Annotated in this window: 107 protein-coding genes, 4 tRNA genes, 1 other RNA gene and 2 pseudogenes (2 of these 114 running past the window's edge); 40 read left to right on the forward strand and 74 right to left on the reverse strand. The window is 70.4% G+C overall.

The window, feature by feature from the left end:
• Nucleotides 1-441, reverse strand: partial view of a CarD family transcriptional regulator gene (locus tag NFX31_RS12585; RefSeq protein ID WP_045250651.1) — the 5' portion only. It extends 42 nt beyond the left edge of the window; 441 of the gene's 483 nt are visible here — the first part of the coding sequence; its start codon is at nt 439-441; the stop codon falls past the left edge of the window.
• Nucleotides 442-608: 167 nt separating this feature from the next.
• Here NFX31_RS12585 and NFX31_RS12590 point away from each other — a divergent pair, with 167 nt between their 5' ends.
• On the forward strand, nt 609-1157 hold the full coding sequence (locus NFX31_RS12590; RefSeq protein ID WP_045250652.1) for a hypothetical protein: 549 nt from the start codon (nt 609-611) through the stop codon (nt 1155-1157).
• 57 nt (nt 1158-1214) lie between these two features.
• On the opposite strand, the gene NFX31_RS12595 is transcribed toward NFX31_RS12590, so the two are convergent.
• Together NFX31_RS12595 and NFX31_RS12600 are read right to left on the reverse strand one after the other, a co-directional pair.
• Nucleotides 1215-1898, reverse strand: a complete 684-nt coding sequence (locus NFX31_RS12595) for a response regulator transcription factor (protein WP_045250653.1) — start codon at nt 1896-1898, stop codon at nt 1215-1217.
• On the reverse strand, nt 1895-3163 hold the full coding sequence (locus NFX31_RS12600) for a sensor histidine kinase (protein ID WP_091479259.1): 1269 nt from the start codon (nt 3161-3163) through the stop codon (nt 1895-1897). Before NFX31_RS12600 ends, NFX31_RS12595 begins: the two co-directional genes overlap by 4 nt.
• Nucleotides 3164-3393: 230 nt before the next feature.
• Between NFX31_RS12600 and phoU the strand changes: the two genes are divergently transcribed.
• On the forward strand, nt 3394-4104 hold the full coding sequence (gene phoU, locus NFX31_RS12605) for a phosphate signaling complex protein PhoU (RefSeq protein ID WP_045250654.1): 711 nt from the start codon (nt 3394-3396) through the stop codon (nt 4102-4104).
• Between the two features lie 131 nt (nt 4105-4235).
• On the opposite strand, the gene NFX31_RS12610 is transcribed toward phoU, so the two are convergent.
• Complete coding sequence (locus NFX31_RS12610; protein WP_045250655.1) at nt 4236-4979, reverse strand: phosphoglyceromutase; 744 nt, start codon at nt 4977-4979, stop codon at nt 4236-4238.
• Nucleotides 4980-5208: 229 nt separating this feature from the next.
• On the opposite strand from NFX31_RS12610, the gene NFX31_RS12615 reads away from it, so the two are divergent.
• A complete protein-coding gene (locus NFX31_RS12615) occupies nt 5209-6087 on the forward strand; it encodes an intradiol ring-cleavage dioxygenase (protein ID WP_262955872.1) in 879 nt (292 codons plus the stop codon).
• Nucleotides 6088-6149: 62 nt separating this feature from the next.
• Nucleotides 6150-6971: a class I SAM-dependent methyltransferase gene (locus NFX31_RS12620; RefSeq protein WP_262955873.1), complete on the forward strand. Its 822-nt coding sequence runs from the start codon at nt 6150-6152 to the stop codon at nt 6969-6971.
• A 5-nt stretch (nt 6972-6976) separates the two neighbouring features.
• Here NFX31_RS12620 and pabB read toward each other — a convergent pair whose 3' ends face one another.
• From pabB to NFX31_RS12640, 4 genes are all read right to left on the reverse strand, one after another.
• Complete coding sequence (gene pabB / locus NFX31_RS12625; RefSeq protein ID WP_262955874.1) at nt 6977-9100, reverse strand: aminodeoxychorismate synthase component I; 2124 nt, start codon at nt 9098-9100, stop codon at nt 6977-6979.
• A gap of 4 nt (nt 9101-9104) precedes the next feature.
• On the reverse strand, nt 9105-10238 hold the full coding sequence (ygfZ, locus tag NFX31_RS12630; RefSeq protein ID WP_045250658.1) for a CAF17-like 4Fe-4S cluster assembly/insertion protein YgfZ: 1134 nt from the start codon (nt 10236-10238) through the stop codon (nt 9105-9107).
• A 2-nt stretch (nt 10239-10240) separates the two neighbouring features.
• The gene (locus tag NFX31_RS12635; protein ID WP_045250659.1) at nt 10241-10861 is read right to left on the reverse strand and encodes a nitrobindin family protein; all 621 of its coding nucleotides are present in this window, start codon (nt 10859-10861) and stop codon (nt 10241-10243) included.
• A gap of 207 nt (nt 10862-11068) precedes the next feature.
• A complete protein-coding gene (locus tag NFX31_RS12640; RefSeq protein ID WP_262955875.1) occupies nt 11069-11359 on the reverse strand; it encodes a hypothetical protein in 291 nt (96 codons plus the stop codon).
• A gap of 68 nt (nt 11360-11427) precedes the next feature.
• On the opposite strand from NFX31_RS12640, the gene NFX31_RS12645 reads away from it, so the two are divergent.
• The 8 genes from NFX31_RS12645 to pstS all read left to right on the forward strand — a co-directional run bounded on the left by NFX31_RS12645 (nt 11428) and on the right by pstS (nt 20874).
• Complete coding sequence (locus NFX31_RS12645) at nt 11428-12120, forward strand: winged helix-turn-helix transcriptional regulator (RefSeq protein WP_091479268.1); 693 nt, start codon at nt 11428-11430, stop codon at nt 12118-12120.
• A gap of 54 nt (nt 12121-12174) precedes the next feature.
• Nucleotides 12175-14340 (forward strand): RNA degradosome polyphosphate kinase, encoded by a 2166-nt coding sequence (locus NFX31_RS12650; RefSeq protein ID WP_091479271.1) that lies wholly within the window; start codon nt 12175-12177, stop codon nt 14338-14340.
• On the forward strand, nt 14337-15344 hold the full coding sequence (locus NFX31_RS12655) for an NUDIX hydrolase (protein ID WP_082072310.1): 1008 nt from the start codon (nt 14337-14339) through the stop codon (nt 15342-15344). Before NFX31_RS12650 ends, NFX31_RS12655 begins: the two co-directional genes overlap by 4 nt.
• Before the next feature lie 128 nt (nt 15345-15472).
• Nucleotides 15473-16600, forward strand: a complete 1128-nt coding sequence (locus tag NFX31_RS12660; RefSeq protein WP_045250664.1) for a phosphate ABC transporter substrate-binding protein PstS — start codon at nt 15473-15475, stop codon at nt 16598-16600.
• Nucleotides 16601-16767: 167 nt separating this feature from the next.
• A complete protein-coding gene (gene pstC / locus NFX31_RS12665) occupies nt 16768-17778 on the forward strand; it encodes a phosphate ABC transporter permease subunit PstC (RefSeq protein ID WP_045250665.1) in 1011 nt (336 codons plus the stop codon).
• Nucleotides 17775-18872 (forward strand): phosphate ABC transporter permease PstA, encoded by a 1098-nt coding sequence (gene pstA / locus NFX31_RS12670; protein ID WP_045250666.1) that lies wholly within the window; start codon nt 17775-17777, stop codon nt 18870-18872. The genes pstC and pstA overlap by 4 nt, the downstream gene beginning before the upstream one ends.
• Nucleotides 18873-18890: 18 nt before the next feature.
• Nucleotides 18891-19670 (forward strand): phosphate ABC transporter ATP-binding protein PstB, encoded by a 780-nt coding sequence (gene pstB, locus NFX31_RS12675; RefSeq protein ID WP_045250667.1) that lies wholly within the window; start codon nt 18891-18893, stop codon nt 19668-19670.
• Nucleotides 19671-19764: 94 nt separating this feature from the next.
• Nucleotides 19765-20874 carry a phosphate ABC transporter substrate-binding protein PstS gene (pstS, locus tag NFX31_RS12680; RefSeq protein ID WP_262955876.1) on the forward strand — a complete coding sequence of 370 codons (1110 nt, stop codon included), beginning with the start codon at nt 19765-19767 and terminating at the stop codon, nt 20872-20874.
• 24 nt (nt 20875-20898) lie between these two features.
• Here the strand turns inward: pstS and NFX31_RS12685 are convergent, their stop codons facing one another.
• The 3 genes from NFX31_RS12685 to NFX31_RS12695 form a co-directional block, all read right to left on the reverse strand.
• A complete protein-coding gene (locus tag NFX31_RS12685; protein ID WP_262955877.1) occupies nt 20899-21630 on the reverse strand; it encodes a flavodoxin family protein in 732 nt (243 codons plus the stop codon).
• Between the two features lie 51 nt (nt 21631-21681).
• Complete coding sequence (locus NFX31_RS12690) at nt 21682-22572, reverse strand: aminodeoxychorismate lyase (protein WP_262955878.1); 891 nt, start codon at nt 22570-22572, stop codon at nt 21682-21684.
• A 275-nt stretch (nt 22573-22847) separates the two neighbouring features.
• Complete coding sequence (locus tag NFX31_RS12695) at nt 22848-23477, reverse strand: DNA-directed RNA polymerase subunit beta (protein ID WP_091479286.1); 630 nt, start codon at nt 23475-23477, stop codon at nt 22848-22850.
• A 63-nt stretch (nt 23478-23540) separates the two neighbouring features.
• Here NFX31_RS12695 and NFX31_RS12700 point away from each other — a divergent pair.
• Nucleotides 23541-23613: transfer RNA gene (locus tag NFX31_RS12700), tRNA-Lys, on the forward strand.
• A 101-nt stretch (nt 23614-23714) separates the two neighbouring features.
• Here the strand turns inward: NFX31_RS12700 and NFX31_RS12705 are convergent.
• Complete coding sequence (locus NFX31_RS12705; RefSeq protein ID WP_262955879.1) at nt 23715-24389, reverse strand: TetR/AcrR family transcriptional regulator; 675 nt, start codon at nt 24387-24389, stop codon at nt 23715-23717.
• Between the two features lie 67 nt (nt 24390-24456).
• Here NFX31_RS12705 and NFX31_RS12710 point away from each other — a divergent pair, with 67 nt between their 5' ends.
• The 3 genes from NFX31_RS12710 to NFX31_RS12720 are packed head-to-tail and all read left to right on the forward strand — an operon-like array spanning nt 24457 to nt 28372.
• Nucleotides 24457-25692, forward strand: a complete 1236-nt coding sequence (locus NFX31_RS12710; RefSeq protein ID WP_262955880.1) for an alpha/beta hydrolase — start codon at nt 24457-24459, stop codon at nt 25690-25692.
• Nucleotides 25689-27128, forward strand: a complete 1440-nt coding sequence (locus NFX31_RS12715) for an amidase (protein WP_262955881.1) — start codon at nt 25689-25691, stop codon at nt 27126-27128. Before NFX31_RS12710 ends, NFX31_RS12715 begins: the two co-directional genes overlap by 4 nt.
• The gene (locus NFX31_RS12720; protein ID WP_262955882.1) at nt 27125-28372 is read left to right on the forward strand and encodes an MFS transporter; all 1248 of its coding nucleotides are present in this window, start codon (nt 27125-27127) and stop codon (nt 28370-28372) included. Before NFX31_RS12715 ends, NFX31_RS12720 begins: the two co-directional genes overlap by 4 nt.
• Before the next feature lie 35 nt (nt 28373-28407).
• Here the strand turns inward: NFX31_RS12720 and NFX31_RS12725 are convergent, their stop codons facing one another.
• Nucleotides 28408-28809, reverse strand: a complete 402-nt coding sequence (locus NFX31_RS12725) for an arsenate reductase ArsC (protein ID WP_045250671.1) — start codon at nt 28807-28809, stop codon at nt 28408-28410.
• Nucleotides 28806-29426 carry a TetR/AcrR family transcriptional regulator gene (locus NFX31_RS12730; protein WP_045250672.1) on the reverse strand — a complete coding sequence of 207 codons (621 nt, stop codon included), beginning with the start codon at nt 29424-29426 and terminating at the stop codon, nt 28806-28808. Before NFX31_RS12730 ends, NFX31_RS12725 begins: the two co-directional genes overlap by 4 nt.
• 142 nt (nt 29427-29568) lie before the next feature.
• Between NFX31_RS12730 and NFX31_RS12735 the strand changes: the two genes are divergently transcribed.
• Nucleotides 29569-31290 (forward strand): amidohydrolase, encoded by a 1722-nt coding sequence (locus NFX31_RS12735; RefSeq protein ID WP_262955883.1) that lies wholly within the window; start codon nt 29569-29571, stop codon nt 31288-31290.
• 15 nt (nt 31291-31305) lie between these two features.
• Nucleotides 31306-32718: an APC family permease gene (locus NFX31_RS12740; protein ID WP_262955884.1), complete on the forward strand. Its 1413-nt coding sequence runs from the start codon at nt 31306-31308 to the stop codon at nt 32716-32718.
• Nucleotides 32719-32737: 19 nt separating this feature from the next.
• Here NFX31_RS12740 and NFX31_RS12745 read toward each other — a convergent pair whose 3' ends face one another.
• On the reverse strand, nt 32738-33256 hold the full coding sequence (locus tag NFX31_RS12745; protein WP_262955885.1) for a CGNR zinc finger domain-containing protein: 519 nt from the start codon (nt 33254-33256) through the stop codon (nt 32738-32740).
• Nucleotides 33257-33281: 25 nt separating this feature from the next.
• On the opposite strand from NFX31_RS12745, the gene NFX31_RS12750 reads away from it, so the two are divergent.
• Nucleotides 33282-33503, forward strand: coding sequence for a hypothetical protein (locus NFX31_RS12750; protein ID WP_091479311.1), 222 nt, complete (start codon nt 33282-33284; stop codon nt 33501-33503).
• 31 nt (nt 33504-33534) lie between these two features.
• Here NFX31_RS12750 and NFX31_RS12755 read toward each other — a convergent pair whose 3' ends face one another.
• Nucleotides 33535-34080, reverse strand: a complete 546-nt coding sequence (locus NFX31_RS12755) for a DUF1697 domain-containing protein (protein ID WP_091479314.1) — start codon at nt 34078-34080, stop codon at nt 33535-33537.
• A complete protein-coding gene (locus NFX31_RS12760; RefSeq protein WP_262955886.1) occupies nt 34077-34700 on the reverse strand; it encodes an isochorismatase family protein in 624 nt (207 codons plus the stop codon). The genes NFX31_RS12755 and NFX31_RS12760 overlap by 4 nt, the downstream gene beginning before the upstream one ends.
• 93 nt (nt 34701-34793) lie before the next feature.
• Here NFX31_RS12760 and NFX31_RS12765 point away from each other — a divergent pair, with 93 nt between their 5' ends.
• From NFX31_RS12765 to NFX31_RS12780, 4 genes are all read left to right on the forward strand, one after another.
• The gene (locus NFX31_RS12765; protein WP_262955887.1) at nt 34794-35312 is read left to right on the forward strand and encodes a hypothetical protein; all 519 of its coding nucleotides are present in this window, start codon (nt 34794-34796) and stop codon (nt 35310-35312) included.
• A 32-nt stretch (nt 35313-35344) separates the two neighbouring features.
• Entirely contained in the window at nt 35345-36430 is a 1086-nt protein-coding gene (locus NFX31_RS12770; protein WP_262955888.1) for a fatty acid desaturase family protein, read from the forward strand.
• Between the two features lie 416 nt (nt 36431-36846).
• Entirely contained in the window at nt 36847-37146 is a 300-nt protein-coding gene (locus NFX31_RS12775; RefSeq protein ID WP_052674311.1) for a DUF7882 family protein, read from the forward strand.
• A gap of 69 nt (nt 37147-37215) precedes the next feature.
• On the forward strand, nt 37216-37545 hold the full coding sequence (locus NFX31_RS12780; protein ID WP_262955889.1) for a DUF7882 family protein: 330 nt from the start codon (nt 37216-37218) through the stop codon (nt 37543-37545).
• 228 nt (nt 37546-37773) lie between these two features.
• Here the strand turns inward: NFX31_RS12780 and NFX31_RS12785 are convergent, their stop codons facing one another.
• The 22 genes and pseudogenes from NFX31_RS12785 to NFX31_RS12885 form a co-directional block, all read right to left on the reverse strand.
• Complete coding sequence (locus tag NFX31_RS12785) at nt 37774-38466, reverse strand: potassium channel family protein (RefSeq protein WP_262955890.1); 693 nt, start codon at nt 38464-38466, stop codon at nt 37774-37776.
• Nucleotides 38463-39221, reverse strand: a complete 759-nt coding sequence (locus NFX31_RS12790; RefSeq protein ID WP_045250682.1) for a TerC family protein — start codon at nt 39219-39221, stop codon at nt 38463-38465. Before NFX31_RS12790 ends, NFX31_RS12785 begins: the two co-directional genes overlap by 4 nt.
• Nucleotides 39222-39501: 280 nt before the next feature.
• A tRNA-Thr gene (locus NFX31_RS12795) sits at nt 39502-39577 on the reverse strand.
• 124 nt (nt 39578-39701) lie between these two features.
• Nucleotides 39702-41285, reverse strand: coding sequence for an alpha/beta hydrolase (locus NFX31_RS12800; RefSeq protein WP_082072311.1), 1584 nt, complete (start codon nt 41283-41285; stop codon nt 39702-39704).
• Nucleotides 41282-42439, reverse strand: a complete 1158-nt coding sequence (locus tag NFX31_RS12805; protein ID WP_045250683.1) for a DNA polymerase III subunit delta' — start codon at nt 42437-42439, stop codon at nt 41282-41284. Before NFX31_RS12805 ends, NFX31_RS12800 begins: the two co-directional genes overlap by 4 nt.
• Before the next feature lie 109 nt (nt 42440-42548).
• Nucleotides 42549-43172 carry a dTMP kinase gene (gene tmk, locus NFX31_RS12810; protein ID WP_091479332.1) on the reverse strand — a complete coding sequence of 208 codons (624 nt, stop codon included), beginning with the start codon at nt 43170-43172 and terminating at the stop codon, nt 42549-42551.
• Nucleotides 43169-46027, reverse strand: a complete 2859-nt coding sequence (gene topA, locus NFX31_RS12815; RefSeq protein WP_045250685.1) for a type I DNA topoisomerase — start codon at nt 46025-46027, stop codon at nt 43169-43171. Before topA ends, tmk begins: the two co-directional genes overlap by 4 nt.
• Nucleotides 46028-46254: 227 nt before the next feature.
• Nucleotides 46255-46593: an Rv3654c family TadE-like protein gene (locus tag NFX31_RS12820; RefSeq protein WP_262955891.1), complete on the reverse strand. Its 339-nt coding sequence runs from the start codon at nt 46591-46593 to the stop codon at nt 46255-46257.
• A complete protein-coding gene (locus NFX31_RS12825; RefSeq protein ID WP_262955892.1) occupies nt 46593-46991 on the reverse strand; it encodes a TadE family protein in 399 nt (132 codons plus the stop codon). The genes NFX31_RS12820 and NFX31_RS12825 overlap by 1 nt, the downstream gene beginning before the upstream one ends.
• Nucleotides 46988-47092, reverse strand: a pseudogene (locus tag NFX31_RS17465) (DUF4244 domain-containing protein); the annotation flags it as partial. The gene NFX31_RS12825 and the pseudogene NFX31_RS17465, both read right to left, overlap by 4 nt.
• A 623-nt stretch (nt 47093-47715) precedes the next feature.
• A pseudogene (locus NFX31_RS17470) lies at nt 47716-48762 on the reverse strand (recombinase family protein); the annotation flags it as partial.
• Entirely contained in the window at nt 48759-49031 is a 273-nt protein-coding gene (locus NFX31_RS12835; RefSeq protein ID WP_262955894.1) for a hypothetical protein, read from the reverse strand. The gene NFX31_RS12835 and the pseudogene NFX31_RS17470, both read right to left, overlap by 4 nt.
• A 156-nt stretch (nt 49032-49187) precedes the next feature.
• Nucleotides 49188-49448 carry a DUF4314 domain-containing protein gene (locus tag NFX31_RS12840; RefSeq protein WP_262955895.1) on the reverse strand — a complete coding sequence of 87 codons (261 nt, stop codon included), beginning with the start codon at nt 49446-49448 and terminating at the stop codon, nt 49188-49190.
• On the reverse strand, nt 49445-49618 hold the full coding sequence (locus NFX31_RS12845; RefSeq protein ID WP_262955896.1) for a hypothetical protein: 174 nt from the start codon (nt 49616-49618) through the stop codon (nt 49445-49447). Before NFX31_RS12845 ends, NFX31_RS12840 begins: the two co-directional genes overlap by 4 nt.
• 223 nt (nt 49619-49841) lie before the next feature.
• Nucleotides 49842-50660, reverse strand: coding sequence for a WhiB family transcriptional regulator (locus tag NFX31_RS12850; RefSeq protein ID WP_262955897.1), 819 nt, complete (start codon nt 50658-50660; stop codon nt 49842-49844).
• Nucleotides 50660-52522, reverse strand: coding sequence for a tape measure protein (locus tag NFX31_RS12855; protein WP_262955898.1), 1863 nt, complete (start codon nt 52520-52522; stop codon nt 50660-50662). Before NFX31_RS12855 ends, NFX31_RS12850 begins: the two co-directional genes overlap by 1 nt.
• Nucleotides 52523-52654: 132 nt before the next feature.
• On the reverse strand, nt 52655-52999 hold the full coding sequence (locus NFX31_RS12860; RefSeq protein ID WP_262955899.1) for a hypothetical protein: 345 nt from the start codon (nt 52997-52999) through the stop codon (nt 52655-52657).
• On the reverse strand, nt 52996-53358 hold the full coding sequence (locus NFX31_RS12865) for a hypothetical protein (RefSeq protein ID WP_262955900.1): 363 nt from the start codon (nt 53356-53358) through the stop codon (nt 52996-52998). Before NFX31_RS12865 ends, NFX31_RS12860 begins: the two co-directional genes overlap by 4 nt.
• A gap of 53 nt (nt 53359-53411) precedes the next feature.
• The gene (locus tag NFX31_RS12870; protein WP_262955901.1) at nt 53412-54740 is read right to left on the reverse strand and encodes an ATP-dependent DNA helicase; all 1329 of its coding nucleotides are present in this window, start codon (nt 54738-54740) and stop codon (nt 53412-53414) included.
• Nucleotides 54737-55027 (reverse strand): hypothetical protein, encoded by a 291-nt coding sequence (locus tag NFX31_RS12875; protein WP_262955902.1) that lies wholly within the window; start codon nt 55025-55027, stop codon nt 54737-54739. The genes NFX31_RS12870 and NFX31_RS12875 overlap by 4 nt, the downstream gene beginning before the upstream one ends.
• Nucleotides 55028-55403: 376 nt before the next feature.
• Nucleotides 55404-57260, reverse strand: a complete 1857-nt coding sequence (locus tag NFX31_RS12880; protein ID WP_262955903.1) for an Arm DNA-binding domain-containing protein — start codon at nt 57258-57260, stop codon at nt 55404-55406.
• Nucleotides 57260-58249, reverse strand: coding sequence for a bifunctional DNA primase/polymerase (locus NFX31_RS12885; protein WP_262955904.1), 990 nt, complete (start codon nt 58247-58249; stop codon nt 57260-57262). Before NFX31_RS12885 ends, NFX31_RS12880 begins: the two co-directional genes overlap by 1 nt.
• Before the next feature lie 755 nt (nt 58250-59004).
• Between NFX31_RS12885 and NFX31_RS12890 the strand changes: the two genes are divergently transcribed.
• Nucleotides 59005-59412, forward strand: coding sequence for a hypothetical protein (locus NFX31_RS12890; RefSeq protein WP_262955905.1), 408 nt, complete (start codon nt 59005-59007; stop codon nt 59410-59412).
• A 200-nt stretch (nt 59413-59612) separates the two neighbouring features.
• On the opposite strand, the gene NFX31_RS12895 is transcribed toward NFX31_RS12890, so the two are convergent.
• The 4 genes from NFX31_RS12895 to NFX31_RS12910 all read right to left on the reverse strand — a co-directional run bounded on the left by NFX31_RS12895 (nt 59613) and on the right by NFX31_RS12910 (nt 63172).
• Complete coding sequence (locus NFX31_RS12895) at nt 59613-60152, reverse strand: helix-turn-helix domain-containing protein (RefSeq protein WP_262955906.1); 540 nt, start codon at nt 60150-60152, stop codon at nt 59613-59615.
• A gap of 1 nt (nt 60153) precedes the next feature.
• Nucleotides 60154-60861, reverse strand: coding sequence for a hypothetical protein (locus NFX31_RS12900; protein WP_262955907.1), 708 nt, complete (start codon nt 60859-60861; stop codon nt 60154-60156).
• A gap of 359 nt (nt 60862-61220) precedes the next feature.
• Nucleotides 61221-62186: a type II secretion system F family protein gene (locus tag NFX31_RS12905; protein WP_262955908.1), complete on the reverse strand. Its 966-nt coding sequence runs from the start codon at nt 62184-62186 to the stop codon at nt 61221-61223.
• Nucleotides 62183-63172, reverse strand: a complete 990-nt coding sequence (locus NFX31_RS12910) for a TadA family conjugal transfer-associated ATPase (RefSeq protein WP_262955909.1) — start codon at nt 63170-63172, stop codon at nt 62183-62185. The genes NFX31_RS12905 and NFX31_RS12910 overlap by 4 nt, the downstream gene beginning before the upstream one ends.
• A gap of 397 nt (nt 63173-63569) precedes the next feature.
• Between NFX31_RS12910 and acs the strand changes: the two genes are divergently transcribed.
• On the forward strand, nt 63570-65534 hold the full coding sequence (gene acs / locus NFX31_RS12915) for an acetate--CoA ligase (RefSeq protein ID WP_045249525.1): 1965 nt from the start codon (nt 63570-63572) through the stop codon (nt 65532-65534).
• Nucleotides 65535-65600: 66 nt separating this feature from the next.
• Here acs and NFX31_RS12920 read toward each other — a convergent pair whose 3' ends face one another.
• Together NFX31_RS12920 and NFX31_RS12925 are read right to left on the reverse strand one after the other, a co-directional pair.
• Nucleotides 65601-66059 carry a RidA family protein gene (locus tag NFX31_RS12920; RefSeq protein WP_045249526.1) on the reverse strand — a complete coding sequence of 153 codons (459 nt, stop codon included), beginning with the start codon at nt 66057-66059 and terminating at the stop codon, nt 65601-65603.
• Complete coding sequence (locus tag NFX31_RS12925) at nt 66056-66280, reverse strand: Sp36 family protein (RefSeq protein ID WP_045249527.1); 225 nt, start codon at nt 66278-66280, stop codon at nt 66056-66058. Before NFX31_RS12925 ends, NFX31_RS12920 begins: the two co-directional genes overlap by 4 nt.
• A 74-nt stretch (nt 66281-66354) precedes the next feature.
• On the opposite strand from NFX31_RS12925, the gene NFX31_RS12930 reads away from it, so the two are divergent.
• The 3 genes from NFX31_RS12930 to NFX31_RS12940 are packed head-to-tail and all read left to right on the forward strand — an operon-like array spanning nt 66355 to nt 70600.
• Nucleotides 66355-69006 (forward strand): penicillin-binding protein, encoded by a 2652-nt coding sequence (locus NFX31_RS12930; RefSeq protein ID WP_091479344.1) that lies wholly within the window; start codon nt 66355-66357, stop codon nt 69004-69006.
• Entirely contained in the window at nt 69003-69938 is a 936-nt protein-coding gene (locus NFX31_RS12935; protein WP_262955910.1) for a metallophosphoesterase, read from the forward strand. The genes NFX31_RS12930 and NFX31_RS12935 overlap by 4 nt, the downstream gene beginning before the upstream one ends.
• Nucleotides 69939-69943: 5 nt before the next feature.
• On the forward strand, nt 69944-70600 hold the full coding sequence (locus tag NFX31_RS12940) for a Pr6Pr family membrane protein (RefSeq protein WP_262955911.1): 657 nt from the start codon (nt 69944-69946) through the stop codon (nt 70598-70600).
• Between the two features lie 82 nt (nt 70601-70682).
• Here NFX31_RS12940 and NFX31_RS12945 read toward each other — a convergent pair.
• Nucleotides 70683-70759: transfer RNA gene (locus tag NFX31_RS12945), tRNA-Pro, on the reverse strand.
• A 143-nt stretch (nt 70760-70902) separates the two neighbouring features.
• Here NFX31_RS12945 and NFX31_RS12950 point away from each other — a divergent pair.
• Complete coding sequence (locus tag NFX31_RS12950; RefSeq protein WP_262955912.1) at nt 70903-71685, forward strand: HAD-IIB family hydrolase; 783 nt, start codon at nt 70903-70905, stop codon at nt 71683-71685.
• Nucleotides 71686-71701: 16 nt separating this feature from the next.
• On the opposite strand, the gene NFX31_RS12955 is transcribed toward NFX31_RS12950, so the two are convergent.
• The 9 genes from NFX31_RS12955 to NFX31_RS12995 all read right to left on the reverse strand — a co-directional run bounded on the left by NFX31_RS12955 (nt 71702) and on the right by NFX31_RS12995 (nt 81357).
• Entirely contained in the window at nt 71702-72550 is an 849-nt protein-coding gene (locus tag NFX31_RS12955; RefSeq protein WP_262955913.1) for an alpha/beta hydrolase, read from the reverse strand.
• Nucleotides 72547-73830, reverse strand: coding sequence for an alpha-hydroxy acid oxidase (locus NFX31_RS12960; RefSeq protein WP_045249533.1), 1284 nt, complete (start codon nt 73828-73830; stop codon nt 72547-72549). The genes NFX31_RS12955 and NFX31_RS12960 overlap by 4 nt, the downstream gene beginning before the upstream one ends.
• A 16-nt stretch (nt 73831-73846) precedes the next feature.
• On the reverse strand, nt 73847-74572 hold the full coding sequence (locus tag NFX31_RS12965; RefSeq protein WP_262955914.1) for a FadR/GntR family transcriptional regulator: 726 nt from the start codon (nt 74570-74572) through the stop codon (nt 73847-73849).
• A 62-nt stretch (nt 74573-74634) separates the two neighbouring features.
• The gene (locus tag NFX31_RS12970) at nt 74635-75255 is read right to left on the reverse strand and encodes a thymidine kinase (protein ID WP_045249535.1); all 621 of its coding nucleotides are present in this window, start codon (nt 75253-75255) and stop codon (nt 74635-74637) included.
• 9 nt (nt 75256-75264) lie between these two features.
• On the reverse strand, nt 75265-76725 hold the full coding sequence (gene mqo, locus NFX31_RS12975; protein ID WP_045249536.1) for a malate dehydrogenase (quinone): 1461 nt from the start codon (nt 76723-76725) through the stop codon (nt 75265-75267).
• Between the two features lie 128 nt (nt 76726-76853).
• Entirely contained in the window at nt 76854-77918 is a 1065-nt protein-coding gene (locus NFX31_RS12980) for an aspartate-semialdehyde dehydrogenase (RefSeq protein WP_045249537.1), read from the reverse strand.
• 164 nt (nt 77919-78082) lie between these two features.
• Entirely contained in the window at nt 78083-79369 is a 1287-nt protein-coding gene (locus tag NFX31_RS12985) for an aspartate kinase (protein WP_045249538.1), read from the reverse strand.
• A 126-nt stretch (nt 79370-79495) separates the two neighbouring features.
• On the reverse strand, nt 79496-80113 hold the full coding sequence (locus tag NFX31_RS12990) for a response regulator (RefSeq protein WP_045249539.1): 618 nt from the start codon (nt 80111-80113) through the stop codon (nt 79496-79498).
• Nucleotides 80110-81357, reverse strand: a complete 1248-nt coding sequence (locus tag NFX31_RS12995) for a sensor histidine kinase (RefSeq protein ID WP_262955915.1) — start codon at nt 81355-81357, stop codon at nt 80110-80112. Before NFX31_RS12995 ends, NFX31_RS12990 begins: the two co-directional genes overlap by 4 nt.
• Nucleotides 81358-81453: 96 nt before the next feature.
• Between NFX31_RS12995 and NFX31_RS13000 the strand changes: the two genes are divergently transcribed.
• Nucleotides 81454-81927 carry a DUF2871 domain-containing protein gene (locus NFX31_RS13000; protein WP_045249547.1) on the forward strand — a complete coding sequence of 158 codons (474 nt, stop codon included), beginning with the start codon at nt 81454-81456 and terminating at the stop codon, nt 81925-81927.
• Here NFX31_RS13000 and NFX31_RS13005 read toward each other — a convergent pair.
• Genes NFX31_RS13005 through NFX31_RS13015 form a run of 3 tightly spaced genes read right to left on the reverse strand, consistent with a single transcriptional unit; the run spans nt 81893 to nt 85927 of the window.
• Nucleotides 81893-82903, reverse strand: coding sequence for a DMT family transporter (locus NFX31_RS13005; RefSeq protein ID WP_262955916.1), 1011 nt, complete (start codon nt 82901-82903; stop codon nt 81893-81895). The genes NFX31_RS13000 and NFX31_RS13005 overlap by 35 nt on opposite strands.
• Nucleotides 82900-83493, reverse strand: a complete 594-nt coding sequence (gene recR, locus NFX31_RS13010; protein WP_262955917.1) for a recombination mediator RecR — start codon at nt 83491-83493, stop codon at nt 82900-82902. Before recR ends, NFX31_RS13005 begins: the two co-directional genes overlap by 4 nt.
• Nucleotides 83494-83515: 22 nt before the next feature.
• On the reverse strand, nt 83516-85927 hold the full coding sequence (locus NFX31_RS13015) for a DNA polymerase III subunit gamma and tau (RefSeq protein WP_476738699.1): 2412 nt from the start codon (nt 85925-85927) through the stop codon (nt 83516-83518).
• Nucleotides 85928-86097: 170 nt separating this feature from the next.
• Here NFX31_RS13015 and NFX31_RS13020 point away from each other — a divergent pair, with 170 nt between their 5' ends.
• Nucleotides 86098-86274: a DUF1918 domain-containing protein gene (locus tag NFX31_RS13020; RefSeq protein ID WP_082071862.1), complete on the forward strand. Its 177-nt coding sequence runs from the start codon at nt 86098-86100 to the stop codon at nt 86272-86274.
• Between the two features lie 117 nt (nt 86275-86391).
• Here the strand turns inward: NFX31_RS13020 and NFX31_RS13025 are convergent, their stop codons facing one another.
• The 4 genes from NFX31_RS13025 to ffs all read right to left on the reverse strand — a co-directional run bounded on the left by NFX31_RS13025 (nt 86392) and on the right by ffs (nt 90653).
• Nucleotides 86392-88896, reverse strand: coding sequence for a glycoside hydrolase family 65 protein (locus tag NFX31_RS13025; protein ID WP_262955919.1), 2505 nt, complete (start codon nt 88894-88896; stop codon nt 86392-86394).
• A gap of 25 nt (nt 88897-88921) precedes the next feature.
• The gene (locus NFX31_RS13030) at nt 88922-89656 is read right to left on the reverse strand and encodes a beta-phosphoglucomutase family hydrolase (protein ID WP_045248792.1); all 735 of its coding nucleotides are present in this window, start codon (nt 89654-89656) and stop codon (nt 88922-88924) included.
• A gap of 139 nt (nt 89657-89795) precedes the next feature.
• Nucleotides 89796-90500, reverse strand: coding sequence for a hypothetical protein (locus NFX31_RS13035; protein ID WP_262955920.1), 705 nt, complete (start codon nt 90498-90500; stop codon nt 89796-89798).
• Nucleotides 90501-90556: 56 nt separating this feature from the next.
• Nucleotides 90557-90653, reverse strand: an RNA gene (gene ffs / locus NFX31_RS13040) — signal recognition particle sRNA small type.
• Between the two features lie 625 nt (nt 90654-91278).
• Between ffs and NFX31_RS13045 the strand changes: the two genes are divergently transcribed.
• From NFX31_RS13045 to NFX31_RS13060, 4 genes are all read left to right on the forward strand, one after another.
• The gene (locus NFX31_RS13045; protein ID WP_262955921.1) at nt 91279-91512 is read left to right on the forward strand and encodes a hypothetical protein; all 234 of its coding nucleotides are present in this window, start codon (nt 91279-91281) and stop codon (nt 91510-91512) included.
• A gap of 101 nt (nt 91513-91613) precedes the next feature.
• The gene (locus tag NFX31_RS13050) at nt 91614-92648 is read left to right on the forward strand and encodes an AAA family ATPase (RefSeq protein ID WP_262955922.1); all 1035 of its coding nucleotides are present in this window, start codon (nt 91614-91616) and stop codon (nt 92646-92648) included.
• Between the two features lie 62 nt (nt 92649-92710).
• Nucleotides 92711-93991 carry a DUF58 domain-containing protein gene (locus NFX31_RS13055; RefSeq protein WP_262955923.1) on the forward strand — a complete coding sequence of 427 codons (1281 nt, stop codon included), beginning with the start codon at nt 92711-92713 and terminating at the stop codon, nt 93989-93991.
• The gene (locus NFX31_RS13060; RefSeq protein ID WP_262955924.1) at nt 93981-96293 is read left to right on the forward strand and encodes a transglutaminase TgpA family protein; all 2313 of its coding nucleotides are present in this window, start codon (nt 93981-93983) and stop codon (nt 96291-96293) included. The genes NFX31_RS13055 and NFX31_RS13060 overlap by 11 nt, the downstream gene beginning before the upstream one ends.
• A 33-nt stretch (nt 96294-96326) precedes the next feature.
• On the opposite strand, the gene NFX31_RS13065 is transcribed toward NFX31_RS13060, so the two are convergent.
• The 3 genes from NFX31_RS13065 to NFX31_RS13075 all read right to left on the reverse strand — a co-directional run bounded on the left by NFX31_RS13065 (nt 96327) and on the right by NFX31_RS13075 (nt 100393).
• On the reverse strand, nt 96327-96992 hold the full coding sequence (locus NFX31_RS13065) for a DedA family protein (RefSeq protein WP_262955925.1): 666 nt from the start codon (nt 96990-96992) through the stop codon (nt 96327-96329).
• 99 nt (nt 96993-97091) lie between these two features.
• Nucleotides 97092-97988, reverse strand: a complete 897-nt coding sequence (gene trhO, locus NFX31_RS13070; RefSeq protein ID WP_262955926.1) for an oxygen-dependent tRNA uridine(34) hydroxylase TrhO — start codon at nt 97986-97988, stop codon at nt 97092-97094.
• A gap of 71 nt (nt 97989-98059) precedes the next feature.
• Nucleotides 98060-100393 (reverse strand): transketolase-like TK C-terminal-containing protein, encoded by a 2334-nt coding sequence (locus NFX31_RS13075; protein ID WP_262955927.1) that lies wholly within the window; start codon nt 100391-100393, stop codon nt 98060-98062.
• Between the two features lie 224 nt (nt 100394-100617).
• Between NFX31_RS13075 and NFX31_RS13080 the strand changes: the two genes are divergently transcribed.
• On the forward strand, nt 100618-101076 hold the full coding sequence (locus NFX31_RS13080; protein WP_262955928.1) for an Lrp/AsnC family transcriptional regulator: 459 nt from the start codon (nt 100618-100620) through the stop codon (nt 101074-101076).
• A 30-nt stretch (nt 101077-101106) separates the two neighbouring features.
• On the opposite strand, the gene NFX31_RS13085 is transcribed toward NFX31_RS13080, so the two are convergent.
• Nucleotides 101107-102519: an LssY C-terminal domain-containing protein gene (locus NFX31_RS13085; RefSeq protein WP_258955425.1), complete on the reverse strand. Its 1413-nt coding sequence runs from the start codon at nt 102517-102519 to the stop codon at nt 101107-101109.
• A 122-nt stretch (nt 102520-102641) separates the two neighbouring features.
• Here NFX31_RS13085 and NFX31_RS13090 point away from each other — a divergent pair.
• Nucleotides 102642-102729, forward strand: a tRNA-Ser gene (locus tag NFX31_RS13090).
• A 98-nt stretch (nt 102730-102827) separates the two neighbouring features.
• On the opposite strand, the gene NFX31_RS13095 is transcribed toward NFX31_RS13090, so the two are convergent.
• A complete protein-coding gene (locus tag NFX31_RS13095; protein WP_091479417.1) occupies nt 102828-103466 on the reverse strand; it encodes a FadR/GntR family transcriptional regulator in 639 nt (212 codons plus the stop codon).
• Nucleotides 103467-103647: 181 nt separating this feature from the next.
• On the opposite strand from NFX31_RS13095, the gene NFX31_RS13100 reads away from it, so the two are divergent.
• Both NFX31_RS13100 and NFX31_RS13105 read left to right on the forward strand, forming a co-directional pair.
• Nucleotides 103648-105147, forward strand: a complete 1500-nt coding sequence (locus NFX31_RS13100; RefSeq protein WP_262955929.1) for an amino acid permease — start codon at nt 103648-103650, stop codon at nt 105145-105147.
• Nucleotides 105140-106192, forward strand: a complete 1053-nt coding sequence (locus tag NFX31_RS13105; protein ID WP_262955930.1) for an asparaginase domain-containing protein — start codon at nt 105140-105142, stop codon at nt 106190-106192. The genes NFX31_RS13100 and NFX31_RS13105 overlap by 8 nt, the downstream gene beginning before the upstream one ends.
• Nucleotides 106193-106336: 144 nt before the next feature.
• On the opposite strand, the gene NFX31_RS13110 is transcribed toward NFX31_RS13105, so the two are convergent.
• The 5 genes from NFX31_RS13110 to NFX31_RS13130 form a co-directional block, all read right to left on the reverse strand.
• Nucleotides 106337-106954, reverse strand: a complete 618-nt coding sequence (locus NFX31_RS13110; RefSeq protein WP_262955931.1) for a GNAT family N-acetyltransferase — start codon at nt 106952-106954, stop codon at nt 106337-106339.
• Nucleotides 106955-107017: 63 nt separating this feature from the next.
• Nucleotides 107018-107665, reverse strand: coding sequence for a phosphatase PAP2 family protein (locus NFX31_RS13115; RefSeq protein WP_045250545.1), 648 nt, complete (start codon nt 107663-107665; stop codon nt 107018-107020).
• 134 nt (nt 107666-107799) lie between these two features.
• Nucleotides 107800-108768, reverse strand: a complete 969-nt coding sequence (locus NFX31_RS13120; protein ID WP_045250546.1) for a carbohydrate ABC transporter permease — start codon at nt 108766-108768, stop codon at nt 107800-107802.
• The gene (locus NFX31_RS13125) at nt 108768-110111 is read right to left on the reverse strand and encodes a carbohydrate ABC transporter permease (RefSeq protein WP_082072300.1); all 1344 of its coding nucleotides are present in this window, start codon (nt 110109-110111) and stop codon (nt 108768-108770) included. Before NFX31_RS13125 ends, NFX31_RS13120 begins: the two co-directional genes overlap by 1 nt.
• A 111-nt stretch (nt 110112-110222) precedes the next feature.
• Nucleotides 110223-111554, reverse strand: coding sequence for an ABC transporter substrate-binding protein (locus tag NFX31_RS13130; RefSeq protein ID WP_045250547.1), 1332 nt, complete (start codon nt 111552-111554; stop codon nt 110223-110225).
• 237 nt (nt 111555-111791) lie between these two features.
• Here NFX31_RS13130 and NFX31_RS13135 point away from each other — a divergent pair, with 237 nt between their 5' ends.
• Nucleotides 111792-112811: a LacI family DNA-binding transcriptional regulator gene (locus tag NFX31_RS13135; RefSeq protein WP_045250548.1), complete on the forward strand. Its 1020-nt coding sequence runs from the start codon at nt 111792-111794 to the stop codon at nt 112809-112811.
• Nucleotides 112812-112896: 85 nt separating this feature from the next.
• Here the strand turns inward: NFX31_RS13135 and rplL are convergent, their stop codons facing one another.
• Together rplL and rplJ are read right to left on the reverse strand one after the other, a co-directional pair.
• Entirely contained in the window at nt 112897-113280 is a 384-nt protein-coding gene (gene rplL, locus NFX31_RS13140; RefSeq protein ID WP_091479430.1) for a 50S ribosomal protein L7/L12, read from the reverse strand.
• A gap of 49 nt (nt 113281-113329) precedes the next feature.
• On the reverse strand, nt 113330-113626 hold the 3' portion of the coding sequence (rplJ, locus tag NFX31_RS13145) for a 50S ribosomal protein L10 (RefSeq protein WP_045250550.1). The gene runs 192 nt beyond the window's last position; only the last 297 of its 489 coding nucleotides appear in the window; its start codon lies off the right edge, out of view — the gene reads right to left on this strand; its stop codon occupies nt 113330-113332.

Here is a 113626-nt window from a genome sequence, read left to right on the forward strand (position 1 = left end):
CTCGTCGATCTTCTCCGCGAGCGCGAGCTCGGAGGTGAGGATCTGACGGGCCTTGGCCAGCATGCGCTTCTCGCCCGCGGAGAGGCCGCGGTCCTGATCGCGGCGCCACAGGTCGCGGACGACCTCGCTGACCTTGATCACATCGCCCGAGGCGAGCTTCTCGAGGTTCGCCTTGTAGCGGCGCGACCAGTTGGTCGGCTCCTCTGTGAACGGGGCGCGCAGCACCTCGAAGACCCGGTCCAGGCCTTCCTGGCCGATCACGTCGCGCACGCCGACCAGGTCGACGTTCTCGGCAGGCACCTCGATGATGAGGTCTCCCTGCGTGACGTTCAGCTTCAGGTACTTCTTGGTCTCACCCTTGATCACCCGGTCCTTGACCTCGATGATCGTCGCGGCGCCGTGGTGCGGATAGACCACGGTCTCACCAACCTCAAAAAGCATAAAGTCGTGTCCTTTCGGCAACCTCCAGGATACCACAGCCGGAATGCGCTAAGGTTCGCGCCCCCTGCCCGCTCCCTCCCCTCTCACGCGCATGAGCCGAGCCGTGTGCGGACGGCGCGTGCCCCTAGAATGGTGCTGGATCATCACGTGAATTTTCTGGAGGACCCGTGAAATCGCGCCTTGCTGCGTCCATCGCCCTCAGCGCCCTCGTCATCGTCGGCGCCACCGGGTGCGCCGGGATCACTCCGCAGGCGACCACGATCGACTACTCGGCCTCCGACGGCGCCAACGTGCCCCGGAAGGGCCCGATCGAGGTGCGCAACGCCTTCTTCGTCGTCGACGAGGCGGGCACCACCGGCAACCTCGTCGCGGGTCTGGTGAACACCACGGCGGACTCGGCGACGATCCACATCACCGTCGGCGACGGCCCCGGTCAGAGCGTGCGCGTCGCGGGCCAGAAGTCGGTGAGCCTGGGCGGCGACGACGCCGAGCCGCTGACGTTCGAGGGCCTGGACACCAAGGCCGGGAAGACCGTCGACGTCTACTTCCAGTCCGGCAGCGCGGAGGGCGTCAAGTACGCGATCCCCGTGCTCGACGGCACCCTCCCCTACTACTCGAAGCTGGTGCCGAGCGCGAAGCCGAGCCCCGCTCCCACCACCACCGTCGCGCCGGCGGTCGAGCCCACCCCGACGCCCAGCGAGACGCCGGTCGGCTGACCTGCCACGCAGAAGGCCCCTCGATCCTCGGATCGGGGGGCCTTCTGCGTGGGCTCCTCAGCCTTCGAAGCGGTAGCCGAGGCCGCGCACGGTGACGAGCATGACCGGCTCGGAGGGGTTCTCCTCGATGCGCGAGCGGATCCGCTTGATGTGCACGTCGAGGGTCTTCGTGTCCCCGAAGTAGTCGCTGCCCCACACCCGGTCGATCAGCTGGCCGCGCGTGAGCACGCGTCCCGAGTTGCGCATGAGCACCTCGAGCAGCTCGAATTCCTTCAATGGCATGTTGATCACCTCGCCGTCGACGGCGACCGTGTGCCGGTCGATGTCGACCGTCACCCTGCCGCCCTCGAGGATGCGCTCGTCCACGTCGTCCTCTGCCTGCACGACGCGGCGCAGCACCGCACGCATCCGCGCCAGCAGCTCGCGCGACGAGTACGGCTTGGTGATGTAGTCGTCGGCGCCGAGCTCGAGCCCCACGACGATGTCGACCTCGGAGTCCTTCGCGGTGAGCATGATGATCGGAACGGCCGACGTGGTGCGGATCTGCCGGCACACCTCGGTGCCCGGCATCCCCGGCAGCATCAGGTCGAGCAGGACGATGTCCGCCCCGCTCTCGCGGAACAGGGCGAGCGCGGTGGGTCCGTCCTCGGCGATCTCGACCTCGTAGCCCTCCCGGCGCAGCAGATAGGCGAGCGGGTCGGCGAGGTCGGGCTCGTCTTCGACGAGGAGGATGCGGGTCATACGAGTTCTCCGGTATCGGTGCGGGGGTGGTCCGTGCTGATCACGGGCGTGGAGGACGTGCGGGGCGGCTTACGGGCCTTCCGCTTCTTCTTGCTCTTGTCCTTCTTCGGCTTCTTGTGCCGGCCCGGATCCTCGTCGACCTCGGGCGCGGCGATCTGCGGAAGGCGCATGGTGAAGGTGGAACCGCGGCCCGGGCGCGACCACAGTCGCACCTCCCCGCCGTGGCGCTGCGTGGCGTGCTTCACGATCGACAGTCCGAGCCCCGTGCCGCCGGTGCGACGCGACCGCGCCTCGTCGGCCCGGTAGAACCGCTCGAAGATGCGGTCGCGATCGGCCTCGTCGATCCCGATGCCCTGGTCGGAGACGGAGATCTCGACGACCCCGTCGTCGACGCGCACGCCGACGCCCACGCGGGACCCGCGGGGCGAGTAGACGATCGCGTTGGCGACGAGGTTGCCGACCGCCTCGATGAGGATCTGCGCGTCGCCCTGCACCCAGGCCCCACGGTCGCCGCCGCGGGTGAGCTCGACGCCCGCAGAGGCCGCCTGCACGGCGTGCGCCTCGACGCTCGTGGCGATGACCTCATCGATCGCGACCGGGCCGAACGCGCCGAGTCCATCGGAGGACTGCAACCGGGACAGGCTCATGATGCGGCCGGTGAGCTGCCCCAGACGCGCCGCCTCCGCCTGGATGCGCGTCGCGAACGCGCGCACCTGCGCGGGATCGTCGGCGGCCGACTCGATCGCCTCGGCCAGCAGGCTCACGGCTCCCACCGGCGTCTTCAGCTCGTGGCTGGTGTTGGCGACGAAGTCGGTGCGCATCTGCTCGAGGCGCTCCTGTTCTGTCACGTCGCGGATGATGAGCAGGCTCAGGCGGGGCCCGATGCGGCTCGCCCTGGCCGCGACGAGCCGCGGATCCAGGCTCCGGCCGCCGCGCGCGAGGCGCAGGGTCGCCCTCTCACTGCCGCCCTCGCGCACCGCGCGCACGAGTTGGCGCAGCTCGGGGTTGTCCAGCGTCGCGCCGACCCCGATGCCGAAGCGGGCGGCCGCGGTGCTCGCCGCGGTCACCAGACCGGAGGGGTCGACCGCGCATGCAGCGTCGTCCATGGCGGCCAGGACGTCGGTCAGGCCGTCCGGCAGCTCGCTCGACGCCTGCTGCTCCGCCACCGTGCGCGCCCGCATCGCGGCCACGATCATCGCGACGACGCCTGCGCCGATCACGACCCCCAGCCCGAGGGCCAGCAGGGCGAGCAGAGTGCTGTCCATGTCCCCCAGCGTAGAGGTCGTTCACCCTCTGGATCGGCGGGTTCCGGGCCGTCGCACCCCCTGGCGCGGTACTGTTCACGAGCACGGCACCAACCGTTAACCTTCGCCGAACACAATCGGCACGTGCGCGCCACGACCTGTGGCGGGCACCGCCCCGTGCCCGCCTCGCGGGCCGCCGTGCGACCCTTCCCGGCCGACGTCAGGGGTCACCGAACGAAAGGTGCGCAGCCATGCGCGAAGTCTTCCACCAGTCTCTGGAGCACCTGCAGGCGCAGCTCGTCGAGATCGCCGACCTCGTGGCCGTGTCGATCGAGAAGGCCACCCGCTCGTTCGCGACCAGCGACGTGGCGCTGGCCGAGGAGGTCATCGCCGACGACGCCCTCATCGACGGGCTCGCGGTCGCGCTCGACGAGCAGGCCATCGAGATCCTCGCCCGCCAGCAGCCGGTCGCCCGCGATCTGCGCATCGTCGTGACGGCGCTGCGCGTGAGCGCGTCGCTCGAGCGCATGGGCGACATGTCCGAGCACATCGCGCAGCTCGCGCGCCTGCGCTTCCCCGAGCGCGCGATCCCGAAGGGCCTCAAGGGCACGTTCACCCGCATGGGCGAGCTGGACGTCGAGATCGCCCGCACCCTGGCCCAGCTGCTGCGCACGCAGGATCTGCGTCTGGCCGACACGATCCGCAACGCCGACGACGACGTGGACGAGCTGCACGCCAGCGTCTTCGAGAAGGTGCTCAGCGACAACTGGAAGGGCGAGGCGACCGCGACCGTCGACGCCACCCTGGCCAGCCGCTACCACGAGCGCTTCGCCGACCACGCCGTGGCCGTCGCGAAGAAGGTCGTGTACCTCGCGACCGGAGACTGGGCCATCGACGAGGAGGACATCGCCCTCGCCGTCGAGGCGCAGGTCGAGGCCGAGTCGGGATCCGGCCTGGCCTGAGCCCCGTCCCGCGCGGAGGCCTCCCGCCTCCCTCGCCGAGACCCCCGCACAGCGCCGAAACCCCCCTCCGCCAGCGCGGCGAGAGGGGGGTTTCGTTGCTCCGAGGGGGTCTCGGCGCCGTCGGCCGGGCGTTACTTCTTGCCCTGGTTGGCCACGGCGGCGGCGCCCGCGGCGGCGGCCTCGGGGTCGAGGTAGCGGCCGGGGCCGGTGGGCACGTTGTCCTCGTCGAGCTCGTAGACCAGTGGGATCCCGGTCGGGATGTTCAGTTCGGCGATGTCGTCGTCGCTGATGCCCTCGAGGTGCTTCACGAGGCCGCGCAGGGAGTTGCCGTGTGCGGTGACGAGCACCGTCTTGCCGGCCTCGAGGTCGGGCACGATCGCCGACTCCCAGTACGGCAGCAGGCGGTCGATCACGAGCTTGAGCGACTCGGTGCGCGGCACCTCGCCGTCGATGCCGGCGTAGCGGGGGTCGTTCACCTGGCTGAACTCGCTCGCGTCGTCGAGCGGGGGCGGCGGCACGTCGAAGGAGCGGCGCCACAGCTGGAACTGCTCGGGGCCGAACTCCTCGAGGGTCTGGGCCTTGTCCTTGCCCTGCAGAGCGCCGTAGTGGCGCTCGTTGAGACGCCACGAACGGGTCACCGGGATCCACAGCCGGTCGGCCGCGTCGAGCGCGATGTTCGCGGTCTGGATCGCGCGGCTGAGCAGCGACGTGTGCAGCACGTCGGGCAGGATCCCCGACTCGGCGAGCAGCTCGCCTCCGCGGCGGGCCTCGCTCTTGCCCTGCTCGGTCAGCCGGACGTCCACCCAGCCGGTGAACAGGTTGAGTTCGTTCCATTCGCTCTGGCCGTGGCGGAGCAGGATGAGGGTGCGCGTCATGAGACCCAGCCTACGGCGTGCGCCGCGCCGCCCCGAAGTCCGGGTCACCGCGTGACGGCGGTGACTTAGGGGACGCATAGCAGGCGCACAGGGTCAGTCCCGCCGGAGCCGAGAGGATCCTTCTGTCACCGCACGAGAGGACCAGGACATGAGCACCTTCCCCGACCCGACCCGCACCCCGCAGGGCCCCGCCTACGAAGGCCGCCTCCTCGACCGGCCCGACGAGTAGGTGGTCGATCAGGGCGCTCCGTTCGACCTCCGCACCCTGTTCTCGCGGCGCACGGTGCTGAGCCTGGTGGGGCTCGGCGCGGGCGGTGCCGTGCTGGCCGCGTGCACGCCGAGCACCTCCAGCGCCGCGTCGACGGCGACCTCGACCCCGGCGCCCACCGTGACCAGCACAGCGCCCGCCACCACGGCCGCGGCCGTCGCGCTCCCGGCCGCGGAGATCCCGGACGAGACGGCCGGCCCCTATCCGGGCGACGGCTCGAACGGCCCGGACGCGCTGGCCGATTCGGGGATCGTGCGACAGGACATCCGCTCGTCGATCGGCGCAGGCACCACCGCCGCCGGCGTGCCGCTGACGTTCTCGCTGAACATCCTGGACATGGCATCCGGCGACGCGCCCTTCGCCGGGGTCGCCGTCTATGCATGGCACTGCAATGCCGCCGGCGGATACTCGATGTACTCGTCGGGCATCGAGAAAGAGACCTACCTGCGCGGTGTGCAGGTGGCAGACGCCGATGGCAGGGTTTCGTTCACCTCGATCTTCCCGGGGTGCTACTCCGGCCGATGGCCGCACATCCACTTCGAGGTGTACCCGAGCGCGGCCGACGTCACCGACTCCGCGAACGCGATCGCCACCTCGCAGATCGCGCTGCCGCAGTCCGCCTGCGACGCCGTGTACGCGACGGCCGGCTACGACGGCTCGGCGCAGAACCTCGCCCAGACGCCCCTGACCTCGGACAACGTCTTCGGCGACGACGGCGGAGCACTGCAGCTGGCGGCCGTGACGGGCGACACCGCGAGGGGCTACTCCGCGACCCTCACCGTGCGCGTGGACACGAGGACCGCGCCGACCGGCGGGTCGATGGGCGGCGGGCCGCGCTGACGGGCGGTCTCGATCGGGAAGGCCCGTCCCGACAGGGCTCTGGGACCGGGCAGGATGGATCCATGGCGTCCTCTCCGCTCGGCCGGCCCACCCGTGGCACAACCGGCACGAACCGGCTGCGGCGCAACGACCGCTGGATCGCCGCATCCGAGGCGCTCCGCCGTGCCGCGGATCCGCTCGTGGTCGACCTGGGCTTCGGCGCGAGCGGCGTGACCGCGTTCGAGCTCGCGGCCCGGCTCGTGCACGTGCGCCCCGACGCAGAGGTGCTCGGACTCGAACTCGACCCGGCGCGTGTGTCGTCCGCGCGGGAGCAGCTCGCCGAGCTCCGCCGGGGAGGCGGGCACTTCCCCGCGGATCTGCCGGTGTCGTTCGCGCGCGGCGGGTTCGAGGTCCCGCTGCCCGACGGCCGCCGTCCCGCCGTGATCCGCGCGATGAACGTGCTGCGCCAGTACGACGAGGCGGATGTGCCGGACGCCTGGACGCGGATGGCCTCGCGCCTCGCGCCGGGCGGCCTGCTCGTCGAGGGCACCTGCGACGAGATCGGCCGCATCGCGAGCTTCGTCGACGTCGATCCGACCGGGGCGCCGCAGCGCCTCACGATCTCGCTGCGCCTGGCGGGCCTGGAGCGCCCGTCGATCGTCGCCGAACGGCTGCCGAAGGCGCTGATCCACCACAACGTGCCCGGCGAGCGCATCCACTCGCTGCTCACCGACCTCGATCGTGAGTGGGAGCGCGCCGCCGGGCTGTCCGCGTTCGGGGCGACCCAGCGCTTCCTCGCCGCGATCGCCGCACTGCGCGCGTCGGGGCATCCCGTGCTCGGCGGCCGCGCCCGCTGGCGACTGGGCGAGCTCACCGTGCCGTGGAGCGACGTCGCACCGGACTGAGCCGGTCAGCCCTCGGGGAACTCCGCTCCGGTGAGTCGCAGCAGCGGGCGGGCCTTGACGGCGGTCTCGGCGTACTCGTCGTCCGGGTCGGAGAGCGAGACGATCGCGCCCCCCACGCCGTAGTCGACGTCCTCGCCCTGCTGGATCATGGTGCGGATCACGACGCTGAGGTCGACCGATCCGTCGAACGAGAAGTACCCGAGCGCGCCGCTGTAGAACCCGCGCGCCCCGCCCTCGAGGCGGTCCAGGATGGCCATCGTCCGCAGCTTCGGCGCACCGGTCATCGATCCGGGCGGGAACGCGGCGCGCACGCACGCGACCGGCGTGGCGGCGAGCGTCGATCGCACCGTGCTGACCAGCTGATGCACGGTCGCATAGCTCTCCACCCGGAACAGGCCGTCGACGTGCACGGATCCGAGCTCGGCGGTGTGGCCGAGATCGTGCCGCACCAGGTCGACGATCATGAGGTTCTCGGCGCGGTCTTTCTCCGCGGCGGCGAGCTCCGCACGGATCCGCTCGTCCTCCTCCTCGTCGGCACCGCGCGGGCGCGTGCCCTTGATCGGGCTGGACTCGACCGCGCCGTCCGCCGTGATGCGCACGAACCGCTCGGGCGAGGTGCTCAGCACGCTCACGCCGGCGATGCGCAGGAACGCGGCGAACGGGGCCGGGTTCTGCCGGCGCAGCGCGAGGTAGGCGGCGAGTGGATCGCCGACGCCATCGCCGCCGACGCCGTGCAGCAGGTTCGTGAGGCAGGCCTCGTACGTCTCGCCCGCCGCGATCTCCTCCTGCGCGGCGGCGATGAGCGCGAGATAGCGCTCGCGCGAGTGCCGCGCGGTGAGCACCGGCACCGCGGCGCGATCGTGCGCACGGTGCTCCGGGGCGGGGCGGTCGTCCAGCGCCTCGATCCGGGCGGCGACGCGATCGATCCATCCGGCGTCGTCCCGCGCGAGGAGATGGATCCGGTCCTCCTGATGGTCCACCACCAGCGCCCGGTCGAGCCGCACGAGCAGGGCGTCGGGAGTCGCGGCGCGGCGGTCGTGCGGGGAGCCGCACTCGGCCCGCAGCTCATAGCCGAGCGCGCCGACCCAGCCCAGCGCGAAGGGCACGTCGCCCGCCTCGACCACGGATGCCGAGAGCTCCGCGTCCAGCCAGTCGAAGAAGCCCGACCGCACCTCGCGCACGCTCCCGCCCTCGGTGAGCGTCACCGTGCCCTCCCGCACGTCCGCGACGGCCGTGGGCAGATCGTCGCCGCCGCCCAGGATCGAGTAGCGCGCACGGTCGTCGCCGCGGCGGTTGCCGTCGAGCCACACCGCCTGCGCCGCGTCGCCGAACAGCTCCGTGAACAGCGTCTCCGTGTCGACCGCGGAGGTCAGCGTGCGTCGCAGGATCGCGCGCGGGGACGGTCCGCAGGGGCGCGTCTCCGGAGTCTGCACGTCGACCGTCCCGGCTGCACGCCCGCGCTCGACGAGTCCGTCGCGCACGAGCGCGACGAAGTTCGCCATCATGCGCGTGCCGTCGTGGGTGCCGATCGACTCGGGGTGGAACTGCACTCCCCACAGCGGAAGCTCGCGATGACGGATCCCCATGATGACGCCGTCGTCCGCGCGCGCCGTGACGACCAGCTCGTCCGGCACGTCGTCGATGAGCAGGGAGTGATAGCGGATGACCTCCACCGGCGAGGGCAGCCCCTCGAACGGTCCCGTGCCGTCGTGGAAGACCGGCGACGGCCGGCCGTGCCGGGGCTCCGGGGCGCGGCGCACCGCAGCGCCGTACGCATGGCCCAGCCCCTGGTGACCGAGGCACACGCCCAGCAGGGGGATGCGCCGCTCCGCCGCGATCCGGATGGCGTCGGCGCAGATCCCGAAGTCCGCGGGCACACGCGGGTCGCCGGGTCCCGGCGACAGCACGACGGCGTCGAAGCCGTCCAGCACGGACGGGCTCCAGCCCGCCCAGTCGTTGTGCACGACCACGGGCGCCCGTCCCGCCGTGGCGGCGATCTGGTGCACCAGGTTGTACGTGAACGAGTCGTAGTTGTCGATCAGCAGGATGCGCGGCGAGGGTGCGAGCGCGTCCGGGATCCGCGCGCCGACGGCCCCCGCCTCCCGGCTGTCCGAGCCCACCGCAGGCATCGGCTCAGAGCGCGTCGCGCGGGTCCGGCGCGGACGGCCGGCGCGACAGTCGCGTCAGTCGCGGCACGTCGGCGGTCGCTCCGGCGTCGGCGGGGACGATGATCTCCTGCGCAGCCGCGACGTCGCCGTCCGGGGTGCGCACGACGAGGTCCCCCACGGGGGCGCGCCGGGACAGGATGGCGAGCGCGATGGGCCCGAGCTCATGATGACGCGCCGCGGACGTGATGTGCCCGACCTCGTCCTCGGCGGTCCCGTCCGCGCTGCGCGCGACGACCGCCGCGCCCGATGCGGGCAGCACGCTCTCGCTGCCGTCCAAGTGCAGCGCCACGATGCGGCGGGGCGGGTGCCCGAGGTTGTGCACCTTCGCGACGGTCTCCTGGCCGCGGTAGCAGCCCTTGTTCAGGTGCACCGCGGTGCGGATCCAGTCGGTCTCGTGCGGCAGCGAGCGCTCGTCGACCTCGGCGGCCCAGCGCGGGCGCCAGGCGGCGATGCGCAGCGCTTCCGCGGCGAGCGCACCGGCCCAGACGACCGAGGCGTCCGCGGCGAGCGCGGCGGCCGCGTCGGCATCGAGCACGACGGTGCGCCAGTGATAATCCGTGCCGGGGTGCTCGCCCTCGTGGTACTGATGTCCGCCCGGCTGGACGGCCGGCCAGGGGTCGGTCCAGACGACCGGCACGCCCTGCGGGGCGTGCGCCGCGCGCTCCGCCCGCTGCTCCGCGGCACCGCCGGCGAAGAAGCCGGCGACGGCGAGCTCCGGGCGCACCGCGACGGTCACGTCGGCGCGGAAGACCATGCGCTTCAGCCAGGCCGCCAGAGGTTCGGCGTCTGCAGCGTCGGCGATGAGCCAGGTCGAGGCGCCGTCGTCGAAGACCGCGGCGACGTGCTCGACGCGCCCCTGCGGATCCAGGACGAGCAGCTCGGTGCTGTCACCGGCGCGGAGCCGCGCGACGGACTGCGAGGTGATCGAGTCGAGCCACGTGAGGCGATCGGATCCAGTCAGCTCGATCACGGTGCGGTCGGCGAGGGGGGCGAGAGCGTCGCCGCCTTCGAGACCGCGCTGCTCCCGCACCGGGTCACCGAAGTGCGCGACCACGTCGCCGTCGAGGATCGCCCCGGGGAGAGGCGGGAAGCCGGTCACGATCAGACCTTGGCCAGTCGCGCGGAGGCGTGCGAGCCCAGGTCCGCGCCGAGGGCCGCGATGTCCCAGGCCCACAGCAGGTGGCCGTCGACGAGGCCGTACATGCGGCTCGCGGCTCCGTACTCCTTGGCTCCGGCCGCACGGACGATCGCGTCGGTCGCGATGTCGATGCGCGGACCGTCGATGCGTCCGAGGTAGAGCTCGAGCGTGCCGTCGGAATGGGCGATCGACACCTCGATCGGGAAGCCGCCCTCGGGCAGCCGCAAGGTCTCGACGTCGTCCACGGTGCGGGCGGCGTCGCGCCCCTCACGCGGCGGCAGCAGCGCCGGCCCGGCGTCCTGCGCATCGGCAGGACGCGAGAGCCGCCAGAAGCCGGACTCGGCGACGAGTGCGACGGGCTCGCCGCCCTCCGGAGTGAACGTCCCGGTGGCGGCGTAGTTCAGGAACGGCCCGCCGTCATGGCTGAAGCTCACGCGATGCGCGAACTCGCCCTGGAACCGGTGGCCCTCGCCGCCGTCGGGGCCGGGCACCGCGTAGTCGATGACGCCGGTGCCCTCCCAGACGCCGAGCAGCCACGAGAGCGGCACGATGTCGGCGGGCAGGTCAGAGGGAAGATCGAGCATGCGCAGCCTTCCGGATCAGCGGATGTGGGCTCGGCCGGAGACCGGTCAGCGCTGGCCGCGGAACAGGTTGACCAGCACGGCCCCCGCGCAGAAGGCGATCGCGAGCCCCGCCAGAGCCAGCAGGCCGACGAAGAAGAGTTCGAGCGCGACGATGTCCATGTCACCTACTCTACTGCGGTCCGCGCGGTGTCCGGCGCGGGGCGGGGCTCAGGCGCCGAACAGCGCCGCGATGCCGAATCCGGCCGAGACGATCCCCATGACCAGGAGCGCGCCGAGGGATCCCGCCGACACGCGGAGGATGAACCCGCGGGTCTCGCCGCGGGAGAGCTGCACGGTGAACGACAGCAGCACGCAGAGACCGAACCCGATCGCGTACCAGGTCATCATCAGCGCGGCCGGCGTGAAGATCCCGATCAGGATGGCGACGACGGCGGCGGCGGCCCAGGTGACGACGAGCCCCACGAACGGGCTGCGCGGGGCGAGGACGGGATCGGCCATGCGCCCATTGTCACTCATCGGCGCTGTGCATGCGCTGCTGGGTAGAGTGTCAAGCGGAAAGGATCCGCGTGGCGCAACTGCTCGTGCTGACGTCGCCGGGAGGCGAGGGGCCGGTTCTGCCCGCCCTGGAGCTGCTCGGCCATCGCGTCCGGGTGATCCCGGCGCAGCCCGCCGAACTGGTCACCGCGCCCGACGCGGACGCCGTGATCGTGGATGCGCGCACCGATCTGGTGGCGGCGAAGTCGCTGTGCACCCTGATCCGCACCACCGGGCTGCGCGGCCCCCTGCTGCTGGTCGTCACCGAGGGCGGCATGACCGCCGTGAACGGCGAATGGCGCATCGACGATGTGCTGCTGACCGGCGCCGGTCCCGCCGAGATCGACGCGCGGATCCGGCTCGCCCTGTCGCGCGAGGCGCCGGCGGCCGAGCCGGTGCGGGTGCAGACCTCCGGGCTGACGATCGACGAGCAGTCCTACTCCGCCAAGCTGCGCGGCACTCCCCTGGATCTGACCTACAAGGAGTTCCAGCTGCTGCACTTCCTGGCGACGCATCCGTCCCGGGTCTTCACGCGCGAGCAGCTGCTCAGCGAGGTGTGGGGCTACGACTACTTCGGCGGCACCCGCACGGTCGACGTGCACGTGCGACGGCTGCGCGCGAAGCTCGGCGATCAGGAGCACATCATCGGCACCGTGCGCAACGTCGGCTACCGCTTCGCGGTCGACGAGGACGACACCCGGCCCGTCTCCCCCGGCCCGCGCTGAAGCGGATCCGGACCCGTTCACCTGCAGGCAACATCCTCCTGCAATGATGGGCCCATGATCGATCCCGCACTGGCAGATTCCGGTCTCGGCGACGCCGAGGACGACGACTTCGACGAGCTCGTCGCGCCGGACGACTCCCTGCTCCCGGAGAACCGCTACCTGGACCGCGAGCTGAGCTGGCTGGCGTTCAACCAGCGCGTGCTCGAGCTCGCCGAGGACGAGACCCTGCCCGTCCTCGAGCGCGCGAACTTCCTCGCGATCTTCGCCAGCAACCTCGACGAGTTCTTCATGGTGCGCGTCGCCGGTCTCAAGCGCCGCATCGTCACCGGGCTGGCCGTGCCGACCAACGTGGGCCGCGCGCCGGTCGAGGTGCTCGCCGACATCTCCGCCGAGGCGCACAAGCTGCAGCTGCGCCACGCCGCCGCCTGGACGGGGCTGGTCCGCCCCGCGCTGGCCGCCGAGGGCATCACGATCGTGGACTGGGACGACCTGGACGGCGAGGCCAAGGCCGAGCTGACCGACTACTTCCAGGCCAACGTCTTCCCGGTGCTGATGCCGCTCGCGGTCGACCCGGCCCACCCGTTCCCCTACATCTCGGGCCTGTCGCTGAACCTCGCGATCCGGATCCGCAACGCGCGCACCGGCCGCCAGGAGTTCGCCCGCCTCAAGGTGCCGCCGATGCTCCCGCGCTTCGTCGAGGTGCCCTCCGAGGACGGGCAGCTGCGCTTCATCCGGCTCGAGGAGCTCATCGCCAACCATCTCGACGACCTCTTCCCGGGAATGGAGGTGCTCGACCACCACGCCTTCCGGCTCACCCGGAACGAGGACGTCGAGATCGAGGAGGACGAGTCGGAGAACCTCATCCAGGCGCTCGAGGCCGAGCTGCTGCGTCGGCGCTTCGGTCCGCCGATCCGCCTCGAGATCACCGACGACATGGACGACGTGACGCTCGACCTGCTGATCAGCGAGCTCGACATCACGGATCAAGAGGTCTACCGGCTCCCCGGGCCGCTGGATCTGCGGGGCCTGTTCGGGCTGGGCCGGATCGACCGCCCCGACCTGCGCTACACCCCGCACGTGCCCACGACGGCGCTCGCGTTCAAGCCGGGCGCGAACGAGCGCATCGACATCTTCAAGGCGATCCGCAAGGCCGACGTGCTCGTGCACCACCCGTACGAGTCGTTCACGACGAGCGTCGTCGCGTTCCTCGAGCAGGCCGCGCGGGATCCGCACGTGCTGGCGATCAAGCAGACGCTGTACCGCACCTCGGGCGACAGCCCGATCGTGCAGGCTCTGATCGACGCCGCCGAGGCCGGCAAGCAGGTGCTCGCCCTCGTGGAGGTCAAGGCCCGCTTCGACGAGGCGAACAACATCGTCTGGGCACGCAAGCTCGAGAAGGCCGGCGTGCACGTCGTGTACGGCCTCGTCGGCCTCAAGACGCACTGCAAGCTGGTCAACGTCATCCGCGAGGAGGACGGGGTGCTGCGCAGCTACAGCCACATCGGCACGGGCAACTACAACCCGAAGACCAGCCGGATCTACGAGGACTTCGGCCTGTTCACGGCCGACCCGCAGGTCGGCAAGGACCTCACCCGTCTCTTCAACGAGCTCAGCGGCTACGCGATCGAGAAGAAGTTCAAGCGCCTCCTCGTCGCCCCGCTGCACCTGCGCAAGGGGCTGCTCCGGCTCATCGAGAAGGAGCGCCAGAACGCGCTCGACGGCAAGCCGGCCCACATCCGCATCAAGGTCAACTCGATGGTCGACGAGCAGATCATCGACGCCCTGTACCGGGCGAGCGCCGCCGGCGTGCCGGTCGACGTCTGGGTGCGCGGCATCTGCAGCCTGCGCACCGACCTGCCCGGCGTCACCGACAACATCACCGTGCGCTCGATCCTCGGGCGCTACCTCGAGCACTCGCGGATCTTCGCGTTCCACAACGAGGGCGACCCGCAGGTGTACATCGGCAGCGCCGACATGATGCACCGCAACCTCGACCGCCGCGTCGAGGCGCTCGTCCGCGTCACCGACCCCGCCCACGTCGAGGAGCTCGTCGGCTTCTTCGACCTCGCGCTCTCCCCCGAGACCGCGTCGTGGCACCTCGGCAACGACGGCGAATGGACCAGGCACGCGTTCTCCGAGGTTGGCGCTCCGCTCGTGGACCTGCAGGATAGGACCATGTCGCAGATCCAGAAGCGTCGCAGGGCACGGGCGGTGCGATGACCCCCAGCCCCTCCGGACCTTCCACCGCCACCGCGGACACCACGGGGATCACGGTCGTCGCCGACCGCCCCGACCGTGCCGTGTACGCCGCCGGCGGGCTGGTCTGGCGCGTCGTCGAGGACAAGCTGCGGATCCTGCTGATCCACCGCACCAAGTACCGCGATGTGACGCTGCCCAAGGGCAAGGTGGATCCGGGCGAGATGCTCGCGGAGACGGCCGTGCGCGAGATCTTCGAGGAGACCGGCATCCGCGTCTCGCTGGGCGCTCCGGTCGGCGTCTCCCGCTACACGATGGCGAACCGCAAGCAGAAGGTCGTGCACTACTGGGCCGCGGAGGCCACCGACGAGGCCGTGCGCGCATCCGTGTTCGTGCCGAACCGCGAGATCGCGGCCCTCGAGTGGGTGAGCCTGAAGAAGGCCCGGGCCCGCCTCAGCTACCCGGTCGACGTCGAGATCCTGGACGCGTTCGCCAAACTGGTCGATGACGGGGCCCTGCGCACCTTCCCGATCGTCGTGCTGCGGCACGCGAAGGCGGCGAGCCGCGGCGTATGGCTCGGCACCGACGCGTCGCGGCCGCTCACCCCGCGCGGGCACGCCCAGTCGAAGGCGATCGTGGGGCCGCTGCGAGCCTTCGGCGTGCAGCGCATCGTCTCCAGCGACGCCCGGCGCTGCATCGAGACGGTGATGCCGCTGTCGAAGGCGCTCAGCCAGAAGATCCGCAGGACGGAGCTCCTCAGCCAGGACGCCTGGGAGGAAGGGCGCTCGGATCCGCGCACGGTGATCGGCAAGCGGGTGCGCTCCGGCAGGCCCGCCGTGCTGTGCAGTCACGGGCCCGTGCTGCCCGACATCCTGCGCGAGATCGCCCTCGCCACGGGCACCATGCACGGCTCCTACCTCGGCAGCGCCTCCGCGCTCGAGGTCGGCGCGTTCAGCGTCGTGCACCTCAGCGCGACGAATCCGGGGTCGGGGATCATCTCCATCGAGACGCACCTGCCCAAGATCTGAGCGGACCGGGGCGCAGATCGCCGTTCACCCTCCGTTTACCTTCGATCTTTGATCGCGTAACAGACGCCGCATATCGTCTGGCGTGGCCCTGCACCGGGGCGTACTCGACACAGCGAAGGACTTACACAGTGAAGCTCAACCGCATCACCACGATCGGCGCAGCCGGCGTGCTCGCCGCCATCGCGCTCGCGGGCTGCTCCTCCACGCCCAGCAGCACGAGCACCGAATCCTCCTCGGCCGCTCCGACCTCGACCGGCGTCACCTCCAAGGTCGACGCCTCGCTGACCGGCACGATCACCTCGGGCGGCTCCAGCGCGCAGGCGAACGCCCAGGCCGCGTGGACCGCCGCATACAACGCCCAGGCCAAGGGCGTCACCATCAACTACGACAAGTCGCAGGGCTCGGGCGGTGGCGTCACCAACTTCCTCAGCGGCGCGTACGACTTCGCCGGATCCGACTCGCCGCTGAACGCGGACCAGACCACGGCGTCGAAGGCGCTGTGCACCGAGGGCGGCATCAACATCCCCGTCTACCTCGACGGCGTCGCGATCGCGTTCAACATCCCCGGCGTGACCGACCTCAAGCTCAGCGGTGAGACGATCGCGAAGATCTTCGCGCTGCAGATCACCGACTGGTCCGACCCGGCCATCACCAAGGACAACGGCAAGGCGCTCCCCGCCGGCAAGATCACCACGGTCGCGCGCTCGGACGGCTCCGGCACCACGGCGAACTTCACCAACTACCTCGCCGCCACCCAGAAGAGCGTCTGGACCTTCCCCGCGGGCAAGGACTGGCCGGTCGAGGGCGACGTGTCCAAGCAGAAGGGCGGCTCGGGCGTCGTCCAGGCCATCGAGGCCGGCTCCGGCACGATCGGCTACGCGGACCACTCCGCGATCGGCAAGCTCCCCAGCGTCGCGATCCTGCAGGACGGCAAGGCCGTTCCGTTCAGCGCCGACGCCGTCTCGAAGACGTTCGAGGTCGCCGCGGTCGACGCCTCCAACGGCATCAAGGGCGACCTGTCGAAGAAGTTCGACTACTCGAAGCTGACCGCCGAGACCTACCCGATCCCGCTGGTCTCCTACGCGATCGCCTGCACCACCTTCAAGACCCCCGAGCAGGCCAAGCTCGTGAAGTCGTACATCGGCTTCATCGACAGCACGCTCGGCCAGCAGGTCGCCGTGAAGAACGCCGGTGCGGCGCCGCTCCCGGAGTCCGTCCTGAAGGCGGCCCAGGAGTCGCTCGCGACCATCAAGTAACATCCTTCGGCCAGTCCGGATCGGCTCCCCGAGCCGATCCGGACTGGGCAGGGCAGCCGACTCCGTCGGAGGCTCTGCCGAGTTCCCCGTGCTGGCCCGATACCTCTCCTGCCCACAGGCAGGGGCACAAAGAAAGACGTTGCACATGCGAGATCAAGAGTGGGACCGTGGCTGACGTCGCGCAGAAGGGCGACGTGACCACCGCCTCCGAGAACCTCGTCGGAAAGCGCCGCGCCGGAGACTCCTTCTTCCTGGGACTGTCCACGACGGCCGCCGCGTCGATCATGGTGATCCTCGCCGGCGTCGCGATCTTCCTGATCCTCAAGGGCCTGCCCGCGATCACCGCGAACTGGGACACGAACCACGACCTCGCGGGCTACCAGAACAAGAACTGGGGCAGCTTCTGGAACTACGTCGGCCCGCTGCTCTGGGGCAGCCTGTGGTCGTCGCTCATCGCGCTCGTGCTCGGCGCCCCCGTCGCCATCGGCATCGCCCTGTTCATCTCGCACTACGCGCCGCGCCGGCTCGCAGGGCCCCTCGCCTACGTCGTCGATCTGCTCGCCGCCGTGCCCTCGATCGTGTTCGGCCTCTGGGGCGTCATCGTGATGCGTCCGTTCCTCACCCCGCTGGCAGAGTTCCTCAACCAGTACCTGGGATGGATCCCGCTGTTCCGCGGCCCTGTGTCGAGCACGGGATCGACCATGCTCGCCGGCGGCGTGGTGCTCGCGGTGATGATCCTCCCGATCGTCACCGCGCTGACGCGCGAGATCTTCCTGCAGACGCCGCGGCTGAACGAGGAGGCCGCCCTCGCCCTGGGCGCCACGCGCTGGGAGATGATCCGGCTGGCCGTGTTCCCGTACGCCCGCAGCGGCATGATCTCCGCGATCCTCCTCGGCCTCGGCCGGGCGCTCGGTGAGACGATGGCGATCGCGCTGATCATCTCGCCCTCGATCCTGTTCTCCTTCGCCGTGCTGACCGACGGCTACAACTCGCAGACGATCGCGGGCAACATCGCCAACAACTTCCCGATCGCCACCGACCTGCAGCGCTCCGCCCTGATCGGCACCGGCCTCATGCTGTTCGTGGTCTCTCTGGCGGTCAACATGCTCGCCCGCGGTATCATCGGCCGGTCCGCGACCCGCTCACGCAAGGCACCGAAGATCGGAAAGCGCGCATGACCGCCGTCACCTCGCCTCCGGCGACCTCCTCGTCCTCGCTGACCCTGACCAGCGGTCAGCTGCCCCGGTGGATCGAGCCGGTGCTCGCCGTCGGCACCGCCGTCGTCGTCGCGGCCGTGCTGCTGGTGCTCCAGCTGTTCAATCCCGCCGTCTGGCTCGTGCTCACCGCGGTGTTCTACCTCATCGCCGTCAGCATCGGCTCCGGGATCGTGGAAGGCCGGCGCAAGGCCGTGGACCGTGTGGTGCGCGGCCTCGTCGTGTGCGCGTTCATCCTCGCGGTCGCCCCCCTGATCTCCACGCTCTGGACCGTGGTGGCCCAGGGTCTGAAGGTGCTGACCTGGGACTTCGTGACCAAGGTCGGCGGCAGCGTGTTCGACCCGAACACCCTCGCGGTCACCAACACGCCCGGCGCGCTGCAGGCGGTGGTCGGAACGCTGATCATCACCGGGATCGCCGCCGTGATCTCGGTGCCGATCGGGATCCTGGCCGCCGTCTACCTCACGGAGTACGCGCAGCCGAGCAACCCGATGCGCCGGGTGGTCACGTTCCTGGTGGACGTGATGACCGGCATCCCTTCGATCGTCGCCGGTCTGTTCGCCTTCTCGCTGTTCGCGCTCATCGTCGGCCCGAAGGCGTTCAGCGGCTTCTCCGCCTCGATCGCGCTGTGCGTGCTGATGATCCCCATCGTCATCCGTTCCACGGAGGAGATGATCCGGCTGGTCCCGAACGAGCTCCGCGAGGCGTCCCTCGCCCTCGGAGTGCCGCGCGCGACCACGATCATCAAGGTGGTGCTCCGCACGGCGGCCAGCGGCATCGTGACGGGCGTCGTGCTCGCCGTCGCCCGTGTGGTCGGCGAGACCGCCCCCATCTTCATCGCCGCGAGCTTCACCGACAACTTCAACGCCGATCCGTTCAGCGGCCCCATGCAGACTCTGCCGGTCATGGCCTACACGGCGTGGGCGTTCCCCGGCAAGGACATCGAGGCCTCGCAGGCGCAGGCATGGGGCGCCGCCCTGCTGCTGGTCATCGTCGTCGTCATCTTCAACCTCATCGCTCGGGTCGTCGCGAAGGCATTCGCGCCGAAGAGCCGCTAACTCAGGAAGGCACGCAGCGTGTCCAAGAGCATCGAAGTCAACGATCTGAACGTCTACTACGGCGACTTCCTCGCCGTCGAAGACGTGTCAATGAACATCGAGCCCCGCACCGTGACCGCCTTCATCGGCCCCTCGGGATGCGGCAAGTCGACGTTCCTGCGCACCCTCAACCGCATGCACGAGGTGATCCCCGGCGCGACGGTCAAGGGAAGCGTCTACATCGACGGCGAGAACCTGTACGCGCCCGGAGTCGACCCCGTGCTCGTGCGGCGCCAGGTCGGCATGGTGTTCCAGCGGCCGAACCCGTTCCCGACGATGTCGATCAAGGAGAACGTGCTCGCGGGCGTGCGCCTCAACAACCGGCGCATCTCGGCCTCCGACGCGAACGACCTCGTGGAGAAGTCGCTGCGCGGCGCCAACCTGTGGAACGAGGTGAAGGACCGCCTCGACAAGCCGGGCGCGGGCCTCTCCGGCGGCCAGCAGCAGCGCCTGTGCATCGCGCGCACCATCGCCGTGTCCCCGCAGGTCGTGCTGATGGACGAGCCCTGCTCGGCCCTCGACCCCATCTCGACGTTCGCGATCGAGGAGCTCATCACCGAGCTCAAGAACGAGTTCACGATCGTGATCGTCACGCACAACATGCAGCAGGCGTCGCGCGTGAGCGACAAGACCGCGTTCTTCAACATCGCGGGCACCGGCAAGCCGGGCAAGCTCATCGAGTTCTCCGACACGGCGACCATCTTCACCTCGCCCAAGGAGCAGGCCACCGAGGACTACGTCTCCGGCCGCTTCGGGTGAGCTCGTTCTCCCCGCGCACGGCGCGGGGAGAACGGCGCGTGCTCTCGCCGGTCGGACGCTGCGTTATCCTGGCCGACGACCGAGGAGACCCATCGTGACGAAGAGCCGCATCGCGACGATTGCCGCGATCATCGGTGTCGCCGCGTCCGCGCTCACCGGCTGCACGGCGCCCGGCGACGGAGCACCGCGAGCGACCGCCTCGCCCACTCCGACGCCGACGCCCGTCTCGGGTGAGCTGCTCGGCGCCGGATCCACGGCGCAGCGCGCGGCCGTCGACGCATGGACGAAGCGCCTGGCCGCTGCGGCCCCGCAGGCGCGGGTGACCTTCGACGCCCGGGGATCCGACCTCGGCCGTCAGCAGTTCCGCGCCGGCGCCGCGTCCTTCGCCGGCTCGGACGTGCCGTTCACGACCGCGGAGATCGCCGCGGGAGGCTTCGCCGCGTGCGCCGAGGGGGCGGAGCTGGTCGAGGTCCCCGCCTACGTCTCCCCCATCGCCATCGTCTTCTCGCTCAAGGGCGTCGCATCGCTGAGGCTCACTCCGAAGACCCTCGCCGGGATCTTCTCTGGCACGATCACCCGGTGGGACGACCCCGCGATCGCCGCGACCAATCCGAAGGCCGCGCTGCCGTCCCGCGCGATCGTGCCGGTGCACCGCTCCGACGCTTCGGGCACGACCGCGAACTTCACGGACTATCTGACGCAGACGGCGCCCGACCTCTGGGCCCCGGGCTCCGTGTCGACGTGGCCTGCGGGCTCGAGCGGCACCGCGGCGGAGGGCTCCGCCGGTGTCGCCGCCGCCGTGCAGGGCACCGAGGGCGGCATCGGGTACCTCGACGCCTCGGCGGCACAGGGGCTCTCGACGGCCGACATCAGCGTCGGCAAGGACTGGGTGGGCCCCTCGGCGTCCGGCGCGCGAGCGGCGCTGGACGCGGCCAGGATCGAGCAGGGCCGCGGTCCGGGCGATCTTGCGACCACCGTCGACCGGGGCACCGTCGCCCGCGGCGCCTATCCGGTGCTGCTGATCGGCTACCTCATCGGGTGCACCCGGTACGCGAAGCCGGAGACCGCTGCCCTCGTGAAGGCGCTCTTCAGCCTCGCCGTCTCTGCGGAGGGTCAGAAGGCCGCCGCTGCCGTCGCCGGCAACGCACCGATCTCCGACGAGCTGCGCACCAAGGCCCAGAACGCGATCGATCTGATCGGCTGACGCCATCGGCAGGCGCTCGACGCGTCAGCGGTATTCGGGGTTGGCGTCGTAGCCCCAGCGCTCGCCGTCGTTCCACGCCTGGCGAAGGTTGCCGTAGGCGGGGATCCCGCCGGCGTCCTTGAGGCGACGGGCGGTGTGCAGGAGGTTCCACGTCATGAACGTGGTGTTGCGATTGGTGAAGTCGTTCTCGGGGCCGCCGGATCCGGGATCCAGGTAGCTCGGCCCCGGACCGATCGCCCCGATCCAGCCCGCGTCGGCGGCCGGAGGGATCGTGAACCCGATGTGCTGGAGGCTGTAGAGGATCGACATCGCGGCGTGCTTGACACCGTCCTCGTTGCCGGTGATGATCGCCCCGCCGGTCTTCCCGTAGTACACGTACTGGCCCCTGCCGTTGAACAGGCCGCTCATCGCGTAGAGCCGTTCGATGAGCTTGCGCGTGATCGAGGCGTTGTCGCCGAGCCACAGCGGTCCGCCCACCACGAGGATGTCGGCCGCGTCGATGAGCGGCCAGATCTCCTCGGGCCACGCGTCGGTCGCCCAGCCGTGCTCACGCATGTCGGGGTAGACGCCCGTCGCGACGTCGTGGTCGATGAAGCGGACGTCGTCGACGGTCACCCCCTGCGACCGCATCAAGGCGATGCTGCGGTCCATCAGCCCCTGGGTGTGGCTGAGCTCCGGGCTCCGTTTCAGGGTGCAGTTCACGAACACCGCGCGGAGGTCGTCATAGACCGCCGGAGCGGTCGGTTGCTCTGCCATGGGGGGCAGACTACGACCATCCTTCCCCGCCGGCCAGGGGGTGGCGGATCTTCAGTCCCGCGCGGACAGCAGGTAGGCGTTCAGGCCGTCGGTGAACGCGTGGTCGATCGCCAGCGGAGCGTCGTCGATCGCGGCGATGGGGGCCGCGAGGCGCACGCTGGACACCAGCCAGGCCTGATCCGCGGCCGCGAGGTCGGCGGTCGGGACCGTGGCGTACTCCGTCGTGAAGCCCTGCTCCCCGAGGTGCGCGAAGAGGCTGATCTGCGTGGTGCCCTGCAGGATGCCGCCGTGCGGCGCCGGGGTGACGAACCGGTCGCCGAAGCGCAGGATGAGTGAGGCCGTGGGCGCCTCCAGCACGACGCCGTCGGTCGTGACGAAGATGGCATCGTCGGCTCCGCGGCGGTGCGCCTCACGCAGCGCCGCCATGTTGACCGCGTAGGAGAGCGTCTTCGCCCCCAGGAGCAGCCACGGCGAGCGCTCCGCAGCGCCGCTGTCGTAGCCGCGGTCGAGGGTGACGACCCGGATGCCGTCGGCGCGCGCGGCGGCGAAGTCGCCTGCGGGGGCGGCGGTGACCCATGCCGTCGGAGCCGGTCCGTGGTCGACGCCCCGGCTCAGGATCAGCTTGATGACCCACTCCCCCGGACCGCACTCCGCGGCCGCGATCGCGACCGCCTGGCGCCACTGCTCGCGGTGCGGCTCGGGCAGTTCGCAGAGGGCGGCGGAGTGCGCGAGGCGCTGCACGTGCGCCTCGACCTCCTGGGCGTGCCCGTCGACGACGCCGATCGACTCGAAGATGCCGTCGCCGCGCTGCGTGCTCAGCTCGCCCACGCTGAGCGCGGGAGCGCCCGGGTCGATGCGGCGGAAGCTGTCGCTGAAGTCGGCGCGCTCCTCGTCGGTGGACTCGGCGGGCGTGATCAGCAGAGCGAAGCGGGCGGCGGCCATAGGACGAGCTTAGGACGTGCGTCGTCCCCTTCGTTCTCGCCCCGGGACGGTGCGCCCGCCGACACGCCCGAGCTCAGCCGGGTCGCCCTCGCGGATCCGGGCTCCGGGAATACCCCCGCGGCCGACGCGTTACACTGTATCGGCCGGGCCGCATAACCCCGGGCTCCATTTTTCGCCGCTGCGAGCGGCCTTCCGCCGAGAGGCGTTCTTGCGGCCCGGCTTCTTCGTATCCGGATCCGGTGTCGGTCCGTTCCGGAAGCGTCCGCCGAATGCGCTCAGGTCAAGGAGCCGTCGCGCCAGGCCGCCGCCGAGGCGGTCAGGTCGTGGGCGAAGGCGCTCAGGCGCGACGCCCGGGTGGTGAGATCGCTCGCCCGATCGGGCTCGGTCGGGTCGTAGTCGTCGGCGATGTGAGTCGATCCCGACGCCTGCACGCGGCAGAACGCCGCGGCGCGCTCGAGCGCGATCGCGAAGTCGCCGGAGAAGGCGCCGCGGAGGATCGTGTCGATGAGGGCGACGAGCTCCTCCGGCCCGGCCGGCACCGGCGCGCCGGCGACGAGGGCGTCGACGGACGGCAGCTCGACGCGTCCGCGCTCGTGCAGCAGCGCCGCGAGCGAGGGATCCGCGTGGATCGACACCTGCAGCAGATAGAGCCGCCACAGCGCGCCCGGGAGCGACACCGCAGGACTCTTCGCCCACAGCTCCGCGACCTCGTCGATGCCGTGCTCGGTGGCGTAGGCCACCAGCCGCTCCGCGCTCACGCCGCTGTCGTCCGCGCGCACGCGGGCCAGGAGCGCCGAGGCCGTGGCGTGCGCCATCCGCGTCTGCTCGGCCGGATCGTGGGATCCGAGCAGATTGTCGAACGTCTCCGGCGAGAGGCGGACGGGGCGATGGAAGGGAGCGGGCACCGACCCAGGGTACGCGCGGTGCCCGCGCAACACCCACAGACGGGGACCCTAGACTGGATCCACGGGCCTCTAGCTCAGTTGGCAGAGCATCGGACTTTTAATCCGCGGGTCGTGGGTTCGAGCCCCACGGGGCCCACCGCGAACGGGGCTCGGCCATCCGATGGCCGAGCCCTTTCACACCCGCGTCGGACCGGCACGGCTTCCGCACAGGCCTGCGACAGCCCCGGAACGTGCCGCTCACGCGGGATCGGCGCGGTGCCCCTCTTGGAGCGCGGGAAGCATCCAGTGCACGAGCTCCGCGATGGTGGTCCGGAATCGCACGTCCTCGGGTTCGCTCGCCCAGGCTCGCAGACGCCGCACCGTGTCGGTGTCGGCCGGGTCGAGGTCGGTCAGGAGCAGTTCCACTTCGGCGATCGACGCCTGCTGCGCGCGCCGGGCAGTCGCAGCACTGGCCATCGTGACGCCGATCAGGGCCTCGTAGCAGGCGGCCGCGCGTCCGACGGGCAGTCCTTGTTCCATGAACTGCCGGAGCAGTGCATTCACCATGCCGACCATCTGCGCCCAGGGGCGCGAGTCGAGGCGTGCAGGAACGGCCTCGGGATGGGCGATGAGGAGGCCTCGCAGCTCGACGAAGAACCCGACCAGAGCCTCGACCGGGTCAGAGGATTGGGCGAGGTCCGGGACGCGGATGCCGTCAAGCATCCGCGAGACGGCCGCATCGGCGATCTCCTCGACCGACGCGAAGTACGAGTAGAGCGTGGAGGAGCGCACGCCGAGGCGCTGAGCGAGCGAGCGCGTCGAGAGCGAGGCGAAGCCGTCCTCCATGATGAGCGCGACTGCGGCGTCGACGACCGCGACGGCCGTGAGCTTGCGCGGTCGCCCCCGGGACGCCGCAGACTGTTCGGATGTCACCTCCCCCACTTTACAGATCGCATGATCGGAATATAATTCCGATCACCTGATCGAAAAGGAGTGCGTCATGACGGACTGGGCGAAGAAGCCTCTTCTCGCGGCACTGATGACCCGAGGCGCGGCCATCGCGCTCGCCCGCCGGGTGCTGATCCGACTGAGTCTGCGCGCGGCGGTGCCGCCGACGTGGCGCCGCCCGGCCGGTCCGCATCCGGTGGGCGTGCGGGACGCCGTGATCTCGGATCTCGGACCGACCGCCGCGGACGGAGCCGTCCGGATCTGGTATCCAGCCGTTGCGGGAACCGGCGGAGAGGCGCGCGCATACTTCGGCGACCGTGAAGAGCAGCGGACGATGGTGCGCGGGCTGAGTCCTCTGCTCACCGCTCCGGGGACGCGCGCGCTCGGCGCCCGGCGCACTGCCTCTCGTCGCGATGCGGTGCCGGCGACGACGAGTGCGCCCGTCGTCCTGTTCTCGCACGGGTTCACAGGATTCGTCGGTCAGAACACGCACCTGTGCGAGCATCTGGCGTCCGCAGGATACCTCGTCGTCTCGGTCGCGTATCCGGGCGCCGCCGCCGCGATCGCCGCACCCGACGGGTCAGAGCGGGTGATGACGGCGAAGGAGCGGCGGCGCCTCACCACTCCGGAGTTCCTGCGTACGTTCCTCGATCTGGTGACGGCACGGACGACAACCGCAGAGGACGCCGCCCTGGCACGAGCCGCCACGATCGACGCTCTCGCCGCCGAGAACGCTCGGTGGGCACGCCATCTGTCCGCCGTCCTCGACGCGCTCCTCTCGGCCGCGCAGCGCGTACGGCGCGTCGATGCCGCAACGTGCGCAGCGCTCGACCCCGCCGACTGGTCGCGCGTCGCGCTGGTCGGCATGTCGTTCGGAGGGTCGACGAGCGCGAACGTGGCCCAGGTCGACCCGCGGATCTCGGCCGCAGTGAATCTCGACGGGCTGCAACAGGGAGAGCTGCTGCGCCTGCGCGACGCTCGCGTTCCGATGCTGGTGATGTCATCCTCCGGATCCCGCCTCCGCTCCGGCCGGGTCATCACGGATCTCCACTACGAGGCACGGGAATCCCGGGCCGCGGTGCAACGCGTCTTCGTCCCCGATGCACGGCATCACGCCTTCACCGATCTCGTCGAGTTCGGAGAGGGCCCCGTCCGGCGTCTGCTCGATCTGGGAACGATCGACGCGGAACGGATGCTGGACCTGGTCGCGGACACGACGCTCGACTTCCTGGACGCGACATTGCGTCCCGCCGTCTCGTCGAGCGCGGAAGGGCGGGCCCGTCGATGAGACTCGACGAATACGTGCGCCACGACGCGACAGGCCTCGCGATGCTCGTGAGGAAGGGCGACGTCAGTCCCGCCGAGCTCGCGGCGTGTGCCGCAGCCGCGGCCGACGCCGTCAACCCCCTGCTCAACGCCCTCGTGGGCGCGATCGACGAGCGTGCCCCCTGGACGGCTGGCGGCCCCTTCTCCGGCGTTCCCCTGCTCAGCAAGTCAGGTCACGGACGCGCGGGCGGCCCGCTCGGAGCGGGTTCGCGGCTGCTCGCCGGACGGACAGTTCCCGCCGACGATGTGTTCAACGCCCGCATCAGGGCGACCGGCGTGGCGTTCGTCGGCGCGACGACGGCGCCCGAGTTCGGGCTGTATGCGGTGACCGAGTCGCGCCTGCACGGCGCGACTCGCAACCCCTGGGATTCCTCTCGATCCTCGGGAGGTTCCAGCGGCGGCGCGTCCGCGGCCGTCGCCGCTGGCATCGTGCCGGTCGCCACAAGTGGAGACGGAGGCGGATCGATCCGCACACCGGCGCACTGCACCGGCGTCTTCGGATTGAAGCCGAGCCGCGGCCGGACGCCATTCGAGGCGAACCACTTCTTCAACCTCTCGGTCAACCACGTCACGACGCGCACCGTACGCGACTCCGCCGCCTTCCTCGACGCCACGCAAGGGGCCCATCGGGGAGCCAGGTATCTGATCTCGTCGCCGTCACGTCCGTACGCAGCAGAAGTCGATCTCGAACCGAATCCCCTGCGCATCGGCTTCACCACCGCTCTTGCGGGTTTCGCGACAGCGAGCCCGGAATGCGCTGATGCCGTCCGACGCACCGCGGCTCTGCTCGCCGGGCTCGGCCACGAGGTCACCGAGGCGTCGCCCGGTATTGCCTGGTCCGGCTTCTTCGACGCGTTCCTGCGCGCGTGGACGCACGCAGTGCCATGGTCGATCGGCCGGATGGAACGAATGCGCGGGCGGCCCGCCGAACCGGAGGAGCTGGAGCTCATGACCATGCGCTATCGACGACACGGCGAGACGGTGACCGTGGGAGACCTGCTCGACGCCGATCAGGTCTTCCGCGCCGCGTCCCGCGCCGTGGACGACTACTTCGCGTCCTTCGATGTCTGGCTCACACCCGTCGCCGTCACCGCCGCACCGCGGATCGGCGACTTCGACCCCTCCGCCACCGACGAAACCGCCGCCGAGTACTCGCTCCGCGTGCTGCGCGACTACTCTGCCTTCACCCCGCTCCTGAACGTGACCGGGCATCCGGCGGCCGCAGTACCCGCCACCCAGGGCGACCGCGATCTCCCGATCGGCGTGCAGCTGGTGGGACGCGCGGCCGGCGAGGGCGAGCTGCTGCGCTTGTGCGCCCAGCTGGAGGCCGTGAACCCGTGGAAGCAGCGGACGCCGCCGATCTGGTCCGGTGCACCGTCGAGAGGAGGCGCGGCGTGACGACGCAGCCGTCCCCTGTCGCCCGGATCGGCAGCGAAGGGAAGCTCCTCGCCGGGGCTTCGCTGATCCTCGCCTTCAGCGCGGTCGGCTTCCTCGTGCAGACCTTCGGCGTGTTCTCCGCAGCGATCGAGCAGGAGTTCGGCTGGTCACGCACGGAGACCTACAGCGTGCTCACGATCGCGACGCTGCTCGCGCCGGTGCTCATCCCCTTGACCGGGTGGGCCGCCGACCGCCTGAACCTGCGCACGCTGGTGATCTCGGCACTCGTCGTCGAGGTGGTCTCCCTGCTCGCCCTCGGTCTCGTTCCGGTCGGCCGGATCGGGTTCTCGATCCTGTTTCTCGTGACCTATGCAGCGAGCTTCGGAGCGAGCGCGGTCCCGCTGGCCAAAGCAGTCGGCGCCGCGTTCTCGAAGCGACGCGGCGCGGCACTAGGGATGCTGTTCGCCGGCGCTTGCCTCGGCGCCATCGCCAACCCGCTGGTCGCCGGTGCGCTCATCGGCGCCGTCGGCTGGAGGGGCGCTTTCGCCGTGCTCGGGGCGCAGACCGCGGTCCTCGCGGCACTGCCGGCCCTCCTGCTCATCCGGTCTGCGCGCGGAGCCCCTCGAACGGCCGACGCCGACCGCCCCGCAGGCTGGAGCACACTGTTCCGCACCCGCGCCCTGTCGGCGATCCTCGGATGGGGATTCTTCGCCGCCCTGGGGTACAGCGGCATGCAGGGTCACCTCGTGCCTCTCCTCCAGGAGCGGGCGCACACCGCCGCGGAGGCAGTGATCGGGCAGAGTCTCCTCGGCGTCGGTCTCCTCGTCGGCAATCTGGCGGCCGGCCTGCTGCTCGACCGACTCCCCACCCGCCCGCTCGCGAGTCTCATGCTGGTAGTACCCGTCGTCGCTCTGCTCGCTCTGGCGCTGCTGCCCCCTGGACCGTGGGACGTCGTCGTCACCACTGGCCTCGGCGTCGCGACAGGGACGGAGACGGCGATGCTCGCATATGTCGTGTCACGCTACCTGCCGACCGCCGTGGCGGGGCGGGCGCTGAGCATAGGCATGGTCGCCGTCGCTCTCGGAGGAGGCGTCAGCACACTCATCGGGGCGGCAACGCATGACGCGACAGGAAACTACCGGCTGTTCCTCCTGCTGTGCGCGGCATCCCTCACGGTCGCATCGGTATGGCCATGGGCCCTTCGTGAGCCGAGCTCGGACGTGTCGTCGACGGCATCGTCGCACGCGCGAGATGCGACGAGCTGACGGCAGCCTCGGCGGTCACCGATGAGTGCGTCTGCTCAGACACCCAGGCTGCGCAGCAGCTCCCGCACGCGGGACTCGATGTCGTCGCGCACGCCGCGGACGAACTCCGGATCCCGGCCGGCCGGATCCGCCAGCTCCCAGTCCTCGTAGCGCTTGCCGGGGAAGATCGGGCAGGCGTCGCCGCAGCCCATCGTGATCACGGCGTCGGCCTCGCGCACGTCCTCGGTGCGCAGCAGCTGCGGCACGGCCTCGGAGATGTCGATCCCCTTCTCCGTCATCACCGCGACCGCCGCCGGATTGATGCTCTCGCCGGGCTCCGAGCCGCCGGAGCGCACCTCGACCCTGTCGCCACCGAGCGCGCGGGCGAATCCTGCGGCCATCTGCGAGCGGCCCGCGTTGTGCACGCACACGAAGAGGATGAGCGGTCGATCGTTCATGCGGGGACTCCTGTGGTCGGGGTGGGAAGCGGTGCGCCCGCCTGCCGGGCGAAGAGGGCGATCGCGCGCTCGGCGTCGGCGACCGAGATGCTGCCGCCGGCGACGATGTGCAGCCCGTAGGCGTCCTCCAGTGCGACGAAGTTCATGGCGATGTCGTCGACGGGTCCGGCCAGGGAGAAGTCGCCGGTCGCCGCCCCGGCCTCCAGGATCCGCCGGTAGAGCGCGAGCTGCTCGCCGTAGAGCCGCTGCACGAGCTCATCGTGCAGCGGCGACTTGCCCGCGAGCACGTCGAACTCGTAGAGCAGTCGCATGAGCGCGTCGTCCGGTCCGGAGGGAAGCCCCGCCCGGATCGCGATCGCCAGCTGCTCTGCGGGCCGCTCCGCCTGCGCCACCAGGGCTTCGCGCTCTTCGCCGACCCGGCGCATACCCGCGGCGTGCGCCTCGACGAGGATCGCGTCGAGATCCTCGTAGTAGTACAGCAGCGCTCCGCGCGTCACTCCCGCTTGATTCGCGACGTCCGTGAGCGAGAGATTGCGCAGCCCGTGCTCGGCTGCAGCCTCGAGCGCCGCGTCGACCACCTCGCGGCGTCGCTGCTCCTGCGTGCTGGGGCGTGCCATGAAGCCAGTATCTCAGGCCCGTCCGAGGAGCGGATCCGCTCAGACGAGTTTCTTGACATTTGAGTCAATTAATTTACTCTTGAGTCAAAGAACTGTGAGCGCAGCCCCGAGACGCGCTCACCCGAGACGCTGGAGCACCGACATGGCAGTCGACACCCTCTACACCGGCGGACGCGTCCGCACCTTCGATCCCGAGCAGCCCTGGGCCGAGGCCGTCGGCGTCACCGGTGACCGCATCACCTACGTCGGCCCGGCCGCGGAGGCGCCGGCCGCCCGTCAGACCGTGCAGCTCGAAGGCCGCCTGGTCACGCCCGGGGTCGCCGACACGCACAACCATCTGCTGCTCGGGTACGACGACCTCGCCGTCAGCCTCGACCAGGTGCAGAGCCTCGACGTGGTCCGCTCCCGCATCGCTGCCTTCGCCGAGGCCCACCCCGAGCTCGAGTGGATCTGCGCCGAGAACGCGCTCTACTCGGTGGTCGAGAACCGCCGCCCGAACGCCGACGATCTGGCCGGCGTGACCGACCGCCCCGTGTTCATCACGACCTACGATCAGCACTCGGTCTGGCTGAACCGGCCTGCGCTCGCGCGGCTCGGGATCCTGAACGGCGGCGACATCGCCTGGGGGAACCCCGAGATCGACCGCACCACCGGTGAGCCGACCGGCTGGGTCTTCGACTTCTACACCAGCGCCATGACCGTCGACGGGCTCGCCGAGCTCCAGCGCGACATCCCGATGTACTCCCCCGACCGCCGCTATCGCAAGATCGTGAACAGCCTCGAGATGGCGCGCCGCTTCGGCATCACGACGGTCGTGGAGCCGCAGGTGCCCCTGGCGGAGCTGCCTCTGTTCGCGCGCGCCGAGCGTGAGGGCCGGCTGACCGCGCGCACGATCGCGGCGATCTATCATCCGGTCGGCGCCGACGGCGACTTCCGCGCCCGCATCACCGAGGCCATCCGTGAGACGCCGCAGCATGAGCGCTTCCGACTGGGCCCCGTCAAGCTTTACGCCGACGACGTGATCGAGCCGCACACCGCCGCGATGCTCGAGGACTACGCGAACCGCCCCGGCCACCGGGGGCACACGAGCCTCGCGCCGACCGAGTTCACGAAGCTGTTCGTCGAGCTGGACCGCCTGGGCTACCAGGTGCATACGCACGCGACCGGCGACGGGGGCATCCGGCTGACGCTCGACGCGATCGAGGCCGCCCGGCGCACGAACGGCGCGCGCGACGCCCGCCACGGCATCGTGCACGTCGAATGCCTCGCGCCGCAGGACCTCCCGCGCTTCCGCGAGCTCGGCGTGGTCGCCGCGATGCAGCCTCGGCACGCCTCGCCCGACCTCGTCGCAGGCACCTGGATGGAGAACGTCGGCGAAGCCCGCTGGGACCGCGCCTGGCGCTTCCGCTCGATGATCGAATCGGGCGCCAAAGTCACCTTCTCCAGCGACTGGCAGGTCGGCGAGATGGATCCGCTCGTCGGGATCTACAGCGCCATGACGCGCGCCCGCCTCGACGGCGGCGACGCGTGGACGCCGGATGAGCGCCTCGACCTCGATCGCGCGCTCGAGGCCTACACCAAGGGCGGCGCGGGCGCGTTCCACAACGAGAACACCCTGGGCATGCTGCGTCCCGGCTACCTCGCCGACCTCGTCGTCTGGTCGGGAGACCTGTACACCATGGAGCCCGCGGAGATCCTCGCGCAGCATGCCGACCTCACCGTCGTGGGCGGAACCGCCGTGCACGACCATCGGGGCGAGCTCGGCGGCACGGCGGCTGCGACGCGCTTCCAGGATCCCGGCGGGTCAGGCCAGCAGTGCAGCGAGCCGTCCGCCGACCACCACTGCCACTCCCACGGCGACTGAGGACGGAACCCCACGATGTCGACGCTGCCATCCCACTCTGCGGTCGCCACCGGCGACGACCGGCTCGCCCATGCCGTGGCTCACGAGTCCGGACCCCTCAAGCGCGCGCTGAAGCTGCGCCACCTCGTGTTCATCGGACTCGCGTACATGGCGCCGCTCGCCGTGTTCGACATGTTCGGGATCGTCGCCGATCAGACCGACGGGCACGTGCCGCTCGCCTACCTGGTCGTGCTCGTCGCCGTGCTGTTCACCGCGTTCAGCTACTCGCGCATGGTGCGGTTCTTCCCGATCGCCGGATCCGCGTACACCTACGCCAAGGAGAGCATCCATCCCTCCGTCGGGTTCCTCGTCGGCTGGGCGGCGACGCTCGACTACCTGCTGCTGCCGATGATCAACGCGATCCTCTCCGGCATCTACATGGGCGCGATCTTCCCCGGTGTTCCGTTCTGGGTGTGGGTGCTGCTCACGGTCGGGATCTGCACCGCGCTCAACCTGGTCGGGGTGCGGCTGGCGGCGAGCATGAACATCATCCTCGTCGGGATCCAGCTCGTCGTCGCCGTGCTCTTCGTCGTGCTCGCGGTGGCGAACATCGCCCACGGCGCGAACGATGCGGCGTTCAGCGTCCGCCCGTTCTCCGCGGGCGACCTGCCGGTGACCGCCCTCGCCGGCGGCGCCGCGATCCTCGCACTGTCGTTCCTCGGGTTCGACGCGGTCTCCACCCTGGCGGAGGAGGCCGAGCGACCGACGCGCGACATCCCGCGAGCGATCTTCGTCATCGTCGCCGCGGCCGGGGCGTTCTTCCTCACCGTGACCTATGTGATGCAGACGCTGTTCCCCGATGTCGCGAAGCTGGAGAACATCGTGGGCGCCTCGCCCGAGATCGCCAGGTACATCGGCGGCGCCGCCTTCCAGGCGATCTTCGTCGGCGGCTACATGATGGCCGTCCTCGGCTGCGGCATCACCCAGCAGATGAGCGCCGCACGGCTGCTCTACGCGATGGGCCGGGACGGGGCTCTGCCGAAGCGGCTGTTCGGACGAGTGAACCCGCGCACCGGCGTGCCCGTCGCGAACGTGCTCATCGTCGCCGCGATCGCCCTGACAGCCCTGTTCGTGGACCTCGCGCAGGCGTCGTCGATGATCAACTTCGGCGCGTTCATCGCGTTCACATTCGTGAACCTGTCCGTGATCTTCGTGTTCTTCCGCTTCATCACCACGCGCACGATCGGATCCTGGATCGGGTTCGTCGTCGTGCCCGCGATCGGCGTCGCGATCAACGTGGGCCTCTGGCTCAGCCTCGACGGGATCTCGATGATCATCGGCGGCGCGTGGACCGCGATCGGGGTCGTCTACCTGATCGTCAAGACCCGCGGGTTCCGTGCCGCTCCGCCCGACCTGACCGGACCGATCAACGTCGGGATGCACGACTAGGAGCGCACCCCGGGCGCGGCTACGACCGCCGCGCCCGGTGTCGGCGCACCGCGTCGCGGTTCGCGCACCGCACGGAGCAGTAGCGCTGGCGTCCGTTGCGCGTCACGTCGGCGACCACGTTCGTGCACGGCGCGGCCGCGCAGCGTCCCAGCCGGCCCATCCCCCGGGTGACGAGGTGCAACGAGGTCCCGACCGCGATCACCGCGCGCAGCACGTGCGGGAGCGTGTCGTCCTCGTCCCGGTAGTGCAGATGCCATCCCTCGCCGTCGTGGTCGGTCAGACGGGGATAGGCGGCCGCAGATGCCATCTGCACGTTCAGCAGCGCCGCGCGCTCCGTCGCCGTCCGCGCGTCCACGATGCGCAGCCAGTCGTCCAGGACCTCCCTGGTGCGTGCGTGATCGCGCGGATCCACGGGGAGCGTCATCGTCATGCCGAAGTCGCGGGTCCGCTGCTCGATGCCCGCGCGGTCCGCCGGCCAATCGTTGGCGAGCGACGCCGCCATCAGCACCGCGTACTCTCCGTAAGGGTTGAGATGCACAAGAACATTACATCATCGTGGAGCCATGACCACCACAGCCCCCGTACCCCTCACCGCCCGCGCCGATCAGCCGCGCCCCGCCGGAGTCCGGCACGAGCACGCGTGGATCACCGTCTCCCGCCACGCCACCTCCGAGGGGGTGCTTCGGTACGTGCGGTGCGTGTCCTGCGACGCCCATCGCGTCGATGTGCGCGCTCCGGGCCATGCGGCGCCGGAGGCCGTGAGCCGCACTGTGGAGCGCCACTGAGGCCCAGTCGCGGGCCTTCGCGCCTGGATCCTCAGCCCGCCGTGAGGTCGGCGAGCTTCCGCACGGTGAGCAGGTTGCGCGCCGTGCCGGCGACGCCGAGCGCACGGTCCAGCACCGGCCGGGTCAGCTTCGTCGATTGCACCCCACCTGCGCCGTAATCGATCCAGAGATCCACCCCGCGCAGCGCGATCCGCTCCCCCGGCTGCAGGCGCGGAGTGAGCGCCTCGATCGCTGTCGGCAACGGCTCCCCCTCGAGGAACATCGCGTGCAGCATCTTTTCCTGCGCCGCGTCGGGGAAGGGGTTGTCGGCGAGCACCCGCGCGAGGTCCGCATGCGTGCGCAGGATCACCGGAGTGTCCACCCCGAACGTGTCGTGGATCAGGGCGCGCACCTGCGCGCAGGCGGCCTTCGGATCCGCCGGGGCGTCGCAGATCACGTTGCCGCTGGCGATGTAGGTGGAGACCTCGCCGAATCCCTCGCGCCCGGTCAGGGCCGTCCGCAGCTCCGCCATCGGCACCCGGTTGTTGCCGCCGACGTTGACGGCGCGCAGCAGCAGCACGCAGCGCTCTGCGCTCATGCGGCACCGTCCCCGTCCGGCGCGGTACCGCCTGCACCGGGCGCCGCGCCCTCGCCGACGAGCTCGGCACCCGCGTGCGCGAGCTCGGCGAGCGCCGCCGCGCTGGAGTCGGCCCCCACGCCGGCGACGAGATCGGTGAGGATCCGCACGTGCACGCCGTGCGCGATCGCATCCAGCGCCGACGCGCGGACGCAGTGATCCGTGGCGATGCCGACCACGTCGGCGGCGACGACGCCGTGGGCGGAGAGGATCGCGGCAGCGGTCTGCCCGTCCTCGGTCACGCCCTCGAACATCGAGTAGGCGGGACGCCCCTGTCCCTTGAACACGTGGTGCGTGACGGCGGCGGTCTCGAGCAGCGGATCGTAGGCGGCACCCTCGGTGCCGCCTACGCAGTGCACCGGCCAGGTGTCCACGAAGTCGGGCTCGGCCGCGAAATGCCCGCCGTTGTCCCCCGTGCCGTCGTGCCAGTCACGCGACGCCACGATGACGTCGTAGTCGGCGGCATGATCGCGCAGGAAGGCGCTGACGCCGCGAGCGACAGCATCCCCTCCCGAGACGGCGAGAGCGCCACCCTCGGTGAAGTCGTTCTGCACGTCGACGATGAGAAGAGCTCTGGACATGCTCCGAGCGTACGCCGACGTGCAGAGTTCGACCGCCCGACGAGGAAGCACCAACCTGTGAGCGCACACAGGCGCGGGGCGTAACGTCCGGTTATGAACGCACAAGTGAAGAACGCGGGGCTGAGCTCCGAACTGCTGGGTCTGAGATCGGTTCTGATCGGGTCGCTCCCCGCGACGCTGATGACGAACGACGCTCCGGACCGCTACACCGTGGAAGCGGTGTTCACCCGCAAGACGGATCGCGACGAGGTCGCCGCGATCCAGGGCAATGAGACACGTGCCCGCCTGTCCGCGAAGGGATACTCGACCGTCGAGCTGCACGTCGCGGACCGTCGCCTGGAGATCGCGAACACCAACCTCGAAGAGCTCCGTGATGGACTCGGGAGCGTCATCGCCGAGCTCCTGGCGGAGATCAGTGCCTCCCTGCAGGCCGAGCGCGAACTCGTCGCCGGTCGTTTCCAGGACGCCTCCGATCGTGAGCAGGCGCGTGCGGCCGAGGTCGCGGCGCTGGCCGAGTCGGTGACCTTCACCCGTCGTCCGGCTGCCGAGGTCTTGGACGACGAGTCGCGCATCGAGGACTGGTTTGAAGAAGGCGGTGCCGTCCGCGCGTAGGGACGACACCGACGAAGAGGTCATCATGGTTGATGTCCGCACCCGCCCCCCGGGGCAATGCAGAACGCGCGACGAGCGCGTTCACCGGACTGGCGCAGGAGATCAGGACGCGCGGTCTGCTGCGTCGCCGTTACGGGTACTACTGGACGAAACTGGCCGTCGCACCCGTCTCGGTCGCCGGCTGCCTCGTCGCCTTCGTCTGGATCGGTGACAGTTGGTGGCAGCTTTTCACCGCGGCGGTGCTGGCGATCGTGTTCACGCAGATCGCCTTCCTCGGGCACGACGCGGCGCACCGGCAGATCTTCGTCTCGGGGCGGTGGAACGACTGGATCAGCATCGTTCTCGGCGATCTGCTCGTCGGCATGAGCTACGGATGGTGGCAGCACAAGCACACACGCCATCACGCGAACCCGAACAAGCTGGGATCCGACCCCGACATCGAGCTTCCCGTCATCGCCGTCTCCGCGGAAACGGCAGAAAAGCCCCACAGGCCACCGATCAACTGGCTCCGCGCACACCAGGGCGTGTTGTTCTTTCCGCTGCTGCTCCTCGAGGGGCTCTCTCTGCATGCGTCGAGCGTGCGCCGGGTCTTCGCGCGCGGGCGACTCGAGCGGCGCTGGGTCGAGATCGCCTTCCTCGCCATCAGGATGATCGGCTACGTGACGCTGGTGTTCATCGTGCTCTCACCGGGCATCGCCTTCGTCTTCCTCGGTGTCCAACTCGGCCTGTTCGGTTTCTACATGGGCATCGCGTTCGCACCGAACCACAAGGGGATGCCGATCGTGCCCCGGGACATGACCCTGGACTTTCTGCGCCGTCAGGTGTTGATGAGCCGGAACATCCGGGGCAGCCGATTCCTCGACATAGCGATGGGCGGGCTCAATTACCAGATCGAGCATCACCTGTTCCCCTCGATGCCGCGCCCGCACCTGCGTCGAGCCGCCCCGATCGTCGCCGAGTACTGCCGAGAACACGGCGTGACCTACACCCAGGTCCACCTGCTCACCTCGTACGCGATCGTGATCCGCTACATCAACCGCGTCGGCCTCGGCGAACGAGACGTCTTCACCTGCCCTCTCATCGAACAACGCAACCACCTCGGAGCGGCGGACGTGTGACCAATCTGCCGATACGCCTGCGCTTGCGTCTGTGCGCGTGTACTGTGCGACTAAGGGCCGCACTGGGAAACCGGGGGTTATGTTCGGTTGAGCGGCTCTGGTTGACGGGAACTCTCGCCCCGCTGCTGCGAAAGCCGGCCTGGGCGGGGTTCCTGTCCCCACCCCGAGGGGCCGCCCCGAAGGACGAGAGGCCATCGTTCGGTTCCCTGTCCGGAACGATGACCTCCCTGCTGTACCTCCAGCACGCAGCTCTCCCCAGTCCTGCGCCGATAGACCCTACCGGACCAGCGCGAGGTGTCCGCGCCGGTCGGGCCGTGAATACCCGGGTCCTGCCGGTTGCGGTCGGAAGGCGGCCACTGCCGCCTTCCGACCGCAACCCCCTATCGCTGATCGGCGGCGACGCCTAGCCTCACGCAATGGGTACTCTCACGTACGGGCTCGAGGATCGCCGCGTCGAGATCGAGGATGTGACGCTCGCTCACCTCATGGTCGCCATCGTCGCCACGCTTACGAGCGACGACAGCGTTCTGCTCTGGGTGCACCCGGACCGACTGGACGGCGCCGACCGCGTCCAGCTGCTGCCTTCCACGCCGATGCGATTCAGCTTCGATGGGCCCGAACCGCATTCCCTGGATCCCCGCACCGTCGCGAAACTGGCCGTCCGGCTCGCCGACCCCGCAGGGTTTACGATCCCCGAGCATTCCACGCCACGCTGACCAGTGCACACGAGGGCGGCCACCACAAGCCCGCTCGCAGGCACGGCACGGCGGTCTACTGTCGGGCGTATGGGAATCCTCTACTACGGGAGCGCCGAGCACCCCGTCGAGATCGACGACACCGCCCTCGCCCACCTCAAGGTCGTCGTCGCAACGAAGCTCCGCCGCAACGAGAGCTTCACCCTCTCCTGGAAACACGACGACGGCGAACCCGTCGGCCGATCCACGATCTGGCTGCACCCCTCGATTCCGCTGCGCTTCGAGTTCAACGAGCCCGACCCGCCTGAGCTTGACCCGGCACGGATCCAGGCGTATGCGGAATCCGCGAACACCTCCGGAGGCATCCTCATCCCCGAAGACCATATCCGCGGATCCCGCGGCACCTCGACCGCGCCGTAGGCTGCCGTCGTCCTGGGCCGCCACCAAACGTCACCCGCCGCGAAGCCTACCCCACTCCATCTTGCTGGTCTCCGGAGATGAGATGTCGCCGCTTGGTCCCCATGGCTGGGCGACGACCTCTCTGGTACCTCCAGCGGCAGCCTCCGAGGGCTACCGCTCGCCAGGGGTGGACGCTACTCGCATGGCCGCGCTCATGCACCGCTACAACGTAAATCGCGTTGCGGCCCGTCAAAGGTCGGTGCCAGAGGCGACGCTGGAGGCGTGTTCTGGGATGGACGCGTTTCCTCGTGCGGAGATCATGCTGGCGATCGTGACGATCAGGAACAGTTGGCCGGTGATCGCCTCAGTGATCGCGACGCTCTCGAGGACGGGGCCGACGGGGACCACGTTCCCGTACCCCACGGTGGTGAGGGTGGTGAAGGAGAAGAACAGTTGCCCGCGGAAGGAGTCACCGTGAGGGCCGTCGAGGACAGCGGCCGGTGAGAGCTGGGCCGCCAGGTTGTAGACGAAGGTGAAGAGCATCCCCACGAGGACGTAGGCCGAGACGGCGGCGATCAGGTTCTGCACGCCGGGGCGCCTCAGCCGCATGCGGTGAGCAATGATCGCGGAGGCGGCGAGCACGCAAGCGAACGCCGACGCGATCGCCAGCACGAGGTCGACCACGCGCCCGCGCGTTCCGGCGATCTCGACGGCGATGACGGCGAGGACGGCCACAGCGAGGAGTACCCAGCTTGCGCGCTGCAGCCCAAGCTCCGCATCGGCGACCCAGAGCACCACGACGAGCGTTACGAGCTGCGCGAGGAAGGCGATGGCGCTGGGGTCCGCCCCCTCCTGCGCGGCGCAGAGCACATAGGAGAGGGCGATCAGGGCGAAGACCAGCCAATATCCGGCGTGCCGAAGAGCCGTCGTCAAGCGCTTCATCGCACGGACGCCTCCTCCCGCGTGCGTAGGTTTTCGCGCTTCGCCTTGCGGGAGGAGGCGATCAGGTTCAGCGCTTCCACGAGGATCGCGAAGGCCATGGGCGCGTAGATCAGGGCCTTGTCGATGTGCGCTCCGAATCCTTCGGCGATGAGGAAGACACCGATGAGCAGGAGGAAGGACAGCGCGAGCATCTTCACGGTCGGATGCCGGTTGACGAACGTGAAGACGAACCGGGATGCGAACAGCATGACCAGGAACGAGAGCACCACCACCGTGACGATGACGATGACGTTCTCGGTCATGCCGACCGCGGTGATGACCGAGTCGAGGGAGAAGACGATGTCGAGAGCGAGGATCTGCACGAGCACGGAGCGGAACGTGATCCGCTTCATCGACACATCGTGCTCCTCATCCGCTCCTTCGAGCTTGTGGTGGATCTCAGTGACGGCCTTGTAGACGAGGAAGAGGCCACCGGCGATCAGGATGAAGTCCTTGACGGAGAATCCCATCCCGAACAGCACGACGACGTCTTCCTTCAGCGTGATGATCCATCCCGCGAAAAACACGAGCACGACGCGGATGACCATCGCCAGCGTGAGGCCAAGGCTGCGCGCCCTCGCCTGCTGCTCCTGGGGGAGCTTGGAGGCCAGGATCGAGATGAAGATCACGTTGTCGACGCCGAGAACGACCTCGAGCACGAAGAGTGACAGGAACACCGCGACGATATCGGGGGTGAACGGGAGAGCGAATTCCACGCGTTCATGCTAGACGAGCTCAACAAAGCAAACTCGCCCCCGCCATCCAAAGAGACCGGGGGCGAACGACCACGCCACGCCAGAGGCCCCGCGAATGAGCTCGTACAGCCCTCCGTCGCCGTGATTCCGCTTCTTCGGCATCGCAACCGCTCCCTTCACTCAGGGTGCACACATACGTGCACACATGTGACTGCAGGAGTGTGTTTGCGGTTGCTACCTTTCCTCTAACGGTGAAACCCCCGGTTTTCCGCTTGATTCTGCGGGAAACCGAGGGTTCCGATGGAGCCGCCCAAGGGAATCGAACCCTTGACCTTTTCATTACGAGTGAAATGCTCTGCCGACTGAGCTAGGGCGGCGCACACCCGGAGGTGCGCATGCGGTGAACCGCACGATCAACGATCTTACCCTGTCCGCGAGGGTGCTGCGAACCACGCGCACCCCGGGCGCGGCACGGCCCGTCGTCCGTGCCGCAGCCCGCGCCTATTCGCAGCGGATGCCCGCCTTGGCCGGCACGGTCCCGTCGACGAAGTAGGCGTCCACGGCGTCGTCCACGCAGCTGTTGCCCTTGTTGTAGCCGGTGTGGCCCTCGCCGACGCGCGTGATCAGCACCCCGCCCTCGAGCTGCTTCGCGAGCGACTCGGCCCATGCGTACGGCGTGGCGGGATCGTTGGTGGTGCCGATCACGAGGATCGGGCCGGATCCCGCTGCGGTGATCTCGCCCCGGGTGCCGGTCGGCGGGAACGGCCACTGCTCGCAGGGATCGGGACCGTCCCAGTAGGGCGCGATCGTGGGAGCCTCCGCCTTGATCTTCGCGTCGGACGCCGCCTTGGCCGCGGGATCGTTCTCGAGCGGGTAGTCCATGCAGTTGTAGGCGCGGAACGCCTCCGTGGAGTTGTCGGTGTACTTGCCGTTCTCGCGGCTGTTGTAGAAGTCCGCGAGCTGGAAGGCGACGGAGGGATCGCCCTTGAGCACGGCGGTGAGCGACTGGGTCAGGTACGACCAGCTGTCCTGCGAGTACAGGGCGGAGACGATCGACGTCATCAGCGTGTCCGCGCCCAGCATGCGCCCGTCGGCGTTCTTCTGCGGCGATCGATCGACGCTCGCGAGCAGCGCGCCGAGGTCGCCCATCGCCTCGTCCACGGTGCCCTGGAAGGGGCACTTCTTGTCTTTGAGGCAGGAGGCCATATAGGCCCGCAGCGCGGACTCGAACCCGATCGCCTGCGTCGTGCTGACGTCGAGGTTCGAGACGGCGGGGTCGAGCGCGCCGTCGAGCACGAGGTGGCCCACACGATCGGGATAGAGCTGCGCGTAGGTCGCGCCGAGGAAGGTGCCGTACGAGTAGCCGAGGTAGTTCAGCTTCTTGTCGCCCAGAACCCCGCGCAGCAGATCCATGTCGCGCGCCGAGTTCACGGTCGTGATGTACGGCAGGATCCCCTTGCTGTTCTTCGCGCACGCGTCGGCGAAGTCCTTGTTGGCCGACTTCTGGGCGGCGGTCCATTCGTCGCTGCCGCGCGCACCCGGACGGATCGAGTACAGGTAGTCGTCCATCTGGGTCGCGTCGAGGCACTTCACGGCCGTCGAGGATCCGACGCCGCGCGGGTCGAAGCCGATGACGTCGTAGTTCTTGACGAGGGTGGGGCTCACCGCGAAGCTCAGGCTCGACTTGATCAGCTGGAGGCCGCTCGCCCCCGGTCCGCCGGGGTTGGTCAGCAGCGAGCCCTTGGACGTGCCGGTGGCGCGGTGGCGCACGACCGCGAGATCGAGCGAGCCGGCGCCCGGGTTCTCCCAGTCGAGCGGCGCCTTCACGGTCGTGCAGTCCATGCCGCCGCCGCAGCCCGACCAGGTGAGCTTCTGTCCGTAGAACGGCTGCAGGTCGGCGGCGATCCCGGAGGTGTCGGGCGTCGCCGTCGGACCCGCCGACGAGGATCCGGCGGGGATCATCGAGTACAGACAGCCGCTGAGCGCCAGCGCGGCGACCACGAGGCCCGCCGTCACGGCACCCAGGCGACGCAGACGCGCCCCGGCATGGTGGCGACGCAGCGGCGAGGGGGCAGGCGTGTTCATGGTCTCCTCCCGCTCGTGACGGTCACGAGCAAGCTCTCGAGGGCGAGCGCGGGGGCGACGTTGCGCTCCAGCGACTCCCGGGTCTCGGCGAGGTGGTCGAGCACGACGAGGGTGCGCGCAGGCTCCCAGGCGGCCGCGATCGCCGCGAGCTCCGCGGCGAGCTCACGGTTGATGAGGCCGTCGTCACGACCGAACTGCAGCATGACCACATCGCGGAACAGCGACTGCAGATCGGTGAGCACGCGGTCGAGGCCGTCGCGCACGCTGCGCTTGGCCCGCTGCTTCTGCTCCTCCTCGAGCGCGTTGATCTGCGAGCGCACGGCCGGGGGCACAGCCTGCCCTTCCGCGATGCCCACGGTGTGCAGCAGGGAGCGCCGCTCGGCCTCGTCGCGCTCGGCCGTGAGGGCCTTCGCATCGTCGGTGGCGGCCAGCACGATCTGTCCCGCCACCTCGACGGCATCGCTGACCCCGCGAGCGGCGAGCACGGCGCGCAGGGTCTGCTCCCGGCGCGAACGCGCGGCCTCGTCGGTCGCGAGCCGCTGCGCCATGCCGATGTGGCGCTGCGCGTGCCGCGCCGCCTGCTCGGCGACCGCGGGATCGGCACCGGTGCGGCGCACGATGAGCTCCGCGACCGACGCGACATCGGGTTCGCGCAGCCGCAGCGACCGCACCCGGGAGCGGATCGTCGGCAGCAGATCGGCCTCGCTCGGGGCGCACAGGATCCAGACCGTCTGCTCCGGCGGCTCCTCGAGCGCCTTCAGCAGCACGTTCGAGGTGCGCTCGGTCATCCGATCGGCGTCCTCGACGACGATCACGCGGTAGCGACCGCTGGAGGGGCCGAAGTAGGAGCGCTCGACGAGGGCCCTGGCCTCGGCGATCGAGATGATCACCTTCTCGGTGCGCAGCACCGTCACGTCGGGATGAGTGCCGGCGAGCACCTGATGCATGGTCTGCTCGTCGTCGGGGCCGGAGGCGATCAGCGACGCCGCGAACGCCGTCGCCAGCGTCGACCTGCCGGATCCGGGAGGACCGGTGATCAGCCAGGCGTGCGACATCGCCGCGGGATTCTCGACCGCGGTGCGCAGCGTCTCGACGGCGGCGTCCTGCCCCCACACGTCGGTCCACGGGAACGGCGCGAGAGCGGTGGCGGGCATGCGCTCAAGCCTAACCGGGAGCAGCGACAAGGACAGCGCGGCCACGTCGATCCGGGCTCTCACCTCCTCGGCGATCACCCGCACCGCGGGCCGCACCGACGGGTCGAGGTCAGAGCATCGCGGCGATGCGTGCGCGCACCGCTTCCGCGATCCGCTCCGGATCCTGCGCGGCGTCGACGACGAGGAAGCGCCCGGGCTCCGCGGCTGCGAGGCCGAGGTAGGCCTCCCGCACCCGCCGGTGGAACTCCTCGCGCTCCGCTTCGAGCCGGTCGAACGGCTTGTCCGCGGAGTCCAGCCGGCGGCGCGCGTCCGCGGGATCCAGGTCGAGCAGCACCGTCAGATCCGGCAGTGCGCCCTCGGCCGCCCACAGCGACAGCTCGCGCACCTGGTCCGCGTCCAGGACGCGACCCGCCCCCTGATAGGCGACGGACGAGTCGAGATAGCGGTCCTGGACGACGACCGCGCCGCGCTCCAGCGCAGGGCGCACGACGGTGGCGACATGGTGGGCGCGGTCGGCGGCGTACAGCAGCGCCTCCGCCCGCGGTGCGATGTCGCCGCGGTGGTGCAGCACGATGTCGCGGATGAGCACGCCGACCTCGGATCCGCCGGGTTCGCGCGTGCGCAGCACCTCGCGGCCCTGCGCGCGCAGCCATTTCTCCAGAAGCGCCGCCTGGGTGGTCTTGCCCGAGCCGTCGCCGCCTTCGAGGGTGATCCAGAGGCCGCGGGCGCTCACGCGCCTGCCTGCTTCTTCGCGGCGTTGGCGGCGCGCGTCGCAGCCGCCTTCTTCGCCGCGGCGGAGCGGGCCGCCGCCTTGTCCGCGTCGCTCTTCGCCGCCGTCTTGGCGGGGGCCTTCTTGGCCGCCGCCTTGGCCGGTGCCTTCTTCGCCGGAGCCGACTTCTTCGCAGCGGTGCGCGCGCCGCGCTTCGGTGCGGGGCCCTTGGCGCGCTTGTCCGCGAGCATCTGCACCGCGATCTCGAACGTGATGTCCTGCACCTGCTGGCCGCGCGGGATGGTCACGTTCGTCTCGCCGTCGGTGACGTACGCGCCGAAGCGGCCGTCACGGATCCGGATCGGCTTGCCGCTGGTGGGGTCGGCGTCGAACTCGGCGAGCGCGCTGGACGCACGGCGGGCGCCGTACTTCGGCTGCGCGTAGATCTCGAGGGCCTGCTCGAGGGTGATGTCGAAGATCTGCTGCTCGCTCTCCAGCGAGCGCGAGTCCGCGCCCTTCTTCAGGTAGGGCCCGAATCGTCCGTTCTGAGCCGTGATCTCCTCGTCGGTCGCCGGATCCACACCGACCACGCGCGGGAGCTCGAGCAGCTTGAGCGCCGTGTCGAGATCGATCGTGTCGACGGACATGGAGCGGAACAGCGAGGCGGTGCGCGGCTTGGGCGCCGCCTCCTTCTTCGCGCCGCGCTTGGGCTTGGGCGCCTCGACGACCTCGCCGGTGCTCTCGTCGACCTGATCGTCTTCGGAGACCGGGTCGTTCTCCTGGATGTACGGGCCGAAGCGGCCGTCCTTGACGACGAGGATCTTGCCGTTGGCCGGGTTCTCGCCGAGCACGCGGTCGCCGGCGACGGGGGCGTCGATGAGCTCCTGCGCCTTCTCCGCGGTCAGCTCGTCGGGAGCCAGATCCTCCGGCACGTTGACGATGCGGGGCTTCGCGTCGGGGTTCGCCGGATCCGCCACCTCGAGGTAGGGGCCGTACTTGCCGAACCGCAGCGTGGCGTTATCGGTGATCCGCGTCGCGTTCAGCGCCCGCGCGTCGATCTCGCCGAGGTTGTCGACGACCTGGCGCAGACCCACCTGCGAGTCGGATCCGAAGTAGAAGGAGTGCAGCCACTCGATGCGCTTCTGCTCTCCCCGGGCGATCGCGTCGAGGTCGTCCTCGAGCGCGGCCGTGAAGTCGTAGTCGATGAGGTCGGCGAAGTGCTGCTCGAGCAGCCGCACCACGCTGAACGCCATCCACGTCGGGACGAGGGCCTGCCCGCGCTTGGTCGCGTACCCGCGGTCGATCACCGTGCCGATGATGCTCGCGAACGTCGAGGGGCGGCCGATGCCGTGCTCCTCGAGCGCCTTGACCAGGGAGGCCTCGGTGTATCGCGGCTTGGGCGTCGTGCGGTGCGGCTTCGCGTCGGCCTCGGACACGCCGAGCACATCGCCCACGGCGACGGCGGGGAGCGACTGGTTCTCGGCGGCGTCGGCGGCGTTGCGCCGCTCGTCCCTGCCCTCTTCGTACGCCTCGAGGAAGCCCTTGAAGGTGTAGACGGTGCCCGAAGCGGTGAACTCCGCGACCTTGCCCGCGCTTGCACCGGGCGCCGTCGACGTGTCCACGGCGATCGTGACGGTGGTGGTCTCGTACTTCGCGTCGGACATCTGGCTTGCGACGGTGCGCTTCCAGATGAGGTCGTAGAGCCGCTGCTCCTCGCGGTCGAGCTGCGAGGACACCGAGGCCGGCGTGCGGAACTGCTCGCCCGAGGGGCGGATCGCCTCGTGCGCCTCCTGCGCGTTCTTGCTCTTGGACTTGTAGACGCGGGGCTTGAGCGGCACGGCCGCGTCGCCGTAGAGAGCGACCGCCTGCGACCGGGCCGCCTGCACCGCCTGGGTGCTGAGCGCGGTCGAGTCCGTGCGCATATAGGTGATGTAGCCCTTCTCGTAGAGCCGCTGGGCGACGCTCATCGCCTGCTTGGCGCTCATCGAGAGCTTGCGTCCTGCCTCTTGCTGCAGCGTCGAGGTGGTGAACGGCGCATACGGGCTGCGGGTTCCGGGTTTCGCCTCGACCTTGGTCACGGTGCCGGATCCGACCGCGTCGACCGCGGCGGCGAGCGCGGCGGCCGCCGTCTCGTCGAGAACGACGACGGCCTTCTTCAGCGCGCCGTTGTCGTCGAAGTCGGTGCCGCGGGCGATCGCGCCGCCGTCGAGCCGCACCAGACGCACGGTGAAGGGAGTGCCCGAGGCCGACGCCTGCGCGTCGACGTCCCAGTACTCGGCGGACACGAACGCCATGCGCTCGCGCTCACGGTCCACGATCATCCGGGTGGCCGCCGACTGCACCCGGCCTGCGGAGAGTCCGGACTTCACCTTGTACCAGAGCACGGGCGACACGTCCCAGCCGTACAGGCGGTCCAGGATCCGGCGGGTCTCCTGTGCGTCGACGAGGGCGAGGTCGAGCTCACGGGTGTTCTCGACGGCGGCCTGGATCGCGTCCTTGGTGATCTCGTGGAACACCATGCGGCGGTAGGGAACCTTGGGCTTCAGCGTCTCCAGGAGGTGCCACGCGATGGCCTCGCCTTCGCGGTCCTCATCGGTGGCGAGCAGGAGCTCGTCGGCGTTCTTCAGAGCCCGCTTGAGCTCGGCCACCGTCTTGGTCTTGCGGTCCGAGACGACGTAGTAGGGGTCGAAGTCGTGGTCGACGTCGATGGAATACTTCCCGTACGCCTGCTTGTCGGCGGCGGGGATGTCCTTCTTGTCGGCGAGGTCGCGGATGTGCCCCACCGAGCTGAGCACTTCGAAGCCGTCGCCGAGATAGCCCTGGATGGACCTCATCTTCGTCGGGGACTCGACGATGACAAGCTTCTTGCCTTGCGCCACGGGGTGCGTCCTTTCGGTCCTGAGCTTCGACGGGGGTCGAAGCACACCATACACACCGCGCCGGAGGAGGGTACTCAGCACGATGAGCCGTCGTCCGCAGGAGTTTCGGGTTCTCCCGCAAAGGATCCGGCGACGGCCGGGAACCCAGCGTACGCCGCCTCCGGGGCCTCACCGACCACAAGACGCCCGCCGGGAGCCCGCCCGATCCGGCACGGGTCCGCCGTCCGTCACCTCCCGGCGACGGCGGCGGGCGGTCCGGCACGGGATCCTGCCGAGCCGGGGAATCCCGCGTATCCGGCGATGACGTGGACCACGGCGACGAGGCCCTCGATGCGGCAGTCCTGCAGGTGCGCGCCGTGTGCGGCGGCCACCCGGGTGGCCAGAGCGCAGGGGTCCGCATCGACGGCCACGGCACCCGAGACGGCGTCGGCCGCGGCGAGCGCCGCCGCATCGGCGGCGGCCGCCGCCCGCTGCGACGTCGCGCCGGCTCCGCCCACCATCGCAGCACCGAGCCCGAGCACGGCGGTCACGGCGATCCCCCCGATCGCGAGCACGGAGCCGGCCATCAGCGTCCTCCGTCCAGGGCGCACCCCGTGACGCGGACGGGGATCCCGATCGACCCCAGCACGCGAGCGTCGGTCGACGCCGTCACGCACACCAGGCCGCTGGATCGCCCCACAGCGAACTCCGCGGTCGGGTCCGCCCGCGCCACGGCCGCCTCCGCTCCCCCGGCGTCGTCGCCGCGTCCGAGGATGCGCGAGGCGTCGGCCACCGCGTCCTGCAGCGCGACCGAGCGCATGCCTGCGCCGACCGCGCCCACTCCGAGCATCAGGGTCAGCACGACGACCGGAAGCGCGATGGCCAGCTCGGCGGTCGCCGAGCCGCGCTCCCGCCCCTGTCCCTCGGGCGGCGGCACGTCGCCGGCGCGTGCGGGTGGACGGTGGAGCGGATCTCGGGGCGTCATGCGACCGTCAGCGCGCGGCGCACGAGGTCGGTGAGGATCCCGCGCACCTCGTCGCTGCGCATGATGACCACGAGGAGCCCGGCGAACGCGACGGCGGCCATGGGGCGACACCCGGTGCTGACTGAGCGTCCCGGTAGGTGGGGGTCGTCCTTGCGGGCGTCCCGCTGGTACCCGAGCCCGACGCCCACAGGCGCGGGTCCACGACACCGCTGATCGCCATCGACTCGGGTTCGCCCTGGGCGACCGGCCCGGACACCACGACGGACACCTGGAGGATTCGAACGACTTCGGCGCGCTCCGCGTCAGTCATCGTGTGGAGCCGACCACGCGCCCGCTCCGCGAGCGCCGCCACGTCCTGGAGCGCCTGGCCCCGGGCCTCAGCCGACGACACCAGCGCCTCGTAACCGGCGAGCCGCTCACGCGCGGCGGTCAGTTCCCGCTTGAGTTCGGCCACCATCGCTTGCTGGCGGCGCTCGTCCTCGGCAGTGTCGGCCAGGAGCACCCCGCGCTCGGCCTTCGCGAGCCCGCGCTCGAACCGCTCGACCTCCGCGCGGACTCCGGCGAGCGCCTGCTGGTCCGCTTCGGTGTCGGAGCCCTCTTCGGGCAGGGCGAGGTAGGCCCGAGCCGCCGCTTCCAGCCGTGCGGGGTCGGACAGCAGGTGAGCGACCTCACGCCACACGGTGTCCTCGATTGGCCGGGCGCGCAGTTGCGGGCACGAACACCGGTTGTCCCCGGCGGACTGGCGACGGGTCGAGCACCGGTAGGCACCCTCCCACGCCTCTCGCGGCAGGTTCACGCCGTACATCTGGTGTCCCTCGGAGGTGAAGATTCGGCCAGTGAGCATTCGCGACACGGCAGGGTTGATTGGGCCTCCGATGGTCCGGCGCTCCAGCGCTCGCAGGATCGCGCGGTGCTCGTTCGCCGTGAACACCGGGTTGCCCAGATCGACCTCGATGGGTTCGCCATACAGCGGGTTCCCCTGGCGGTCCACCTTTGCCTTGTGGCGGCGCTGACCCCCAGCCCCGCTGGTCTTCGGCAGGCCCCACATCACCTTGCCGGTGGCGTGGGTCGGGTTGCGCCACATGTGGCGGACCACCTCGGCGCTCCACCGCTCGGCCTTCCGAGGCTTGATCCCGACGTCGTTGAGCCGCGTGGCCACCTGGTTAGGGTTCAGACGACGCTTCACCAGCAGGTCGTACCCGAGCCGGAGCACCTTACGCTCGTCCTCGTCGGGCGTCACGGAACCGTCGCCGCCCTTGCTCTTCTTGTCGCGCCGGTAACCGTAGGGCGGTTCGCCGCCGGGAAGCTGACCGACCCGAGCCAGGGACCGCTGGCCCTCCACGGTGTTCTCGATGATCGAGTCGCGGTCGAGGTTCGCGAACACCGCCGACATACCGAACATGGCTCGACCGGCGGGCGTGGACAGGTCGAAGGACTCCTGGAGGGAGACCAGCGACACCCCAAGTTCGAGCAGGTTTTCCATTTCCTTGATGGCGTGCCAGGACTTGCGGGCAAACCGCTTGGTGTTGAGCACGATCAGCACGTCGAACTTGCCCGCCTCGGCGTCCCGGAGCATTTCACGCCAGGCGGGGCGGTTAGCGTCGGTGCCCGTGATGCCCTCGTCGGCGTATTCGGCCACGACCTCCCAGCCGCGCCGCTCTGCCTCCTCGCGGGTCTTCCGTCGCTGTTCGGGCAGTGAGGTGTTGTCCTTCTGTCCCTCAGTTGATACGCGACGATACGTCGCGGCGCGCATGGTCTTTGCGGCGCTCATGGTGTGACCACCCGGAACTGGGTGCGGGCGAGGTCCGGCGCGGCCTCACGGAGAACCCGAGCGGCACGGTCCACGCCCACCGGGGAGTCGAGGTCGAAGCCGTCACGGAGCGCCGCCGCCTCGACGTGTTCACGGAGCGTCCGGAGGGTGTCGATGGTCTCGATGACGACCTCGGCGTCGGTGGCGTCGGCGGGGAGCTTACGCGCGGTGAGCGCGAGCTGTCCGACCAACCACTCGTCGGCGGTCACGGTGTTGTCGTAGTCAGCCACGGCGGGCCTCCTTCCGGTAGTTGCTGATGCGTGCGCTCTCGCATGCGTTGCACTTCGACCGGAGCCAGGGCCGGTCCTTGCGGATCTTGCCGAAGGCGTCGAGCGGGAGCGCCCGCCCGCAAGCCGTGCATCGCTTGGTCTGGGTTGCTGTCATGGTCACTTCACTTCCTCCCTCATCGGGGTCGGGAGCCAGCGCGGGTGCATGCGCCGCCAGCGGTCTACGCCGGGGATCAGCCCGAGGGTCGAGCCGTCGTCCCAGGCGACGTGCACGGTCCCGGCGTCGTCCACGAACAGCACCTCGCCGGTCGAGTTCGGCTCCAGCCGGGTGTACGGGTCCATCGTGGAGACCAGCGCGATTTGAGCACCGGGATCGGACGGGTTCAGGTTCTCGGGCAGGTTGGCCCAGTCCTCGGTCACGCGGCCTCCTCGGTCTTGGGCTCGGTGGCCTTCGCGACCATGCGCTCGGCGGCGCGGTGGAACTTCGCCTGGAGCGGGGCGGACGGCAGGGCCTTCGCGCTGGATGCGATCATCTGCTTGGTGACCTTGCCACCGTCCTGGATCGTGTTGAAGAGTTCAGTGACTAGCACCGACACGTGTCGGGCGTCGTGACCCGGCTTGTAGAGGGCCTTGGTCGTGATGGGGAGTCCGCACCCGCAGGTGCAAGCGTGGGCGGTACTGGTGGTGTTGGCCTTTGCGTTCATGGGGTATCTCCTGTGGCTGATTGTCGAACCTTTGTTCGAACTTCTGATTCCATCGAAACACGCGACTACGTGTCGTGTCAATCCTGCTTATCCGTTCTGACCAGGGCTTTTAGCCTCCGAGTCGTGCGGAGAGCTTCGCCTGGAGCCGGTCGGAGTGCGCCACCTCGGCCACTGCCGCGTCGAACGACAGTTGACCAGCGCGAACCCCCGTGATGAGCCCCGCCAGGTGCAGGGAGTCGTGGCCACTGAGGTACCACCCGCCCCTGGTCGTTCCACCACACCCACAGGTGCAGTCCAGCCCGGTGTCGGCAGGGCGAGGGATCGGAGCCGGACGCGGCGACTTCCCGTTGGTGCTCCCCTTCGGCTTGCGCTCACTCCCCGTCTGGTGGCTCCCGGCGCGCCTGGTTCGTCGGCGTTCGTGCGACTCCGCGTACTGTACGCGACGACGTTCCTTCGCGGAGATCTCCCTCGTCACGCCTGCCCACGTTCCCGCGTCCGGCTGTGCGGCGTCCGCGTACTTCTGGCACATCGCGAACACCGGGCAGAGTAGGCAGAGGTCAGCGGCGAGCTCCTGGTCGGTGCCGTCCTCGGAAGTCCACGCCTCCGCACCAGGTCCGAGGCACGGCACCTCGTCACCCTTCTCACGGGCGAGCAGTAGGGCGTGGTTGAGGTCATCGAATGCGCCGACCGCTTCGAAGCTCTGTGTGTGCCTCGCGAGCACTTCCGCGATCAGCCGGTCGGTCTCCGCCGTCGTGAGGGTGTCGGAGCGGCCCGCGCTGGGGTCTCCCGTGCCCTCCCGCGAACTCGTGGGACCCGGGACGGCCCGGAGGAGGGTAGCGCCCCCTCGTGTCGCCGGAGAGGCCACGAGGGCGAGCGCCCGTTCGGTAGGCGCGGGTCGTGCCGCCACGCTCCCGGGAAACACGCCCATCAGTGGACAATCCGAGGCGAACCGAGCGCGCGGAACAGCGCCTCCTCCGAGGTCTCACCCTCGACCTCGGTCATGTTCACCGTGTTGTTGACGACCTTGGTGTTGCCCGAGCCGTAGCCGAAGCCGCCCGAGTTGAAGCCGACGCCGGACGGAACCGCGAGCATCTGCTCAAGCTCCCGCTGGATAGCCGCGTCGTCCTCCAGGCCCGCCGCGAACGCGGCGACGATAGCCTCGCCCGCCTGACCGATGGCGTACCAGCCCGCACCCGAGAGCGGGCCGCGCTTCGCCGGGGAGTGCGGGAAGAAGCCCGCTGCCCAGTCGAGCACCCCGCCGATCGCGTCACCGACCGCGCCGACCATCGAGTTGATTCCGTCGATGAGGCCCTGGATGATGTTGGCTCCCACGTCCATCAGCCACTCGCCCGCGCCCTGGAAGAACCCGAGGATCGTGTCCGGGATGCCTTCGAAGAAGCCCACGATGCCGTTCCAGATGTTCTCGACGGTGGACTGCACGCCGGACCACAGGCCCGACCAGAACGAAGTGAAACCGTTCCAGACCGAGGACAGCCAGCCGACGAAGCCCGAGACCACGCTCGACACCCACGACACGATCGCGTTCCACACGTCGGACACGGCCTGGCTGATCGTGTTCCACGCGCCGATCCAGAAGCTGATGTAGCCCACGAGCACGGCGACCAGGAAGTTGACGAATCCCTCCCAGACCGACTTCACCCACGAGGTGAAGCCCGACCACACGTCCGAAATCCACTGGCCGACCGCCGCCCAGATGCCGTTCCACCACCCCACGAACCCCTCGATGACTCCGGTGATCCAGCCGATGAAGCCGGACCACACCTCGGTGATCCAGGCGACCACGGTGTCCCAGTTCTGGACGAGCAGGATGATCGCGCCGATGAGCAGCCCGATGCCGACGATGATCAGACCGATGGGGTTGGCGGTCATGGCCGCGTTGAGCACCCACTGCGCCGCCGACCAGATGCCGACTGCGGTAGCGACGATGCCAATACCGAGGGCGAGCGGGCCGAGCCAGGACGCGTTCTCGCTGATCCAGCCGACGAAGCCCGACAGGACGCCCATCACGTTGACGAACGCGGGCTTGAGTTCGTTCAGCACCTGGGTGATGAGCGACACCACCCCCGCCTGGAAGCTGCCGATGGATCCCTCGAAGGTCTCGGTGTTCTTCGCGGCGTCGACCGCGCCCTGATTCTGGCCCAGCTGCGTGATCGCGGCGTTGAACTCGTCAGCCGAGATCTCGCCCTTCTCCATCGCTTCGCGGAAGTTGCCCGTGTAGGCACCGGCCTGGAGCAGCGCGTCCATGAGGAGCCCCGACGCGCCGGGGATCGCCTCGGACAGCTGGTTCCAGTTCTCCGTGGTCAGCTTCCCGGCCCCGGCGGTCTGCGTGAGGACGGACCCGAGCCGCGAGTAGGTCTCCGCGTTGCCGCTCGACGCGGCGTTGAGGTTACCCAGGCTCATCGCGAGGGTGTCGTAGTCCTTGACGCCGTTGGCGGCGAGCTGCGACGTGATCCCCATCACGTCGGTGAGCGAGTAGATGGTCTCGTCGGCGTAGGTCTTGGTCGACTTGGTGAGCTTGTCGATGGTCGAGTTGTCGATGCCAGCGAACGAAAGCGACTGCTTGAACTTGTCGGTGGCGTCGGACGCTTCGACCGCCTCGGACACCCAGCCCTGGAGCATCCCTGCGGCCTGGCTGATGGCGTCGGCGGCGACGTTTCCGAAAGCGGAAGCCACCGCTGCGCCGCGGGTGCTCCAGCCGCTGGTCTTCTTGTCGAAGTCGTCGTCATCGACGCGAACCTTGGCAACGAGAGTGCCCAGATCGAGTGCCATCGGTTCTCCTAAAGTGCTGGTCTAGCCCGGATTCCTGCCGGGGTGCGATTCCATCGCAACATCCGAAATGCCTGTCAAGGAAGACACCACGTCGAAGCTGACGCGGCGTCACGCGGTAGGGGTATCTCCTCGTCAGTCGCCGTCGAGCGACCGCATGAAGGCTTGAATCGCCGGGGTCAGCTGCGCGTCGTGGGCCGGGCAATCGAGCCGGTGAGGGGCGACGACCGGCTGAATCGCGCCCTGCTCCGCTGGCTCGTCAGGCCACTGCACCCGAGCCCCACACGGGCACTCCCCCGTGACGGCCTGAATCCGCCGCCGAGCGAAGCCCTCCTGCACGGCGGGCGGTGCACCGTCCGGGATGCGGCTAACGGCGAACCGGCGGTGTGGTTGGCCGTTCGGCACGACCCACTCCTGCCACGGCGGAAGCTCGGGCGCGTCATCTGGCACCTCGACCGGCCCGAAGTCGTCGGCGTTCACGCCGTGGCCTCCGCGAACTGGCGCAGGTCGCGCACGAGCGCCGACACCTGGTCGTCGTACAGCCACTCCAGGACGGCGCGCTTGTGCTCGTCGTTGAAGTAGAAGAGCCCTCCGCCGTATTCGACCGGCCCCCCAAGCCCGGAGATTCGCCCGAGGTCGTACATGACGCTCATGCGGGCGTAGTCAGTGCTGCACCCGAGCCGGTCGCGACGGAGCGTGACGAGCTCGTCGAGCGTGACGGGCCCGAGGGTCAGCACCCACAGGGCGAGTTCCGGCGCGCGCTTCGCGTCGGCGGCATCCTCGTAGAGCGCTTCGAGGCGCGAGAGGTCGCCCTCGGTCATGGTTTCGGTGGTGTTCATGGTGGTTGCCTCCTCAGGCGTTTTGGTTGGTATTGCTGGTCCTTGGTGTCGCATCACGCGGCCCACCCCCGGCGCGCTTGCGCCATCGCGGAGTTGTGACCGCGCAGGAAGTCGTAGGCGACCTCGCTGTGTCGGATGTCCCGACTGGTCACAGGGCGAGCGAGGTAGAGGCCCTGCTCGCTCCGAAGACGACTGAACGCGACATACGCCTGGCCGTCATCGAACGCTCCCCGGTCGAAGTCGATGACTGCCGACTCGAACGTCTGGCCCTGTGCCTTGTGGATGGTCATCGCCCACGCGAGCCGGAGCGGAACCTGGGTCACCGACCCCACCTGCACCGGCTGAACCGATGAAGTCTTTTCGTCCCACACGCCCTTAGTTACCTCGAACTCTTGGCGCTCGACCCACAAGACGGAACCGTCGTCCAGCCGGACCTCTGCGCCCTCGTCGTACGCGCCCGTCACCGTCCCGAGGGTGCCGTTCTGCCACAGCCCCTCACGGTGGTTCGTGGTGAAGATCACCCGGGCCCCCGCCGCCAGTTGCAAGTGCCGCTCGAACACGTCGGGGAAGTCAGCGCCTTCAACGTCGCCCCAGGTGCGCGCGTGGTACTCACGAACCGTGCCGCCGATCTGCGACAGACCACGGATGTTCAGGTCAGCGGCGCGGTTGCGGTACGGCGTGATCGTTACCGTCCCCGCCGGAGCCTCACCCACTCGCTCGTTGAGCCAGGCGACGTCCTCGGGCGTCGTCTTACCCGAACGCATCCGGAGAAGCGTGTCGCGGAAGCGCCCGCCCTCCTGTCGGTGGACCTGCACGAGCGAGCGGAGCGCCAGCGGCGACTCCTGCCACACCTTCGCGTTGAACATCCAGCGGTCCTTGTAGCCCGCACGGGCAAGCGCCACGTGATCGCCCTCCTTCCGGTTGACGACCGGCGGAAGCTGGAAGAGGTCACCGAACAGGACGACCTGGACACCGCCGAACGGTAGGCCAGGCTTGCGCCGGACCGCACGGAGGGTCTTGTCCATCGCGTCGATCAGGTCGGCGCGGATCATCGACATTTCGTCCACGATCAGCAGGTCGATGTGTTCCCACGGCACCAGGCGGTTCGCCCGAGAGCCGGTGCGCGCCGGGGTGTGCTTGACCTGAATCCCAAAGGCGCTGTGAATCGTCAGACCGTTGACCAGGCTCGCCGCGAGACCTGTGGGCGCGACCGACAGAGCCGTGACACCCGAACGGGCGGCGAGCTCCCGGAGCGCGTTCTCGGTGTACGTCTTGCCCGAACCCGCGCGGCCCTGCACCAGGTAGTTCCGCACCGGGCCGACCTCCGAGAGCACCTCCTGAATGAGCCCGGCCTGGTCGTGGCTGAGGTTGTAGTCGTTCATTGCTCGCTCCCTTCGTGAGCGTCGGCGGTACTGCTGATCTGGTCGTCCGCCGGTACGACCCCGGCGTACTCGCGGCGGTAGCCCTCCTGAGAGGGGGCCGGGTGCCACGCGCGCTTCGCCCGCTGACGGTGCGACGAGCACAGGCCGTTGACGTGCGCGTCACGCCTGCACCCGGGGACGAAGCACCCCCGAGCCTGCGGAGCCGGACCCCAGGTCAGAATCTCGGTGAGGTTGTCAGCGATCCAGGCCGGAAGCCGGTCTGGGATCTGAGGGTTGGTCGTGCTCATGTCGTGCTCCTTGTTGTCGTGCTGGGTCGGCTGGCGCGCGCGAGGTTGGGAAGGCGGGCCGAAGTTTCTGGGTCTGGGTCCGTGGTGCCCGGCCCGGAGGGGTGTGCCACTTCCTGCGAAGAACACCACCTAGGGAGGGGGTTTCCGGGGTTCGAGAACAGAGACCCCCCCTTACGTACTTTTTGTGATGATGAATTGGCACATGTGTTTTTCTGCCCGTCGTGACGCGGGCGAGAGGGTGTGCCACCCCCCTGGCACGTACCTGGCACACCCCCGGCACACTGGGGGTTCTCGCCCCCCTCTGTCGTTTGGTCATGTGACCGCTCGTCACGCTGAGGGCGTGTGTGCCAGTCCCTGTGCCAGGTCGCTGGCACACTCACTGGTCCTCACCCGCCGACTGTTGCCACCGCGCGAGCACCGCTTCGGCGTACTCCGGCTTGAGTTGCGCGTAAGTGAAGCGGCCCTCGCCCTTGAACGTGACCGAGATTCGCGCGCCGGTACCTTCCTTGCGGTCCATGGCCGCGCCCCCGAGCTGTTGAGCCATCGCGCCCGGCGAGTAGAGGCGTTCGTAGTTGGGGTCGTTCCGGTGTTCCCTGGCGCGGTAGTCCGACAGGTAGGTCGTGTTGACGTACACGCGGGGTGTGAGCACCGACCCTTCGGGCTCCGGATCCACGAGCACAGGCGGCACCACGCGACCGAAGCCGTAGACCTCGACCATCTCGCCACGTTGTCCCGCGCCGAAGCGGCGGAGCGCCCACGGGATCACTTCGGTGGTGAGCGTGTTGTCGGCTTCGAGCGTGGACTCAGCCACCGCCGACGACCAGACAGCCACGAGGTCCTGTGCCCAGGTGCCGTTCTCGGTCAGCTGGTCGAGGAGCCACGCGCCCGCCGCGAGGATCGCGAGCTTGTCGCCCACGCGCCCCGTCACTGCCCTCGGGGCGTTCTTGAGCTTCGCGAGGTACTCGTCGGCATGCCTGAGGGCCTCTTGCACGTACCAGCCCGCGAGCTGGGTGAATCCGCCCTCGAACTCGGCGCGAAGCTCGATCACGTCCTCGTACTGCGACTTGCCCTCCCGGCCCGGCTTGAGGCTGGTCCGGCTGGTGACCTTTGGCGGGTGGAGCAGGATCACCCTCTCTCGGAGCTCCGCCTGACCACCGAACGCCAGGCCCGTGCCCGACAGGAGGATCGGAGCCAGCAGAGGAAAGCCGGTGTTGCTCTCCATGTCCGCGCCGGACTTCGGGAGGTCACCCTCGGCGGTAGAGGCGCGGAGGGTCTCGTGGTGCTTCGCGGGGTCAGTCACGTCGTCCACCCAGACGATCCCGCTACGGGAAGTCGACACGGCGTTGCGGAGCGCCGCCGGAGTGGGGTTCGTCGGCCCCTTGAGGTTGCCGCTCAGTTCGACCATCGACTCGAAGAAGCCCTTGGACTTGCCCGAACCGCCGGGGATTTCGACCCCGAAGAAAGGGAACAGCGCCGTGCGGCGAATCGTCTGCCCCTTGAGGAGGCACGCGGCCCACCACGCGCCGAACACTGCCGCGACGGTCGGGTCCTGCCACTCCAGCACCTCGCGGAGGACACGCTGTGCGGTCGCCCAGTCGTGGTCGAAGCCCCACTTCCAGTGCTGGTCGCTGAGCTTCGCCACGCGTCGGGATGGCACCGCTCCGGCTTCCCAGCCGGGAACGTGTGCCCCTGCGCGAATGACGTGATCAGGAGTGACGAACGCCTTGGCTTCGTCGTGCCACCCGAGGTGAGGGACCGCGAACGCTTCGCCTGGTGAGGTCGCGTCCAGGAACAGGGTGAACCTCGCCGGGCTGGCGATCTGCGGCCAGGCCGTCGCGGGGCTAACGATCACAGCGGGCCACCGGTTGAGTTCGACGGCGAGCTTGCGCGCGTCCGCGAGCGTCATGTGGTCGAGCGTCACGTGGTGTTCGCGGTCTCCCACGGTGATCCGAACGAGGTAAGACCGGGTGCCGTCAGGCTCGATGATGGTGCCCAGTGCCCGGGCGTCGAAGTTGCCCCACGGGAGCAGTCCAAGCTCTTTCTCGCCGTCGTCGTTCATTACGAACGCCTGCACGTGCAACCGCCCATCCTTGCTGACGAGGTAGCCGGTCTCCTCAACCGCCGCGAAGCTCTTGACCTCCGCCGTAAGCACGGCCCTGTTCGCGGCGGCTTCGACCTCCTGTCCCGGCTCGTTGGGGTCGTTGGGCGTGAGCGCCCTCAGTTTCGGTGTCATCAGTTACTGCCTCCGTACTTCCGGACGGCTCCCGCGAGCGCGTCGTCAAACTCTCGGGCCGGGTTCTCTCCCGGCGTGTGCTCAGATGTCAGCCAGACGGCGCGGATGAACTCCAGCGCGCGCCGAACTCCCTGGTGTCCTTCGCCCCCGAGCAGGACAAGGTGCTTCTGGAGCTTCGCCATGGCGTGGTGCCCTCGGAACGGCGCACCGTCCAAATACGGCTGGATCGCTCGGACCACGGGGGGCGACACCACGGCGTCGTTGCGTCCGCCGAGCCACTCATCGACAGTGCCGTCGTAGGGTCGCGGGGGCGGGGCGGAGGGCTTGCCTTCGTGCCTGACCTCGTGGCCCTTCTCCAGCGCCTCGACCCAGGCGTCGGGCAGATACGGAAGGTCGTCTACGCGCGGCGGGCCGTCCATCGGCTGACCGTCGAGGTCGTACCAGGTGTACTGCTCCCCGGTGTCGGGATGCACCGAGGGCCAGACCACCGAGTAGCGGTGACCGTGCGAGGGAATCTCGATGTCCCCAGCGAGGGTCACGTCCCCGAGGGTCGAGGAAGGTGTGAGCGTCGTTTCGAGTTCGACACCCGGCGGCACACGGAAGAAGTGCTGGCGGCGCGGGTCGTCCTGACCCCGGGCGGTGCTCGTCCACGTCACGGGGAGCTCCCCGAGGGCCTCCGTCAACTGCTGGAGCGTCGTGAGCCCCTGCTTGCCATCGCCCTCGTCCACGTCGATAGCGACCGTCGCGGCCTCCCCGAGGGTGTGGCGGATCGCGATGTTGTCGTGCCAGTCCGAACGGCGCATCGCGGCATCGAGTTCGGGCGTGACCTCGCCGTTCTGGCCGGTGGTGCCCTTGTAGGGCGACTTCTTGCCGTGAACCGCGATGACGGTCCAGCCGAGCGCGCCGTAGATGTCGGCGTGCTGTGCGTAGCGCGAGGGCGCACCGTGGAAGTCCTTGGTGCTCCGGGCTCCGTTGAGGCGCGGGCTCATGCCGCCACCGCCTTAGCGAGGGCGCGGATGCGACCTTCGGCCTCGAACTGCCGGAGGTGTGCGTCCACGCGCTCAAAGGCGGCGTCGAGGCCGCACGCTCGCGGGGCGGGCTCGTCGGCCTCGTCGGCAGGCTCCGCGAACAACAGGCGAAGCAGGTACGCCAGGTCGGCGTCAGGGATGGGGGCGGGGGTGAAGTCGGCGGAAACGCCAGACGTTGGTGAAAGTGACAACAGCAGAGTCCCTCTGCGAGGGGCGACTGCCAGCTTGCGTCGGAGTGCTGGTTGAACTCGTCGCCTCACCCCACGCCTATGGGGTTCGGACTCTTCTCTGTTGTCTCGTTTCTTGGGGCGCTGAGCGCCTTGCTAGACCCAATTCTACCATCGGCGGTGCTCGCCTGGAATTAGTCGCGTTCCTCGACGTGTCGCGTGTCGTCCCCGGACATGACGAGACCCCCGACGAGGCGTCCGCTCTCGCGGCGTCGGGGGTCTCAGGGCCTGTTGTCACCCACCACCAATTTTATCGTGCGGCGTGACTCCCAGGAAGGTGTGGCGTCCTCCGACGTGTCGCACCCCCGCGTGCGCTCCCGGGTGGTGGAATCGGCGGCGTTGGGTTGGTGTTGATGGTCTCACCTCAGGGCCCGGCGCTCGCTTCCTATCTCCGGCGGGCGTCGGGCCTCCACACTGTCCGGGCCGGTAGCTCCGCGTCGTCCGCAAGTCCGACCGGATACGCCGGGCGGTGCCGATACTGTCAGGGGCATGACGCCTTCACCCGCTGACCTCGCCGTCGCAACCTCCTCGCTGTGGGCGGGTTGGATCGGGGCGATAGCCGCCGTTATCGGCATTGGCGTGGCGATCTACTTCGGCGTTCGACGACGCGGCAAGGTCAACTGGTCCACTCGGCCAAACGGCGGCGAGCGCTGGGATCTGGTCAACGACGGACCCGGCACGGTCTACGACGTGCGCGTGGCAGGCCTAGGGGAAATCGACCAACGGCGACTCACCGTCACGCCGCCGCCCCGGGCGACACTCGCACAGGCCGGGGCGGTCACCTTCGACCTGGTGTCACGCCTCAGCATCAGCGGACCCGCAAACGTGGTCGTCACGTACCGGCGCAGGGCACGCGGCCCCGAGCTGCAAGAAGTCGTCCCGGTAGACGCACCCTGAGAGCGCCAGCGCGCGGCGCTCCGTGGGGTCTTCCTCGACTTCGGAGGGCCTGGGCGGTATTCGAGGGGGTTCCGGGGCTCTCGTGTCGCGGGAGAGGCCACGAGCACGCGGGGCACGACGAAGCCCCCGGACCTGTGAAGGTATCCGAGGGCTCGTCGCTGTGCCAGGGACGCGGCGAGCGCGTTACCCCGGCGGGTCAGTCACTCGTAGATCACCGCCTGATCGTCGATGTAAGTGATCATCGACCCGTCCGGCTGAACCTCCTCGCGCTGGTTCCCAGGGCGCGGACGTGACTGCATCTGGATCATCAGCATGCCAAGCATCGACTGAACCCCGGTCATGTCCGGCGCGGCGTTCATGTCGGCCTGTGTGAGGTCGGAGTACGCCTTGCCCGAATGCGAGAGCGTCTGCGCCAGCAGTGCCCGATCCCGAGGAACCAGACACTTCGACATCAGGTCGAGCGTGCGTTCGGTCTCGTCCAGGATGCGCTCCGAGATCGCCGCGCGCCGGTTGCGGGCATACTGCGACTGCACCCCGCGCGCCTTCGCCATTGTCTCGGGCGTGCCGTTCGATCCCGAGCCGTTGCGGCCCCACTCGACGCCCGCCTCGCGAACGATCCGAGTGATCGTAGACACGGCGAGACCGGTGGTCTCCTTGACCTGGCGTCGAGACTTCCCCGACCGGGCCAGTTCGACCACCTGCGCCTCCACCTCGGGCGGCGTCTTGACTCCCGCCGCCATGTCAGACCCCCTCGACCTGGAGCGAACCGGTCGCGACGAGGTGGTCCAGCGAACGCAGACGCTCCTGGGTCTCAACCCCTTCCAGCGGCGAGCCCGACTGCACCTCGGTGAAGCCCTCCTGGTCCGCCCGCTGGAGTGCCGACAGCACCGCAAGCGACGGCTCGCCCGGCTCCGCCAGCGCGGCGATGTAGTCCGACCACGCCTCGGCCTGGTCGAGCAAGGCCACCGAGTCGTGCGCCTTCGTGGCCTCGGGGTCCCCGAGCTCCAGGAGCCGGTCGTACGCCACCTGCTGGACTTCGGCCACGATGGACGCACCACCGTCACCCGCCGACAGGACCTCGGGGCGGGTGCTGATCCCGTCGAGGATCGCCGCGAGGGTGTCCCGGTCCGCCGAGGTCAGGATCGCGTGGAGCGACTGCCCGGCGTCGAGGCGCTTCTCGACCTTGGCCCAGGCGTGCTGGATCTGCGCGATCTCGTCGGCGGTCTTCGGCGCGAGGCCCGCGATCACCGATTCGCGCGGGTCTCCGCCCTTGCGCTCGGGCTTCGCCGGGATCGCCGCCGCGAGCGCCTTACGCGCCTGCGCCACCCGCCGGGCGCGCTCGCGGGTGATGCCCGAGTTCGTGTAGTCGGGGTTGGTCCAGCGGACCGCCGCCGCCACGTCGGCCTGGTACTTCTTGACCGCCGCGACGTGCTGGGTGTTCGTGCTCATGTTCGTTCTCATTTCTCTGGTCGGGGACCGGTGGCCCCCTGGGTGACCCGGCGACGACTGCCGCCGGGAGCTTGTGGGCCCGCGCTACGCGGCGGCTCTCTCGGTCGTGACGGACCAAGCGAAGGGCGGAAGGACCGGCGGCGCGCTCAGTAGGCGCAGGGGGTCGGACGATCGTCGCGATCGCGTACTCCGCGGTCGCGGCCCCGGTGTCGTCGCCGAACAGCCGGGCGGCCCGTCGCCGGGTCAGGGCGGGGAGCGGGAGCTCGGGGATCTGCGACACCCTGTCCGTCTGCGGCACCTTGTTCATGGGTGTTCCTTCTTTCTTCTGCGGGCGACGGCGCCGGTCGGCATCGTCGGGGTCAAGCGAGCGGAAGCGGCGTCGTGGACAGCACGCTGAGGATCAGGGGCGCCACGCCGAGCAGCATGAACGCGGGTAGCGTGCATGCGCCGAGCGGGAGCAGCAGGCGGGAGCTCAGCAGAGCGGCTCCCTGCCTGCCCGCGGTGCGGGCGTCCCGGCGCGCACGGTCCGCCTCCGCACGAAGCAGCTCCACGGCGGGCACGCCTGCCGCAGCGGAGAGCCGCAGGATCCGCTCGATCGTCTCCTCGTCGGCCGACGGGTCGTCCTCGTCCGCCGTCTCCTGCGCCACGAGCGCACGCGCCCGCGGGATCGCGGTCCCGCCGACGAGCGCCACCACGAGCAGTTCGGCACGGATCCCCGGCACCCCGGGCGGAGGGGCGGCGCGGCGGACCATCGCACGGGTCCATCCGCGCGCGATGAGCAGCAGGCCGAGACCCGCGGCCAGGCATCCTCCTCCCGCCGGCTGGGTGAACAGCACCGTCAGCGTGTCGAAGCCGAGGGCGCTGCCGAGAAGCAGTCCGACCAGGGGGAGCCACAGCATGAGCCGCGCGGTGCCGGCGGGCTCGGCGAGAGCGACCGAAACCTCGGCGCGGATGTCGTCGGCGCCCTGCAGCGCGTCGGCGATGGCGCGCAGCACCTCCCCGAGCGGCGCGCCGACCGTGCCGGCGACCCCCCACGCGGCCGCCACCATGCGCCAGGCCCCGCCCCCGTCGCGGATCGCCTCGACCAGGGGCCTTCCCTGCTCCGTCACCTCCGCCACCACCCCGATCGCGACGACCGAGCCGCTCTCCGCGAGATGCCGCCAGGCGGCGAGCGGCGCCGCCCCCGCCTGCAGCAGCACCGCCAGAGTGCGGACGACCTCGACAGCCCTGGTCTCGCCCGTATCGGCCGCGCCCCGTCTCCGCCGGTGCCGCGCGGCGACTGACGGCTGCCGCGTCCGACGCCGCTTCGCCGTCGCCGCGCTCACCACGGCTGCACCTCCTCGATGGCCAGGTGCTCCCCGTCGAGGCGCAGCACCCCCACCTGGGCGAGCCGGCGTGCGCCACCCGGGGCGCGCACCAGGTGCAGCACGTAGGCGAACGCGCTCACCGCCTGCCGCGCGAGGGCCGGCGGATCCATGCCCGCCAGCGCGCCCAGCGCCTCCAGCCGAGCGGGCACGTCGGCGAGCCCGCTCGCGTGCAGCGTGCCGGCGCCTCCGTCGTGTCCCGTGTTCAGCGCCGTGAGCAGTTCGCGGATCTCCTCGCCGCGGCATTCGCCGACGATCAGGCGGTCGGGCCGCATGCGCAGGGACTCGCGCACGAGCCTCGCCACCGTGATGGCCCCGACGCCCTCCAGATTCGGCTGCCGCGCCTCGAGCGAGACGTGGTGGGGATGCCTCGGATGCAGCTCGGCGACGTCCTCGATCGTGACGATCCGCTCGCGCGGCGGGACGTGGGCGAGGAGCGCGGCGAGCAGCGTCGTCTTCCCCGTGCCGGTGCCGCCCGTGATCAGCACGTTCTTGCGGGCGGTGACCGTCTGCTCCAGCCAGACCCGCCGCGGGGCGTCGATCGCGCCCAGACCGGCGAGGTCGTCGAGATCGGCGGCGCGCACCCGCGGGATCCGCACGGAGACGGCCGTGCCGCCGCTCGCGACCGGCGCGAGCACCGCGTGCACGCGCACGCCCGCAGCCAGGCGCACGTCCACGCAGGGGGCCTGATCGTCCAGATGCCGTCCGCCGAGCGCCACGAGCCGGACGGCGAGCTCGCGCACCTCTCTCTCCGACGCCGTCCATCCGTCCACCGGCTCGGCACCCGCGCCGCGGTCGACGAACAGGCCGCTCGACCCGTTCAGGAACAGATCCGTCACGCGCGGATCCTCGGCGTGCACGGCGAGCTCGCCGAAGGCGGGATCCAGGTCGAGCTGCCCGGTCGGGCCGGCGGATCCGCGGGGGACGATCACGAAGGGAGAGGCCATGCACCGAAGCTAGGCAGCCGTCGGGCGGCATGGAGCGGGGTGCCTGCTTCCCGTGCAGAAGTCCCGGTGCGCGCCGGCTGTGCAGGAGACGCGCGGCGCACGGACGCCTGGACAGAGACGCCCGCACACAGACGGCCGGACGCAGAAGAGGGCGGCATCCCACGGGGGGAATGGGATGCCGCCCAGCCGCGGCGGACGGAGGGGGGCCGTCGCTGCCACGGGAAAGCCGGATTCGAATGATCGGCCGTCGGACAGTGTACGTCTGAAAAGAGACCGAACAAAACGAGAGGCGCTACCGACTTCCGGCGGTATTGAGGGACGATGGGCACGGCTAGATTCACCGGTGTCGCAGCCCCATGCCGCGACGCACACCCGCCGCAAAGGAGCGCCCCCACGCATGAGCAGCCAGATCGATCACGTCTTCGACGAGACCCGTGTGTTCCCGCCCTCTCCGGAGTTCGCCGCAGCCGCCGTCGCGCAGCCCGAGATCTACTCCGAGGCGGCCACCGATCGTGAGGCGTTCTGGGCCGAGCAGGCCCGTGAGCTGCACTGGCACACGCCGTTCACGCAGGTGCTGGACTGGACCACCCCGCCGTTCGCGAAGTGGTTCGCCGACGGCGAGCTCAACGTCGCGTACAACTGCCTCGACCGCCACGTCGAGGCCGGCGACGGCGACCGTGTCGCCCTGCTCTGGGAGGGCGAGCCGGGCGACGAGCGTCGCATCACCTACGCCGAGCTCACCGACGAGGTCAAGCGTCTCGCCAACGTGCTGGAAGGGCTCGGCGTCGGACACGGCGACCGCGTCGCGATCTACCTCCCGATGATCCCGGAGGCCGTCGCCTCGATGCTCGCCGTGGCGCGCATCGGCGCGATCCACTCCGTGGTCTTCGGCGGTTTCAGCGCCGACAGCCTGCGCTCGCGCATCGACGACGCCGGCGCGAAGGTCGTGATCACCGCCGACGGCGGCTACCGCAAGGGCAAGGCCTCGCCGCTGAAGCCGACGGTCGACCAGGCGCTCGCAGACCGCGGCGAGGGCGAGCAGAACACCGTCGAGCACGTCCTCGTCGTGAAGAGGTGCGAGAACGAGATCGACTGGGACGACGAGCGCGACGTCTGGTACCACGACGCGGTCTCGGCAGCGTCCGATGCGCACGACGCGCAGGCGTTCCCCGCCGAGAACCCGCTGTTCATCCTCTACACCTCCGGCACCACCGGAAAGCCCAAGGGCATCCTGCACACCTCGGGCGGCTACCTCACGCAGGCGTCGTACACGCACCGCGTGGTGTTCGACCTCAAGCCGGAGACCGACGTCTACTGGTGCACCGCCGACATCGGCTGGGTCACCGGCCACTCCTACGTCGCCTACGGACCGCTCGCGAACGGCGCCACCCAGGTGATGTACGAGGGCACGCCGGAGACCCCGCAGCAGGGGCGCTGGTGGGACATCATCCAGAAGTACGGGGTGACCACGCTCTACACCGCACCGACCGCGATCCGCTCGTTCATGAAGCTCGGCCGCGAGATCCCCCAGCGGTACGACCTCTCCTCCCTGCGCCTGCTCGGATCCGTCGGCGAGCCGATCAACCCGGAGGCGTGGATCTGGTACCGCGACGTGATCGGCGGCGGGAGCGCCCCGATCGTCGACACCTGGTGGCAGACCGAGACGGGGGCGATCATGGCCTCCCCGCTGCCCGGGATCACCGCGACCAAGCCGGGCTCCGCGCAGGTGGCCCTGCCCGGGATCTCGATCGACGTGGTCGACGACGACGGCAACTCCGTGGGTGTCGGCGGCGGCGGGCTGCTCGCGATCACGCAGCCGTGGCCGAGCATGCTGCGCGGCATCTGGGGCGACCCGGAACGGTTCGTGGAGACCTACTGGGAGAAGTTCGCCACGCACGGGTACTACTTCGCCGGAGACGGGGCGCGCTTCGACGAGGACGGCGATCTGTGGCTGCTCGGGCGGGTCGACGACGTGATGAACGTGTCCGGCCACCGCCTGTCCACGGCGGAGATCGAGTCGGCGCTGGTCGCGCACGAGGCCACCGCCGAGGCGGCCGTCGTCGGCGCCTCGGACGAGACGACGGGCCAAGCCGTCGTCGCGTTCGTGATCATCAAGGAGAGCTACCTGAAGGCGCACTCCCCCGAGGGGCTGGCACTGCAGCTGCGGGGCTGGGTCGGCGAGCAGATCGGCCCGATCGCCCGGCCGCGGGACGTGTACATCGTGGGCGAGCTGCCCAAGACCCGCTCCGGGAAGATCATGCGCCGGCTCCTGCGCGACGTCGCCGAAGGCCGCGAGGTCGGCGACACCACGACGCTCGCCGACACGGCGGTCATGAGCGTGATCTCGGCCCAGGTCAAGTAGGTCCCCGGATCCGCACGAAAGAGGCGCCCCTCCGATCGGAGGGGCGCCTCTTTCGCTGTGCAGGACTCAGGCGAGCGTGAAGACGACCTCGACCTCGACCGGAGCGTCCAGGGGCAGCACGGCCACGCCCACGGCGGCACGGGCGTGCTTGCCCGCGTCGCCGAAGATCTCGCCGAGCACCTCGCTCGCACCGTTGATCACGCCGGGCTGGCCGGAGAACGCCGGGTCGGACGCCACGAACCCGCCCACGCGCAGCACGCCGCCGAGCCGATCGACCCCGCCCGCCGCGTCGGCGGCCGCCGCCAGGGCGTTCAGCGCGCAGAGCCGCGCGAGGCCCTTCGCGTCCTCCGCCGGCACCTCGGCGCCGACCTTGCCGGTCGCGGGAAGGGACCCCGACACGAACGGGAGCTGTCCCGAGGTGTACACGAGGCCGGAGTGGACCCGGGCCGGCACGTACGCGGCCACCGGCGCGGCGACCGCGGGCAGCTCGATGCCGAGCTCGGCGAGGCGGGAACTGATGGTCATGCGTTGTCTCCTTCGAACTGACGAGCGGCCTCCGCAGCGGCGCCGAGACCGGTGTTGGCGGCGGCGTCGCCGCCGACCGGGCGCTTCAGGTACGCGACGAGCCCGCCCTCGGGCCCGGTGACGACCTGCACGAGCTCCCACCCCTGCTTGCCCCAGTTGTTCAGGATCGCGGCGGTGTTGTGGATCAGCAGCGGCGTGGTGAGGTATTCCCACGTGGTCATGGCTCTCCCGGAGGGTGGGACGCGCTCGGGCGCGTCAAAGTTTGCGTTCAGGGAACTCCCCTACGATCAAGCGTATGCCTCAGACCAAACGCACGCTCACCGGTGTGCTCGGCGGCCTGGCCGGCCTCGTCGGTCTCAGCGTCGTCGCCGGTGTGCTCGTGACGGCCGCCGTCACGCCGGTGTTCGCCGTGACCGGCGCGACCGCCGCACAGTCGATCGACCTCTTCGAGGGCCTGCCCTCCAACCTGAAGGTCGACCGCCCGATGCAGCCGACGACGATCTACGCCAAGGACGCGAACGGCAACGACCAGGTCATGGCGCGGTTCTACGACCAGAACCGGGTGCCGGTCAAGTACGACCAGGTCGCCCCGGTGCTGTACGACGCGCTGCTGGCGAGCGAGGACAAGAACTTCTACTCGCACGGCGGAATCGACATCACCGGCACGCTCAAGGCGATCGTCGGCAACGTGACGGGATCCGCCACCAACGGCGGATCCTCGATCAGCCAGCAGTACGTCAAGAACGTGCTGCTGCAGGAGTGCGAGAAGGGCGTCCCCCTCTCCGACAAGAAGCGCGACGACAAGCTGAACCAGTGCTGGGTCGACGCGGCCTCCGCCGTCGGATCCAAGGGCATCGCGCGCAAGCTGCAGGAGATCCGCTACGCCACCGCGATCGAGAAGCAGTATTCCAAGAACGACATCCTCATCGGGTACCTCAACCTGGTGAACTTCGGCGGCACGACGTACGGCATCGAGGCCGCGGCGCAGCGGTACTTCAGCGTCTCCGCGTCGCAGCTGAACGCCGTGCAGGCCGCCACCCTGGTCGGCATGGTGCAGAACCCCAACGCCTTCCGCATCGACCTGCCCGGCGGCACGTACGACTGCGACAAGGACGGCAAGAACTGCAAGAACGGGCAGGCCGACGGCTACCACGACACCATGGTGCGCCGGAACTACGTGCTCAGCCGCATGGAGGTCCTGGGCAAGATCACCAAGGCCGAGTTCGAGGCCGACAAGGCGCAGCCGATCACGCCCGTGATCAAGACGCCGACGTCGGGCTGCGCCGATGCGGGCGACAACGCCTACTTCTGCAAGTACGTCCAGGCGACGCTCGAGGGCGATCCGTCGCTCGACTCGGCGCTCGGCCCGCAGAAGGATCGGGCCGACAAGCTGCTGCGCGGCGGCCTGAACGTCTACACGACGCTTTCCCCGGCGATGCAGGGCGCCGCCGTGCAGGCCATGCACGACTACACCACGCCGACCATCGACGGCATGGACTTCGGCGCCGCAGCGGTGAACCTCGACCCGAAGACGGGCAGGATCCTCGCCCTCGCGCAGAACACCGTCTTCAACGAGGCGCAGGACGCGCCTCCCGGGCAGACCGGTATCGTCTACGCGGCCGACCAGGCGCACGGCGGCGGGATCGGCTTCTCCGTCGGATCGACGTACAAGGTGTTCACGCTCCTCGACTGGCTCGAGAAGGGTCACTCCCTGCGTGAGTCCGTGGACGGCAACCTCAAGAAGATGACGTTCAAGTGCGGCACCAGCACGATGACGGCGGACACCGGCGAGATCGGCAACTTCCAGAACCAGCGCGGGTTCACCGGAACCCCGATGGAGTTCACCAGGCTGTCGCTGAACAGCGGGTTCCTCGGCATGGCCTCGAAGCTGGACCTCTGCGACATCAACGATCTCGCCGCCCGCATGGGCGTGCACCTCGGCACCGAGTACAAGGGCAAGATGGTCCCGGTCAACAACCGCGAGAACGTCACCGATGACGAGGGGAACATCCTGGCGTCCGCGCCGGCGCCGTTCGACGTCCTCGGCTCGAAGAACATCGCGCCCCTGGACATGGCGGCGGTCTACGCCGCGATCGCCAACAACGGCACGCGCTGCGACCCGCACGCGATCGACAAGATCACCGGCCCCGACGGCGCCGACATCCCGCTCGCGCCGACCACGTGCACCGAGGTCATCAAGCCGGAGATCGCCGCCGGCGCCGCGTACGCGCTCCAGGGAGTGATGAACAGCGGCGGTACGGGCTCCCAGGCGAACCCGTTCGACGGCACCCCGCTGATCGGCAAGACCGGTTCGCACAACAACGCGCAGACGATGCTCATGTCCTCCTCGACGACCTCCACCACCGGTGTCTGGGTCGGTCAGGCGAGCGGCGATGTCAACATCAACGACTTCTCCACGCAGGACATCGGCGTCCCCAACATCCGGTACCCCCTGAGCAGGGCGATCCTCAGCGCAGCCGACTCGCTGTTCCCGGGCGGGTCCTTCCCCGACCCGGTGCAGAGCCAGCTCAAGCAGTCGTACACGAACCTGCCGAGTGTCGTCGGCATGACGGTCGACCAGGCCACGCAGACGCTCGAGGGCGCCGGGTTCTCGGTCTCCGTGGGCGCCCCCGTGCAGAGCAACCTGCCCACGGATCAGGTGGCGCAGCAGGATCCGGGTCCGGGTCAGGTCGTCACCGGCAGCACCATCACGATCAGCCCGAGCAACGGGCAGGGCGCCACGGTGCCGAACGTGGTGGGCAAGACGATGGGCGATGCCGCGACCGCGCTGCAGCAGGCCGGCTTCCAGGCGGTGAAGGGCGCGTGCACGCCCGGCAACGGCGACGACTCCGGCACGGTGTCCGCGACGAGCCCTGCAGCCGGCACGGCCGCACCCAAGGGCTCCTCGGTCACGCTCAACTACGTGAAGAAGAACTGCCAGGGATGACCTCGTCTCGCACCACCCGCTCGGCCCTCATCGCACTCGGTGCGGTGGGGGCCGCCGGTGTCGCGGCCGCCACCTGGGGCATCGGCATCGAGCGCTATCTGTTCACCCTGCGCCACGCCACGGCGCGGGCCCTGCCGCCGGGAACCCGCCCGCTGCGGATCCTGCACGTCTCTGATGCGCATATGGCGCCCTGGCAGCACCGCAAGCAGCGCTGGCTCGCCTCGCTGGCAGAGCTCCGGCCCGACCTGGTCGTGAACACCGGCGACAATCTCGGTCATGAGGACGGACTCGACGGCGTCCGCGCCGCGTTCGCCCCGTTCGCCGGAACGCCGGGCGTCTTCGTGCACGGATCCAACGACAAGTACGCGCCGTCGCCGCGCAACCCGTTCCGCTACTTCATGGGCCCCTCGGCGCGATCGATCACCGCTCCGAAGCTCGACACCGAGGCTCTGGACGCCTACTTCACGGATGAGCTGGGCTGGACGGATCTGGACAACACCGCCGCCTCGCTGACCGTCGCGGGCGAGCGCATCGACCTGTTCGGCGTCGACGACGCGCACCGCGACTGGGACGAGCTCGACGCGCTCCCCGCGGCGATCGACGCGCTCGGCCCGCGCCCGGCCGGCGTTCCCGCACTGGGCGTGACGCACGCGCCCTACCAGCGCGTGCTGAACGCGTTCACCGATCTCGGCGCGGATGCGATCCTGGGCGGCCACACGCACGGCGGTCAGGTCTGCATCCCCGGCTTCGGCGCGATCGTGGCGAATTGCGACATCCCGCTGAAGCAGGCGAAGGGTCTCAGCACCTGGTCGCACGCCGGTCGCGCCGTCCCTCTGAACGTGAGCGCCGGGTGCGGGCACTCCATCTACGCGCCGATCCGGTTCGCCTGCCGGCCCGAGGCCACGCTGCTCACGCTGCTGCCGCGGACCTGAGCGACGTGCGCCCCGACGCCCCGGAGCACACCCGGCCGGCCGCAGCACGCGTCGTGGGCGGAAGCCGGGTGCTCGTCGGCGTCGCCGTGCTCGTGATCCTGATGTACACGTACGCGATCGGCGGCGAGGCGCACGGATACAACCCCTTCGACTACTTCGGCTACTTCACCAACCTGACGGGCCTGCTCACGGCGATCGTGCTCATGGTCTGCGGCACCCTCGGCCTGATCGGTCGTCGTGCGCCTCGCTGGCTCACGCCGGCTCGCGCTGTCGTCACCGCGTGCATGCTGATCGTCGCCGTGATCTACAACGCCCTGGTGCCGGGGACCGGATCCGCCCCCGTCTGGGTCAGCGTCACGCTCCACGCCGTCCTACCCGCTCTGACGTCGTTGGACTGGCTGCTGATCGGGGACCGTCGACGCCTGCCCTGGTCCCGCCTGTGGGTGCTCGCTCCGTATCCCCTGCTGTGGCTCGTCGTCGTCCTCGTGCGTGGGGCGACCGGCGGGTGGGTGCCCTACGGCTTCCTGCTCCCCGAGCGCGGCGCGATCGCGATGGTGCTCACCGTCCTCGGGCTGCTCGGCGCGCTCACCGCAGCCGGCGCCCTCGTGTGGACGGCGAGTCGTTTCCCCGGCGTCGTGCTGCGGCGCGATGCGGGACCCTGACGGATCACAGGCGAGCGGCGCGCGAAGCGTCGCCGGAGACGACGAGAGGGACCGACCCTCTGGTCGGTCCCTCTCGTCGTGCTGGTCGGGGTGACAGGATTTGAACCTGCGGCCTCTTCGTCCCGAACGAAGCGCGCTACCAAGCTGCGCCACACCCCGTGGCAACCGTTCAAGTCTATACGGACAGGAGCACGGGAGCGAATCGAGGCGGAACCCGCGCGTGGCGCGCCCCGCGGTCGCCGGATCAGGGCGCCGCCCGCCCCGGGCTGTCCCCCAGCCGCCTCCCGTATCCTGGAGACGCTATGACGACGCCACGCCTGGTCGCGTTCGACCTCGACGACACTCTCGCCGCCTCCAAGGCGGCGATCGAGCCCCGCATCGCCGACCTCCTCCTCGCACTCGCCGAGCGCGTCGACGTGGCGATCATCTCCGGCGGCAACGAGGAGCAGTTCCGCACCCAGGTGGTGGCCCGGCTCGGCGCGGCCGACGTCGCCGCACTGCAGCGCATCCATCTGCTGCCCACCTGCGGCACCCGCTACCTCCGCCACGACGGAACCGGGTTCTCCCTGGTCTACGCCCGCGATCTCAGCCCCGCGCAGAAGACCGCCGCGCTCACCGCCCTCGAGGAGGAGGCGCGTCGGCTCGGCCTCTGGGAGAGCGAGACCTGGGGGCCCATCCTCGAGGACCGCGGATCGCAGATCACCTTCTCCGCGCTCGGCCAGCGGGCGCCGCACGACGCCAAGAAGGCCTGGGATCCGGACGGCTCCCGGCGCGCCGCCCTGCGCGACGCCGTCGCCCCCCGCGTGCCCGACCTCGAGGTCCGCTCCGGCGGATCCACGTCGATCGACATCACCCGGGCGGGCATCGACAAGGCCTACGGCATGACCGAGCTCGCCGAGCGCACCGGCATCCCGTTCGGCGAGATGCTGTTCTACGGCGACCGCCTCGACGAGGGCGGCAACGACTACCCGGTGAAGACACTCGGCGTGCCGTGCGTCGCCGTCGACGGCTGGGAGGACACCGCAGAGCACCTGGACGCCCTCCTGCCGACCCTGGGCGCCCCGGCGCCCACAGCAGCGTCCTGACGGCGCTGCGGGACGCTCAGCCGAGCGCCAGGATCCGCTCCGCGTAGCGCGCGATCGACCTCGACGCCGCAGCCTCCTCCGGCCTGTTCAGATAGCCGTGGGTGGTCCCCGGCTCGATGGAGACGTCGATCGGCACCCCGGCCTCGGCGAGCGTCCGTGCGAACGCCTCCCCCGAGACGCGCAGCTCGTCGACCTCCGCATTGATCATGATGACGGGCGGGAAGCCGGCGAGCTCGCCCCCGACGGCGAGACCCGGCGCGGCAGACGACGTCGCCTGTTCTGCGGGTGCGTCCAGGTAGTTCTCATACAGGGCCCGCACGGCATCCGGTCCGAACACGTCCGCGCCGGGATCCGCATCCAGGGCGGCGCGCAGCTCGGGATCCGGTGCCGGCTGGACGGCGAGCAGCGTGGGATAGGCGAGCAGCGCGAGCGCCGGTGCGATCCCGCCCTCCGCCACGAGCCGCAGGGTCGCCGCGGCCGCCAGGTTGCCCCCGGCGCTCGTGCCGCCGATCGCCCACGGTCCGGCGGCCCATTCCGACGCTGTCGCCCAGCGGAACGCGGCCACGACGTCGTCGACGGGCACGGGGTGGCGGAACCCGCTCCGGCCCTCGCGCCCGGCGGCGTCCGCCATCGGCGGCGCGAGCCGGTAGTCCACCGAGAGCACGGTGATCCCCCGCGCCGCGAACGAGCGCGCGACCCAGTCGGCCTCGGGCATGTCGAGGTCGCCCGCCCAGAAGCCCCCGCCATGCAGCCATACCAGTCCGGGACCGGCAGGATCCGCGGGCGTGTAGGCGCGGGCGGGGATGGCGCCGTGCGGTCCCGGGATCTCCTGCGCGGCGACCCGCACCGCCTCGTCCCGGCTCATCGCGCGGCGAGCTCCGCGGCGGCCGGGTCGACCGGCACCATGCGGGTGAGCTGCGTGACGTGACGCGGCTCGAGCTCGGCGAGCGAGGAGACGCCGAGCAGGCGCATCGTGCGCTCGATCTCGCTGCGCAGGATCGCGATCGTGCGGTCGACGCCGCGACGGCCCCCGGCCATCAGACCGTAGAGATAGGCCCGCCCGATCAGCGCGAAGTCCGCGCCCAGCGCGACCGACGCGACGATGTCCGCGCCGTTCATGATGCCCGTGTCGACCATGACGGTGAAGTCGTCCCCGACCGCGCGCCGCACGTGCGGCAGCAGGTGGAACGGGATGGGGGCGCGGTCGAGCTGTCGGCCGCCGTGGTTGGAGAGCACCACCCCGTCGACGCCGTGCGTGTCCTTGAGCCGCACCGCGTCGTCGACCGTCTGCACGCCCTTCACGATGAGCTTGCCGGGCCAGATCTCCCGGATCACCGCCAGGTCCTCATAGGAGATGGTGGGATCCATGGCCGCGTCGAGCAGCTCGCCGACCGTGCCGCCCGTCGTCGACAGCGACGCGAACTCGAGCTTGGGCGTGGTGAGGAAGTCGATCCACCACCACGGCCGCGGAATCGCGTTGACGATCGTGCCGAGCGTCAGCTGCGGCGGGATCGAGAAGCCGTTGCGCTTGTCCCGCAGCCGGGCGCCGGCGACCGGAGTGTCGACCGTGAACATGAGCGTGTCGAAGCCCGCCTCGGCCGCACGCCGGGCAAGGCCGTACGAGATCTCGCGATCGCGCATGACGTAGAGCTGGAACCAGTTCCTCCCGGGAGTCGGCCCCTGAGGCTCTCGAAGGGTGGTGGCCTTGACGTCCTCGATCGAGGTGGTGCCGAGCGTGGACAGCGTGAACGGGATCCCCGCGGCGGCCGCGGCGCCCGCACCCGCGACCTCCCCCTCGGTGTGCATGAGACGGGTGAACCCGGTCGGGGCGATGCCGAACGGCAGGGCGCTGGATCCGCCGAGCACCGTGGTCGAGGTGTCGAGGTCGGGCGCGGGCGCGAGGATGCCGGGGTGGAACTCCACGTCCTCGAACGCCTGCCGGGCCCGCGCGAGCGAGAGCTCGCCCTCCGCCGCGCCGTCGGTGTAGTCGAAGGCGGCCTTGGGGGTGCGCCGCTTCGCGATCGTGCGCAGGTCGGAGATCGTCAGGGCGCCCTCGAGGCGGCGCTTGGTGCCGTCGAGCTCGGGAGCCTTGAACTTCATGAGCTCGAAGATCTCGACGGGATTCGGGAGCTGTCGCTGCACCATGGCGTGGTCCTTCCGGTCAGGCGGGGGCGTCGCCCGCGCGGGCGAGGTCGGTGGCGGCGTAGTAGCCGGTGATGTGGTCGCGCACGAGGGCGGCCGCCGCGTCGGCGCGGCCGTCGTCGATCGCGCGGACGAGGTCGCGGTGCTCGGCGCGGAGCCGGTCGGCCATCCGCGGCCAGTCCCGGATCCCGGCGGATCCGGAGAGCACGTACGACTCGATGCTGTCGCGCAGCCCCGTCATCATCGCGGCGACGACGGTGTTGCCGCTCGCCTCCGCCAGGGCCAGGTGCAGTTGGGCGTCGAGAGCGAGGAAGTCCGCGGCGTCCAGCTCCGCGTCCATGGCGTCGAGGATCCGGTGCGCCGTGGCGGTGTCGCGCCGCCCGGTCGCCAGCGCCGCCACGACCGCCTGCTCCAGGATGAGGCGGGTGCCGACCACATCGGCGATCGGGAAGCCCTGGGCGGCCACCTGGAGCCGCAGCAGGGCCGACAGGCCTCCCCCGGGCGCGGCGATGACGATCGCGCCCGCCTGCGGTCCGGATCCGGTCGAGGTGCGGATGAGCCCCATCACCTCGAGCACCCGGATGGCCTCGCGGACGCTGGAACGGCCGACGCCCAGCTCGGCGGCGAGATCACGCTCGCTGGGCAGGCGGTCGCCCGGGCCGAGGTCGCCGTCGAGGAGGCGCTGCTCGACGTGCTGCAGCACCGCGCGCCAGGTGCGCGCGGGCACGTCGCTGAGGTCGGGCATGGGGCCTCCTGTGGTCAGACCACAGCCTAAGGCGTGTGGTCAGACCACGCAAGCACAATGCATCAGCCGAGGCGGCCGCCGGACTCCTCGAGATAGCAGTGGCCGCAGAGCGACTCGTAGGTGACGGCTCCCTGAGCCTGCCGAAGGGCGCCGTCGATCGCGACCTGGTCGCCGTCGAACACGAACCGGTCGCCGATCCTGCGTCCGTTGAAGACCGCCTTGCGGCCGCAGCGGCAGATGGTCTTGAGCTCTTCCAGCGTGTGGGCGATCGCCAGCAGCCGTCCGGATCCCGGGAAGGCGTGGGTGAGGAAGTCGTTGCGGATGCCGTAGGCGAGCACCGGGATGTCATCCTCGACCGCGATGCGGAACAGGTCGTCGATCTGCCCCGGCTCGAGGAACTGCGCCTCGTCGACGAGCAGGCAGGCGATGTCGGATCCGTCGCTGCGCGCCTTCTCCCGCTCCTGCTGGAACAGGGTCCGCGCGCCCTCCCCCGCGGCGATCAGGAAGTCGACCTCACGGGTCATCCCCAGCCGGCTCTCGATCTGGCTCGCGCCCTTGGTGTCGATCGCCGGCTTGGCGAGCAGGACCCGCTGCCCCCGCTCCTCGTAGTTGTACGCCGCCTGCAGCAGCGCCGTGGACTTGCCGGAGTTCATCGCTCCGTAGCGGAAGTACAGCTTGGCCACGGGGCGCGATCAGGCCGTGAGGTCGAGCGTCTTCGCGGTGGCCCCCATCGACGCCGCGGCGTCGGCCGGCGAGTCGTTGAGCTTCTCGCCGAGCGTGGGGATCAGCTTCTGCAGCGCGGGCTCCCACGCGCCGAACTGCTCCGGGAAGCACCGCTGCAGCACGTCGAGCATCACCGGGACGGCCGTCGACGCGCCCGGGGAGGCGCCCAGCAGTCCGGCGATGGTGCCGTCCGCGGCCGCGACGACCTCGGTGCCGAACTGCAGCTTGCCGCCCTTCATGACCTGCGCGCGCTGACCGGCCTGGAGCAGCTCCCAGTCGCCGTCCTGAGCCGTCGGCATGAACTCGCGCAGGGTCGCGACCTTGCGGTGGTGCGTCTTCAGCAGCTCGCTGACGAGGTACTTGATCAGGTCGAAGTTGGTGAAGGCGACCTTGAGCATGCTGCCCAGGTTGTGCGCGCGCACCTGGGTGACGATGTCGAGCATCCCGCCCTGCTTCAGGAACTTCGGGCTGAACGTCGCGAACGGGCCGAACAGCAGGCTCGTCTCACCGTCGACGACGCGGGTGTCGAGGTGCGGCACCGACATCGGCGGCGCACCGACCGGGGCCTGCGAGTAGACCTTCGCCTTGTGCTTGGCGACGATCGCGGGGTTCGAGGTCTTCAGCCACTGACCGCCGATCGGGAAGCAGCCGTAGCCGCGGATCTCGGAGATCCCGGAGCCCTGCAGCAGCTTGAGCGCCCAGCCGCCGGCGCCGACGAACACGAACTTCGCGTTGAGCTCGCCCGGGGTGTGCCCGATCGCGTTGCGGTAGCGGACGTTCCAGCTGCCGTCCTTCTGCTTCTTGAGCTTGCGGACCTCGTGGTTGCGCAGCAACGTGAAGTTCTCGCTCTCGGCGAGGTGGTCGAACAGCTGGCGGGTGAGGGATCCGAAGTCGACGTCCGTGCCGCTGGGCACGCGGGTCGCGGCGAACGGCTCGCCCTTGCGGCGGTGCTCCATCAGCAGCGGCGCCCACTGGTTGATGACGCGGGAGTCCTCGCTGAACTCGATCCCCGCGAACAGCGGCTGCTCCTTGAGGATCTCGTAGCGGCGGCGCAGGTAGTCGACGTCCTTCTGCCCGCGCACGAAGGTCATGTGCGGCGTGGAGTTGATGAACGTGGTGGGCGCGTCGAGCACGCCGCGGTCGACGAGCGTCGACCACAGCTGGCGGCTGAGCTGGAACTGCTCGTTGATGCCGATCGCCTTGCCGGGGTCGAGCGAGCCGTCCTTGCCCTCGGGCATGTAGTTGAGCTCGCACAGGGCGGCGTGTCCCGTGCCCGCGTTGTTCCACGCGTTCGAGCTCTCCTCCGCGACGTCACCCAGCCGCTCGAAGGCGACGACCTTCCAGTCGGGCTGCAGTTCGCGGAGCAGGGTTCCGAGGGTGGCGCTCATGATGCCACCGCCGATGAGGACGACGTCGACGGATTCAGTCACTCGAACAGTCTAGTTCGCCGAACGAGTGCTCCTCTTCGCCGTGTCGGCCATCCGGCGACGCCCTTTCGCCGACGTGGAGATCACGGCGACGCGGGCGCCCCGCGACTAGGGCGTGCGGCGCTCGCGACTCAGGCGTGCAGGCGCTCCGCGACCAGCTCCGCCACCTGCACCGCGTTCAGCGCGGCGCCCTTGCGCAGGTTGTCGTTGCTGATGAACAGCACGAGTCCCTTGCCCTCGGGGGCGGACTGGTCGGCACGGATCCGGCCGACGTAGCTCGGGTCCTTGCCCGCCGCGTAGAGCGGGGTAGGCACCTCCTCGACCACCACGCCGGGGGCGGCGGCGAGCACCTCGTAGGCGCGCTCCGGCGTGATGCCGTCGGCGAACTCGGCGTTGATCGACAGCGAGTGCCCGGTGAACACCGGCACGCGCACGCACGTGCCCGCCACACGCAGGTCCGGGAGGCCGAGGATCTTGCGGCTCTCGTTGCGGAGCTTCTTCTCCTCGTCCGTCTCGTTCAGCCCGTCGTCGACGACGGATCCGGCGAGCGGGATCACGTCGAACGCGATCGGGGCGACGTACTTCTCGGGCTGCGGGAAGTCGAGCGCCGAGCCGTCGTGCACGAGTCGCAGCGTGTCGCCCTGGGCGAGCACCCCCTCGACCTGACCGAGCAGCTCCTGCGCCCCGGCGAGGCCGGATCCGCTCACCGCCTGGTAGGTCGAGACGATGAGTCGCTCGAGTCCCGCTTCGGCGTGCAGCGCCTTCAGCACCGGCATCGCCGCCATGGTGGTGCAGTTGGGGTTCGCGATGATGCCCTTGGGGGTCTCTGCGATCGCCTCGGGGTTGACCTCGCTGACCACGAGGGGCACCTCGGGATCCATCCGCCAGGCGCTCGAGTTGTCCACGACGATCGCCCCCGCGGCGGCGAAGCGCGGCGCGTAGGCGCGGCTCGCGGTGGCGCCGGCCGAGAACAGGGCGATCTCGACGCCGGCCGGGTCGGCCGTCTCGACGTCCTCGACGATCACGGAGACGCCGCCGAAGTCGATCGCGCTGCCGGCGGAGCGGGCGGACGCGAACAGGCGGAGCTCACGGATCGGGAAGGAGCGCTCCGCGAGGATGTCGCGCATGACGGTGCCCACCTGGCCGGTGGCGCCGACGATGGCGACGGAGAATCCTGAGTCGGAGATGCGGGTCATGGGGATGCTGTTCCTCGGCTTGGTGCCGCGACAGGGCGGCGGACGAGGCGAAGGCGCGGACCGCCGGGTACGACGGAGCTTTCCGCGCCTGGCGCCGGTGTCAGGGTTTGGGCGATTCTATCGGTTCCGCGAGCACGCGGTGCTCGCGCCCCGGTCCGTCGCGGTCAGCGGCCGGTGCCGGCGGCGACGACGGCTTCGACCTCGCCGTCCAGGCCGTAGGCGGCGTGCACGACGCGAGCGGCCTCGGCCAGCTCGTCGCCGCGCACCACGACCGAGATCCGGATCTCGGACGTGGAGATCATCTCGAGGTTCACGCCGGCGGTCGACAGCGCCTCGAACAGGATCGCGGAGACTCCCGAGTGCGTGCGCATGCCGGCGCCGACGACCGAGAGCTTGCCGATCTGGTCGTCGTGCAGCAGGCTCTCGAAGCCGACCTCGGCCTGCTCGGCGGCGAGCGCCTTGAGCGCCGCCGTGGCGTCCGACTTGGGGAGGGTGAAGGAGATGTCGGTGCGGCCGGTGGACGCGGCCGACACGTTCTGCACGATCATGTCGACGTTGGCGCCGGACTTCGCCACGATCTTGAAGATCTCGGCGGCCTTGCCCGGCACGTCGGGCACGCCCGCGACGGTGACCTTGGCCTGGCTGAGGTCGGTGGCGACACCGGCGACGATGGGCTCTTCCATGGCTTCTCCCTGGGATTCGCGAGGGTTCTTCATGCCCTCGCCGAGAACGTACGTGCCCTCGTTCGCCGTGAAGGTCGAACGGGCGTGGATGAGGACGCCGTGCCGCCGCGCGTACTCGACCGCGCGGATGTAGAGCACCTTGGCGCCGTTCGCGGCGAGCTCCAGCATCTCCTCGCTCGAGACCTGCGAGAGCTTGTGCGCGAGGGGGACCACACGCGGATCCGCCGTGAAGATGCCGTCGACGTCGCTGTAGATCTCGCAGACGTCGGCGTCGAGCGCGGCGGCGAGGGCGACCGCGGTCGTGTCGGATCCGCCGCGGCCGAGCGTGGTGATGTCCTGGGTGTCGTCGTTGATCCCCTGGAAGCCGGCGACGATGACGATCGCGCCCTCGTCGAGCGCCTCACGCAGGCGGGTCGGGGTGACCTCGACGATGCGGGCGGAGCCGTGCCGGCTGTCGGTGCGCATACCGGCCTGCGGACCGGTGAAGGAGCGCGCGTCGAAGCCCATCGAGTGGATCGCCATCGCGAGCAGCGCCATCGAGATGCGCTCTCCGCTGGAGAGCAGCATGTCGAGCTCGCGGGGCGCCGGGATCGGCGCGACCTGGGCTGCGAGGTCCAGCAGCTCGTCGGTGGTGTCACCCATGGCGCTCACGGCGACGACCACGTCGTGGCCGGCACGGCGGGTGTCGACGATGCGCTTCGCGACGCGCTTGATGCTCTCTGCGTCGGCGACGGACGAGCCGCCGTACTTCTGCACGATGAGGGCCACGGATCACTCCTGGGGGATGCCGGGCGCCGGAGTCGGCGCACCAGAGGTCATTCTACGAGCGGCCTCCATGCCCCAACCGGTATGTGACGACCGGGCGGTAAGGACCGCCGCCCCCCACGCTCCCGGTCAGAGCAGGCCGCGCCGACGGGCCTCCGAGACGGCGCCGGTGCGGCTGTCGGCGGAGAGCTTGTCGAGCAGGTGCACGATGTGGGTCTTCACGGTGGCCTCCGCGACGAACAGCCGCGTGGCGATCTCGCGATTGCTGAGCCCCTCGGCGACCAGGGCCAGCACCTCCTGCTCCCGGCTCGTGAGCTCGACGCGGGGTGCGCGCAGCGCGGCCACCAGCCGCTCGTCGCCGCCGGGCGTCGGCACGGCCGCGCCCGCGGCGGCGTCGACGATCGCCCGTGAGATGACCTCGATGCCCACCTCCTTGAGCAGGTAGCCGGCGGCTCCCGCCTCGACCGCCCGCACGATCTGCGCATCGTGGTCGAACGTCGTGAGGATCAGCACGGCCGGCGGATGCGGCAGCGCCCGCAGCGCGGCGGTCGTCGCCACCCCGTCCATCCCCTCCCCCAGCCGCAGGTCGCAGAGCACCACGTCCGGCCGGAGTTCGCGCGTCGCGTCGACGGCCTCCTCGCCGGTGCCCACCTCGGCGAGCACCTCGAACCCCCGGGCCTCGACCACCGCACGGATCCCGGCGCGCACGATCGGGTGGTCGTCGACGATGATCAGCCGCACGCTCATTCGGACTCCGTCCTCTCGTCCGGCACGGTGCCCGCCGCACCCGCCGGCGAGCCCGGCGCGACGACGCCGCGCGGCAGCACCGCGTCGATCGTCGTGCCGGCACCCGGGGCGGAGCGCACGGTCAGCTCTCCCCCGCGCTCGCGCAGCCGCGAGCGCATCGCCGCCAGCCCGTAGGACGCGTCGGACGGGCGGACGTCGGGGTCGAACCCGACACCGTCGTCCTGCACGCGGAGCCGCACGGACGCCTCGTCGGCCTCCAGCAGGACCACGACGTGCTGCGCCCGCGCGTGCCGGCGCACGTTCGCGAGCGCCGACTGCGCGACGCGCAGCAGCGCGACCTCGGTGGGCGTGGCGAGGGCGGGCAGATCCGGGGCCACCTCGAGCCGCACCGCGACGCCGGTTTCGTCGTGGAGGGCGTCGAGCATCCGGTCCAGGGCCGCCGCGAGCGCCGACTCGTCGAGATCCGCGGGGGCGAGAGCCGCGACGATGCGCCGCAGCTCCGTCAGGGAGTGCTGTGCGAGCTGTTCGATCTGCGCGGTCCGGTCGGGTCGCGGCCCTTCGGCGGCGGGATCCGTCCTCGCGAGCATCACGATCGTGCTGAGCTCCTGGGCGATCGTGTCGTGCAGGTCGCGCGCCAGCCTCGTGCGCTCGCGCGTGGCTCCGGCCTCGCGCTGCGTGGCCGCCAGCTCGTCGTGCAGTTGCGCGGCCTCGTGCTGGGCGCGCAGCAGGGAGTCGATGAGGCGCTCGCGTTCGACCGCGTCCCGGAGCATCGCGTCGTAGCCCAGCGACACCGCGAACGCGAACCCGCCGCCGATGAGCGGACCGATCAGGTGCGCGAGCGACGTGCCCGGCTGCACCGTGCCGGGATGCAGCCACGGCGCGGCGATCGACGCCGCGAGCACGACCACCACGAACACCGGGGACCACGGCAGGCGCAGCACATGCCCGGCGAGCAGCAGGAGCGGGAAGGCCAGCCAGACGAACTCCGGCGACAGGGCGAGCATCCCGATCCAGATCGCCAGCAGGCCGAGCATCCACCACCCCGCGGCGCGCTTGTGCGCGAAGCCCGCCCCCGCGCCGTACCAGGCCAGGTACACGGCCGCGGCGAGCAGCACCGGCAGCAGCTCGCCCTCGACGGCGGCGCGCGCGGTCGTGACGACCACGAGCACCACCGTGATCAGGTGCAAGGCGAAGCGAGCCCCGCGCAGCATCCGCCGACGGGCGGAGGCCGGTGCAGTCGTCATGCTCCGATTCTCCCCCGTCGGGGCCCGGATCCCGCCGCGTCAGGATCGATCCTTCGATGGATCCGGAAAACCTCGAAGGAGAGGAAGGTGGAGATCATGACCTCCTCATCCGACCTCACCGCCCCGGCCCTCGCCGCGCCCGCGCAGCGCCGTGCCCTCTCCCAGCTCTTCGTCGCGACCGTGACCTGGATCGCGCTCGGCCTGGTCGCAGGGCTCTTCTACCGCGAGTTCACGAAGGCGCAGGGCTTTCCGAACGGGTTCAGCGGTCAGCTCGCCCTCGTCCACACGCACCTGCTGGCGCTCGGGGCACTCGTCACCCTGATCGTGCTCGCCCTGGAGAAGCTGTTCGCCCTCTCCGCGAGCCGCCTGTTCCGCTGGTTCTTCTGGATCTACAACGCCGGAGTGCTGCTCACCGCGGCGATGATGACCTGGCACGGCATCCTCGACGTGCAGAAGGTGGAGGCGTCCAAGGCGATCTCCGGGATCGCCGGCGCCGGGCACATCCTCATCGGCGCCGGTTTCGTGCTGCTGCTGATCAGTCTGTGGAAGGGGATCCGCCGGGCGTCCTGACCTCCGGCGGCGCGGCGGGGCCGGAGGCGAGAGGCTCCGCCGGCGGCACCGGCTCGGCCGTGAGCTCCACGGCGGTCTCGTCGATCGCCGCCTTCGGCCGCAGCCGGCCGCCCGTCCCCGCGAACCAGCATCCGATGATCACCAGCGGGAACCCGACGAGCAGGCCGACGGTGAGCGGCTCGGCCAGCACGATCGCGCCGAGGATGATCGCGATCACGGGGTTGACGTAGGTGAACAGCGGCGCGCGCACCGGACCGACCTCCTTGATGAGCGCGAAGAAGGCGAGGAACGCGATCGCGGTGCAGATCACGCCGAGCGCGACCAGCGCCGCGATCGAGGGGATCGTCGGCACCCTGTGCTGTGTGAGCACAGCGACCGGGAGGTAGAGGATCCCGATGAACAGCAGGGCGAGCGTGATCGTGCCGATCGAAGGCACGTGGGTGAGCTTGCGGGCGACGATGAACGGCGCGGTCGCATAGAGCACGGCGACGAGCAGCACCTCCGCGGCGGCGAGGAGGTCGACCTTGCCTCCGGTGAGGCCGGGGCCCGCCACCACGACGCCGACGCCGACGAATCCGACGAGCAGGCCGATCAGACGAGCCGGACGCAGCACGCCGCGGTCGCCGCCGCCCAGCGCGATGAGTGCGGCGAAGAGCGGCACCGTGGCGACGAGGAGCCCGGTCAGCCCCGAGGGCAGCGACTGCTCCGCGTGGCCGAGCAGCAGGAAGGGCCCGGCCATCTCGATGAGACCGAATGCCAGCACCCACGGCCACAGCTTCCACGCGGCCTTGAGCGCGCCGCTGCGGATCGCGAACGGCAGCAGCAGGAGGGCCGCGATGAGCGTGCGGCCCGCCACCATCGCGGGCGGCGAGAACGACTCGACGACCACGCTGATGAGCAGATAGGGCACGCCCCAGAGCAGGCACATGGCTCCGAAGAGCAGCCAGCCGCGGCGGCTGAACCCGGCGGCGCTCACAGGACGCGCCGGCCCTCGAACGCTCGGCCGAGGGTCACCTCGTCGGCGTACTCCAGGTCGCCGCCCACCGGCAGGCCGGAGGCGAGCCGCGAGACGGTGATCTGCATGCTCGTGAGCAGACGGCTGAGGTAGCTCGCCGTGGCCTCGCCCTCGAGGTTCGGGTTCGTGGCGAGGATGACCTCCTGCACCGTTCCGTCGGCGAGCCTCGTCATCAGCTGGGCGATGCGCAGATCGTCGGGGCCGACCCCGGCGATCGGGCTGATCACGCCGCCGAGCACGTGGTAGAGCCCGCGGAACTCACGGGTGCGCTCGATCGCGGCCACGTCCTTCGCATCCTCCACGACGCAGATGAGCGCGGCGTTGCGACGCGGATCGCGGCAGATCGCGCAGCGCTCCTGCTCGGCGACGTTGCCGCAGATCTCGCAGAACCGCACGCGCTCGCGCACCTCCGTGAGCAGCTCGGCGAGCCGCTTCACGTCGAAGGAGGGCGTCTGCAGGATGTGGAACGCGATGCGCTGGGCGGACTTCGGCCCGATGCCCGGCAGACGGCCGAACTCGTCGATCAGTTCCTGGACGATGCCGTCGTACATCTCGGGGTCCCTTGGTCAGTCGTCACTGGAATCTGGTCTGCGGCTCGTACGGCTCTTCCCGCAGGAAGGTGGCGCCGAGCACCTGTCGCACCACGGCCTCGCCGTAGCGCTGCACACCGGGCGGGCCGGAGCGCGGAGCGCGGTCGGCGACCGCCGGTGCGGCCGCGGGCCGGGCCTTCGGATCGGGCCGTGCCGCCGCATCGGCCCGGGGGGCCGTGTCGGGGCGTGCGGCCGTGGTCGCAGGATCGGCCCCGGCTCGCTCGACGGGGCTCTGCACCGCGGCCATCGCCGGCTGGGGCGTACGACCGTACGCATCCGGATCCTCGTCCGGTGCGGGCGCGTCGGCGTCGTCGGGGAACGGGGGCTCGTCGTCCAGGACGTCGCCGTCGTGCCCCGGTTCGTACCAGCCGGACGCCGGCATCGCCTCGACGTCGGCGGGCTCCTCGTCGACGGGGAACTGCCCGACCCGCGACTCCGCCGTGGGCGCGGCGGGCGCCGGGGCTTCCGGCGCCGGCTCGGGGTCGCCCTGCGGGATCGCGGCGACCGCCCACTCGGTGACGGGCGCGGACGCGGGATGCGGCGCCGCCTTCGATGCGGCGGCGCGAGGGGCTTCCGCACGGGAGCCGGTCGCTGCGGCGGCATCGGATCCGCGCTCCTCGCGCTCGGCGCGACCGTGGTCCGAGGGGCGCGGGGCCTTCCCGCTCTCGGCTAAGTTCCTCTCGGCGCCGGACGGATCCGATGCCGGCAGCGGCGCAGGCAGATACTTCACCGTGACGGAGAGCTCGCCCTCGATCGCGGTGCGCAGATGATCGGAGGGACCGCTGCCCGGTGTCGTGCCCTTGAATCGCGCGACGTCGTTCGGGCCGGGGAATCCGAGCGTGAGCACGTCGGAGGCGGCGTCGTAGGCGAGCGGCTGCACGGCGGTGACCACCAGCCAGGATCCACGGCTGATCTTCTCGAGGCGCGTGAGCACGGCGGGCCACGCGGCGCGGATGCGCTCGATGTCGATCGGACCGGCGGCAGGCGACGACTCGGCCGGGACGGCGTCCGGTGACGTGGGAGTGGTCTCCGCCTCGCGCGACGTCGCCGCACCGGACGGGGCGGCCGCGGAAGCGGGTGTCCGTGCAGGCGCGGTCGCGGCCGGAGCGGGCTCCGCGGGCGCCTCGGGCTCAGCGGTCGGAGCCGCCGCAGCGGGGCGAGCCTCGGGAGCAGCGGAGGCGGGCGCGGCGGGTGCCGGGACCGCCGGCGCGGGCACGGCGGGCACGGGTACAGCCGGTGCGGGCACGGCGGACGCGGCCGGTGCGCCTGCCGCCGCGGACGCCGGTGCTGCCGCGGCCGGAGCCGGGAGGCTCTCCCCACCGCCGGCGAGCGCGGTGAGCACCCGGGCCACGAGCAGTTCGAGGTGCAGGCGCGGTGACGTCGCACCGGTCATGTCGTCGAGCGCGGAGCTCACCAGGTCGGCCGCCCGCGACAGGCGCGGGCCGCCGAACACCGCGGCCTGCGTGCGCATGCGGGCGAGCTCGTCCTCGGGGACGCCGCGCAGCACCGCCGAGGCCGCGTCGCCGACGGCGGCGATCACGATGAGGTCTCTCAAGCGCTCCAGCAGATCGTCCACGAAGCGACGCGGATCCTGCCCGGTCTGCACCACCCGGTCGACCGCGGGGAAGGCGGCCGCCGCATCGCCCGCGGCGAGCGCGTCCACGATCTCGTCGAGCAGCGCGGAGTGCGTGTACCCGAGCAGCGCGACGGCGCGCTCGTAGGCCACTTCCACGGCCCCCGAGGCATTCGAAGGGGCGGAGCCGGCGATGAGCTGGTCGAGGAGGGAGAGGGTGTCTCGCGGGGATCCGCCGCCGGCGCGCACGACGAGCGGCAGCACGCCCTGCGCGACCGTCACGCCTTCCTCTGCGCAGAGCTTCTCGACGTACTCGAGCATCGCCGCGGGCGGCACCAGCCGGAACGGGTAGTGATGGGTGCGGGAGCGGATCGTGCCCAGCACCTTCTCGGGCTCCGTCGTGGCGAAGATGAACTTGATGTGCGGCGGCGGCTCTTCGACGAGCTTGAGCAGGGCGTTGAAGCCCTGCGGCGTGACCATGTGCGCCTCGTCGAGGATGAAGATCTTGAACCGGTCGCGGCTGGGCGCGAAGGTGGCGCGCTCGCGCAGGTCGCGGGCGTCGTCGACGCCGTTGTGGCTGGCGGCGTCGATCTCGACGACGTCGAGGGATCCGCCGCCGTTGCGGGAGAGCTCGACGCAGCTCGGGCAGACGCCGCAGGGGGTGTCGGTCGGCCCCTCGGCGCAGTTGAGGCAGCGCGCCAGGATGCGCGCGGACGTCGTCTTGCCGCACCCGCGCGGCCCCGAGAACAGATAGGCGTGGCCCACGCGGTCGCTGCGCAGCGCGGTCATGAGCGGATCGGTCACCTGCGACTGCCCGATCATCTCCCCGAAGTTCTCGGGCCGGTAGCGGCGGTACAGGGCTGTGCTCACCCGACAAGCCTAGAGCGTGCCCGCGACATTCGGACCGGGAGCCGTGCAGCCCGCCGCCGGGGCTCCTCGCACCCCTGCCGCGGAGCCGCGGACGGACGTACCCTGGAAGCGGAGGTGGGACCATGACGCAGGTGGCGGCAGGCGACCGGATCCGCATCCACGGCCGGGTGGTCGGCGGCGGCGAGCGCTTCGGCGTGGTCACCGAAGTGCGCGGCGAGCTCCTCGTCGTGCACTACGACGACGGGCACGAAGCGGTGCTCTCCCCCGGCAGCGACTGCGAGATCAGGCACGCCGAGTAGGGCACGTCGCCCGGAGGCGGCGGCCCTCGGAGAGGCGCGCCTCAGCCGGACCGGATCCGAGGATCCGTCCGACCGAGACGCACGTCTCCGAGCGAAGCGCCGTGCGCCCGCCGGGAGCTACTCCCCCGACTCGCCGACGAAACCGACGATCGGGATCGCCGAGGTCGTCGGCACCGTCGGAGACAGGATCGTCCCGTCCTCGCGCCGGGCCTGCCGGCCGAACTCCGGGCGGCCGTGCAGCACCGGCCCCTGATCCGGGAGCGGCACCGCGGCGGGGCTGTCGACGGAAGCCGAATGCGCGGTCCCGCGCACGGAGAACGAGACCGGGTCTCCCGAGCGCACCTCGACGAGCAGCCTGTCCGCGGTCAGGGTGATCTGCAGCTGGGATCCGTGCCACTGCAGCGGGTAGGACAGCTCGGGCCAGTCGCCCGGAAGACGCGGGTCGAAGCTGAGCTCGCCGTCGTGATCGCGCATGCCGCCGAAGCCGCAGACGAGCGCGGTCCACACGCCTCCCGCGGAGGCGACGTGGACGCCGTCGGAGGCGTTGCGGTGCAGGTCGCCCAGATCGACGTAGATGGCGTGCTCGAAGTACTCGTGCGCGAGGTCCTGATAGCCCACCTCGGCGGCGAGGATCGACTGCACGACCGCCGACAGGGTCGAATCGCCCGTGGTGAGCGGGTCGTAGTACTCGAAGTCGGCGAGCTTCTCCGCCTCGGTGAAGTGGTTGCCCTGCAGGAACAGCGCGAGCACCACGTCGGCCTGCTTCAGCACCTGGAACCGGTAGATCACCAGCGGGTGGAAGTGCAGCAGCAGCGGACGCTGTTCCGCGGGGGTGTTCGGCAGGTCCCACACCTCGCGCTCGAGGAACAGGGAGTCCTGCGGATGGATCCCCAGCGCCGGGCTGAACGGGATGTGCATCGCATCGGCGGCGCGCTCCCAGCGCTCGACCTCGGCCGGGTCGATTCCGAGCCGCTCCACGGCCGCGTCGTACGCCTCCGGCGCATCCGCCGCCATCTCGCGCACGACCCGCGCGGCGAAGCGCAGGTTGTAGCGCGCCATCACGTTCGTGAACAGGTTGTCGTTCACGACGGTGGTGTACTCGTCCGGGCCGGTCACGCCGTGGATGTGGAACGTGTCCACGCCGTCGGCGGAGCGCCAGAACCCGAGCGTGGCCCACATCCGCGCGGTCTCCACGGCGATGTCCACGCCCTCGCGGTAGAGGAACTCGTCGTCGCCGGTGGCGCGCACGTACTTGCCCAGCGCGTAGCTGACGTCGGCGTTGATGTGGTACTGCGCGGTGCCGGCGGCGTAGTACGCGCTGGCCTCCTCGCCGTTGATCGTGCGCCACGGGAACAGGGCCCCGCCCTCGTTGAGCTGGCCCGCACGCCGGCGCGCGGCCGGCAGCATGTGCACCCGGCAGCGCAGCGCGTTGCGCGCGAACTGCGGTGACGTGTAGGTGAGGAACGGCAGCACGTACACCTCGGTGTCCCAGAAGTAGTGCCCGCCGTAGCCGGATCCGGACACGCCCTTCGCCGAGACCCCGGCGCCGTCTGCACGCGCGGACGCCTGCGCGATCTGGAAGAGGCACCACCGCGTCGCCTGCTGCAGGTCGTCGTGCCCCGCGATGCGCACGTCGCTGCGCTCCCAGAACGCGCCCAGCCACTGCGCCTGCTTGGCGAACTGCGCCTCGACGCCCTCCACCGCGGCGCGGTCGAGGGTGCGCCGGCAGCGGTCGATGAGCTCGCGCGCGGGCACGCCGCGGGAGGTGTGATAGCTGACGAGCTTCGTGACCCTCGTGGGCACGCCCGCCTTCGCCTGCACGCGGAACACGTTCTTCGCGATGTCCGGCTCGACGAGCTGCCGCGCCGTGTACTCGTTCTCGGTCTCGACCAGGTGATCGGCGACCACGGCGAGCGTCATCCCCGAGTTCGCCACGCGGTACGCGAGCGCCGAGCGCCCGCCGTCCTGCCAGAACTCCGCGGGCTGCAGCACCCGGTCGCCGAACCGCTCCGCCTTGCGCGGATCGAAGCCGGCCTTCTCGCCCGGAGAGCCCGCCGCCATCGACGGAACCCCGCCGTACACGTCCTCGCCGTCCTGCCGGTTGATCAGCTGGCACGAGATCGTCACCGGGGCGTCCGCGTTCTCGACGACCACCTCGAGGCGCAGCACGGCCAGGTGCCGCTCCACGAACGACACGATGCGCTCGTCGCGGATCCGCACCCGCTTGCCGGAGGGGGTCACCCACAGCACCTCGCGCGTGAGGATCCCGGTCCGGAAGTCGAGCTCGCGACGGTACTCCCGCACGTCCGCCTCGTCGAAGCTCAGCGGCTCGTCGTCGACGTACACGCGCATGACCTTCGCGTCGGGCGCGTTCACGATGGTCTGTCCCACCTCGGCGAACCCGAAGGCCTGCTCGGCGTGACGGATCTTCCACGTCTCGTGCAGGCCGTTGATGAACGTGCCGTGCTCGAGTGCGCCCCGTCCTTCGATGTGGTTGCCGCGCAGACCCAGATAGCCGTTGCCCAGGCCGAGCAGCGTCTCCGAGACGCCAGGGCTGACGTGCGGATACTGCGTCTCGACGAGACGCCACGGGTCGACGGGGAAGAGGTCGCGATCGATCATGCAGTGGTCTCCGTGAAGGGGTGGTTCAGGACAGGAAGCGGGCGAGGTCGTCCACGACGACCGTGGCCCCGTTCGCGAGGAGGGATTCGGATCCGGCTCCGCGGTCGACGCCGACGACCGTTCCGTAGCCGGCGGCGGCCGCCGACGCGACGCCGCTGGTGGCGTCCTCGACCGCGACGGCGGATGCGGGATCCACGCCGATGCGCTCCGCGCCCACGCGGAAGACGTCGGCGGCGGGCTTGGACGCCAGGTGCTCGCGCTCGGCCACGACGCCGTCGACCACGACCGTGAAGAAGTCGCGGATGCCTGCGGTCGCCAGCACCTCCTCCGCGTTCTTCGAACTGGACACCACCGCGAGCGGAACCTCGGCGGCGCGCAGCTCCTCGAGCAGGGCGAGGGACCCGGGATAGGGCGCGATGCCGTCGCGGCGCAGGGCTTCGGAGAAGGCGACGTTCTTCCGGTTGCCGATGCCGCAGATCGTGTCGGCCTCGGGGTCGTCGTCCACGGACCCCCACGGGATCTCGACGTTGCGGCTGCGCAGCAGGCTGGCGACGCCGTCGTACCGCTTCTTCCCGTCGACATACGCGAAGTAGTCTTCGTCGGTGTACTCGGGCGTGATGCCCCACAGCGTGAACACCTCGTCGAACACGGCCTTCCAGGCGCGCATGTGCACCTCGGCGGTCGGGGTCAGCACGCCGTCCAGGTCGAACAGCACGGCGGCGGCGCGGTGCAGGTCGGGAAGCGCGGGGGTGTCGGGCACGGCGAAGCCTCCGGGTGGCTGAGAACGGCATCGAACGGATCGGCACGTCGGGGTGCCACCCTGTCCAGGGTAGTGGGCGCCGGTGCCCGCCGGAAGGCGCGCGACGGGCCGATTCTCGTCACGCGACGGCCCGTCCCGATCAGGAGAAGGATCCGACCTTGTCCGCGCCCACGACACGCAGCTCGGCGATGCCCGCGCCGTTGTACAGAGTGGTGCGGTCGCCGGGCTGCACGACCTGGAACCGGACGCGCAGCACGTCGCCGCGCACGGCAGCATCGAGAATCCCCGGATCCGCCGTGAGCGCGACGGGGTTCGCGGCATCCTGGAGCGTCTGCGTCGGCTGCTCCGCACCCGCGAACCCGACGAGGCCCGTGGTGTCGCGCAGGCTCTGCGGGATGCTCTCCGTGCCGACCTGGATCTCGACGTAGGCGGTGTGCTGCTCGCCCGCGTGTGCGGCGGGATTCTGCAGCAGCTCCTTCAGCATTGCCGGATCCAATCCCGGGAAGGCCGGATCCGCCGCCGCGGGGTCCGGGGTCGCGGGGTCCGGGGTCGTTGCGGCGGCCGGCGTCTCGACCACGTCCACCGGCGGAGAGACGACGTCGTCGGCGGGAACGTCGGACAGGCCCGCGACCAGGCCGAGGACGGCGGGGATCACGATGAGGGCCGCGATCCCGATGAAGATCACGGGCGTCCAGGAGCGGCGCGGCGGCGGCGCGGGCTCCGGTACGCCCACCGGTTGAGGCCTCCCGTTCCGATCGTGCTCGAGCGGCGGGATCACGTACGGCGCGGTGAGGTGCTTCGGCACCGCGGAGTACACGGTGGGCCTGGGCTCGTCCGATGCCATGCTCGGACCCTAGCGCGTCGGAGCGCGCGGATCCGGATCCGGATGGCCCGGGCAAAAGAAAAGACCCTCCGCGCACCCGACAGAGCCTGGTTACCCTTGCTGCGTTTCCGCCCTGGGGGAGTTGGCCTGGGTGCCGCCACGCGGAGAGCCGTCGTCCAGTCTACCCGAGGCCGCGGGCGTCGGCGACCTGAGGGGCGGCAACGGCGACCCTGGGGCGCGGGCGTCCCGCGTCACCACAGTTTTGTTCCTAACTGGTTATCCACAGTCTCGCCCTTGTTCGTTTCTTTGTTCTCTTCTCGACTCATGCCACTCGCCCCTGATTCGTATTCCGCCCGATGCGGCGAGATCGTGGACCGGTGCGCCCGGATCGATCGCCGGATCGCCGGGCTGGAGGCAGAGAAGGCGGCGCTGCTCGGGGGGTGGTGGCGGCGGTCGCCCCGCAGACGGTGGCTGAGCGGCATCGCCGAGCCCGGGGCGATCGGCAGGTGCGGGTGACCGACGTCGACGACGGAATGGCGTGGCTGGGGATCCTGCTGCCCTCGGTGCTCGCGCACGCCGCGCACGATCGGCTGACGACGATGGCTCGGCGGATCCGGTCGACCGGCGACGCCGCGCAGCCCGGGGCTGAGCCCACGGAGGGCCGACCTCGGCGGCGTGTGGGACAGGCTGTTCCTCGACGCACGCGGGATGCTCACCCGCACCGACACGTACGCGCCCACCGAGCGGATGCGCCGCTTCCTCCGCACGGGACCGGCACTGCCGATTCCCCGGCTGCCGGATGCCCGCCCGTCCGGGCGACATCGACCACAACCACGACCACGCTCGGGGCGGCCCCACCGACGTCGCCAACCTGTGCTGCCTCTGCCGCGGGCACCACGGCCTGAAACACCCCGACCAGGACGACCGATGGCGCTGGACCGCGACCCCGCACCCCGGCGGCGTCATCGAATGGACCAGCCCCGACGGCCACACCTGCACCGACACCCCACCGCGCCGCGTCCAGTTCGCCTGAGCCGTCGCGCCGGCCGACCGCACGGTCGCCCTGCCCTCGCGTCGCAGTGCCGGGTTACGATCAAGACGCGGGCGCACCGCGGCGCCCGGTGAGAGGGACGCATGCACGCCACCAACACCGCCGACGTCGCCACAGCCAGCACCGAGGAAGGGTCGTCGCGCGCCGGCTCCTCCGGCGCCATCGACGCCGCCGAGTTCGCCCGCCAGACCTCCGCCATCCTCGCCTCGATCACCGCGGTGATCGACGGCAAGGACGACGCCGTGCGCAGCGCTCTCGTCTGCCTCCTCGCCGAGGGGCATATGCTCGTCGAGGACGTCCCTGGCGTCGGCAAGACCATGCTCGCCCGCGCCTTGGCCGCGAGCATCGACGCGACAGTGCGCCGGATCCAGTTCACGCCCGACCTGCTCCCCGGCGACGTCACGGGCGTGAGCGTCTACAACCCCGTCGCGCAGGAGTTCGAGTTCAAGCCCGGCGCCGTGTTCGCGCACATCGTGATCGCCGACGAGATCAACCGCTCCTCCCCCAAGACCCAGTCGGCGCTGCTGGAGGCCATGGAAGAGCATCAGGTCACTGTGGACGGGCACTCACGGCCTCTGCCGGACCCGTTCCTCGTCGTCGCCACCCAGAACCCGCTCGAGATGGAGGGCACGTACGCGCTCCCCGAGGCGCAGCGCGACCGCTTCATGATGCGCATCTCGATGGGCTACCCCGATGCGGCCGCAGAGACCCTGATGCTGCGTCAGCGCGACACCGCGAACCCGCTCGACGCGATCCGGCCGGTGCTCGCGGCGACCGACGTGCGCGCCCTGATCACCTGGGCGCGGGCGGTGCACGTCGCCCCCGCACTCGAGGAGTACGCGGTGGCCCTGTCGCAGGCCACGCGCTCCGACCCGAATCTTCACCTCGGCGCGAGCCCGCGGGCGACCCTCCAGCTCGTCCGCGCGGCGAAGGTGCAGGCGGCGCTGGACGGCCGCGACTACGTCATCCCCGACGATCTCATCGCGCTGCTGCCGGAGGTCTTCGCGCACCGCCTCATCGCCGCTCGCGGCCTGCACCGAGCCGGCGCCCGCCCCATCGAGGCGGCGCTGGAGGGGATCGTGCGGCGCATCCCGGTCCCGGTGGGCCTGCCGAGGTGAGCCGGCGGGAGCGGCCGCGACACGCGGCGGATCCGCCCGGCCGCAGGATGACCGGGCGCGGGGTGAGCACGCTCCTCGCCGGGATCCTGCTCGCCATCGCCGCGAACGTGCTCGCCGCTCCCGTGCTGCTCTACGTCGCCGCGCTGCTGTTCGGCATGCTCGTGCTCGCCGCGCTGTTCGTGTTCGCACCGCGCCGGCGCATCCGAGTCGACCGCACCGTCGCGGCCGACCTGCTGACCGTCGGCGACGACACCACCGTCCGGATGCGCGTCGAGGTGCGCACCGTGATGCGGCCGCCCGCCGGCCTCTGGCGCGACGTCCTCCCGCCCGCCGTGCTCGGCTCCGCGACCGGGAGCTTCCCCGCCGCCGATGCCGAGGCCGTTCCCGGGGGCACCGCGATGACGATGGTCTATCCGATCTCGGGCGTGCGCCGCGGGCTGGCCTCTCTGGGCCCCCTGCAGCTGACCACGTCGGATCCGTTCGGTCTGTTCGCCCGCACAGACGAGCTCGGCGACGTCACCCCGATCACGATCGTCCCCGCCGTGCTGCCGCTGCCTCGGCTCGCCGACCGCACCGGACGCGCCGGAGGCACCGCGCAGACGTCCTCTCACCGCCTCGGGCAGGGAACCGACAACCTCTCCCCCCGCCGGTACGTGCCGGGCGACTCGATGCGCCGGATCCACTGGCGCGCCACAGCGCACCGCGGCGATCTCATGGTGCGGCAGGAGGAGCAGGAGTCCAGCCCCGACGCGCTGGTCGTCCTCGACCGCGCCGGAGCACGCTGGCAGAACGCGGACGGCGAGACCGACCTGAACGGCTTCGACCGTGCCGTGACGGCGTGCGCGTCGATCGCCGTGCACCTGGTGGACCAGGGCTTCGCCGTCGACGTGGTCGATGCGACCGGGGTGCTCATCGGCCGGCTGCGCGGCGCCGAGGACGAACGCGACGGTCTCCTGGTGAGCCTCGCGGGCACCTCGCCGCGCTCCGGCGAGCGCGACCACGGACTCCCGGCCGCGGCCGAGGGCCACACCGTCGGCCCGCTCGTCGTCATCACCGGCACGATCGACCCCGCCGACGCCGGATCCCTGCCCCACGGCGGCGCCGGATCCCCGATCCTGCTGGCGACCTCGACGACGGCCGACGCGCTGGCCGCCGCCGGGATGCAGGGCTGGGCGACGGCCGCCCTGGGCGACGACCCCGCCGACGCCTGGACCGACGCCGGCGCCGCCGAGCCCGGATCCGCCACCGTGGACGCCGGCGCCGCCCCCCTCGCCCGGTCCTCCGGGAGCCCCGGACGAACAGATGCCGCCGGCGCGGAGACGGAGTCGGCCCATGTCCGCTGAGTCCAGCGCCTACGCGGGACCCGCGCGGCGGCCGCTCGCCGAGGGCGGGCCCGTCGCCGCCGCCCTGCTCACGGCCCTGGGTCTGGTCGTGGGCGTGTGGCCCCTGTCGACCGTGGTGCAGCCGGGCAGCTGGAGCGCAGGCGCCACCGGCGTCGCCACCACCGTGATCCTGGCGGGGGCCGCGGTGCGGCTGCTCGCCCGCCGTGCACCGGCATGGGTCGCGATCCCGGCCGTTCCCGTCGTGCAGCTCATCGCCGGCGCGATCGCCCTGACCGTCTTCGCTGCGCGCCAGCTCGGCACGGCGTGGCTGCTGCCGACGCCCGAGGTGTGGCGCGCCGTCGACGCCCTCGTCTCGGCGGCGCTCGGCGAGATCCGCGGCGGCGTCGCCCCACTGGCCTCCACGCCGGCGCTGGCGGTGTCGATCGCTTTCGCCGCCGGGCTCATCGCCGTCGTCCTGGACCTGGTGCTGGTGCCGCTGCGCTCGCCGATCGTGGCCGCGGTCCTGGTCTCGCTGCTCGGTGCGGTGCCCGCGATCGTCGTGCACCACGGCGTGGACCCGGTGTGGTTCATCGGTCTCGCCATCGTGATCCTGCTGTTCCTGCGCGTGCGCTTCCGTCCCACCGGATCCTCCCGGGCGCCGGAGGAAGACGGCCCGGCGCGCGAAGGAGCCCGCACGGCCGCCGCGGCGCCGGCACCGACGCGTCGCCTCCCGGCCGTCATGATCGGCGCGCTCGCGATCGTCGCGGCGCTGGTCGTCGCACCGCTCCTGCCGGTGTCGGCGGCGGGAATCAGCACCGGCGGCGGCACCACCACCCTCAGCGCCACCCTCAACCTCGGCCAGGACCTGCGTCGCCCCTCCCCCGTCACGGCCCTCACCCTCATCACTCAGGACGGCACGCCCCCCTATCTGCGCATCGCCACGCTCAGCCGGTTCGACGGCTCGACCTGGCAGCCGGATCGTCCCGCCACCGTGCCGCTCTCGCAGGGCTTCGGCGAGGTGATCGCCCCCGACGGCGTCGCCGTGCATACGGGCAAGACCACGGTGCGCACCGCAGGGATCGCCGGATCCTGGCTCCCGGTGCCGTACCAGGCCACCGGCGTGCGCGGCGAGACCGGCACCTGGAACGCCGCCGCCGACAACCGGACGGTGGTCGCCGCCAACGCCGACGCAGCGGATCAGAACTACACGATCGACACGAAGACGCTCGTGCCCACGCTCGACCAGATCCGCGCCGCCAGCGCCTCCGGATCGGACGCGCCGGCGGAGCTGCGCGCGCTGCCGTCCGACCTTCCCGCCATCATCTCCGACGATGCGCGTCAGGTGATCGGCGGGGCGACCAACGACTACGACCGGCTGATCGCGCTGCAGACGTGGTTCCGGGCCGGGTTCCGCTACTCGCTGCAGACGCCCGTCGACGACCGCTTCGACGGCACGAACGTCGATGCCGTGGCGAAGTTCCTCACGGTGCGCGAAGGCTACTGCGTGCACTTCGCCGGAGCGTTCGCGCTCATGGCGCGCTCGCTGGGGATGCCGACACGCATCGTGGTCGGCTACCTTCCGGGCACGGCGACCGATCGCCGCTCCGACGACGGCAAGGTCGTCTTCGAGGTGTCCTCGGATCAGCTGCATTCGTGGCCGGAGGTGTACTTCTCCGGCATCGGCTGGATCCCGTTCGAGCCGACCGCGAGCCGGGGCGTGCCGACCGCGTTCGCGGCGGCGACCGGTTCGGGTTCCGGCGGCGACACCGCCGCGACGACGGGCCCGACGCCGGTGCCGACCTCGACGGGGGGCACGAAGGATCCGAAGAACCTCGACGTGCCCGAGGCTGGCGCCACGGGCTCCGCCACCCCGAACGGCCTTCTCACGGCACCGGCGCTCTGGACGATGGGCGGCGTGGTCGTCGTGCTGCTGATGCCCGCGGCCCTGCGTCGCCTGCAGATCGTGAGACGCCGCTCCGCCGCGCGCCGCGGGGACGCCGCGGCCGCGTGGACGGAGCTGCGCGCCGCGCTGCAGGATCTGGGGCTGCCGGCGCCGCCCGCGGAGTCGCCGCGACGCCGCGGCGAGCGTCTGGTGCGGGAACGCGGAGTGGATCCTGCCGCCATGGAGGCGCTGGTGCGGGCGATCGAGAGAACGAGTTACGCGCCGCCCGGATCGTCGGCGGACGCCGGCGACCTCCGCGCACCGCTCGACGCGATCCGCCGCGCGCTCCGACGGCAGGTGTCCCGCCGAGACAGGATCGCCGCCGCGCTCATCCCGCGGTCGCTTCTCGGCGCCCGCCTGCTCGCGGCCTCCGCCTCCTGATCCGGCGACCTCGTCGCGCCCGCCGGATCCGCGTCACTCGCCCGTCGCCGCCGTCGGCGACACGCCCTCCCGCGCGGATCCGGGACGCGCCGGCTCGGCGTCGCCGCGGCGCCGATGCCACCAGCGCAGCACGTGGTCGATGCCGAATCCCAGAATCACGGCGAACACCACCGCGATCCCCACGCCCAGCAGCGGGTTGTCGTGCACCCACTGCCCGGCGAGGAGGCCGATGCCGAGGGCGTAGGCCACCCAGGTGAGGCACGCGAACAGGTCGAACAGGAAGAACCGCCGATGCGGATAGCCCGTCTGCCCCGCCATGTAGTTCACGGCGACCCGGCCCCACGGGATGTACCGCGCGGTGAAGATGAGGGCGGCTCCCCGCTTGTCGAGCTCGTACCGTGCCCACTCGAACATCTTGCGCACGCGCGGGCGACGCATCCACGCCCACCGCTCAGTCCCGATCGTGCTCCCCAGCAGGTACGCCATGTTGTCGCCCGCGACCGCCCCGACCAGCGCGACGATCCCCAGCACCAGGAGGTTCGGCTCCCCGTTGTGCAGGGACAGGGCCGCGAGCGCCACGAGCGCCGTCTCGCTGGGGAGGATGGTCGCGAAGCCGTCGATGAAGAAGAACACCAGCAGCACGGGAAACAGCCAGAGCTGTCCGGCGGCGTGCAGCAGCCAGGCGTTCAGCAGGTCCATGCGCACCACGCTACGGCGCGGCCCGGGCGCCGTCGTCATCCCCTGGAGTGATGTTCCGAACTGTTCACCCCGACCGCGGTAGGGCGCCCTTCCGCCGGATCACGCCGCGTCGGCGTGCTCCTGGCAGGGCACGGCGACGCACTCCGCGCAGACGACCGCCTGGTGGCGGCACGACGGATCGGGGCAGTTGGCCGTGCGGTTCGTGGCCGTTCCGCACCCGGCGCAGACGCCGATGACGGCGGCGTGATCGGAGAAGTCCACGGATCCGCGTCCGTCGAACACGTACAGCGATCCGTCCCAGAGCCCGTCATCGCCGAAGCGCTCGCCGTAGCGGACGATGCCGCCCTCCAGCTGGTACACCTCGCCGAACCCGCGGGCCGTCATCAGGCTCGAAAGCACCTCGCAGCGGATCCCGCCCGTGCAGTACGTGACGACCGGACGTCCCTTGAGGTCGTCGTACGCACCCGAGTCGAGAAGGCCGACGAAGTCCCGCGTGGTCTCCACATCGGGCACGATCGCGCCGCGGAACCGGCCGATCTGCGCCTCCAGGGCGTTGCGCCCGTCGAAGAACACGACCTCGTCGCCGCGCTCGGCCACCAGGTCGTGCAGGGCGTCCGGGGTGAGCCTGGCGCCTCCGCCGACCACTCCCTGCTCGTCGACGCGCAGCTCGTCCGGGGCGCCGAACGAGACGATCTCGTCACGCACCTTGACGCTCAGCTTCGGGAAGTCGGCGCTGCGTCCCTCGGCGTCGACCGCGGTGCCCTCGCTCCACTTCACGTCGGCGTCCCGGAACGGCGCGTACGCGCGGAACGAGCGCAGCCACTTCTTCACCGCGGGGAGGTCGCCGCCGAGGGTTCCGTTGATGCCGTGCGCGGAGATCAGGATCCGGCCGCGCAGGTTCAGCGCCTCGCACAGGTCGCGCTGCCAGAGCCGGATCGCCTCGGGGTCCGGGAGTGGCGCGAAGGCGTAGAACAGCACGATCTTCGGGGTGGGCACCAGGAGATTCTAGGCGTGCGATCCGCCCGCGCCCGCCCGGGTCCGCCCCGGATGCGCCCGGCCCGCCCGGATCAGTCCACGAGGTCGAGGGCCGTGCGGACGATGCTGTCGACGTCGATGCCGTGGTAGCGGTAGACGTCCTCCAGGTCGCCGGCCTGCCCGAAGCGGCTGACCCCCAGGTGCCGCGCGGGCACCCCGCGCACGCCGGCGAGGAAGGCGAGGGCGTGCGGGTGCCCGTCCAGCACGGTCACCAGCGGCACGGCCCGATCCGCCGGTAGCAGCTGCTCGAGGATCCAGCTCTCCCCGTCGCCGTCGCCGTCGCGGGCACGCAGAGCCTCGAAGAGCAGGCCGGGGCTCGTGACGCACACCACGTCGGCCGCGCATCCCAGCGCCTCGAGACGGTCCGCCGCGGCGCAGGCCTCGGGGATCATCGCGCCCATGGCGGCGATCGCCACCCGCGGCGCATCGGCCGAGCGCAGCCGGAATCCGCCGGCGACGACCTGGCGCCGCCGGCGCTCCCGGGCCGCCGGGTCGGACGGGATCGCGGCGAGCGCCTGATCGACGGGCTTGGTGGACAGGCGCAGATAGGCCGACTTCCCGCCCGGGCGCCCCATCTGCGCCATGGCCGCGAGGAGCGTCCACTCCACGTCCTGCACGAACGCCGGCTCGTAGCTCGTGCAGCCCGGCTGCTCCAGGCCGATCGACGGCGTCTTGATGGACTGATGCGCACCGCCCTCGCCGGCGAGGCTCACGCCCGACGGCGTGCCCACGAGGATCGACTGCCCGCCCGCGTAGATCCCGTACGACCACGGCTCCAGGGCGCGCTCCACGAACGGGTCGTACAGCACGCCGATCGGATACAGCGGCTGACCCCAGCGACTCCAGGTCGCGCCCAGCTCGCCGAGGAGGCTGACGAGGTTCACCTCCGCGATGCCGAGCTCGATGTGCTGTCCGCTCGGACGCTCGCGCCAGTGCATGATCGTCTCGCCGTCGTCGTCGAACCAGTCCGGCCGGTCGTCGGTCGACCACACCCCGACCTTGTTGAGCCACCCGGCGAGGTTGGTGCTGGAACTGACGTCCGGGCTCGCTGTCACCACGCGCCGGGCGACCTCGGGGGCGGATCGGGTGAGGTCGAGCAGCACGCGCCCGAGGGCGGCCTGGGTGGTGCCCGTGCCGGCCGGCGTGCGGCCGAAGTCGACCGGAACCGGATGCGCGGCGGCCGCCGGGACCTCGGGGCGGCGGAGACGCTCGGCGGTCTGCGCGCACAGCACGCCCTCCGCGGTGTCGGCGGCGAAGCGCCGCCAGGGCGCGGCCGGGTCCTCGCCCAGTCGCTCGGCGAGCTCGGCGTACTGGTCCCGCGTCAGCAGCGAGGAGTGGTTCTGCGGGTGCCCCTCGGTGGGCAGCCCGTTGCCCTTGATCGTGTACGCGATGATCACCGTCGGCCGGGTGTCGTCGATCCGGGCGAACGCCGCGCGCAGCGCTTCCAGATCGTGGCCGCCGAGGTTGCGGATCGCCGCGCGCAGGTCGGCGTCGTCGATGCCCTCCAGCAGGGCGCGGATCGCGGCCGCATCCGGCCCCGCACCGGGCAGGCGACGACGCAGCTCGTCGACGGGGCAGCGCAGCAGCCTCTGGTACTCCGGGTTCGGCATGTCCAGGATCCGGCTTCGCAGAGCTTCACCGCCCTCCCGGGAGAACAGCTCCTCCAGGCGGCGTCCGAACGCGACGGTGATCACCTGCCAGCCGACGGCGGCGAACATGCGCTCGAGCTTGCCTGCCGCGATGTCCGGCACGACCCGGTCCAGGGACTGCCGGTTGAGGTCGACGATCCACACGATCTCGCCGAGGTCGTGCACGTGCGGATCCAGCAGCGCCTCCCACACCGCTCCCTCGTCGAGCTCCGCATCGCCCACCAGCGAGTACTGACGCCCCCTCGGCGACTCCCCCGACAGCGAGGAGGCGTAGCGGCGGGCGATCGCACCCCAGATCGGCGCCGTGGCTCCGATCCCGACCGATCCGGTCGAGTAGTCGACGACGTCCGGATCCTTGGTGCGACTCGGGTAGCTCTGCACGCCGCCGAACTGGCGGAGCGACGTCATGTGGTGATCCTCGAGGCCGCCCAGGAGGTAGTTGATCGCGTGCAGCACGGGCGAGGCGTGCGGCTTGACCGAGACGCGATCCTCGGGGCGCAGCTGCTCGAACCACAGCGCGGTCATGATGGTCGCGATCGATGCGCTGGAGGCCTGATGTCCGCCGACCTTGAGGCCGGAGGGGTTGGGGCGCACGCGGTTCGCATGGTGCACCATCGAGGTGGCCAGCCACAGCACCCGCCGTTCGATGCGGGTCAGGGTGGAGAGCCGGTCGTCGGTCGACACGGCGGCGGGCGCAGGCGCGGTGAGCGGGGTCATCGGATTCCTCCTCGGACGGGCGCGCGGCGTCCTCGCCGCGGCCTCGATGCCGGCCCTCGTGGGGTGTCGCGCCGGCGCGCGCGTCGCGAACCGGAACGAAGCATCTGTGCAGAAGCAGATTGTCGCCCTATTGCACCAGCGTCACACCACCCTGACAATAGATCGATCTGATGTTGAACAGATCACTCAAAACAGCCTCTCCCCGAAGATCGGACGTGATCAGGATGAGCCCTCGCGCCGCGGACCGCACGGACACCGCCCTCCTGCGCCAGTTGATCCGCTCCCCCGCCGCCACGATCGTCGCCCTCGCCGAGGCGACCGGCCTCGCCCGCAACACGGTGCGGTCGCGCCTGGACCGCTACGAACGCGAAGGCGTGCTGCGCTCGCTCGAGCGCCGGGTCGATCCGGCCTTCCTCGGCTATCCGCTCGGCGCCTACATCGTCACGCGGGTCACCCAGCGAAAGCTCGACAGCGTGGGCGCGGAGCTGGCCGGCATCCCGGAGGTCATCGAGGTGCTCGGGCTCTCCGGCGTCACCGACCTGCTGATCCGGGTCGCCGCCCGCGACATCGACGACCTGTACCGCATCGCAGGCCGGATCCTCGACGTCGACGGGGTCAAGCGCACCAGCACCGGCCTCGTCATGCGCGAGATGGTCCCCTACCGCGTGGCCCAGCTGCTCTGAGCCGCCCGACGATCCGCCCCGACGTCGTGGTCAGCTCTCGCGCGAGGGCTCGGAGCGACGGCGGGCCCAGGCCCCCGCGGATTCGCTCGACAGCGCGAGCAGCGCCAGGCACTGCAGAGACGCCGCGAGCAGCGTGCCGTTGAAGCCGAGTGCGGCCCTCCCGTCGATGTAGTCGATCGCGGTCGAGAGCACCCCGATCGCCAGCAGCACCATGAGCACGGCCCTCGAGCGGCGACCCCGCCGCAGCACCGCCCACGCCATCAGCAGCTGCGCGAGCGAGACCAGCACGCCGAAGCCGATCACCACGAGCAGCACGACGGCCTGGTCCGTGGGCCCGTCGGCCAGGATCCGGCGGATGTCCGCATCGGTCGCTGCGCCGATCAGCAGCCCGCCCAGATCCAGCAGCGCCCCCAGCACCACGACCCCCACGGCGAAGAACGTCGACAGCGGTGCGCGCCGGATCGAGCGCTGGGCGGTGACGCGCAGCGGCTCGCCGCGCCCGGGGCTTCGTCGCTGCGCCGTGGCATCGACGGATGCGGGCGCCGGATCCGTCGCGGGGATCGGATCCGTCGCGCGGGGGACGACCACCGCTGTCACGTCGAGGATCGGCAGATGGCCGTCGGTGATGAAGCGGTCGCCGCCGCCGTTGCGCGAGTGATAGCCGGTGGTGAAGTCGCGCAGGTCGCGCACCCGCACCGCGGGGTCGGCCTCGCGGGCGCTCTGCACCACGAAGTCGCGCTCGATGTCGGTGTTCTCGTCGATGCGGTGGGTCACCTGCAGGGTGAACAGGCTGAGCCCCACGTCGGTGTCGTAGGTTCCCGCGCCCAGCCAGTCGGTCTGGGCGCCGCCGGGCAGCAGCCACCCGGGCGGGCAGTGCCAGAACCGCACGTGGTGGCGCTGCTTCGGATTGCCCGCGACCTCCTGCTGATAGGCCACGTCGTGACGGCGCCCGAACAGCATCAGCGGAGAGACCGGCGCGGTCGGGTAGCTCCGCCGCGTCAGCGTCGAGACGATGATCCCCCACGTCGACATCGCGGTGATCTCGTCCGCGCGGTGCCAGCCCGCACGCGTCATGACGGCGTCGAGCTGCTCGGCCGTGCCGTCGACGCCGAGGTTCACCGGATCCCCGAGCAGGCCGTCGGCGGTGCGGGTGCGCCCGAAGAAGTAGTCGGGCACGTAGAGGTCGGAGAGCATGCGGTGCAGACGCGGCAGCACGAGGTACGCCATGATCGCCCACACCGGCACGAACAGCAGCACCGACCAGGCGTAGCGGAACGTCTGCAGCGAGATGATCACCGCGAGCCAGACCGCCGACGCCGTGCCGACGAGGAAGGCGATCCGGTCGAACACCGTGGACGACGGCAGCGGCTGCTGCATCTGCAGCGCCCAGCGGCGTCTCGACGGGTGCTGCCCGTCGGCGTGCGCGGGATCGGTGCCGGTCACGGGGGGGCTCTCCTTCTCGGTCGTCCTCATCCTGGCACGGCCGACGGGCTCACCGCCCTGACCCGGCGCACCTGGTCGGGATCACGCCGCGGGATCGGATAGACTGATCAGGTTGTCCTCCTGGTGACGTGTCCGAGCGGCCGAAGGAGCACGCTTGGAAAGCGTGTGTTGTGCAAGCAACCGCGGGTTCGAATCCCGCCGTCACCGCCAGATCGAAGGCCCCGACTCCCGCAGAAGCCGCGGGGAGATCGGGGCCTTCGTCACGTCCCTGCCGGACCGGGCGTCCGAGGGGCACCGTGGCCGGCGTCTCAGTCGGCGAGCGCCTCCGCCACCTGGGAGAGATGGCGGGCCAGCATCTCCCGCGCCGCCTCCGCCGAGCCCGACGCGATCGCTTCCACGATGCGCGCGTGCTCCTCGTCCGATGACGACTGCCGAGCCTTGGTGATGTTGAGGAACTCGGACTGGGGATCCAGCGCCTGCCGCAGCGAGTCGACCATGGCGGCGAGCACGGGGTTGCCACTGGCCTCCGCGATCAGGCGATGGAACTCACCGTCCAGGCGCACCCATGCCCGCAGGTCCGCCGCCTGACGCATCCGGTCCAGCAGGGAGCGCATCCGCTCGAGCTGCTCGGGCGTGCGGCGCTCGGCGGCGTAGCCCGCGGCGGGGATCTCGATGTGCGGCCGCGCCTCGATCAGGTCGACCGCGGAGTAGCCGCCGAACGTGAGCTGGGGTCGGGGCTTCTTCGCACGGATGTACGTGCCGCTGCCCGTCAGCGTCTCGGTCAGGCCGAGCGTCGCGCAGGCCCCGAGCGCCTCGCGCAGGATCGCCCGGCTCACGCCGAATCTCCGGGCCAGTTCGACTTCCCCGGGAAGACGGTCGCCGATCGCCACGCCGTCGCTCGCGATGAGGGCCTGCAGGGCCTGGAACGTCGCCTCCGCCGCGCTCACGCGCTTAATCGGGGTGACGGGAACAGCGTCCTCGAGCACGATCTCCCCCGGTCTTCTGGAAGCCCCCAGCATACCGACGCCCTCTCAAGCCTCGATGCGCCGATGTTGCACGGCCCTCCCCCTCGCCATAAGCTGTCCGACAGCCAGACAGAAACCATCGACGATGCAGGAAGGCATTGGGGTGACGCAGAACAACGAGGTTCGGGTCGAGAACGAGCGGCAGGAGGTCGTCGCGGACGTCGGCGACCAGGGATACCGCAAGGCGCTCAAGCGCCGGCACATGAACATGATCGCGATCGGCGGCTCGATCGGAACGGGGCTGTTCCTCGGAGCGAGCGGCCGCATGGAGATCGCGGGACCGTCGCTCGCCGTCGTCTACATCGTCTGCGGCCTCTTCGCCTTCATCGTCGTCAGGGCGCTCGGAGAGCTGGTGATGTACCGGCCGTCGTCGGGCGCGTTCGTCTCGTACGCCCGTGAGTTCATGGGCGAGAAGGGCGCCTTCACGGTCGGGTGGCTGTTCTTCCTCGATTGGGGCACCACGGTCATCGCCGACATCACCGCGATCGCCCTCTACACCCACTTCTGGTCGTTCTTCACGCCGATCCCCCAGTGGGTCATCGCCCTCGTGGCGCTCATCATCGTCATGGCGATGAACGTCACGTCCGCGGTGCTGTTCGGGGAGCTGGAGTACTGGTTCGCGCTGATCAAGGTGGGCGCGATCGTGCTGTTCGGGATCCTCGGCATCTCCCTCATCGTCACGCAGACGCCCATCGACGGGCATCGTCCCGGCCTCGCCATGATCACCGAGAACGGGGGCTTCTTCCCGATGGGGATCGGCGCCATGTTCGTCATCGCCCTCGGCGTGGTCTTCGCCTACGGCGGCACCGAGATGGTCGGCGTCGCCGCGGGCGAGGCCAAGGATGCGCGCGCCGTCGTCCCCCGCGCGGTCAACTCGATCATGTGGCGCATCATGCTCTTCTACGCCGGCTCGGTCGTGCTGTTCACGCTCCTGATGCCGTGGAACGCGTACAAGGCGAACGAGAGCCCTTTCGTGACGGTGATGAGCGCCATCGGCGTCCCGCACGCCGGCGACATCATGAACCTCGTCGTGCTCACCGCCGCCATGTCGAGCCTGAACGCCGGGCTGTACTCCACGGGTCGCACGCTCCGCTCGCTCGCGATGGCGGGTACCGGCCCGAAGTTCGCCCGGCGGATGAACAAGGCCGGAGTGCCGTACGGCGGGATCCTGATCACCACCGGCCTCGGCGTGATCGGCGTCTTCCTGAACATGGTCGTCCCCGGCCAGGTGTTCGAGATCGTGCTCAACCTCGCCGGCCTCGGGATCGTCGGCGTCTGGGCGTCGATCATCGTCTGCCACTGGCTGTTCGTCCGCAGGATGAAGGCGGAGGGGCGCGAGCGCCCGTCGTTCCGACTGCCCTGGGCGCCCGTCACCAACGGCATCACCCTGGGGTTCCTCGCCCTGGTCGTGCTCCTGATGGCGCTCGACCAGGGCGTGGGCCGCATCACGCTCATCGCCTTCGGCGCCGTGATCGTGCTGCTCGTGGTCGGCTGGTACGCGGTCCGGGGCCGGGTCGACGCACAGGCGCTCACCGCCGCGATCGACCTGAGAGCACGCGAGGACGATGCAGTGACGAGGGGAGCAGCGGATGCGGATGGCTGAGTCGCGACGGACGGATCCGGCATCGCCCGCGGTCGATCGGCCGAGATCCTCGGGTCCGCTCGCGGTCCTGTACACGGGCGGCACCTTCGGCATGGTCCCCTCTGCCCAGGGCCTGATCCCGAACCCGCACCTGCGCGAGGAGGTCGAGGGGCTCATGGCGGACGCCCGGGGAGCCGACGGCGGCCCGCTCGCATGGGTCTACTCGGCGACCGCGTCCGCGGTGGACAGCGCCGAGATGGACGATGAGGCCCTCGGCAGGCTCGCGGACCAGCTCCGGGAGATCATCGCCCGGCACGATCCGCGCGGGGTGGTCGTGATCCACGGCAGCGACACCCTCGCCTACAGCGCCGCGTTCGCCGCCTTCGCGCTCGCCGACCTTCCGACGCCGATCGTGTTCACGGGCGCGCAGCGTCCGCTCGGCGCCGAGGGCTCCGACGCGGTCGACAACCTCTCGCTGGCGGTGGCCGCTGCGGATCGCGACGCTCCGCACGGAGTGCACATCGCCTTCGGCGGATCCCTCCTTCCGGCGGTCCGCGCGACCAAGCGATCGACCCAGAGCCTGCGCGCGTTCGCGGCGCCGCGGAGCCTCGCAGAGTCCCCGACCGGAGTCGATCGACTCCTCGCTGCTGCGCTGCGAGAGGCGGCGGGCACCCCCTCCCCCAGAACCGGGCTGGTCAAGGTCTCGCCCGGGCTCAGCGCGGCGCAGCTCGTCGCCGCATTGGAGGAGTGCCCCACCGGGATCGTGCTGGAATGCTACGGATCCGGCACCGCGCCGGCGGTGAGCGGAGGCCTCCTCGGCCCGATCCGCACGGCGACCGCACGCGGCACCGTCGTGCTCGCCGTGACGCAGTGCGAGGACGGTCCCGTGGTGCTGGACCGCTACGCGGTGGGGTCCGCCCTGGCCGATGCCGGAGCGATCGGCGGCGGCGACATGACGAGCGAGGCCGCGCTGGGCAAGCTCGGTGCGCTGGTGCGCGCCGGCGTCGTCGGCGACGAGCTCGGGGAGCTCCTCGCGCTGAACCTGATCGGCGAACGGCGCGGATGAGACGCCCCGTGGCGGGGCGCCGGCGATGCGCCGCTTCTCCGCCACGAGGGAGCAGACGCGGCGTGCGGTGGACGGGATGTCGGGGGATCTCCCGCCCGCCGCACGCCGCCACGGATCCCGCCGGTGCGGATCTTCGGCGCGGGCTCAGCGGAGCGATGCCGCCGGGATCGTGATGCCGTAGGTGGTGCTGCCGTCGCCCGAGGCGAGCTGCGTGAAACCGAGCCGCTCGTAGAACGCACCGGCCGGGGCGTTGGCGGCGTTCATGCTGAGGTGCAGCGCCGGCACGTCGCGACGCGCGAGCTCGGCGAGGAGGGTGTCGATCAGACGGCGTCCGAGCCCCTGCCCCTGGGTCTCCGGCAGCAGGTCGATATGCAGATGCGCGGGGTACTCCCGCACGATCGGGTCGTCGCCCGGCGCCTGCCGGTCGCCGTATGCGATGAAGCGGTCCTGCGCGGTCGGCTCCGACGCTCCCGAACGGCGGTAGCGGTCCCGGCGGGAGGGCCACCACTCGTCGTGGAACCAGGCGGCGAAGGCGTCGGTGTCGTCGGTGGCGACCACGTAGCCGATCACCCGGCCGTCGTCGGATTCCACCACCCAGCACAGGCCGGGGTCGCGCCGCGCGTACGGCACCGCGAACAGATCGCCCCAGAGGGCGTCGTCCTCGAGCATGCCGGTGGCGTCGGCGCCGACGTCCGCGGTCTTCACGCAGACGTCGTACAGCCCGCCGATGTCGTCGGAGCGGAACGGTCGGATGCGTGCCACGGAATGCCCTTCGATCGATGCGCCGGCCCTCCGCACGGGTTCGGGGCCTGCCGCCCCCTCAGCCTAGCGAGGCGGATCCGCGCTCCGATCGTCGGCCTCGGCGAGGGCCCGGGGCGGACGGATCCAGCGCCACAGCGCCGCGGCCACGAGGAAGGCCGCTCCGGCGCCGATCAGCGCACCGCCTACCGTGTCGCTGAACCAGTGCACGCTGAGCACCGTGCGCGAGAAACCCATCGCGACCGTCCACAGGGCGCCGCCGATCGCGACCCACAGCATCGGGAACAGGAACCAGAGCACCACGGCGAGGGCGGCGGCGTTCGCGGTGTGACCGGAGGGAAAGGACCCGAAGTCCGAGGCGATCAGCAGGTCCTGGGGACGATCGCGGCCCAGGGCCCGCTTGACGAGCTGCACGAGGCCTGCGCTGAAGACGAAGGCCACGAGCGCGAAGACGGCCCCACGCCAGCCGCGACCGATCCAGGCGAGCACCGCGATCAGGAGCGGGACGAGGATGGTCGCGACCCAGCCGCCGCCGAGCACGTTCATCACCAGCGCCCAGCCCGTCAGCACCGGATTGCGCCACTCGACCATCTCGAGGTTCCAGGCGTCGTCGAGCGAGACGATGAGGCTCGGCGAGGTCGCCAGCACGATGGCGGTGACCAGGGTCGCCGCGACCCCGGCGAGACCAAGGACGAGAGCCACCCGACGAGTCATCCGCCCATTCTCCCCCACCTCCCTCCGGCAGACGCGACGCCGCCCCCGCTCCGTCTATTTGCGTCAAACCGTTGGTTCCGGTGCCGAAACGGCACCGTTTGACGCAAATAGACGGAAGCGGGGGCGGCGGGGGCTCAGCCCTTCGTGGCGCCGGCCAGCAGGCCGCGCACGAAGAAGCGCTGCAGCGCGAAGAAGACGATCAGCGGAACGATGATCGAGATGAACGTTCCGGCCGACTGCAGGTACCACTGGTTGCCCCAGGTGCCGGACAGCGAGTTCAGCGTCTGGGTCAGTGGCAGGGAGGATTCCGGCGCGAAGATGGTCGCCACGAGCAGATCGTTCCAGACCCAGAGGAACTGGAAGATCGCGAACGACGCGATGGCCGGCATCGCGAGCGGCAGGATGATCCGGAAGAAGATCTGTCCGTGGCCCGCGCCGTCCACCCGAGCAGCCTCGACGACCTCACCGGGGATCTCCGCGATGAAGTTGTGCAGCATGAAGATCGCCAGCGGCATCGCGAAGATCGCGTGCGCGATCCACACCGTCGCGAAGCTGTGGTCGACATCCCGCAGCGTGAAGCCCGGGAAGATCTGCGTCCCGAACAGCGTGAGCCCCCGCGAGAACAGCGACAGCAACGGCACCAGGGCCATCTGGATCGGCACGATCTGCAGCGCGAACACGAACACGAACACGAGGTTCTTGCCCTTGAAGTTCATCCACGCGAAGCCGTAGGCGGCGAGCGAGGCGATGAAGATCGGGATCACCGTGGCCGGGATCGTGATCGCGAGCGAGTTCACGAACGAGGCGCCGAGCGTGAGGGCGGTGCCCCCCGAGGTCAGCGCGTCGGCGTAGTTGCTCAGCGTGAACGACGGGTCGACGAAGACCGTCCACCAGCCGGTGCTGTTCGAGTCCGCACCGGGACGGAACGATGTGACGAACAGGCCGAGGGTGGGGATCGTCCAGAAGATCGCGATGATCACCGCCGCGATCGTGGCCCCCCGCGACGTGAGCCGCTTCTGCGCGGTCGCCTCGTTGCGGCGGGTGTCGCGCTCCACCTGGCGCTTGCTGCGATTGTCGGTGACGATCGCCTGTGTCGCACTCATCAGCGGATCTCCCTCTGCTTGGCCATCTGCCGGGCGTTGTAGATGATCAGCGGCAGCACGAACAGGAACAGCACCACGGCCAGGGCCGACGAGTGACCGTAGCTCTGGAACCGCTGCTGCTGGTTGACCATCTCGAAGCCGAGCACGGTGCTGTTCGCCCGGCCGCCGGTCATCACCGCGACGATGTCGTAGACCTTGAGCGAGGCGATCGTGATCGTGGTCAGCACCACGATGAGCGACGAGCGGATGCCCGGCACCGTGACGTTTCGGAACCTCTCCCAGGCGTTCGCGCCGTCCAGCGACGCGGCCTCGATCTGCTCGGTCGGGACCGCCTTGATGGCCGCCGACAGGATCACCATCGCGAAGCCGGTCTGCGTCCAGATGAACACGATCAGCAGGCAGATGGTGTTGACGAGCGGGGTGGTGTCCAGCCAGGAGACGGGCTTGCCTCCGAACAGGGTGACGATCGCGTTGAGCAGACCGATCTGCGCGCCCTGCCGGAAGTCGTAGATGAACTTCCAGATGATGCCGGCGCCGACGAACGAGATCGCGACCGGCATGAAGACGAACACCTTGAGGATCTTCTCGCCGCGCGCCCGGTCGATGAACACGGCGTACGCGAGTCCGAAGATCGTCGACACGATCGGGGCGATGAGCGCCCAGATCAGCGTGTTGATGACGGACCAGAAGCCCTCCGGGTTCGTGAACACCCACTGGTAGTTCTCGAGCGCGACGAAGTCCTTGCCGGTCTTGTCGAAGAACGACTGGATGATCGTGCTCACGGCCGGGTAGATGAGTCCCACGATGAGCAGAAGCGTGGCGGGCGCCATGAACAGCGTGAGCTGGAACAGGTAGCCGGATCCCTCACGCGCGCGGTAGTCCGCGAAGAACAGCAGCCCGCCGGCGACCAGCGCGATGATCATGACGTAGACGACGGCGTTCTGGTAGGGCCGCAGCATCATGAACGCCAGGACCGGGATGGCGAAGCACGCCACCAGGCGCAGCCAGAAGTAGCCCTTCCCATGCCGCGGCGCGTACTCGATGAGCACCAGCAGCACTCCGGCGACGACGGCGAACACGAGGAGCACCAGAGGGATCTGGAGCAGCGGGTTCAGCTGGCCGATCCAGGTGAAGAAGCTGTTGAGCGAGAAGCCGAGCGACGTCGGCTTCGGGTTGTCCGCCGGACCACCGGCGAGGAGGGCGAAGAAGACCCCGATGATCACGACGGCGCCGACGATGTAGGCGCCGACCGTGACGGATCGGGAAGCGGTCGTGCGGCCGGAGCTCACGGATTCGGTCTTGCGACTGGATCGCGTGGTCTCGGTCGCTGTGGTTTGCGACATGTGGACCCCTTATGACGGTTCGACGGTGAACACTTTCAGGACCTTCCCGAGACGACTGCGGGGCCGCCCGCGCTGGCGGACGACCCCGCAGTCTCTCAGGTGGTACTCAGACTAGTTCTTGTAACCGGCCTGGATATCGCTCAGCACCTGATCGGTCGGCTTTCCGTCGATCCAGCTGACCATGCCCTTCCAGAACGATCCGGAGCCGACGGTGGCCGGCATCAGGTCGCTCGCGTCGAAACGCAGCGTGGTCTTGGGATCCTGCAGCGTCTTCATCGCGTCCTGCAGGAACTGGCTGGAGGCGAGCGAGGCGTCCGCGTTCTTGTTGGCGGAGATCACGCCGCCGAGCTTGACGCGGGCGTTCGCGAACTCCGGCGAGGACATGAACTCCAGGACCTTCTTGGTCGCGGCGCTGTCGGTGAAGCCGGCGACGAACTCGCCGCCGCCCTCGATGGTGTTCTCACCCTCCTTGAGGCCGGGGAGCACGAACGCGTACACGTCGCCGTCGGGGGCGACCTTCGGCGCGGCGCCCGCCTTGGTCTTCACGTCGAGGAAGTTCGACGAGAGGAACGAGGCCTGGTGCGTCATGAGGCAGGTGCCGTCGGCCACCTTGGCCGCGACGTCCGCGAAGGCGGTCGAGTTGATGCTCTTCACGTCGCCGAAGCCCGCGTTGACGTACTTCGGGTCGAGCAGGATCGTGCCCACGGCGTCGAAGGCCTGCTTGATCTGAGGGTCGGTGAACTTCACGTCGCCCGCGACCCACTTGTCGTAGACGTCGGTGCCGCTCTGGCGCAGGACGAGGTCCTCGATCCAGTCGGTGCCCGGCCAGCCGGAGGCGTCACCCGAGGCGAAGCCCGCGCACCACGGAGCGGCGCCGGTCTTCTCCTGGAGCGTCTTGGTGAGCGTCAGCAGGTCGTCCCAGGTCTTCGGCACCTCGACGCCGAGCTCCTTGAACTTCGCCGGCGAGTACCAGACGTAGCCCTTGACGTTCGCGAGCATCGGCGCGGCGTAGAACTTGCCGTCGATGGTGCCGTACGTCTTCCAGTCCTTCGACCAGTTCTTGTCGACGTTGGCCGAGACCTCCGAGGGGGCTTCCTTGACCTGGCCCGTGCCGACGAGGCTCTTCAGCAGACCCGGCTGCGGCACGATCGCGATGTCCGGGGCGCTGCCGCCGGACACCTTCGTGACGATGTTGCCCTCGAAGCCCTTGTCGCCCGTGTAGACGACCTTGATGCCGGTGTCCTTCGTGAACTGATCGAAGGACTTGTTCAGCAGGTCGGCCTCGGATCCCGTGATACCGCCGGAGATCTTGACGGTCTCACCCTTGCCGGACGAATCCCCGCCGCCCGACGAGCCGCCTTCGGCGCAACCCGCGAGAGCGAGGCCGGACACCGCGATCAGCGCCAGGGGCGCGATCAGGCGACGTCGCTGAGACATTCCCATACGTTTTCTCCTTCGAATTCGCGGGGGCCATTTCCCCAACGCTGGGGGCTCCTCTCAGGAACCGCTTCCAGGCGACACTAGTGACCCTCCCGGTCTTTGCGCAACGTGCATCGGATCACAACTGGATAACCGGCGTCGTCGCACCCCCGGGATCCATGGGAGCGCTTTCAAGGAACCGGTTCCATAGAGTCTGAGATATCGCTATGGTGAGGGAATCCGTTTCGAGGAGGATTCGCCGTGACCGGGATCATCGACGTCGCACTGCGCGCGGGCGTGGCGAAATCGACGGCCAGTCGCGCCCTCAGCGGGAACGGCTACGTCTCCGCCGAGACCCGGGAGCGCGTCGAGCGCGCAGCCAGGGAGCTCGCCTACTCCGCGCACTCCAGCGCCTCCAGTCTCGCGACCGGACGCACCTCGACGATCGGCGTCATCATGCCGGTGGCCGACCGCTGGTACTTCGCCGAGCTGCTCGCGGGGCTGCAGCAGGCGCTCATCGCCGACGGCCTCGACCTCGCGCTCTACGGCGCCGCCGAAGGCAGCGCCGAGCGCGCCAGGATGCTGGACCACGCGCTCGCGGGGCGCCGGTTCGACGGCATCATCGCGGTCTGCCTGCAGCCCGGCGCCCATGAGCTGGAGCGTCTGACGGGCATCGGGCTCCCGCTCGTGTCGGTCGGCCCTTTCGCCGAAGGCGCCGACACCGTCACGATCGACGACGTGGCCGCCGCGCGGGTCGCGACGGAGCACCTGATCGACCTCGGCCACGAGGACATCGCGTTCCTCGGCGACGCGCTGGACGGCGACCGCTTCAGCTACGGTGAGCGCAAGCGCCTGGACGGCTACCGCCAGGCCATGACCGCGGCCGGACTCGAGCACCGGATCCGCGCCGTGCGCACGCCGTCCACGATCCCGGAGGCCTTCGCCACGGCGGCCGCACTGCTGGCCGACCGCCGGCACCGCCCGACCGCGATCGCCGCCGTGTGCGACGAGGCGGCGGTCGGCGCCATCATCGCGGCGCAGCGTCTCGGGATCGGAGTGCCCAGCGACCTGAGCGTGACCGGCGTCGACGACCACCGCTACGCCGAGATGTTCAGCCTCACCACGATCCGTCAGAGCCCGCGCGAGCAGGGCATCGAGGCGGTGCGCCTGCTGCGTGCCCGCATGCAGGACGCCGACGCGCCCCTGAGGCACGTGATCTCGCCCGCGACGCTCGTGGCCCGTCAGTCCACGGCCGCCCCGCGCCTCGACACCGCCCGGTGACGCACGAAGGCCCCGGGCGGACCCGGGGCCTTCGCAGACGCTCTTGAGCGCAGGCGAGGCGCTGCTGCGCCTCGAGGGAACGAGATTACTTGAGGGTAACCGTCGCGCCAGCCTCCTCCAGGGAAGCCTTGGCCTTCTCGGCGGCCTCCTTGTTGGCGCCCTCCAGGACGGCCTTGGGGGCACCGTCGACGACGGCCTTGGCCTCGCCGAGGCCGAGCGAGGTGAGCTCGCGGACGACCTTGATGACCTGGATCTTCTTGTCGCCGGCGGCCTCGAGGATGACGTCGAACGAGTCCTTCTCCTCCTCGGCCTCAGCGCCACCCGCGCCACCCGCGGCGCCGGCGACGGCGACGGGAGCAGCAGCGGTGACGTCGAACTTCTCCTCGAACGCCTTCACGAACTCGCTGAGCTCGACAAGGGTCAGACCAGCGAACTGGTCGAGCAGCTCCTCGGTGGTGAGCTTCGCCATGATGTATCTCCTAGATAGATGGGGTTTGTGGGGTGAAGACCTTGGAGGCTCAGGCGGCCTCGGCGGTCTCCAGCTTCTCGCGAAGAGCGTCGATGGTGGCCGCAGCCTTGCCCATCGTCGCCTTCATCATGCCCGCAGCCTTCGCCAGCAGAACCTCACGGCTCTCCAGGGAGGCGTACTTGTTGACCTCGTCGGCACTCAGGGCGTTGCCCTCGAAGATGCCGCCCTTGATCACGAGAAGCGGGTTGGCCTTGGCGAAGTCACGCAGAGCCTTGGCGGTGGCGACGAAGTCACCGTGCACGAACGCAACGGCCGACGGACCCTTGAGGTCGTCGTCCAGCGCCGT

Origin of the sequence: Microbacterium azadirachtae (genome assembly GCF_025583665.1) — a bacterium.
Lineage (GTDB): Bacteria > Actinomycetota > Actinomycetes > Actinomycetales > Microbacteriaceae > Microbacterium > Microbacterium azadirachtae.

Coding starts and splice junctions, on each gene's coding strand:
- NFX31_RS13120 (WP_045250546.1), bottom strand. CDS start 108,768: ATGAGTGCGACACAGGCGATCGTCACCGACAATCGCAGCAAGCGCCAG.
- NFX31_RS13065 (WP_262955925.1), bottom strand. CDS start 96,992: ATGGACCTGCTGAACGCCTGGCTGCTGCACGCCGCCGGACAGCTCTGG.
- NFX31_RS12775 (WP_052674311.1), top strand. CDS start 36,847: ATGGGTACTCTCACGTACGGGCTCGAGGATCGCCGCGTCGAGATCGAG.
- NFX31_RS12610 (WP_045250655.1), bottom strand. CDS start 4,979: ATGACGCGCACCCTCATCCTGCTCCGCCACGGCCAGAGCGAATGGAAC.
- NFX31_RS12850 (WP_262955897.1), bottom strand. CDS start 50,660: ATGGGCGTGTTTCCCGGGAGCGTGGCGGCACGACCCGCGCCTACCGAA.
- NFX31_RS13015 (WP_476738699.1), bottom strand. CDS start 85,927: ATGATCGGGCAGTCGCAGGTGACCGATCCGCTCATGACCGCGCTGCGC.
- NFX31_RS12640 (WP_262955875.1), bottom strand. CDS start 11,359: ATGGCCGATCCCGTCCTCGCCCCGCGCAGCCCGTTCGTGGGGCTCGTC.
- NFX31_RS13045 (WP_262955921.1), top strand. CDS start 91,279: ATGCCCGCCCGTCCGGGCGACATCGACCACAACCACGACCACGCTCGG.
- NFX31_RS12930 (WP_091479344.1), top strand. CDS start 66,355: ATGCCTCAGACCAAACGCACGCTCACCGGTGTGCTCGGCGGCCTGGCC.
- NFX31_RS12865 (WP_262955900.1), bottom strand. CDS start 53,358: ATGAACACCACCGAAACCATGACCGAGGGCGACCTCTCGCGCCTCGAA.
- NFX31_RS12855 (WP_262955898.1), bottom strand. CDS start 52,522: ATGGCACTCGATCTGGGCACTCTCGTTGCCAAGGTTCGCGTCGATGAC.
- NFX31_RS13075 (WP_262955927.1), bottom strand. CDS start 100,393: ATGACCCCGCTCACCGCGCCTGCGCCCGCCGCCGTGTCGACCGACGAC.
- NFX31_RS12600 (WP_091479259.1), bottom strand. CDS start 3,163: ATGGACAGCACTCTGCTCGCCCTGCTGGCCCTCGGGCTGGGGGTCGTG.
- NFX31_RS13060 (WP_262955924.1), top strand. CDS start 93,981: ATGTCCGCTGAGTCCAGCGCCTACGCGGGACCCGCGCGGCGGCCGCTC.
- NFX31_RS12650 (WP_091479271.1), top strand. CDS start 12,175: ATGATCGATCCCGCACTGGCAGATTCCGGTCTCGGCGACGCCGAGGAC.
- NFX31_RS12880 (WP_262955903.1), bottom strand. CDS start 57,260: ATGACACCGAAACTGAGGGCGCTCACGCCCAACGACCCCAACGAGCCG.
- NFX31_RS12900 (WP_262955907.1), bottom strand. CDS start 60,861: ATGAGCACGAACACCCAGCACGTCGCGGCGGTCAAGAAGTACCAGGCC.
- NFX31_RS12595 (WP_045250653.1), bottom strand. CDS start 1,898: ATGACCCGCATCCTCCTCGTCGAAGACGAGCCCGACCTCGCCGACCCG.
- recR (WP_262955917.1), bottom strand. CDS start 83,493: ATGTACGACGGCATCGTCCAGGAACTGATCGACGAGTTCGGCCGTCTG.
- NFX31_RS12785 (WP_262955890.1), bottom strand. CDS start 38,466: ATGAAGCGCTTGACGACGGCTCTTCGGCACGCCGGATATTGGCTGGTC.
- NFX31_RS13105 (WP_262955930.1), top strand. CDS start 105,140: ATGGCTGAGTCGCGACGGACGGATCCGGCATCGCCCGCGGTCGATCGG.
- NFX31_RS12740 (WP_262955884.1), top strand. CDS start 31,306: ATGTCGACGCTGCCATCCCACTCTGCGGTCGCCACCGGCGACGACCGG.
- NFX31_RS13125 (WP_082072300.1), bottom strand. CDS start 110,111: ATGTCGCAAACCACAGCGACCGAGACCACGCGATCCAGTCGCAAGACC.
- NFX31_RS12735 (WP_262955883.1), top strand. CDS start 29,569: ATGGCAGTCGACACCCTCTACACCGGCGGACGCGTCCGCACCTTCGAT.
- NFX31_RS12780 (WP_262955889.1), top strand. CDS start 37,216: ATGGGAATCCTCTACTACGGGAGCGCCGAGCACCCCGTCGAGATCGAC.
- phoU (WP_045250654.1), top strand. CDS start 3,394: ATGCGCGAAGTCTTCCACCAGTCTCTGGAGCACCTGCAGGCGCAGCTC.
- NFX31_RS12955 (WP_262955913.1), bottom strand. CDS start 72,550: ATGAGCCGGGACGAGGCGGTGCGGGTCGCCGCGCAGGAGATCCCGGGA.
- NFX31_RS12965 (WP_262955914.1), bottom strand. CDS start 74,572: ATGCCCGACCTCAGCGACGTGCCCGCGCGCACCTGGCGCGCGGTGCTG.
- NFX31_RS12995 (WP_262955915.1), bottom strand. CDS start 81,357: ATGACGACTGCACCGGCCTCCGCCCGTCGGCGGATGCTGCGCGGGGCT.
- NFX31_RS12750 (WP_091479311.1), top strand. CDS start 33,282: ATGACCACCACAGCCCCCGTACCCCTCACCGCCCGCGCCGATCAGCCG.
- NFX31_RS12635 (WP_045250659.1), bottom strand. CDS start 10,861: ATGCTCGATCTTCCCTCTGACCTGCCCGCCGACATCGTGCCGCTCTCG.
- NFX31_RS12725 (WP_045250671.1), bottom strand. CDS start 28,809: ATGAACGATCGACCGCTCATCCTCTTCGTGTGCGTGCACAACGCGGGC.
- NFX31_RS13020 (WP_082071862.1), top strand. CDS start 86,098: ATGACGCAGGTGGCGGCAGGCGACCGGATCCGCATCCACGGCCGGGTG.
- NFX31_RS12870 (WP_262955901.1), bottom strand. CDS start 54,740: ATGAACGACTACAACCTCAGCCACGACCAGGCCGGGCTCATTCAGGAG.
- NFX31_RS12730 (WP_045250672.1), bottom strand. CDS start 29,426: ATGGCACGCCCCAGCACGCAGGAGCAGCGACGCCGCGAGGTGGTCGAC.
- NFX31_RS12620 (WP_262955873.1), top strand. CDS start 6,150: ATGGCGTCCTCTCCGCTCGGCCGGCCCACCCGTGGCACAACCGGCACG.
- NFX31_RS13050 (WP_262955922.1), top strand. CDS start 91,614: ATGCACGCCACCAACACCGCCGACGTCGCCACAGCCAGCACCGAGGAA.
- NFX31_RS12800 (WP_082072311.1), bottom strand. CDS start 41,285: ATGAACACGCCTGCCCCCTCGCCGCTGCGTCGCCACCATGCCGGGGCG.
- NFX31_RS12770 (WP_262955888.1), top strand. CDS start 35,345: ATGTCCGCACCCGCCCCCCGGGGCAATGCAGAACGCGCGACGAGCGCG.
- NFX31_RS12710 (WP_262955880.1), top strand. CDS start 24,457: ATGACGGACTGGGCGAAGAAGCCTCTTCTCGCGGCACTGATGACCCGA.
- NFX31_RS12760 (WP_262955886.1), bottom strand. CDS start 34,700: ATGTCCAGAGCTCTTCTCATCGTCGACGTGCAGAACGACTTCACCGAG.
- NFX31_RS12925 (WP_045249527.1), bottom strand. CDS start 66,280: ATGACCACGTGGGAATACCTCACCACGCCGCTGCTGATCCACAACACC.
- NFX31_RS13130 (WP_045250547.1), bottom strand. CDS start 111,554: ATGGGAATGTCTCAGCGACGTCGCCTGATCGCGCCCCTGGCGCTGATC.
- NFX31_RS12765 (WP_262955887.1), top strand. CDS start 34,794: ATGAACGCACAAGTGAAGAACGCGGGGCTGAGCTCCGAACTGCTGGGT.
- NFX31_RS12875 (WP_262955902.1), bottom strand. CDS start 55,027: ATGAGCACGACCAACCCTCAGATCCCAGACCGGCTTCCGGCCTGGATC.
- NFX31_RS12920 (WP_045249526.1), bottom strand. CDS start 66,059: ATGACCATCAGTTCCCGCCTCGCCGAGCTCGGCATCGAGCTGCCCGCG.
- NFX31_RS12990 (WP_045249539.1), bottom strand. CDS start 80,113: ATGAGCGTGCGGCTGATCATCGTCGACGACCACCCGATCGTGCGCGCC.
- NFX31_RS12895 (WP_262955906.1), bottom strand. CDS start 60,152: ATGGCGGCGGGAGTCAAGACGCCGCCCGAGGTGGAGGCGCAGGTGGTC.
- NFX31_RS13080 (WP_262955928.1), top strand. CDS start 100,618: ATGAGCCCTCGCGCCGCGGACCGCACGGACACCGCCCTCCTGCGCCAG.
- NFX31_RS13025 (WP_262955919.1), bottom strand. CDS start 88,896: ATGATCGATCGCGACCTCTTCCCCGTCGACCCGTGGCGTCTCGTCGAG.
- NFX31_RS12825 (WP_262955892.1), bottom strand. CDS start 46,991: ATGACGCCCCGAGATCCGCTCCACCGTCCACCCGCACGCGCCGGCGAC.
- NFX31_RS12980 (WP_045249537.1), bottom strand. CDS start 77,918: ATGACCCGCATCTCCGACTCAGGATTCTCCGTCGCCATCGTCGGCGCC.
- NFX31_RS12885 (WP_262955904.1), bottom strand. CDS start 58,249: ATGAGCCCGCGCCTCAACGGAGCCCGGAGCACCAAGGACTTCCACGGT.
- NFX31_RS13035 (WP_262955920.1), bottom strand. CDS start 90,500: ATGGCATCGGACGAGCCCAGGCCCACCGTGTACTCCGCGGTGCCGAAG.
- pabB (WP_262955874.1), bottom strand. CDS start 9,100: ATGCCTGCGGTGGGCTCGGACAGCCGGGAGGCGGGGGCCGTCGGCGCG.
- rplL (WP_091479430.1), bottom strand. CDS start 113,280: ATGGCGAAGCTCACCACCGAGGAGCTGCTCGACCAGTTCGCTGGTCTG.
- NFX31_RS12690 (WP_262955878.1), bottom strand. CDS start 22,572: ATGGCCGCCGCCCGCTTCGCTCTGCTGATCACGCCCGCCGAGTCCACC.
- NFX31_RS12715 (WP_262955881.1), top strand. CDS start 25,689: ATGAGACTCGACGAATACGTGCGCCACGACGCGACAGGCCTCGCGATG.
- pstA (WP_045250666.1), top strand. CDS start 17,775: ATGACCGCCGTCACCTCGCCTCCGGCGACCTCCTCGTCCTCGCTGACC.
- NFX31_RS12950 (WP_262955912.1), top strand. CDS start 70,903: ATGACGACGCCACGCCTGGTCGCGTTCGACCTCGACGACACTCTCGCC.
- NFX31_RS12890 (WP_262955905.1), top strand. CDS start 59,005: ATGACGCCTTCACCCGCTGACCTCGCCGTCGCAACCTCCTCGCTGTGG.
- NFX31_RS12685 (WP_262955877.1), bottom strand. CDS start 21,630: ATGGCAGAGCAACCGACCGCTCCGGCGGTCTATGACGACCTCCGCGCG.
- NFX31_RS13000 (WP_045249547.1), top strand. CDS start 81,454: ATGACCTCCTCATCCGACCTCACCGCCCCGGCCCTCGCCGCGCCCGCG.
- NFX31_RS12960 (WP_045249533.1), bottom strand. CDS start 73,830: ATGGTGCAGCGACAGCTCCCGAATCCCGTCGAGATCTTCGAGCTCATG.
- NFX31_RS13115 (WP_045250545.1), bottom strand. CDS start 107,665: ATGACTCGTCGGGTGGCTCTCGTCCTTGGTCTCGCCGGGGTCGCGGCG.
- NFX31_RS12655 (WP_082072310.1), top strand. CDS start 14,337: ATGACCCCCAGCCCCTCCGGACCTTCCACCGCCACCGCGGACACCACG.
- NFX31_RS12755 (WP_091479314.1), bottom strand. CDS start 34,080: ATGAGCGCAGAGCGCTGCGTGCTGCTGCTGCGCGCCGTCAACGTCGGC.
- NFX31_RS12910 (WP_262955909.1), bottom strand. CDS start 63,172: ATGGCCTCTCCCTTCGTGATCGTCCCCCGCGGATCCGCCGGCCCGACC.
- acs (WP_045249525.1), top strand. CDS start 63,570: ATGAGCAGCCAGATCGATCACGTCTTCGACGAGACCCGTGTGTTCCCG.
- NFX31_RS12820 (WP_262955891.1), bottom strand. CDS start 46,593: ATGGCCGGCTCCGTGCTCGCGATCGGGGGGATCGCCGTGACCGCCGTG.
- NFX31_RS12805 (WP_045250683.1), bottom strand. CDS start 42,439: ATGCCCGCCACCGCTCTCGCGCCGTTCCCGTGGACCGACGTGTGGGGG.
- NFX31_RS12935 (WP_262955910.1), top strand. CDS start 69,003: ATGACCTCGTCTCGCACCACCCGCTCGGCCCTCATCGCACTCGGTGCG.